The organism is Streptomyces sp. NPDC043996, from assembly GCF_056435225.1.
This window is the reverse complement of the sequence record NZ_JBWKEY010000002.1, coordinates 631,705-747,047: the sequence shown is the minus strand read 5'-3', so window position 1 is coordinate 747,047 and position 115,343 is coordinate 631,705. Positions and strand designations below refer to the sequence as shown.

General features: G+C 74.2%; 87 protein-coding genes and 1 riboswitch (2 of these 88 only partly in view). Of the genes, 45 read left to right on the top strand and 42 right to left on the bottom strand.

The genetic code is table 11. The features are described from left to right. A protein-coding gene (locus AC07A4_RS07275; RefSeq protein ID WP_478594180.1) for an MMPL family transporter crosses the window boundary here: on the top strand, positions 1-1,527 show its 3' portion. Its footprint begins 696 nt before the window's first position; 1,527 of the gene's 2,223 nt are visible here — the last part of the coding sequence; its start codon lies beyond the left edge, outside the window; it ends in the stop codon at positions 1,525-1,527. An 83-nt stretch (positions 1,528-1,610) separates the two neighbouring features. Here the strand turns inward: AC07A4_RS07275 and AC07A4_RS07270 are convergent, their stop codons facing one another. Then, a complete protein-coding gene (locus AC07A4_RS07270; RefSeq protein WP_478594177.1) occupies positions 1,611-2,345 on the bottom strand; it encodes a class I SAM-dependent methyltransferase in 735 nt (244 codons plus the stop codon). 493 nt (positions 2,346-2,838) lie between these two features. On the opposite strand from AC07A4_RS07270, the gene AC07A4_RS07265 reads away from it, so the two are divergent. The 4 genes from AC07A4_RS07265 to AC07A4_RS07250 all read left to right on the top strand — a co-directional run bounded on the left by AC07A4_RS07265 (position 2,839) and on the right by AC07A4_RS07250 (position 7,528). Continuing rightward, a complete protein-coding gene (locus AC07A4_RS07265) occupies positions 2,839-5,118 on the top strand; it encodes a PEP/pyruvate-binding domain-containing protein (protein WP_478594175.1) in 2,280 nt (759 codons plus the stop codon). After that, positions 5,115-6,041: a hypothetical protein gene (locus AC07A4_RS07260; protein WP_478594173.1), complete on the top strand. Its 927-nt coding sequence runs from the start codon at positions 5,115-5,117 to the stop codon at positions 6,039-6,041. The genes AC07A4_RS07265 and AC07A4_RS07260 overlap by 4 nt, the downstream gene beginning before the upstream one ends. Before the next feature lie 148 nt (positions 6,042-6,189). Further along, the gene (locus tag AC07A4_RS07255) at positions 6,190-6,876 is read left to right on the top strand and encodes a protein tyrosine phosphatase family protein (protein WP_478594171.1); all 687 of its coding nucleotides are present in this window, start codon (positions 6,190-6,192) and stop codon (positions 6,874-6,876) included. Between the two features lie 49 nt (positions 6,877-6,925). Then, positions 6,926-7,528 (top strand): DinB family protein, encoded by a 603-nt coding sequence (locus tag AC07A4_RS07250; RefSeq protein ID WP_478594168.1) that lies wholly within the window; start codon positions 6,926-6,928, stop codon positions 7,526-7,528. A 49-nt stretch (positions 7,529-7,577) separates the two neighbouring features. Here the strand turns inward: AC07A4_RS07250 and AC07A4_RS07245 are convergent, their stop codons facing one another. Together AC07A4_RS07245 and AC07A4_RS07240 are read right to left on the bottom strand one after the other, a co-directional pair. Then, positions 7,578-8,855: a GNAT family N-acetyltransferase gene (locus tag AC07A4_RS07245; protein ID WP_478594165.1), complete on the bottom strand. Its 1,278-nt coding sequence runs from the start codon at positions 8,853-8,855 to the stop codon at positions 7,578-7,580. Positions 8,856-9,009: 154 nt separating this feature from the next. Next, entirely contained in the window at positions 9,010-9,804 is a 795-nt protein-coding gene (locus AC07A4_RS07240) for an arylamine N-acetyltransferase family protein (RefSeq protein ID WP_478594162.1), read from the bottom strand. Positions 9,805-10,142: 338 nt separating this feature from the next. Between AC07A4_RS07240 and AC07A4_RS07235 the strand changes: the two genes are divergently transcribed. Beyond that, positions 10,143-11,417 (top strand): epoxide hydrolase family protein, encoded by a 1,275-nt coding sequence (locus AC07A4_RS07235; protein ID WP_478594159.1) that lies wholly within the window; start codon positions 10,143-10,145, stop codon positions 11,415-11,417. Between the two features lie 101 nt (positions 11,418-11,518). Next, positions 11,519-12,637, top strand: coding sequence for a hypothetical protein (locus AC07A4_RS07230; RefSeq protein ID WP_478594157.1), 1,119 nt, complete (start codon positions 11,519-11,521; stop codon positions 12,635-12,637). Positions 12,638-12,753: 116 nt separating this feature from the next. On the opposite strand, the gene AC07A4_RS07225 is transcribed toward AC07A4_RS07230, so the two are convergent. Next, the gene (locus AC07A4_RS07225; protein WP_478594156.1) at positions 12,754-13,323 is read right to left on the bottom strand and encodes a TetR/AcrR family transcriptional regulator; all 570 of its coding nucleotides are present in this window, start codon (positions 13,321-13,323) and stop codon (positions 12,754-12,756) included. 249 nt (positions 13,324-13,572) lie between these two features. Here AC07A4_RS07225 and AC07A4_RS07220 point away from each other — a divergent pair, with 249 nt between their 5' ends. Further along, a complete protein-coding gene (locus AC07A4_RS07220; protein WP_478594153.1) occupies positions 13,573-14,031 on the top strand; it encodes a nuclear transport factor 2 family protein in 459 nt (152 codons plus the stop codon). A 21-nt stretch (positions 14,032-14,052) separates the two neighbouring features. On the opposite strand, the gene AC07A4_RS07215 is transcribed toward AC07A4_RS07220, so the two are convergent. Next, a complete protein-coding gene (locus AC07A4_RS07215; protein WP_478594150.1) occupies positions 14,053-14,850 on the bottom strand; it encodes a TetR/AcrR family transcriptional regulator in 798 nt (265 codons plus the stop codon). Between the two features lie 133 nt (positions 14,851-14,983). Between AC07A4_RS07215 and AC07A4_RS07210 the strand changes: the two genes are divergently transcribed. After that, positions 14,984-15,691 carry an NAD(P)-dependent oxidoreductase gene (locus AC07A4_RS07210; RefSeq protein WP_478594147.1) on the top strand — a complete coding sequence of 236 codons (708 nt, stop codon included), beginning with the start codon at positions 14,984-14,986 and terminating at the stop codon, positions 15,689-15,691. Between the two features lie 44 nt (positions 15,692-15,735). Here the strand turns inward: AC07A4_RS07210 and AC07A4_RS07205 are convergent, their stop codons facing one another. Then, complete coding sequence (locus tag AC07A4_RS07205; protein ID WP_478594144.1) at positions 15,736-16,260, bottom strand: flavin reductase family protein; 525 nt, start codon at positions 16,258-16,260, stop codon at positions 15,736-15,738. 420 nt (positions 16,261-16,680) lie between these two features. Here AC07A4_RS07205 and AC07A4_RS07200 point away from each other — a divergent pair, with 420 nt between their 5' ends. Beyond that, a complete protein-coding gene (locus AC07A4_RS07200) occupies positions 16,681-17,622 on the top strand; it encodes a substrate-binding domain-containing protein (RefSeq protein WP_478594142.1) in 942 nt (313 codons plus the stop codon). Between the two features lie 27 nt (positions 17,623-17,649). Here the strand turns inward: AC07A4_RS07200 and AC07A4_RS07195 are convergent, their stop codons facing one another. The 4 genes from AC07A4_RS07195 to AC07A4_RS07180 all read right to left on the bottom strand — a co-directional run bounded on the left by AC07A4_RS07195 (position 17,650) and on the right by AC07A4_RS07180 (position 21,648). Then, a complete protein-coding gene (locus tag AC07A4_RS07195; RefSeq protein ID WP_478594140.1) occupies positions 17,650-18,645 on the bottom strand; it encodes an ABC transporter substrate-binding protein in 996 nt (331 codons plus the stop codon). Between the two features lie 95 nt (positions 18,646-18,740). Continuing rightward, positions 18,741-19,511, bottom strand: a complete 771-nt coding sequence (locus tag AC07A4_RS07190) for an amino acid ABC transporter ATP-binding protein (protein ID WP_478594137.1) — start codon at positions 19,509-19,511, stop codon at positions 18,741-18,743. Then, entirely contained in the window at positions 19,508-20,500 is a 993-nt protein-coding gene (locus AC07A4_RS07185) for an amino acid ABC transporter permease (RefSeq protein ID WP_478594135.1), read from the bottom strand. The genes AC07A4_RS07190 and AC07A4_RS07185 overlap by 4 nt, the downstream gene beginning before the upstream one ends. Beyond that, a complete protein-coding gene (locus AC07A4_RS07180; RefSeq protein ID WP_478594132.1) occupies positions 20,497-21,648 on the bottom strand; it encodes an LLM class flavin-dependent oxidoreductase in 1,152 nt (383 codons plus the stop codon). Before AC07A4_RS07180 ends, AC07A4_RS07185 begins: the two co-directional genes overlap by 4 nt. Before the next feature lie 560 nt (positions 21,649-22,208). Here AC07A4_RS07180 and AC07A4_RS07175 point away from each other — a divergent pair. Continuing rightward, a complete protein-coding gene (locus AC07A4_RS07175) occupies positions 22,209-22,838 on the top strand; it encodes a hypothetical protein (protein ID WP_478594129.1) in 630 nt (209 codons plus the stop codon). Positions 22,839-22,863: 25 nt separating this feature from the next. On the opposite strand, the gene AC07A4_RS07170 is transcribed toward AC07A4_RS07175, so the two are convergent. Both AC07A4_RS07170 and AC07A4_RS07165 read right to left on the bottom strand, forming a co-directional pair. Beyond that, a complete protein-coding gene (locus AC07A4_RS07170; RefSeq protein ID WP_478594126.1) occupies positions 22,864-24,249 on the bottom strand; it encodes an SLC13 family permease in 1,386 nt (461 codons plus the stop codon). 244 nt (positions 24,250-24,493) lie between these two features. Next, the gene (locus AC07A4_RS07165; protein ID WP_478594123.1) at positions 24,494-25,252 is read right to left on the bottom strand and encodes an IclR family transcriptional regulator; all 759 of its coding nucleotides are present in this window, start codon (positions 25,250-25,252) and stop codon (positions 24,494-24,496) included. 159 nt (positions 25,253-25,411) lie between these two features. Between AC07A4_RS07165 and AC07A4_RS07160 the strand changes: the two genes are divergently transcribed. Beyond that, on the top strand, positions 25,412-26,578 hold the full coding sequence (locus AC07A4_RS07160; protein ID WP_478594120.1) for a pyridoxal-phosphate-dependent aminotransferase family protein: 1,167 nt from the start codon (positions 25,412-25,414) through the stop codon (positions 26,576-26,578). Positions 26,579-26,691: 113 nt separating this feature from the next. Next, entirely contained in the window at positions 26,692-29,619 is a 2,928-nt protein-coding gene (locus tag AC07A4_RS07155) for an FAD-binding and (Fe-S)-binding domain-containing protein (protein WP_478594117.1), read from the top strand. Positions 29,620-29,638: 19 nt separating this feature from the next. Here AC07A4_RS07155 and AC07A4_RS07150 read toward each other — a convergent pair whose 3' ends face one another. Further along, positions 29,639-29,767 carry a hypothetical protein gene (locus tag AC07A4_RS07150; RefSeq protein ID WP_478594114.1) on the bottom strand — a complete coding sequence of 43 codons (129 nt, stop codon included), beginning with the start codon at positions 29,765-29,767 and terminating at the stop codon, positions 29,639-29,641. A 304-nt stretch (positions 29,768-30,071) separates the two neighbouring features. Here AC07A4_RS07150 and AC07A4_RS07145 point away from each other — a divergent pair, with 304 nt between their 5' ends. Further along, entirely contained in the window at positions 30,072-30,479 is a 408-nt protein-coding gene (locus AC07A4_RS07145; RefSeq protein WP_478594112.1) for an XRE family transcriptional regulator, read from the top strand. Between the two features lie 141 nt (positions 30,480-30,620). Further along, positions 30,621-30,866 carry a hypothetical protein gene (locus AC07A4_RS07140; protein WP_478594109.1) on the top strand — a complete coding sequence of 82 codons (246 nt, stop codon included), beginning with the start codon at positions 30,621-30,623 and terminating at the stop codon, positions 30,864-30,866. Between the two features lie 72 nt (positions 30,867-30,938). On the opposite strand, the gene AC07A4_RS07135 is transcribed toward AC07A4_RS07140, so the two are convergent. Both AC07A4_RS07135 and AC07A4_RS07130 read right to left on the bottom strand, forming a co-directional pair. Continuing rightward, positions 30,939-31,841, bottom strand: a complete 903-nt coding sequence (locus AC07A4_RS07135; protein ID WP_478594106.1) for a bifunctional 5,10-methylenetetrahydrofolate dehydrogenase/5,10-methenyltetrahydrofolate cyclohydrolase — start codon at positions 31,839-31,841, stop codon at positions 30,939-30,941. A 20-nt stretch (positions 31,842-31,861) separates the two neighbouring features. Next, positions 31,862-31,948, bottom strand: a riboswitch (ZMP/ZTP riboswitch). Positions 31,949-32,074: 126 nt separating this feature from the next. Next, complete coding sequence (locus AC07A4_RS07130; RefSeq protein WP_478594103.1) at positions 32,075-33,256, bottom strand: trypsin-like serine peptidase; 1,182 nt, start codon at positions 33,254-33,256, stop codon at positions 32,075-32,077. 370 nt (positions 33,257-33,626) lie between these two features. Here AC07A4_RS07130 and AC07A4_RS07125 point away from each other — a divergent pair, with 370 nt between their 5' ends. Beyond that, a complete protein-coding gene (locus AC07A4_RS07125; protein ID WP_478594100.1) occupies positions 33,627-35,168 on the top strand; it encodes a carboxylesterase/lipase family protein in 1,542 nt (513 codons plus the stop codon). A 183-nt stretch (positions 35,169-35,351) separates the two neighbouring features. Continuing rightward, a complete protein-coding gene (locus AC07A4_RS07120; RefSeq protein ID WP_478594097.1) occupies positions 35,352-36,923 on the top strand; it encodes an FAD-dependent monooxygenase in 1,572 nt (523 codons plus the stop codon). Between the two features lie 12 nt (positions 36,924-36,935). Here AC07A4_RS07120 and AC07A4_RS07115 read toward each other — a convergent pair whose 3' ends face one another. After that, complete coding sequence (locus AC07A4_RS07115) at positions 36,936-38,384, bottom strand: outer membrane protein assembly factor BamB family protein (protein WP_478594094.1); 1,449 nt, start codon at positions 38,382-38,384, stop codon at positions 36,936-36,938. Between the two features lie 324 nt (positions 38,385-38,708). Between AC07A4_RS07115 and AC07A4_RS07110 the strand changes: the two genes are divergently transcribed. Together AC07A4_RS07110 and AC07A4_RS07105 are read left to right on the top strand one after the other, a co-directional pair. Next, positions 38,709-39,818, top strand: coding sequence for an RNA-guided endonuclease InsQ/TnpB family protein (locus AC07A4_RS07110; RefSeq protein WP_478594091.1), 1,110 nt, complete (start codon positions 38,709-38,711; stop codon positions 39,816-39,818). Positions 39,819-39,875: 57 nt separating this feature from the next. Then, a complete protein-coding gene (locus AC07A4_RS07105; protein WP_478594088.1) occupies positions 39,876-40,124 on the top strand; it encodes a hypothetical protein in 249 nt (82 codons plus the stop codon). Positions 40,125-40,230: 106 nt separating this feature from the next. Here the strand turns inward: AC07A4_RS07105 and AC07A4_RS07100 are convergent, their stop codons facing one another. Continuing rightward, positions 40,231-41,535 carry a lipase gene (locus tag AC07A4_RS07100; RefSeq protein WP_478594085.1) on the bottom strand — a complete coding sequence of 435 codons (1,305 nt, stop codon included), beginning with the start codon at positions 41,533-41,535 and terminating at the stop codon, positions 40,231-40,233. A 275-nt stretch (positions 41,536-41,810) separates the two neighbouring features. On the opposite strand from AC07A4_RS07100, the gene AC07A4_RS07095 reads away from it, so the two are divergent. Beyond that, a complete protein-coding gene (locus tag AC07A4_RS07095) occupies positions 41,811-45,035 on the top strand; it encodes a bifunctional cytochrome P450/NADPH--P450 reductase (RefSeq protein WP_478594083.1) in 3,225 nt (1,074 codons plus the stop codon). 128 nt (positions 45,036-45,163) lie between these two features. Continuing rightward, positions 45,164-46,360, top strand: coding sequence for an MFS transporter (locus tag AC07A4_RS07090; protein WP_478594080.1), 1,197 nt, complete (start codon positions 45,164-45,166; stop codon positions 46,358-46,360). 77 nt (positions 46,361-46,437) lie between these two features. Here AC07A4_RS07090 and AC07A4_RS07085 read toward each other — a convergent pair whose 3' ends face one another. After that, positions 46,438-47,001, bottom strand: a complete 564-nt coding sequence (locus tag AC07A4_RS07085) for a TetR/AcrR family transcriptional regulator (protein ID WP_478594077.1) — start codon at positions 46,999-47,001, stop codon at positions 46,438-46,440. A gap of 86 nt (positions 47,002-47,087) precedes the next feature. On the opposite strand from AC07A4_RS07085, the gene AC07A4_RS07080 reads away from it, so the two are divergent. Next, positions 47,088-48,005: a TIGR03620 family F420-dependent LLM class oxidoreductase gene (locus AC07A4_RS07080; RefSeq protein WP_478594074.1), complete on the top strand. Its 918-nt coding sequence runs from the start codon at positions 47,088-47,090 to the stop codon at positions 48,003-48,005. An 8-nt stretch (positions 48,006-48,013) separates the two neighbouring features. Here AC07A4_RS07080 and AC07A4_RS07075 read toward each other — a convergent pair whose 3' ends face one another. Then, on the bottom strand, positions 48,014-48,643 hold the full coding sequence (locus AC07A4_RS07075) for a TetR/AcrR family transcriptional regulator (protein ID WP_478594072.1): 630 nt from the start codon (positions 48,641-48,643) through the stop codon (positions 48,014-48,016). Between the two features lie 76 nt (positions 48,644-48,719). Then, positions 48,720-49,181, bottom strand: coding sequence for a hypothetical protein (locus AC07A4_RS07070; RefSeq protein WP_478594069.1), 462 nt, complete (start codon positions 49,179-49,181; stop codon positions 48,720-48,722). 407 nt (positions 49,182-49,588) lie between these two features. Between AC07A4_RS07070 and AC07A4_RS07065 the strand changes: the two genes are divergently transcribed. After that, a complete protein-coding gene (locus AC07A4_RS07065) occupies positions 49,589-49,855 on the top strand; it encodes a hypothetical protein (protein WP_478594066.1) in 267 nt (88 codons plus the stop codon). Between the two features lie 129 nt (positions 49,856-49,984). Here AC07A4_RS07065 and AC07A4_RS07060 read toward each other — a convergent pair whose 3' ends face one another. After that, a complete protein-coding gene (locus AC07A4_RS07060; RefSeq protein ID WP_478594063.1) occupies positions 49,985-52,150 on the bottom strand; it encodes an endo-beta-N-acetylglucosaminidase in 2,166 nt (721 codons plus the stop codon). A 142-nt stretch (positions 52,151-52,292) separates the two neighbouring features. Here AC07A4_RS07060 and AC07A4_RS07055 point away from each other — a divergent pair, with 142 nt between their 5' ends. After that, positions 52,293-52,730, top strand: a complete 438-nt coding sequence (locus tag AC07A4_RS07055) for a PPOX class F420-dependent oxidoreductase (RefSeq protein WP_478594060.1) — start codon at positions 52,293-52,295, stop codon at positions 52,728-52,730. 265 nt (positions 52,731-52,995) lie between these two features. Here AC07A4_RS07055 and AC07A4_RS07050 read toward each other — a convergent pair whose 3' ends face one another. The 3 genes from AC07A4_RS07050 to AC07A4_RS07040 all read right to left on the bottom strand — a co-directional run bounded on the left by AC07A4_RS07050 (position 52,996) and on the right by AC07A4_RS07040 (position 56,591). Then, positions 52,996-54,120, bottom strand: coding sequence for a methyltransferase domain-containing protein (locus AC07A4_RS07050; protein WP_478594392.1), 1,125 nt, complete (start codon positions 54,118-54,120; stop codon positions 52,996-52,998). Positions 54,121-54,984: 864 nt separating this feature from the next. After that, positions 54,985-56,220 carry a helix-turn-helix domain-containing protein gene (locus tag AC07A4_RS07045; RefSeq protein WP_478594057.1) on the bottom strand — a complete coding sequence of 412 codons (1,236 nt, stop codon included), beginning with the start codon at positions 56,218-56,220 and terminating at the stop codon, positions 54,985-54,987. A gap of 119 nt (positions 56,221-56,339) precedes the next feature. After that, complete coding sequence (locus tag AC07A4_RS07040; protein ID WP_478594054.1) at positions 56,340-56,591, bottom strand: P27 family phage terminase small subunit; 252 nt, start codon at positions 56,589-56,591, stop codon at positions 56,340-56,342. A gap of 82 nt (positions 56,592-56,673) precedes the next feature. On the opposite strand from AC07A4_RS07040, the gene AC07A4_RS07035 reads away from it, so the two are divergent. After that, a complete protein-coding gene (locus AC07A4_RS07035; RefSeq protein WP_478594051.1) occupies positions 56,674-59,145 on the top strand; it encodes a tetratricopeptide repeat protein in 2,472 nt (823 codons plus the stop codon). 89 nt (positions 59,146-59,234) lie between these two features. Here AC07A4_RS07035 and AC07A4_RS07030 read toward each other — a convergent pair whose 3' ends face one another. The 6 genes from AC07A4_RS07030 to AC07A4_RS07005 all read right to left on the bottom strand — a co-directional run bounded on the left by AC07A4_RS07030 (position 59,235) and on the right by AC07A4_RS07005 (position 64,945). Beyond that, complete coding sequence (locus tag AC07A4_RS07030) at positions 59,235-60,608, bottom strand: alkaline phosphatase (RefSeq protein WP_478594049.1); 1,374 nt, start codon at positions 60,606-60,608, stop codon at positions 59,235-59,237. A gap of 232 nt (positions 60,609-60,840) precedes the next feature. After that, positions 60,841-62,829, bottom strand: coding sequence for an ABC transporter permease (locus AC07A4_RS07025; protein WP_478594046.1), 1,989 nt, complete (start codon positions 62,827-62,829; stop codon positions 60,841-60,843). Between the two features lie 182 nt (positions 62,830-63,011). Further along, positions 63,012-63,821: a molybdate ABC transporter substrate-binding protein gene (modA, locus tag AC07A4_RS07020; protein ID WP_478594043.1), complete on the bottom strand. Its 810-nt coding sequence runs from the start codon at positions 63,819-63,821 to the stop codon at positions 63,012-63,014. A 111-nt stretch (positions 63,822-63,932) separates the two neighbouring features. Further along, positions 63,933-64,328 carry a TOBE domain-containing protein gene (locus tag AC07A4_RS07015; RefSeq protein ID WP_478594040.1) on the bottom strand — a complete coding sequence of 132 codons (396 nt, stop codon included), beginning with the start codon at positions 64,326-64,328 and terminating at the stop codon, positions 63,933-63,935. A 121-nt stretch (positions 64,329-64,449) separates the two neighbouring features. Then, a complete protein-coding gene (locus AC07A4_RS07010) occupies positions 64,450-64,689 on the bottom strand; it encodes a hypothetical protein (RefSeq protein WP_478594038.1) in 240 nt (79 codons plus the stop codon). Next, positions 64,682-64,945 carry a hypothetical protein gene (locus AC07A4_RS07005; protein ID WP_478594036.1) on the bottom strand — a complete coding sequence of 88 codons (264 nt, stop codon included), beginning with the start codon at positions 64,943-64,945 and terminating at the stop codon, positions 64,682-64,684. Before AC07A4_RS07005 ends, AC07A4_RS07010 begins: the two co-directional genes overlap by 8 nt. On the opposite strand from AC07A4_RS07005, the gene AC07A4_RS07000 reads away from it, so the two are divergent. Continuing rightward, a complete protein-coding gene (locus AC07A4_RS07000; protein WP_478594033.1) occupies positions 64,933-65,766 on the top strand; it encodes an NmrA family NAD(P)-binding protein in 834 nt (277 codons plus the stop codon). The two genes, AC07A4_RS07005 and AC07A4_RS07000, sit on opposite strands and share 13 nt — an antisense overlap. A 23-nt stretch (positions 65,767-65,789) precedes the next feature. Here the strand turns inward: AC07A4_RS07000 and AC07A4_RS06995 are convergent, their stop codons facing one another. From AC07A4_RS06995 to AC07A4_RS06985, 3 genes are all read right to left on the bottom strand, one after another. Beyond that, positions 65,790-68,189, bottom strand: a complete 2,400-nt coding sequence (locus tag AC07A4_RS06995) for an ATP-binding cassette domain-containing protein (protein ID WP_478594030.1) — start codon at positions 68,187-68,189, stop codon at positions 65,790-65,792. Positions 68,190-68,442: 253 nt separating this feature from the next. Further along, on the bottom strand, positions 68,443-69,054 hold the full coding sequence (locus AC07A4_RS06990; protein WP_478594027.1) for a dihydrofolate reductase family protein: 612 nt from the start codon (positions 69,052-69,054) through the stop codon (positions 68,443-68,445). 18 nt (positions 69,055-69,072) lie between these two features. Continuing rightward, on the bottom strand, positions 69,073-69,666 hold the full coding sequence (locus AC07A4_RS06985; RefSeq protein WP_478594025.1) for a dihydrofolate reductase family protein: 594 nt from the start codon (positions 69,664-69,666) through the stop codon (positions 69,073-69,075). Between the two features lie 207 nt (positions 69,667-69,873). Here AC07A4_RS06985 and AC07A4_RS06980 point away from each other — a divergent pair, with 207 nt between their 5' ends. After that, positions 69,874-70,845, top strand: coding sequence for a LysR family transcriptional regulator (locus AC07A4_RS06980; protein WP_478594022.1), 972 nt, complete (start codon positions 69,874-69,876; stop codon positions 70,843-70,845). A gap of 379 nt (positions 70,846-71,224) precedes the next feature. Here the strand turns inward: AC07A4_RS06980 and AC07A4_RS06975 are convergent, their stop codons facing one another. Further along, positions 71,225-73,072 carry a trypsin-like serine peptidase gene (locus tag AC07A4_RS06975; RefSeq protein ID WP_478594019.1) on the bottom strand — a complete coding sequence of 616 codons (1,848 nt, stop codon included), beginning with the start codon at positions 73,070-73,072 and terminating at the stop codon, positions 71,225-71,227. Positions 73,073-73,252: 180 nt separating this feature from the next. Between AC07A4_RS06975 and AC07A4_RS06970 the strand changes: the two genes are divergently transcribed. After that, entirely contained in the window at positions 73,253-73,795 is a 543-nt protein-coding gene (locus AC07A4_RS06970; RefSeq protein WP_478594017.1) for a hypothetical protein, read from the top strand. Positions 73,796-73,814: 19 nt separating this feature from the next. On the opposite strand, the gene AC07A4_RS06965 is transcribed toward AC07A4_RS06970, so the two are convergent. Both AC07A4_RS06965 and AC07A4_RS06960 read right to left on the bottom strand, forming a co-directional pair. Next, on the bottom strand, positions 73,815-74,510 hold the full coding sequence (locus AC07A4_RS06965; protein ID WP_478594014.1) for a TetR/AcrR family transcriptional regulator: 696 nt from the start codon (positions 74,508-74,510) through the stop codon (positions 73,815-73,817). 11 nt (positions 74,511-74,521) lie between these two features. Beyond that, a complete protein-coding gene (locus AC07A4_RS06960) occupies positions 74,522-74,896 on the bottom strand; it encodes a CU044_2847 family protein (protein ID WP_478594013.1) in 375 nt (124 codons plus the stop codon). Between the two features lie 226 nt (positions 74,897-75,122). Between AC07A4_RS06960 and AC07A4_RS06955 the strand changes: the two genes are divergently transcribed. Next, positions 75,123-76,370: an MFS transporter gene (locus tag AC07A4_RS06955; RefSeq protein ID WP_478594010.1), complete on the top strand. Its 1,248-nt coding sequence runs from the start codon at positions 75,123-75,125 to the stop codon at positions 76,368-76,370. Positions 76,371-76,413: 43 nt separating this feature from the next. Here the strand turns inward: AC07A4_RS06955 and AC07A4_RS06950 are convergent, their stop codons facing one another. The 4 genes from AC07A4_RS06950 to AC07A4_RS06935 all read right to left on the bottom strand — a co-directional run bounded on the left by AC07A4_RS06950 (position 76,414) and on the right by AC07A4_RS06935 (position 80,386). Beyond that, complete coding sequence (locus AC07A4_RS06950; RefSeq protein ID WP_478594008.1) at positions 76,414-77,091, bottom strand: AIM24 family protein; 678 nt, start codon at positions 77,089-77,091, stop codon at positions 76,414-76,416. Between the two features lie 127 nt (positions 77,092-77,218). Next, positions 77,219-78,076: a glycoside hydrolase family 16 protein gene (locus AC07A4_RS06945; protein WP_478594005.1), complete on the bottom strand. Its 858-nt coding sequence runs from the start codon at positions 78,074-78,076 to the stop codon at positions 77,219-77,221. A gap of 247 nt (positions 78,077-78,323) precedes the next feature. Further along, complete coding sequence (locus AC07A4_RS06940; RefSeq protein ID WP_478594003.1) at positions 78,324-79,841, bottom strand: esterase; 1,518 nt, start codon at positions 79,839-79,841, stop codon at positions 78,324-78,326. Between the two features lie 170 nt (positions 79,842-80,011). Beyond that, the gene (locus tag AC07A4_RS06935) at positions 80,012-80,386 is read right to left on the bottom strand and encodes a MerR family transcriptional regulator (RefSeq protein WP_478594001.1); all 375 of its coding nucleotides are present in this window, start codon (positions 80,384-80,386) and stop codon (positions 80,012-80,014) included. A 295-nt stretch (positions 80,387-80,681) separates the two neighbouring features. Between AC07A4_RS06935 and AC07A4_RS06930 the strand changes: the two genes are divergently transcribed. The 5 genes from AC07A4_RS06930 to AC07A4_RS06910 are packed head-to-tail and all read left to right on the top strand — an operon-like array spanning position 80,682 to position 100,002. Continuing rightward, positions 80,682-87,065 carry an amino acid adenylation domain-containing protein gene (locus tag AC07A4_RS06930; RefSeq protein WP_478593999.1) on the top strand — a complete coding sequence of 2,128 codons (6,384 nt, stop codon included), beginning with the start codon at positions 80,682-80,684 and terminating at the stop codon, positions 87,063-87,065. A 21-nt stretch (positions 87,066-87,086) separates the two neighbouring features. Continuing rightward, complete coding sequence (locus AC07A4_RS06925) at positions 87,087-88,814, top strand: condensation domain-containing protein (RefSeq protein WP_478593996.1); 1,728 nt, start codon at positions 87,087-87,089, stop codon at positions 88,812-88,814. Then, positions 88,811-92,002, top strand: a complete 3,192-nt coding sequence (locus AC07A4_RS06920) for a non-ribosomal peptide synthetase (protein WP_478593993.1) — start codon at positions 88,811-88,813, stop codon at positions 92,000-92,002. Before AC07A4_RS06925 ends, AC07A4_RS06920 begins: the two co-directional genes overlap by 4 nt. Positions 92,003-92,061: 59 nt before the next feature. Beyond that, on the top strand, positions 92,062-99,711 hold the full coding sequence (locus tag AC07A4_RS06915; RefSeq protein ID WP_478593991.1) for an amino acid adenylation domain-containing protein: 7,650 nt from the start codon (positions 92,062-92,064) through the stop codon (positions 99,709-99,711). Between the two features lie 60 nt (positions 99,712-99,771). Next, complete coding sequence (locus tag AC07A4_RS06910) at positions 99,772-100,002, top strand: MbtH family protein (protein ID WP_478593989.1); 231 nt, start codon at positions 99,772-99,774, stop codon at positions 100,000-100,002. Positions 100,003-100,024: 22 nt separating this feature from the next. Here the strand turns inward: AC07A4_RS06910 and AC07A4_RS06905 are convergent, their stop codons facing one another. Continuing rightward, positions 100,025-101,029: a 3-oxoacyl-[acyl-carrier-protein] synthase III C-terminal domain-containing protein gene (locus AC07A4_RS06905; RefSeq protein WP_478593986.1), complete on the bottom strand. Its 1,005-nt coding sequence runs from the start codon at positions 101,027-101,029 to the stop codon at positions 100,025-100,027. 138 nt (positions 101,030-101,167) lie between these two features. Here AC07A4_RS06905 and AC07A4_RS06900 point away from each other — a divergent pair, with 138 nt between their 5' ends. From AC07A4_RS06900 to AC07A4_RS06850, 11 genes are all read left to right on the top strand, one after another. Next, positions 101,168-102,547 (top strand): MFS transporter, encoded by a 1,380-nt coding sequence (locus tag AC07A4_RS06900; RefSeq protein ID WP_478593984.1) that lies wholly within the window; start codon positions 101,168-101,170, stop codon positions 102,545-102,547. Next, positions 102,544-103,443: a thioesterase II family protein gene (locus tag AC07A4_RS06895; protein ID WP_478593982.1), complete on the top strand. Its 900-nt coding sequence runs from the start codon at positions 102,544-102,546 to the stop codon at positions 103,441-103,443. The genes AC07A4_RS06900 and AC07A4_RS06895 overlap by 4 nt, the downstream gene beginning before the upstream one ends. Beyond that, positions 103,440-104,318 (top strand): 3-hydroxyacyl-CoA dehydrogenase family protein, encoded by an 879-nt coding sequence (locus AC07A4_RS06890; protein ID WP_478593979.1) that lies wholly within the window; start codon positions 103,440-103,442, stop codon positions 104,316-104,318. Before AC07A4_RS06895 ends, AC07A4_RS06890 begins: the two co-directional genes overlap by 4 nt. A 104-nt stretch (positions 104,319-104,422) precedes the next feature. Next, positions 104,423-104,707, top strand: a complete 285-nt coding sequence (locus tag AC07A4_RS06885; RefSeq protein ID WP_478593976.1) for an acyl carrier protein — start codon at positions 104,423-104,425, stop codon at positions 104,705-104,707. 9 nt (positions 104,708-104,716) lie between these two features. Beyond that, on the top strand, positions 104,717-105,919 hold the full coding sequence (locus tag AC07A4_RS06880) for an acyl-CoA dehydrogenase family protein (protein WP_478593974.1): 1,203 nt from the start codon (positions 104,717-104,719) through the stop codon (positions 105,917-105,919). Next, a complete protein-coding gene (locus AC07A4_RS06875) occupies positions 105,916-106,992 on the top strand; it encodes an HAD-IIIC family phosphatase (RefSeq protein WP_478593972.1) in 1,077 nt (358 codons plus the stop codon). Before AC07A4_RS06880 ends, AC07A4_RS06875 begins: the two co-directional genes overlap by 4 nt. Before the next feature lie 3 nt (positions 106,993-106,995). Beyond that, on the top strand, positions 106,996-107,733 hold the full coding sequence (locus AC07A4_RS06870) for a 4'-phosphopantetheinyl transferase family protein (protein ID WP_478593969.1): 738 nt from the start codon (positions 106,996-106,998) through the stop codon (positions 107,731-107,733). Then, positions 107,687-108,997, top strand: a complete 1,311-nt coding sequence (locus tag AC07A4_RS06865; protein WP_478593966.1) for an enoyl-CoA hydratase/isomerase family protein — start codon at positions 107,687-107,689, stop codon at positions 108,995-108,997. Before AC07A4_RS06870 ends, AC07A4_RS06865 begins: the two co-directional genes overlap by 47 nt. Positions 108,998-109,014: 17 nt before the next feature. Then, positions 109,015-109,773 carry a thioesterase II family protein gene (locus AC07A4_RS06860; RefSeq protein ID WP_478593963.1) on the top strand — a complete coding sequence of 253 codons (759 nt, stop codon included), beginning with the start codon at positions 109,015-109,017 and terminating at the stop codon, positions 109,771-109,773. Next, positions 109,770-113,699: a non-ribosomal peptide synthetase gene (locus AC07A4_RS06855; RefSeq protein WP_478593962.1), complete on the top strand. Its 3,930-nt coding sequence runs from the start codon at positions 109,770-109,772 to the stop codon at positions 113,697-113,699. Before AC07A4_RS06860 ends, AC07A4_RS06855 begins: the two co-directional genes overlap by 4 nt. Before the next feature lie 95 nt (positions 113,700-113,794). Then, positions 113,795-114,895 carry a M20 family metallopeptidase gene (locus AC07A4_RS06850; RefSeq protein ID WP_478593959.1) on the top strand — a complete coding sequence of 367 codons (1,101 nt, stop codon included), beginning with the start codon at positions 113,795-113,797 and terminating at the stop codon, positions 114,893-114,895. A gap of 23 nt (positions 114,896-114,918) precedes the next feature. Here AC07A4_RS06850 and AC07A4_RS06845 read toward each other — a convergent pair whose 3' ends face one another. Next, a protein-coding gene (locus AC07A4_RS06845; protein WP_478593957.1) for an SAV_2336 N-terminal domain-related protein crosses the window boundary here: on the bottom strand, positions 114,919-115,343 show its final stretch. Its footprint extends 2,893 nt past the window's final position; the window shows 425 of its 3,318 coding nt (coding positions 2,894-3,318); its start codon lies beyond the right edge, outside the window; the stop codon is at positions 114,919-114,921.

Genomic DNA, 115,343 nt, shown 5'->3' with positions numbered 1-115,343 from the left:
ACGCTCGCCACGATGATCGGTCTCGCGGTCGGCATCGACTACGCCCTGTTCATCGTCTCGCGCTACCGCGCCGAGCGGGAGGACGGCCGCACCCCCGAGGACGCCGCGGGACGCGCCGTCGGCACCGCGGGCTCCGCGGTGGTGTTCGCGGGCCTCACCGTCATCGTGGCCCTCTCCGGCCTCGCCGTCGTGAACATCCCGCTGCTCACCAAGATGGGCCTCGCCGCGGCCGGTACGGTCGTGGTCGCCGTCCTGATCGCGCTCACCCTCATCCCGGCGCTGCTCGGCATCGCGCCCCGCAGGACGCTGCGCCGCAAGGACCGCAAGAAGCCCGTCGGCGTTCCCTTCACCGACCCCAACGCCAAGCCGAAGCTCGGCACCCGCTGGGCCCGGTTCGTGCTGCGCCGCCCGCTGATCGTCCTGCTCGTCGCCATCGCCGGTCTCGGCGTCGTGGCCGCCCCGGCCGCCAACCTGCAGCTCGGCCTGCCGGACGAGGGCACCTTCGCGCCGGACACCACCCAGCGCAAGGCGTACGACATGCTGTCGGACTCCTTCGGCAAGGGCTTCAACGGCCCGCTGACGATCGTCGTCGACAAGGACAAGGGCGCCGGCGCCGCCGCGAAGGACGTCGGCAAGGAGCTCAAGAAGGTCGACGGCATCGTGTCCGTCAGCCCGGCGTCGCCGAACAAGGCCGACGACCTGGCGATCCTGTCCGCGACGCCGAACACGGGACCGAGTGACCACGACACCGAGACGCTGGTCAAGAAGATCCGCTCGGACATCGGCACCATCGAGTCCAAGACCGGCGCCGAGGTCCTGATCACCGGCCAGACGGCCTCGATCATCGACTTCTCGCAGACCCTCGACGACGCCCTGATCCCGTACCTGGCCCTGGTCGTCGGCCTCGCCTTCCTGCTCCTGATGCTGGTGTTCCGCTCGCTCCTGGTCCCGCTGAAGGCGGCGCTCGGCTTCCTGCTCTCGGTGCTCGCGGCGCTCGGCGCGGTCGTGGCGGTCTTCCAGGAGGGCCACCTCGCGAACGTGTTCGGCGTCGACCAGCCCGGCCCGATCATGAGCATGATGCCGATCTTCATGATCGGTGTGGTGTTCGGTCTGGCGATGGACTACGAGGTGTTCCTCGTGACGCGCATGCGTGAGGCGTACGTCCACGGGGCGCGTCCGGGCGAGGCCATCGTGACCGGCTTCACCCACGGCGGGCGCGTCGTCGCCGCGGCCGCGGTCATCATGATCAGCGTCTTCTCCGGCTTCATCCTGGAGGACGACGACATCATCAAGACCATGGGCTTCGGCCTCGCCGCCGCCGTCCTGTTCGACGCCTTCGTCGTCCGCATGGCGATCGTCCCGGCGGTCCTCGCGCTGCTCGGCAAGTCCGCCTGGTACCTGCCGGGCTGGCTGAACAAGATCCTGCCGAACGTCGACGTGGAGGGCGAGAAGCTCTACAAGCAGCTCGGTGACGGCGGCCGTACCCCGGACGCCGACCCCGAGCGGGAGCTCCAGCCGCTGCGCTGACGCACCCCCGCACCCACAGGCGGCCCGGTGACCTCCTCGGTCACCGGGCCGCCGTCGTGTGCGCGCCCGCCGCCCCCTCGGCCTCAGCTCTTCGTGGCGTCCAGGATCGCGGCGTGCGGGCGCTCCAGGTACGGGACCCAGAAGTCGTCGCCGGGGCCGGGCTCGGCGGTGTCGGCGACGCGGTGCTCGCGCCACTGGGGGGCGGTGAAGCCCGCCTCGCGCAGGGCCTTGTCCAGCGTCGCCGCCGTCCAGTAGCGGGCGGTGAAGCGGGCGCTGTGCTCGCCGACCGTGAAGCCGAAGTCCACCGGCGCGCCGTCCACGCGCTCGCCGACGGACAGGCCGAAGCCGTAGCGGGCGTAGTAGTCCGGGTCGGGGTGGTGGTCGGGGTGGATGGGCAGGGTGACGAAGCGCCCGCCGGGGCGCAGCGCCGAGGCGACCGCCTGGCACATCGCGACGAGTTCGGGGTACGTGGTGGCGTGCGGCAGCACGTACACGCCGAGCACCAGGTCGAAGGCGCCGTGCAGGCGCTCCGGCAGCGTCCCGTCGACGTACTCGACGCCGAGCGGCGCGCGCTCCTCGTGGCGCCGGGCCTGCTCGACCATCCCCTCGGACAGGTCGAGGCCGACGACGCGCCGCGCGCCCGAGCGGGCGAGCAGCCTGCTGTGGACGCCGCTGCCGCACCCGAAGTCGAGGATGTCGCGGCTCGCGAGCTCGCCCAGGTGGTGGAGGACCGTGGGGAACTCAAGCCCCTGCCGGAAGGGCATCGCCGCCGACTCCTCGTAGACCTCGGCGAGCTGGTCGAACTGACTGCCTGTCACGTCTGTGCCTCCCTGACCCCCGTGACTGTGGAGTGAACGCGGGGACCGGCCCCGGGTGTGATGTTCGCATGGGTGTGCGGACGGCGTGTACGGGGGCGGGACGGCGAGCGCGGCCCGCGCGGGCGGCGGTGCGGCGGCTTCGCCCTCGCGGTGGGCTGGTTTCGCCCTCGCGGTGCGGCGGTTCGGCCCTCGCGGGGTGCGGCGGTTCGGCCTTCGCGGTGCGGTGGTTCGGCTCAATTCGTGCGGGCTTGGGCTCAACTTCGGCGCCGGGCCACGCGTCCGTGCTAAGGGCTGGACGGTTTCCGGCCCGGTCGCACGGCCCGGTGTTCCCTCGCGCATGTTCCCTCGCGGAGGCGAACGGGCCGTGGCGGAACGGAAGGTGGCCGTCCGGTCCGGGGGCGCGGACCCGGCGGCCCGGAGCGGCGTGGGCGCGAACGGCCCCACCCGCGTGCGCGCGAGGGGTGCACGCGCCGCCGGGCTAAGGAGGCAGGCCATGTTCGGGGTCGACACGGACCGCCTTACGGTGGTGCGGCTGGAGTCGCGGCGGGCCCGCGACCCCCGCCTCACCGGCGCCAAGGCCGCCCACCTGGCGCGCGCGGCCGCGGCGGGCCTGCCGGTGCTTCCGGGGTTCGTCCTGGTGCCCGGCGGGAACTGGGCTGCGGAGGAGCGCGCCGAGGACCTGGCGCCTCCCTCTCCCGCCCAGGTCACGCGGGTCCACGACGGCGGCACGAGGCGCCACCGCGAGCTGACCGCGCCCCGAGGCCAGCACGCTCCGCCCCGCGAGGACGGGGCACCCCGCGAGGACGGGCCGCATCCGTACGGCGACGCCGAACTGCACCGCGCCTGGCGCGAGATGAGCGAGGACGGCCACCGCTCCCTCGCCGTCCGGTCCTCCTCCGCGTACGAGGACGCCGCCGACTCCTCCCTCGCGGGCCTCTTCGAGACCGTCCTCGACGTACGGGGCTTCGATGCCTTCCTGGCGGCCGTGCGGCGCGTGCTGCGCTCGGCGGGGCGCACCCCGCCGGGGCGCGCCCCGCCCGCTGGGCCGCCGCCCGGGCCGGGCGGCATGGCGGTGCTCGTGCAGCCGATGGTGCGCGCGGCCGCGGGCGGCGTCATGTTCGGCGCCGACCCGCTGGCGGGGCGCGGCGACCGGGTCGTCGTCAGCGCCGTGGACGGCGGCCCCGACCGCCTCGTCAACGGCCATGTCCAGGGCGTGCGCTACCACCTCACCCGCCACGGCCGCCTGGTCCACACCGAGCCCGGCGAACCGCGCGGGGCCCGCCTGCTCACCCACGGCCGCAGGCTGCGGCTGCTGCGCCTGGCCCGGGACGCCCAGCGGGAGTTCGGCGGCCCGCAGGACATCGAGTTCGCCTTCGACGCCGACGACCGGCTCTGGCTGTTCCAGACCCGCCCCATCACCGCCATGCCCGTCCGCCCGCCCCGCCGCGCCCGCCTCCTGGGCCCCGGTCCTGTCGCCGAGACCTTCCCCGGCGTGCTGCAGCCGCTTGAGGAGGACCTGTGGCTGGTGCCCATGGCCCACGGCCTGTCCGTCGCCCTGGACATCGCGGGCGCCGCGCCCCGCCGCAAGCTGCGCGGGCTGCCGCCCGTGACCACCGTCGACGGCCGCGCCGCCGCCGATCTGCGCCTCCTCGGCGCCGCGCCTCCGGCCCACCGCGTGCTCGGCTTCCTCAACCCGGCGCCCGCGGCGCGCCGCGCGGGAGCGGCCTGGCGGATGGGCCGGGTGCGCACGACGCTGCCGACGCTCGCGCTCGACCTGACGGCCGACGTGGACCGGTACCTGAGCGAACTGCCCGCCCCCGCAGAGATGCTGAGCGGACAGCTGCTCGCCGCGGTCTCCTGGGGGCGTACGGTCCTGTCCGCGCTGCACGCCCAGGAGTCCCTCGCCGGGGCGGTCCTCGGTCCGGGGACGGGCGCCACGGCCGTCGGCGAGGCGCTCGCCGTCCTCGCGGAGGGTCCCGCGGCGCGCGACGAGGCCGCGGACGCGCGCCTCGTGGCCCGCCACCCCGTCCTGCTCGCCCTGCTGCCGCCGACGCTCGGGCCGCGCCCGCCGCTGCCGGAGCGCACCGGCTGCACCGGCGTCCCGCGCGGCACGGCCGTGCTGCCCGCCCGCGAAGGGCTGCGGCTGCGGGTGCGGTGGGTGCAGGAGATGCAGGCCAGCATGGTGCGCGAGACCGCACGGCGCCTCGCCGCCGCCGGACTCCTGGCCGCCCCCGACCGGATCGCGCTGCTGCGCTGGCCGGAGCTGACCGCGGCCGGTGACGGCAAGGGGCTCCCCGCGGACCTGCCCGACCGCCTGCCACGGCCCCAGCGCCCCGAACTGCCCGCCGCGTTCCGCCTCGCGGACGGGCGCCCCGTCCCCGAACCGGGCAGGCGCGGGGCAACCGCCGAAGGACAGGGCGCGGGCGGCGGCTTCGGCTCCGGCACGGCCTGGCACGGCGGCGGCGAGCGCCCCCGGTTCGCGGTCCTCGTGGTGCGCGCCCTCGACCCGTCCCTCGCGCCCCTCCTTCCCGGGCTCACCGGACTCGTCGCCGAGACCGGCAGCGTCCTGTCCCACCTCGCCGTGCTCGCCCGCGAGTACCAGGTGCCCACCGCCGTCGGCGTCCCCGACGCCCTGGACCGCTTCCCCGCCGGGACCCGGCTGACCGTGGACGGCGGCACCGGGGCCGTCGAGGTGGTGCGGATGGCGGCGGTCGGGGAACCGCCGGGACCGCGCGCGGGCGGCGCCGACCGCACGGAGGGCATGGCGTCATGAAGTACGTGAGCTATCTCTTCGGCGGCCTCACCGCCGCGGCCGCCGCCACCTACAGCGTCGTCTACCTCACCCGCTGGGAGTGGCAGCGCGCCCTGATGTGCGGGGTGCTCCTGCTCGTCATCGAGGGCCTGCTGGTGTGCACGGCGATCCTGAGCCGCCTGGGGCGCCTGGAGCGGCAGTTGGCCGACTCGAGCCAGCGCACCGAGGAGGTGTGGCGGCGCCTGCGCGAGACCCGCCCGGAGGACGGCGTGCGGTTCCGCTGGCTGGAGTCCACGGACACGGACGGCACCCAGCGCACCTATGTCTTCGTGCCCGTCCTGATGGCGGCAGGGGCCCTGCTCTCGGGCGTCGCCTGGCTCGTGCAGAAGATCTCGGCGGCGACCGTGCGGCCGGGCGCGGAGCGGCGGCTCGCCGGGCGCCTCGGGCGCCTGGCCGCCCCCGGCACCGACGTCAGGGGCCGGATGCCGGAGCTGGAGGACCAGGAGGCCGTGCCCCGGCCCCGCGCCCTGCGGACCCTCCTGGTCGGCGGCACCGTCGCCGCGGCCGTGCTGCTGCTCGCGCTGTTCGTGGACACCCTCTCCGACGCCACCCAGACCCGGCCGGGCGAGGACTCTGACGCGGCCGCCACGACCGTCGTGTACCGCGTCGACGTGCGCGGCACCGACAGCGCCGCGGCCCGCGCGCTCGCCGCCCGCGAACTGTGGGAGAGCTGCCGCCGCTCGACCGCGTCGCTCAACGTCCACGCCCCCCTGACCCGCCTGGACGGCGACGTGTGGGCCGGGGTCATCCGCCCCGCCCTGTCCGCGCACGACGTGATGCGCCTCAGCGGCTGCCTCGGCGACGCGACGGCGCACCGCACCCGCGCCCACGTCCTGGGCGAGACCCAGGTGCGGCCCGCGCACGGACGCGGGTCCGGGCTCTGAAGGCGCGAACACCCTTGATACGTATGTGATGTGACGCTGCGTAAGAGACGCCCGGGGTCGGCCGTGTGGGCCCCTGGCGCCGTGGCCGCCGGTAGCCTGGACGGCGTCCCCGCCCACCCCTTGCCGCGCGGCCTCAGGTGGTGACCGCTTGTTTTCCCGCGTCCCGTTGTCGTCCCGCCTGCTGTCCCGCGTCCCGACCGTCCGCGGCACGCTGCGGCTGATCGGCCTGTGCGCGCTCGGCTACACGGTCTTCTGGCTGGCCACGTCCCTCGGCGTCCTCGCCGTGTCGGCCTGGGCGGGCGAACACGTCCGCGCCGAGCGGGAGATGACCGGCGTCCGCCACTTCCAGCAGGTCGACGCCCGCCTGTGGCGCGGCTCCGCGCCGACCGAGGCCGGGTACCGCGCGCTCGCCGCGCACGGCATCCACACCGTGGTGGACCTGCGCGCCGAGGACCTGAGCGCGCGGGAGCTCGCCCGGCCCCGGCGCGCGGGCCTCGCCGTCGTGCGGATGCCGGTCCGCGACGGGCAGACGCCCGACGGCGGGCAGGTCGACCGGTTCCTGCGCGTCGTCGCCAGGGCGCCGGGCCCGGTGTTCGTGCACTGCGGCGCGGGCGTGGGCCGCACCGGCTCCATGACGGCCGCGTACCTGGTCCGCACCGGCCAGGCGACACCGGGCCAGGCGGCCCTGCGCACGGTCGCCGTCGGCCCGCCGTCGCTCGAGCAGATCTACTACGTCCTGAGCGCCGACCGGCACGTCAGCCGCCAGCCCCCGGGCGTGGTCTCCCTGGTCAGCCGCCTTGCCGACGCACCGCGCCGGATCAAGGCATCGCTCTGACACTGCCGCGTGCCCGCCGCTGTCAGTGCCGCCTGGAACACTGCCCGGCATGACTGAACCGCACGCCAAAGACGACCTGCTGCGCTATCTGCGGGACGCCCGCGAGGCCCTGCTGTGGAAGCTCGAAGGACTCTCGGAGTACGACGTCCGCCGCCCCCTCACCCCGACGGGCACGAACCTGCTCGGCCTGGTGAAGCATGCCTCGGGCGTGGAACTCGCGTACTTCGGCGACACGTTCGGCAGACCCTTCTTCGCCCCGGGCGAGGAGCCGTCGTGGTGGTACACGCGCGACGCCGAGGACAACGCGGACATGTGGGCCACCGAGGACGAGCCGCGCGACGAGGTCGTCGGGCTGTACCGCAGGGCGTGGCAGCACGCGGACACCACCTTCGAGACGCTCCCGCTGGACACGGTCGGGCGCGTCCCGTGGTGGACGGACGAGCGCGCCGAGACGACGTTGCACCACATCGCCGTACGGGTCATCGCCGACACCCACCGGCACGCCGGTCACGCCGACATCCTGCGGGAACTCATCGACGGCCAGGTGGGCATGCTGCCGCACAACGACAGCCTGCCGCCCGCCGACCGGGCCGGGTGGCAGGCCCACCGGGACCGCGTCGAGCGCTCGGCGCGCACGGCGGGAGGACGCTGATCGGACCGGGGCGCGAGACGCCCCTACCGTGGCTCCCTACCGCGCCGCGCTACCGAGACGGCTCCGCCACCGGCCGCAGCCGTTCCGCGTCCACGGCGCCGGGGCCCGCCTCGTCGGTGAGGGGCTTCTCCATGAGGGTGACGGCGAAGCGGCCCGCGACGCCGCCGTCCTTCGACGGCAGCTCGCCGACGTCCCGGTAGCCCGCCTCCTTGTAATAGGCGCGAAGGCGCGGGTTGTTGGTGCGGCAGTCCAGGCGGCACAGGCCGCGTCCGGCGCGGCGGACGCGGCGCTCGGCGTGCTCCAGCATCCGGCGCCCGGTGCCCGCGGGCGCGACCGAGCGGTCGGTCATCAGACGGTGCACATACCCGGCGGTCGGCGGCTGCGGCCCCCAGGCCGCGAGGTCGTCCCACCACAGCTCGAAGGCACCGGCGACCGGCCCCGCGGGCCCGACCGTCGCCAGCCACACCTCGCTGTCGGCCAGGCGCGCGCGGAAGTGGTCCTCGCCGAGCTCGCCCGGCTTCCACTGCGCGATGCCCTGGGACGTCTGCCAGCGCGCGGCCCCGTCGCGCAGCCGGACCAGCTCGGCGACGTCCGCTTCCCCGGCGCGCCGGAAGGCCAGCGCGTCGGCGGCGGCCGAGGTGAGCAGGGTCCGCCGCAACGCCGCCACCAGCTCGTCGTCGGCGCCGAGGAGACGGGACGCGTACGCGCGCGGGGAGCCATGGCGCTCGCTGAGGCCCGCGAGGAACAGCCGCGTCACCTCGGCGGCGAGCCGGTCCGCGGCGGAGCCGGAGAGCGCGGAGCCCTCGACGATGTCGGCCTCGGCCACGCCGACCAGGGCGAGCAGGAGCGCGGTGAGCGGCCCCGTGCGGTCCTCGCCCACGGCGCGGTGGAGGACGACGGGCCCGGCGTCCGCGTCGGCGATGAGCTCCAGGGCCCGGCGCAGCTCCTTGACGCCGTCCTCGGCGACCTCCAGATACCGGTCGGCGAGAGAGCGGGCGGTGGCGGTGTCGGTTTCGGCGGCGGTGGCGGTGTTCGCGTACCGGCCCAACGCCGCCTGGTCGTAGGGCCGGTACGCGAGGCCCAGGTGGTGGTAGCCGAACGAGGCGTGCTCCGGGATCCGCCCCTGCGCCTCGATCTCCCGGGAGTGGCGCAGATCGATGACGGTGCGGACACCCAGCGTGAGGAAGCGGTCCCAGTCGGCCCCGCGGAGCTCGCTCAGCGCGTCGGACCGGTACACCTGCCCCCATCGCACCGTACGGCCGTCCGCGGTGACATAGCCCCCCAGGTCACGGAAGTGGTGCAGCCGCTCGAAAGGTATGTGTGTCATCACAGTGCCGCAGCATACGTCCGCTTGTGCCCCCTCTGCCGCGACGACCGCCACCGCCTGCCTCCGCGCACGCGTCACGTCAAGAACCCTGGACAAAACGGCGCGCGGATGCGGGTGGGGGCGGGCCGCCCGTGTCATGTCGCAGGGACGGCGGCTACCGCCCGCCCACCCTGACGGGCCCCGCGAGCCGCGGCGGCTCCGCCAGCTCGATGCCGAAGTGCGTGGCGTACGCGGCCAGGACCTCGGCGTCGGTGGTGAGCTCCGTGACGTGCTTCTCGCCGCCGGTGGTGACCGTGAGGGTGGCCCCGCTGAGCGTGGTCCGGCCGGTCTCGGTGATCCGCGTGCACACCAGGGAGCGGGTGAAGTGGGAGTGCGGCGAGGTGCGGTGGTACCAGGCCCCGGCGGTGAAGTCGGCGAGCGCGCGCGGCCGCGGGTCGAGCAGGTACTCCGGCTCGCCGTCCCGCAGGACGTCCAGGTCGCCGCCGGGGGCCTCGACGAGGGTGAACGTGCCGCCCGGGTCGTGCTGCTCGCCGCGCGCGGTGAAGTCGAGCGGCCTGAGGCTGTGGCGGCCGAAGCCGACGTCGGCGAGCCAGTCGCCGCCGTCGGCGGTGCGCACGCGCAGCGCGAGGTGGTCGTAAGGGATGCCCACCCGGCCCTCGTTGTAGACCCGGGCCTGGAGGAGCTGGACGTCGAAGCCGAGGGCGGAGAGCAGCGCGGCGAAGGCGCCGTTGAGCTCGTAGCAGAAGCCACCGCGACGCTGCTCGACGATCTTCACGAAGAGGTCCTTCTCGGTGAGGTCGACCTCCTCGCCGAGGTGGATGGAGAGGTTCTCGAACGGCACCGTGCGCAGATGCGCGAGGTGCAGTTCGCGCAGCGCGCGCGAGGTGGGGGAGGCGGGGCGCTCGACGCCGATGCGGCGCAGGTAGGCGGTGGTCTGTGAGGTGTCCATGGGGACAGTGTCACGGGGCGGGATCATGCGGTCCACCAGCGGGGGAAGCGGTCGCCTCCCTCCTTGAGACCTAGGACCTTCGGCTGGCGCGACCCAAGCCCGCGGCAGCCTCGCCGGACCCTGTGATCACGGCGCGTCCTGTGTGTATAGTCGGCCCGGTCACGCGGCCCCGCACGGGTCCGCGGACCCGTCATGAAGGAGGTGAGCCCGATGCGCGCCAGCACTGCCGACCGCACCACCCGGGCCCTCCTGGCCGCCGCCCGCGTCTGAACGCACCCGGCCGCCGCGCAGGAGCGCCCGCTCGACCGAGCAGCACACCACTCCTGAGCGAAGGAACCATGACCACCAAGGCCACGACCAGCCAGACCACGCACACCCAGGACACGACCGTCCAGGACACGACCGTCCAGGCCACGAACCCCCAGGCCACGAACCCCCAGGCCACGACCCCCCAGGCCACAACCGCCGAGCCCTTCACCCTGTTCGTGCCGGACGACGTCCTCGACGACCTGCGGGCCCGGCTGGCCCGCACCCGCTTCACCACCGCCACCGACACCACCGCCTGGGCGGCCGGAACCGACCCGTCCGCCCTGCGTGACCTCGTCGCCCACTGGGCCGACGGCTTCGACTGGCGCGCCGCCGAGGCCGCGCTCAACGAACTCCCGCACCGCGTGGCCGAGGTCGCAGGATCCCGGCTGCACTTCCTGCACCTGCGCGGACGGCGCCCCGAGGGGGCGCCCGCGCCGCTGCCGCTCGTGCTCAGCCACGGCTGGCCGAGCAGCTTCGTGGAGATGATCCGCGTGGCCCGGCGTCTGGCCGATCCGGCCGCGTACGGCGGCGATCCCGCCGACGCCTTCGACGTGGTCGTGCCCTCACTGCCCGGATTCCTCTACTCGCGGCCGCCGCGCGGCCCCTTCACCCGCCGGGGCGTCGCCGAGACGTGGCACGCCCTGATGACCGAGACGCTCGGGTACGAGCGCTACGGCGCGTTCGGCGGCGACATCGGCGGCGGCGTCACCCAGTGGCTCGGCGCGCTGTACCCGGAGCACGTCGCCGGGGTGCACATCACCTCCGCCGTGGTGAACGCCGACTTCGACCAGCACCCGCCGACCCCCGAAGAGCAGCGCTACCTCGACGCCCTCGCCGCCTACGACGTGGGCGACGGCGGCTACAGCGAGATCATGTGCACCCGCCCCGACACCGTCGCCGCCGCCCTCGTCGACTCGCCCGCCGGACTGCTCTCCTGGATCGTGGACAAGTACCGCGACTGGAGCGACTGCGACGGCGACGTCTTCCAGCGCTGGGACCGGGACACGCTCCTGACCGTCGCCACCCTCTACTGGGCCACGGCCAGCATCGGCACCTCGTTCCAGCAGTACTACGACTACCCCCGCAACACCCTCCTGCCGCCGGTGACCGTGCCCGCCGCCGTCACCCTCAGCCACGAGCCGGCCTGCGCGGGCTACCCCAAGAGCCTCGCCGAGCGCGTCTTCGCCGACCTGCGACACTGGAGCGAGCCGCGGCGCGGCGGGCACTTCATGGCCCACGAGGAACCCGACCAGGTCGCCGCCGAACTGCGCGCGTTCTTCGGGCCGCTGCGGCCGAACGCCTGATCGCTCCGTCGCGCCGTCCTGGGGTGCGAATCCGGAGCAACGGGTCGATATAGGGTGTACGTTCCGCTTCTTAAGCCCTAGACGCACCCGGAGAGTCCTCTGTGACCGCAGTGATCGCCCCGTCCGCCCCGGCTGACCCGTCGGCCCCGGCCGCCGACGCGCCCCTGGACGTACGCGACGACGGGCAGTCCCCGCACGACGGGCTCGCGCACGACACCGCGCGCGAGCCCGCCGCACGGGACCTCGTCGCGCGCGACGCCCGCGAGTTCGGGGCGTACGCGCGCACCGGCGGCTGGACGTTCGGCCTGAAGGTGGCGCGGAGCGTGCGGCCCGGCGGGCAGCTGGCGGGCGAGACGCCGAAGGTCTCCGCGAAGGAGTTCGGCGAGCTCGCCGGGTGCTCCGCCGAGCGCGTCATGCGCTACTACAAGGCCTGGGACCGGGCCGCCGACGACGGCCTCGTGCCGCACTTCGAGGAGCTCGCCCCGGGCCAGGAGATCGAACTCCCCGACGCCGACGTCTGGCTCACCTACTACGTGCCCCGCTCCAGCGCGACCTCCGAGCGCGGCACCGCCATCACCGCGGCCGCCGAGGCCGAGGGCATCCGCCCCACCAAGGCCCTCGAAGTCGCCGAGAACCCCACCGCGCTGCGCGCCGCGATCCTCGCCGACCCCTCCACCGCCAAGGCCGCCCGGCACGCCCTGCTCGACCGGCTCAAGGAGGACCCGGTCCTGCAGACCGACCTGGCGCGTGACATCGCCCGCACCGACGACCTGAAGAAGGCCGTCGCGGGCGAGGCCAGGGCCGCGGACCGCATCGAGTACGTCCGCAAGATCGCCGAGGAGGGCCAGGTCAGGACCCCGGCCGGGCAGACCATCGAGGCGCCCGCGCCGCTGCGCGAGGAGGCCGAGCGGCATCTGTCCCTCATCGACGAGCTGGAGCCCGAAGAGGCCGGGGAGTGGGCGACGGAGGCCTACGACACGGTCAAGAACCTCGTCGTCGAGACCGTCGAGGCGGACCCCGAACTGCGGGTCATGGAGCGGCGGACGAAGTTCTACAGCAGCCTCCAGAAGGCGACGAAGGTCTTCGAGGAGCTCACCCTCGACGACGCCGCCGACTTCGACGACATCTACGAGGACGACATGGTCCAGCGCCTGGAAGAACTCCAGCAGGCCATCTCCACCTGCCTGACGGCGCTGCGCAGGGCGTCGGCGGCGAACTGACCGCGGCGCGGCCCGGCGCCCCGCGACAGGCGGGGCGCCGGGCCGCGCGCATGCCCGCGCTCCCGCCCTCACGCGCACAGCCGCGTGAACACCGCCTGGACGCGGGCAGGGAGCGGTCAGGAGGCCTTCGGCTGCCGCGAGGCGTCGACGAGCAGCCCCGCCGCCCGCGCCGCGTGCGCGGCGGGATCGGCGGCGCGGGTGATCCCGGCGGTCACCATCGCGCCCTCGGCCAGCAGGAACAGCTGCTCGGCGAGGCCCCCGGGCAGGTCCGCCGCCGCGACGAGCCCGGACACATAGTCCTTGAACGCCGTCTTGTGCAGGCGCACTTGGCGGGCCACGGGCTCGGAGGTGGCGCCGAGCTCGCCGTACGAGTTGATCCAGGCGCAGCCGCGGAAGCCGGGCTCCGCGAACCACTCGCCCAGCCAGTCGAACACCGCGAGGACGCGCCGCTCGGGGTCCTCGTACCGCTCGACGTGCTCGGCCAGGCGCTGGCGCCAGGACACGTCCCGCCGCTCCAGATAGGCCTCCACGAGCCGCTCCTTGGAGGGGAACAGCTGGTAGAGGCGCTTGAGGGAGACGCCCGACGCCGTGCGGATGTCGTCCATGCCGACGGACTGGACGCCACGCTGGTAGAACAGCCGCTCGGCCGCGTCCAACGCCCGCTCCGTGGCGACTGTGCTGTCCATCGGCGAAAGCCCTCCTCGCTGACCTGGGCGTCCACCGTACCGCTGCCCGCCCGGGCCGGTGGACGGCGGGCCTCAGCGGGCGCATCGCCGTGTGGCACCGCATGGCCTTCCAGGGCGAGACCTTCCCGCGGCGCTACGGAGCGGCCGCCGCGGCCCGCACCCCACCCCCCTTCCGAAGAGAACGATCGTTCTCTAGGATGGCCGAGAGGGAGAACGGACGTTCTCCCCGTGAGGCGAAAGGAGCCAGGCATGACGTCACGTCCTCCGTTCCCCCCGTTCGACGAGGAGACGGCGCGGCAGAAGGTGCAGGCGGCCGAGGACGCGTGGAACACGCGCGACCCGGAGCGCGTCGCGCTCGCGTACACCGAGGATTCGGTGTGGCGCAACCGCGACCGCTTCGTCACCGGCCGGGCCGAGATCGTGGACTTCCTGCGCGACAAGTGGTCCCGGGAGCGCGACTACGCGCTGCGCAAGGAGCTCTGGGACTTCCACGGCAACCGGATCGCGGTGCGGTTCCAGTACGAGTGCCGGGACGCGGACGGACAGTGGTGGCGCGCCTACGGCAACGAGCTGTGGGAGTTCACCGGGGAAGGGCTGATGGCCCGCCGCGAGGCCAGCATCAACGACGTGCCGATCACCGCGGAGGAGCGCCGCGTGTTCGGCCCCCGGCCCGCGGCCGAGCGAGGGGTTCCCTTCCCGCTGCGGTGACACGCGCCCGGCGGGCCGTGCTCAGCCCCGGTCGCTGAGGCCCAACCCCCTGATCAGCTGGGCGAGTTCCGACCGGAAGAGCTTCTGGGGCCGGGAGGTCTGGGTGCGCAGATGGCCGTAGACCTCCAGGGACACGAGGCCGTGCAGATGCCCCCAGAGGCGCAGGGCGAGGGCGACCGCCGCGGGCGGCAGCTCGGGGAAGGCCGGGCGCACCTTGTCGAGGAGCCCGGGGTCGAAGTCGGACCACTCGAAGGCGCTGTCGGCGTCACCCTCGTGGCAGTGTCGCGCCTCGGGCCAGGCGGCGGCCGCCAGTGCGGTGAGGCCGGTGCACACCCGGCGCGCCGCGTCGGGGGCGGCCCCGCCGTCCGGGGCCCGGTAGCCGGGCACGGGGTCGCCGTAGATGAGGCGGAAGCCCTCGGGGTTGGCCAGGGACCAGTCCCGGAACGCCTCGGCCCACGCCCGGATGCGGGCCGCGGGGGCCTCGGCGGCGGTCCGCTCCCACGCGGCGTCGACCGCGTCCGCCAGCGCGGTGTACACGTCGTTGACCAGCGTGGTCACGAGGTCGTCCCGCGTCGCGAAGTAGCCGTAGATGGCGTTGGCGGTCATGCCCATCTCGCGGGCGATGGCCCGCAGCGTGATGGCGTCGGGCCCGCCCGACGCCATCAGCTCCAGGGCCACGCTCTTGATCTCGGCCGTCGTCTCGGCCCTCAGCCGCTCGCGCCGTCCCCGGCCGCCCGTGCCGCCTGCCCTGCGCGGCCCGCCCGCACCGCTGGTGCCGCCTGTACCGCTCGCGCTGCCCGTGCCGCCCGTGACTGTCACGCGGGAACTCTACAGCGTCCCCCTAGTGCGCGCCGTGCGGAAATGGCGCACTGTGCGAAAACTTCACGCCGTATAGTCTCTGTACGGCGTCACGATCGGGGGCGCCGTACATCCGCACGCTCAGGGGAGAGCCATGCACATCGGAGTCATCGGAGCCACCGGGACCATCGGCAGCCGGGTCGTCACCGAGGCGCTGGACCGGGGGCACCACGTCACGGCCTTCAGCAGGGACGCGGCCCGGGCCCGGCGCGACGAGCGCAGGGAGCGCGTCGCGTGGGCGGGCGTCGACGTCATGGACCCGGGCAGCGTCGCCGCCGCGCTGCCGGGGCTCGACGTGCTGATCAGCGGGTTCCAGCCGGGCAACGCCGCCAAGGACATGGCGGACACCGTGCGCCGGTCGATCGACGACCCCTCCGTCTACGCGGCGGCGGCGCGGTCCCTGCTCACCGCGCTGCACACCCACCCCCGCACCCGGCTCATCGTGATCGGCGGCGCGGGCAGCCTGGAGGTCGCGCCCGGAGTGGTCCGCGCCGACTCCGACGAACTCCTGCACGCCACCCTCGACGAGGTCGGCCTGCCCCGCGCCTACGCGGCCGCGGTGCGCGGCCACCGCGACGCCCTGAACGTCCTGCGGGCCTCGGACCGGCTGTGGACCTACTTCAGCCCGGCGGAGGACATCGCCCCCGGCGAGCGCACCGGGCGCTTCCGGGTCGGCGGGGATCAGCCCGTCGTGGACGCCGATGGCCGCAGCCGGATCTCGGCCGAGGACGCGGCCGTCGCCCTGATCGACGAGGCGGAGCTGCCCCGCTTCGTGCAGCGCCGTTTCACGATCGGCTACTGAGGGCGGCCGCACGCCCCACGCCCGCGACCACCGCGCGGCGGCGCTCAGGACTCGGCCCGCAGCCCCGCGTACCGCCTGCGGTGGTGGAGCAGCGGCAGCGCGCCTGGCCGGTCCTCGCCCTCCACGGCCAGGCCGATGACGAGGGTGTGGTCGCCGCCGTCGACGGTCCGGAGCACCTCGCAGGACACGTACGCCACCGTGCCCTCGGTGAGCACGGGCGTGCCGTTGCGGGCCGGGCGCCAGTGGACGCCGGTGAACTTGTCCGCGCCGTGTCCCGCGAAGCGCTGCGAGAGGGCGGCCGCCTCCGTCGAGAGGACGTTCACGCAGAACGCCCCGTGCCCGAGGACCGCCGTCAGCGTGCGGGAGTGCCGGCCCATGCAGACCAGCATCAGCGGCGGCTCGCGCGACAGGGAGCACACGGCACCGGACGTCATGCCCGCCGGGGAGCCGGACACGCCGAGGCTCGTGACGACGCACACGCCCGTGGGCAGCGACGCGGCCAGCGGCAGGAACAGCTCCGGGGCCAGGCCCCGGTGCGTGTGGACGGAAGTGGACGGCGCGTGCGGCACGGGTGCCTCCAGCCGGACGGGAGCGGATCGGCGCCTTCAGCGTGACGGCCGCGCCCGTCCCGGCGGGAGCGTTGCGGACTTCCGTCCACTGACGGAGCGGTAAGTGCGCGGGGAAGTGCGGGAGTTGGCGGTGCCTGAGAGAAACGCGAGCGGTTTCGCGCATATGCCACGGGGGTTGTCGCACCGGGCTCTGGCCGGATGGCGACGGCGTCGTCCCCGTCAGGGGCCGGGGCGGCGGTCCCTGACGGCGGGGAAGGCCGCCGCCGGGGACCGCCGTCGCACGCGGCGTACGACGGCCTCTTGTCGCACTGGTGCCTTGTCCCGGGAGAGCCGGACTCCCGACAATCGATGACACATGGAAGGCCCTGAGGACCCTCGGTGCCTTCCGCGAACTCCTCATCCGAGCCCAGGAGCGCGTCCATGCGCCATCGCTCGCTCGCCGTCGGCGTGTTCAGCCCGTCCGTCCTGCTGCGCGTGGCCCGCGCCGCCGGGCTCTTCGACCAGCACCACCTCACCGTCACCGAGGTGCCGATCGCGTCCTCGCCCACGCAGTTCCGCGAGCTGTTCGACGGCTCCCTCGACGCGGCGTTCACCAGCCCGGACAACGTCATCGCGTACCGCTTCGTGGCCGACAACCCGCTCGGCCGCACCGGTGACGCCCGCATCCTCGCCGCCCTCGACCGGGGCCTTGGGCTCGGTGTGTACGCGGCGCCCGGCGTCACCGGGCCCGATCAGCTGCGCGGCGCGGCCGCCGGTGTCGACGTCCCCGACTCCGGCTTCGCCTTCGGCCTGTACGCGGCCCTGGAGCACCTCGGCCTGAAGGCGCCGAGCGTGGGCCCTGGCCGTGCCGCCGTGCCCGGGGACTACGAGGTCGTGTCCCTGGGGTCGACGCCCCGGCGCCTGGCCGCGCTGCTCGACGGGCGGTGCGCGGCGACCGTCCTCGGCGCGGGCAGCGACCTGCGCGCGGAGGCCGCGGGGGCGGTGCGCCTCGCCGGGATCACCGAGGTGTGCGGTCCCTACCTGGGCACGGTGCTCACGGCCGTGGGCCCGCACCGCGCGCGGGCCGCGCACGCGCTGACCTCGGCGCTCACCCAGACGTCACGCCTTATCGTCTCGGGGGTGCTCGACCCGCTCGTCCTGGAGCACACGCGGGCCGCGCTCGCGCTGCCCGACGGGCTCGCGGCCCGGTACGCCGCGCGGCTGCGGGACCCCGCCGACGGCCTCGTGCCCGACGGCGCCGCCGACCGCGCCGCCCTGGACACCGTGCTGGGCCTGCGCCTGCGCTACCGCTCCGACGACGACGGCGGCCTCGCCACCGCCCTCGACCCCGCCCGGGGCCTGCTCGACCCGCAGGCGTGCTGAGGCCCCGGCGGCTCGGGGCCCGGGGTCTCAGGACGTCTTGGGCAGCCCCTTGGGGTTGAGTTCGGAGGCGCGTACGGATTCGTCCTTCAGGCCCCAGTGGGCGAGGACCTTGGCGTAGGAGCCGTCGTCGATGAGGTGCTGGAGCGCCTTGTGCAGCGCCTCGATGAGGCCGTTGTCCTTCTTCGTGGTGGCGGCGATCTTGCCCTGGAGCCGGTCGCCCGCGCCGGAGAAGGTGCCGATGACCTCGGACTGGCCGGTGCTCGCCGCGTGGTAGGAGGCGACGGGGTTCGGGCCGAGATAGGCGTCGATGCGGCCGGAGCCGAGCGCGAGGTAGTAGTCGCTGGTGTTCTGGAAGTACTTGATCGCGGTGGCCTTCCGGCCCGCCGCCACGTTCCGCGCGCTCCAGTCCACGAGCAGCTTCTCCTGGTTGGTGCCGGAGGAGACGCCGATGGTGCGGCCCGCCATGTCCTTGGGGCCCCTGACCCGCCAGCTGCGGTCCTTCCTCGCCTCGAAGGCGAGGGTGTCCAGGCGGTAGGTGGCGAAGTCGTACTTCTCCTTGCGCTCCTCGGTGACGGTGATGTTGCTGAAGCCGACGTCGTACTTGCCGCTGTCCAGGCCGACGAAGATGTTCGCCCAGTCGACCGCGTGCGCACGGACCTTCAGGCCGAGCACGTCCGCGACGAGCTGCGCGATGTCGGTCTCCACGCCGATGACGGTCTTGTCGTCGGTGGCGTAGAACGTCAGCGGGGGCACGGACCCGGCGGACGCGACCACTTCGAGGGTGCCGCGCTCGCGGACGCCCCGGGGCACGAGCCGGGCGATCGCGGCGACCTTCTTGGCTCTGACGCGGTTCTGATCGGGACTCAGATCGATCTTCGCGCCCTTGGCGCCGGGCCGCGCGCGCCCGGCCGGGCCCGTCTCCTCGTCGGCCGCCGCGCCGCAGGCGGCGGTGGTGAGGGCGAGGGCGGAGGCGAGGGTGAGGGCGAGCGCGGTACGGCGGTTTACGGGCGCGGCGGCGGGCATGGCGGTGCTCCTCGGGGAGGGGAAGGGCGAGCGAGGGGAGTCGGGGTGCGGCGGGCGTGCGCGGGCTAAAGGACCTCGGGTTAAAGGACCTCGGGTTAAAGGACCTTGGAGAGGAAGGCCTTGGTGCGGTCGTGCCGGGGGCGGTCGAGGACCTCACCGGGCGGGCCCTGCTCGACGATCACGCCGTCGTCCATGAACACCACGGTGTCGGCGACCTCACGGGCGAACCCGATCTCGTGCGTGACCACGATCATCGTCGTACCGGCACGGGCCACGTCCTTGATGACCTCGAGGACCTCGCCGACCAGCTCCGGGTCGAGGGCGGACGTCGGCTCGTCGAACAGCAGCACCCGCGGGTCGAGGGCGAGCGCGCGGGCGATGGCCACGCGCTGCTGCTGGCCCCCGGACAGCTGCCGGGGGTAGGCGTCGGCCTTGTCCGCGAGGCCCACCCGGTCGAGCAGGGCGCGCGCCCGCTCCCTGGCCTCGGCGGGCGGGCGGCGCAGCGCCGAGACGGGGGCCTCGGTGATGTTCTGCAAGACCGTCAGGTGCGGGAACAGGTTGAAGTTCTGGAAGACGAAGCCGATGCGGGTGCGCTGGCGCAGGACCTCGCGCTCCCTCAGCTCGTACAGCTTGGCGCCGCGCCGCCGGTAGCCGATCAGCTCGCCGTCGATGGTGACGGAGCCCCGGCCCAGCTTCTCCAGGTGGTTGATGGCGCGCAGCAGCGTGGACTTGCCGGAGCCGGACGGGCCGATGATCACGGTGACCTCGCCCGCGCGCACCTGGAGGTCGATGCCGCGCAGCACCTCGTGGGGGCCGAAGCTCTTGTGGACGCCGCGGACGTCGACCATCACGGGGGAGGTGCTCATCGTTTCTCCGTCAGGGGTGCGAGGTGCCGGGGCGAGGATGTGAGGGCGCGGGCGAAGGCGCGGGCGCGCTGCAGGGGTGTGGGCGGGGGCGTGCGGTCCAAGCCGCGGGCGAAGTGCCGCTCCACGTAGTACTGGACGATGGACAAGACGGTGGTGAGGACGACGTACCAGGCGGTGGCGACCATCAGCAGCGGCACCACCCGGCCGTTGCGGCCGTAGACCACCTGCACCTGGTAGAACAGCTCGCCGATCGCCATCACCGAGACGATTGAGGTGCCCTTGAAGAGGGAGACGATCTCGTTGGCGGCGTTCGGCAGGACGGAGCGCATCGCCTGCGGCAGCACGATCCGGCGCAGCTGCCGCGAGCGGGGGATGCCGAGCGCGGCCGCCGCCTCCAGCTGCCCGGGATCGACGGCGAGGAAGCCGCCGCGCAGGATCTCCGCGGCGTACGCGGCCTGGTGCAGGGCGAGCCCGATGACGGCGGCGGACATGGCCCCGACGAGGTGCAGCGTGCCGAAGCTCCACAGCACCGGGCCGAAGGGGACGCCGATCCCCAACTCCTCGTACAGATAGGCCAGGTTGAACCAGAAGAGCAGCTGCACGATCAGCGGAATCGAGCGGAACGCCCAGACGTAGACCCAGGCCACGCCCGCGAGCAGCGGGCTGCGCGAGAGGCGCATGAGGGCCAGGAGAAGGCCGAGCGCGAAGCCGAGCGCCGTGCCGTACACCGTCAGCTGGAGCGTCACCCACACCGCCCGCAGCACGCTGTCGGCGGTCAGGTAGCGGAAGAAGACCTCCCACTCCCAGGCGGGGTTGGTGAGGAGCCCGTGGGTGAACTGGGCGGCCAGGACGAGCACCGCGGCGCCCGCGGCCCACCGCCAGTAGTGGCGCACGGGGACGACCCGCAGCTCCTCCGCGGCCTCCGGCGCGGGTCCTTCGGCCGGGGGCGCGGCGGTCTTCGCCGCCGACGGCGGTGCGGCGGAGGTCATCCCGCCACCGCCAGGCCGCTGAGGGTGCGCGCCAGTGTCTGGGGCCCGCGCTCGGCGCCGTCCCGCTCCCGCTTCGCGACCTCCTCGCGGACGAGGGGGATGACGTACCGGCCGAAGTCGATCGCGTCGTCGAGCAGGTCGTAGCCCCGTGCGGACAGGATGTCGACGCCGAGGTCGTAGTAGTCGAGCAGCGCCTGGGCGACCGTCTCCGGGGTGCCGACGAGCGCGTTGGAGTTGCCCGCGCCGCCGGTGGCGGCCGCCGTCGGCGTCCACAGGGCGCGGTCGTAGCGCTCGCCCTGTTCGGCGATGGCGATGAGCCGCTGGGAGCCGGTGTTCTCCGGCGCGTCCGTGGCGTGACGCCGCGTCAGGGGCGCGCCGCCGGTGCGGCGTTCGCGGATGGCGCCCACGGTGCGGCGGGCCTTCTCCCAGGCCAGTTCCTCGGTCGGGGCGATGATGGGCCGGAACGCCACCTGGACGCGCGGCACGTCCGCGCGCCCCGCGGCGCGGGCCGCCCGCCTGACCTCCTCGATCTGCTGCGCGGTCTGGGCGAGCGGCTCGCCCCACAGGCAGTAGACGTCCGCCTCGGCGCCGCCCGCCGCGTAGGCCGCGGGCGAGGAGCCGCCGAACGACACGCCGGGGTGGGGCTGTCCGACCGGGAAGACGTCGCTGACGAAGTCCTGGAACTGGTAGTACGCGCCCTCGTGGTCGAAGGCCTCGTGCCGCGTCCACACCTTCTTGACGATCTCGATGTACTCGCGGGTCCGGGCGTACCGCTCGTCCTTGGTGAGCGTGTCGCCCTCGCGGCGCTGCTCGTGGTCGTTGCCGCCGGTGATGAAGTGGACGGTGAGGCGCCCGTCGCTGATCTGGTCGAGCGTCGCGAACGTCCGCGCGGCGTACGTCGGGTACGACACGTTCGGCCGGTGCGCGAGCAGGATCTGGAGCGTGTCGACCTTGGCCGCGAGATACCCGGCGGCGGCCGCGGGGACCGGCGATCCGGAGCCGTAGGCGAAAAGGACCCGGTCCCACCCGTGGTCCTCATGGGCCCGGGCGAGCCGCAGCGTGTACTGCTTGTCGAAGGCGGCACCGGAGCGCGACCGAGTCTCCGACCCGTCGTTGGTCGCGGCGATACCGAGGAACTCCACGGGCATGGCAGGGCCTTTCGTGCAGGGGTGAGGAAGATCAAGCCCGTCCGGCGATTGAGGACAAAGCCCGAAGGGCTTACGAGGGTGAGCGGGCCGACGGGCAGGAGCGAGATCAAGCCCGTCCGGCGATTGAGGACGAGGCCCGAAGGGCCGATCAGCGGCTGAAGGCGCCCACGCCAGACAACGCGTCCACGCCAGGACACGCCGCCGACCACACCCGACAGAGGTCGATGTGGCCGCGAGAGAACAGCGGCGGCGGCGAGGACGGCATGCGAACAGTTGAGCACCGGACTTTCGAGCGCGTCAACGGGAGCCGGGAGGCCGCGGGGGCGTTGCCACACGGTGTTCACACGGGTGTCGCAGGGCCGCGCCCGCACGCGTGCGCCCGCTGGGTTCCGCTCAGCGGAACCGCGGTGGCGGCGGGCCGGGGCGCGGGGCAGAGTGAGGGCCGCCCCGGCGCGCGGCAGGAGTTCCCGGCGCCGGGAGCGAGCCCTTGAAGTCCCGTCCCGCGGGCGCCGGTTCCCGCGATCCGTGGTGGCGGGCCCGTCGGAGCGGAGGAGTCACCCATGGACCAGTCGCGCATGGACCTGAGACAGCCGAAGGCGGGGACGTCGCGGGACGGCGACACCGAGCACCCGGACCGGCGCGCCATGCTGATCACGGTGCTGAAGGCGACCGCGGGCGCGGCGGGCGCCGTCGCGCTCTCCGGTGCGCTCGCCGGTCCCGCCGCCGCGGCGGAGCGGCAGCGGGGCCCCGCGTCGGCCCGTGGGAGTCAGGCGGACTGGCGGTTCTGCGTGAAGTGCTACGGCCTGTTCTTCCGCGGCTACCCGTCGGACGGCGCGTGCCCGGCGGGCGGCGGGCACGACTCGGCCGGATACAACTTCTTCCTCCCGCACGACGTGCCGGAGACACCCACCGCGCAGCGCAACTGGCGCTTCTGCACGAAGTGTTACGGCATGTTCTTCTACGGCTATCCGACCGACGGCCGCTGTCCCACGGGCGGCGCGCACAGCCAGGCGGGGTACGACTTCGTGCTGCCGCACGACATTCCCGAGAACGGCAAGTCGCAGCGCAACTGGCGCTTCTGCGACAAGTGCTACGGCATGTTCTTCTACGGTTACCCGACCGACGGCGTCTGCCCGGCGGGCGCCGCCCACCGCAGGGCGGGGTACGACTTCGTCCTGCCGTACCTGTAGACGGACACCGCCGGTACGAGGACCGCTACAGCTGCCCCGGCACCACGAACAGCGCCCAGGTGGCGAGCGGTGCCACCAGGGCCATGGACAGGCCCCACTTCATGAGGGCGCTGAACACCTGGGGGCGAGCCTCCTCGGGGGAGTTGGCGGTGACCAGGGCGCCGCTGGTGGACAGCGGCGAGGAGTCGACCACCGACGAGGAGATGGCGAGCGCGATGATCAGGCCGATCGCGCTGACCTGGCCGTCCAGGAGGAAGGGCACGGCCAGCGGGATCAGGGCGCCGAGGATGCCGGTGGTGGAGGCGAACGCGGACACCAGGGCGCCGACGAGACAGATGAGCAGGGCGCCGACGAGCGGGGAGTCGATCTTCGCGACGCTGTCGCCGAGCCACTCGATGGTGCCCATGCGTTCCATCACGCCGACGAACGTGACGACACCGCACACCAGCAGGACCGTCGACCAGGCGCAGCGCTCGACCGCGCCCTTGGCCGCGTCGGGGTCGACGATGGTGAGGACGACCACGACGGTCAGGGCCATCAGGCCGACGTTGTAGTCGAGGAAGAGGGCACCGGCGATCATGCCGAGCAGCCCGAGCAGGGTCAGGGTCCGGGAGCGGTCGAGGCGCAGCGCGATCCCGGGCGTCGCGGAGGCGACGACGGCCGTGGTGGTGGCACCCGCCGCCCCCGGATCGCCCGCCGTCTCCGGTCCGCCCGGCTTGCCCGGCCCGCCCGGTCCGCCTGGCGCGGCCGTGCCGCCGTCGTCGTCGTTGGAGAGTTCGGCGACGTCCGGGTCCGTGGCCCGGCGCCCGATCAGGCTCCGGCCGCCGAACATGACGTACGCGACCCCGCTGAGGACGACGCTGAACAGGAACGTCATGGCGAAAAGGAGCGCCGGGTCGCTGGGCAGGTCGTTGCGTTCGACGACGCCGTTGGTGATGGAGCCGTAGACGCTGGCCGGGGAGAAGCCGCCCGCGCAGCCGCCGTTGGCCACGAGCAGGCCCATCAGGAGCGGGCTGATGCGGTAGCGGACGCAGAAGCTCATGCCGATGGGCGCGATGACGCCCACGGCGGCGGGCACGACCGCGCCGACGGCGGTGAGGGCGGCCGTGATGAGGAACATGACCCAGGGGATGAGCGCGATACGGCCCCCCACCGCCCGGGTCGCGGCGTGCACCAGCCACTCGATGGTGCCGTTGTTCTTCGCTATGGCGAACAGGAAGGTGACGCCCACAAGGACGACGAAGAGGTCCCCGGGGAAGCCCCCGAACACGTCGTCCGCGCTCTCGTCGGCGACGCTGGAGGCGACGGCGAACGCGGCGACAAGGGCGAGCGCCCCCATATGGACGGAGGTGAAGGTCGCGATGGCGAAGACGAGCACCAGGGCGCCGATCGCGATGAGATGGTCTGACATGACACGTCCTCGCCTTCGGGCTGCGGCCGGCGTTGGGCGGCCGTGTTGCGGGCGGAGGTGAGTGCGTGTGCGGGCATGCGGGAGCGGCCCGGAGGGTGTCGTGGGGGAGCGGGCGCGCCAGAACCGAATATCCGCAACACGGACTTGGAGTTCCGCTATATGGAACTCCCTTGGCAACGCTGGCGAGTATGTGGCGCGCGTCACGCCCCGTCAAGGGGGTGCGGAGGCATCGCCGCGCTGGCGGTCAGGCGGTGCGCGGTTCCTCGTACCCCAGTGACGTGCTGATCTCCCGGGCCGCCCGGGCCACATGGGCCCCCAGCGCGTCCAGGCGGGCGCGGTCGCAGCGGCTCGCGGGCATGTTGATGCTCACGCTGGCGACGGGGGTGGCGTCGGGGCCGAGCACCGCGGCGGCCACCGCGGCCACGTCCTCGCGCCATTCGCCCTGGTTGAGGGCGTAGCCACGGGCGCGGACCGCGAGCAGTTCGGCCCGCAGCGCCTCCGGGTCGCCGATGGTCGCGCCGGTGAAGCGGGTGAGCCCGCCCGTGACGTACCGCTCGATGGCCTCGGGGGAGCGGGCGGCGAGGATCGCCTTGCCGTTGGCGGAGGCGTGGCCGGACAGCTGCTGGCCGAGCGGAAGCACGATCCGCACCGGCTGGTTGGTCTCCAGGCGCTCCACGAGCACGATCCGGTCGCCCTCCGGCACCGCCAGGTGCACCGTCTCGTCGACGGCGCGGCGCAGCTCCTCCATCACCGGCACCGCCACGTCCCGCAGCCCCAGCTCGCCGGTGGCCTGGCGCCCGACGAGCAGGGCCTTGGTGGTGAGGGTCCAGCGGGTGGGCGGGGCGGGGGTCTGTCTGATCCAGCCCGCGGTGTGCAGCGTGCCGAGCGCGCGCTGCACCGTGCTCTTGGGCAGCTCCATGGCCCGCGCCAGCTCGCCGACGCCGACGGGCTGGCGCGCCGCGAGCTCCTCCAGGACGCGCAGGGCGTTGAGGACGTTCTGCATCGGACGGACCCCCCGGGGGCTTGGCATCGGGCTGGTCCCGAAGTCGGCGCCCGCGCAGCACCGTTGACCGCCGTCGAGGGCCGACCCTATGCTGCGACGTGCCGCACCACGATACGACGTGCCGTATCACGGCACAAGTGTGAAGGGGAGATTCGCGCGATGACCGTCAGGACCGGACGTCACTTCCTTCAGATCCCCGGCCCCACCAACGTTCCCGACCGGGTCCTGCGCGCCATGGCCGCGCCCACCCTCGACCACCGGGGCCCGGAGTTCGCCGGGCTCGCCCGCCGGGTGCTCGACGGCCTCGGGCCCGTCTTCGGCACCAAGGCCCCGGTGGTCGTCTATCCCTCGTCGGGCACTGGCGCCTGGGAGGGCGCCCTGGTGAACACGCTCAGCCCCGGGGACCGCGTGCTGTGCTTCGAGACCGGCCACTTCGCCACCCTGTGGCGGGACATGGCCCAATCCCTGGGCCTGGAGGTGGAGTTCGTCCCCGGCGACTGGCGCCACGGAGCCTCCCCGGAGGCCGCCCTCGAACGCCTCACCGCCGACATCGCCCACCGCGTCAAGGCCGTCTGCGTCGTCCACAACGAGACGTCCACCGGCGTCACCAGCCGCGTCCCGGAGATCCGCGCCGCCCTCGACGCCGCGGGCCACCCCGCGCTGCTCCTCGTCGACACGGTCTCCTCGCTCGCCTCGATCGAGTACCGCCACGACGCGTGGGGCGTCGACGTGACCGTCACCGGCTCGCAGAAGGGCCTGATGCTGCCGCCCGGCCTCGGCTTCAACGCCGTCAGCGCCAAGGCCCTCGAGGCCTCCCGCACCGCCGCACTGCCCCGGTCCTTCTGGGACTGGCGGCCGATCCTCGACGCGAACGCCGCCGGGTTCTTCCCGTACACCCCCGCCACCAACCTCCTGTACGGACTCGACGAAGCGCTGCGCATGCTGGCCGAGGAAGGGCTCGAACAGGTCTGGGCCCGGCACGCGCGGCACGCCGCCGCCACCCGCGCCGCCGTGCGCGGCTGGGGCCTTGAGGTGCTGTGCGCCGACGACCGCGAGCACTCGGGGTCGCTGACCGCCGTGCTCCTGGCGGACGGCCAGGACGCCGACGCCGTACGGAAGATCGTCCTCGAGCGGTTCGACATGTCGCTCGGCACCGGCCTCGGACGGCTCGCGGGCAAGGTGTTCCGCATCGGCCACCTCGGCCACTTCAACGACCTCACCCTCGCGGGCACCCTCGCCGGGGTGCAGATGGGGCTCGAACTCGCCGGGGTCCCGGTCGGCTCCGAGGGGCTCGCGGCGGCGCTCGACCACCTGCGGACCACCTGATCCCGGTGGCCGCGGGCCCGGCCCCCTCGGGGGCGCCCGGGCCCGGCGCCCGCCCCTTCCGCCCGGCCGACTCCGGCCGCCCCATGGCCCCTTCGCCCCCAGGAGCGTGTCGTATGACGTCATCAAGCACCGAGAGAACAGCAGCCGAGCGGGACGAACGCGGCGGCGACCTCGCCCGGCGGCTCCGTGCCGACCTCGACGGCGAGGTCATGTTCGACGACGTGAGCCGCCATCTGTTCGCCCGCGACGCCAGCATGTACGCCATCACCCCGCTCGGCGTCGTCTTCCCCCGCCACGCCGACGACGTCCAGGCCGTCGTCGCCGCGGCCGCCGCACACGACGTGTCCGTGGTCCCGCGCGGCGCGGGCACGAGCCTCGCCGGGCAGACCACGGGACCCGGCATCGTCATGGACCTCTCCCGGCATATGCGCCGCATCGTCGCCCTCGAACCGGAGGGCCGCACCGCCCTCGTCGAACCCGGCGTCGTCCAGGACCAGTTGAACCGCGCCGCCGCCCCGCACGGCCTGATGTTCGGGCCCGACACCTCCACCAGCAACCGCGCCACCATCGGCGGCATGGTCGGCAACAACTCCGCGGGCAGCGGCTCCCTGCGCTACGGCATGACCATCGACCACGTGCGCGCCCTCGACGTGGTGCTCGCCGACGCCACCACCGCCCACCTGGCCCCCCTCACCGCCGAGGAGCACGCGGCCCGGGCCGCGCGCGCCACCCTCGACGGGCGCGTCCACCGCGAGCTGCCCGCGCTCGTCGCCGCCCACGCCGACGCCATCGCCGCCGGGTTCCCCCAGCACTGGCGGCGCGCGGGCGGCTACCGGCTCGACCGCCTGGCCCGCGAGGACGCCCCCTTCGACCTGGCGAAGTTCGTCGTCGGCTCCGAGGGCACCCTCGCCATCACCACCCGGGCGCTCGTCGACCTGGTGCCGAAGCCCGCCCTGACGGTGTTCGCCGTCGGGCACTTCACCTCCGTCGCCGGAGCCATCGAGGCCACCCAGGACGCACTCGCCTGCGACCCGGCCGCCGTCGAGCTGATGGACCGCACCATCCTCGATCTGTCCCGGCAGAAGATCGAGTACGCCTCCCTGTCCGCGGTCCTCGAAGGCGACCCGGACGCCCTGCTCTTCGTGTCGTTCACCGGCGACGACGAGCGCGAAATCCTCGGCAGCCTGGACCGGTTGACGTCCCTGTGGAAGCGCCACGGCCACGGCTACCACACCCTCAAGGCCGTCAGCCCCGCCGACCAGGCCGCCCTGATGAAGGTGCGCAAGTCGAGCCTCGGGCTCCTGATGGCCGCGAGCGAGGGCACCAAGCGCCCCCTGGCGTTCATCGAGGACACCGCCGTCGACCCCGTCCACCTGCCCGCCTACACCGCCCGCCTGAAGAAAGTGCTCGACCGCCACGGCCTCACCGCGGGCTTCTACGGCCACTGCTCGGTCGGCTGTCTGCACATCCGGCCCTTCCTCGACGTCACCGACCCCGCCCAGCGGCAGACCATGCGCGACGTCGCCGAGGAGATCAAGGACCTGGTCACCGAGTACGGCGGCGTCAACTCCAGCGAGCACGGCGACGGCCTGGCCCGCAGTGAGTTCAACCGCGCGCTCTTCGGCGACGAGCTGTACGAGGCGATGCGCCGGGTCAAGGGCGTCTTCGACCCCGGCAACCGGCTGAACCCCGGCAAGATCGTCGACGCGCCCGCGATGACCGAGCACCTGCGCGACGCGGCCCTGCCGCCCGCCCCCGGCCTGCGCACCCGGCTCGACTTCGAGGTGTCCGGCGGCATGCGGGCGGCCGCCGACCGCTGCATGAACATCGGCCTGTGCCGCAAGTCGGGCACCGGCGCCATGTGCCCCTCGTACATGGCGACGCGCAACGAGGAGGACTCCACCCGCGGCCGCGCGGGCGCCCTCGTCCAGGCGCTCTCCGCGCCCGACCCGCACGCCGCGCTCGGCGACGAGCGCCTGCACGAGGTCCTCGACCTGTGCCTGATGTGCAAGGCCTGCAAGAGCGAGTGCCCCCTGGGTGTGGACATGGCATCGCTCAAGGCGGAGGCGCTCGCCCACCACCACGACGAGCACGGCATCCCGCTGCGCTCACGAGTCTTCGGATCGATCCGCGCGCTCAACCGCCTCGGCTCGGCCACCGCCCCGCTGTCCAACCTGCCCGGCCGTATTCCGCTCCTGCGCCGCCTCCTCGACCGCACCCTCGGCATCACCCCGCACCGCCCGCTGCCCGGCTACCGACGGCGCAACCTGGTGCGCTGGTTCAGCCGCCGGGCGCCCGCCGCGCCCGACGCCGCCCAGGGCACCGTGGTCCTGCTCGCCGACTCCTTCACCACGTACACCGAACCGGAGATCGGCCAGGCCGCCGTGGAACTCCTCGAACGCGCCGGATGGGCCGTCCACCTGGAGAGCGGCGGCTGCTGCGGACGCTCAAGCCTCTCCAAGGGCCTCCTCGACGACGCCGGCGACAAGGCCTTCCAGCTCGTCCACCGGCTCACCGAGACCACCCCGCCCGACGCCCCCATCACCGGCTGCGAACCCTCCTGCCTGATGACCCTGCGCGACGAACACCGCGCGCTGCTGCCCCAGGACTCGGCCCGCGAGGCCGTCACCGCCCGGGTGCGCCAGCTGGAGGAACTGCTCGGCGACGCCCTCGACGACGGCCGCCTCACCCTGCGCCCCGACTCCTGGCTGCACGGCCGCACCCTTCTCTACCACGGGCACTGCCACCAGAAGGCGGAGGTCGGCACGGCGGCGACCATGGCCCTGCTGCGCCGCATCCCCGGCGTGGAGGTCACCGAACTAGACGCGGGCTGCTGCGGCATGGCGGGCTCCTTCGGCTTCGAGTCCGAGCACTACGACCTCTCGATGACCGTGGGGGACGACCGCCTCTTCCCCGCCGTGCGGGCCGCGTCCCCCGACACCGTCGTCGTCGCCACCGGCGCCTCCTGCCGCCAGCAGATCTTCCACGGCACCGAGCGCACCGCGTGGCACCCGGTGCAGCTGCTGCGCGAGGCCCTGTGACCACCGGGGCCCAAGGGCCCTAGTCGTGGTAGTCGCGGATGCGCCAGCCGCCGCCGGGGAGCTCCTCGAACAGCTCGGCCGCGACGAGCTCCTCGGCCTGCCGCCGCGGCGCCCGGGTGTCGACCACGTGTCTCAGCTCCGCGGGCATGATCACACCCCCGGCCGTGTTCCCCGCCGACCAGCAGATCGCGGAGACATAGAGACGGAAGGCCCCGTCGGACAGAAACCGGACCCTCCAATTCCACGGGAACCGTTCATCGAATCGTGCCCACGGCATGACGTTTCCTTCGGCGTTGACTGCTCCCCGGCTGAGGTCTTCTCGTATACAGGACGTCTACGCGAACGCACAGCGCTTTGCGGATTCGTATCGGGGCCGGTGGGGGATGGCGTATCCGCGGCGCGTGGCGTAGGCATGGGCAGGCGTACGGCGACAGGCGGGCGGGATGGGCCTCATGGGCGAGCACGAGCGGACGGACTTCAACGACCTCGTGCGCGAGCGCAGGGCCGAGCTCGGCATCAGCCTCCGGGAGCTGGAGGCGCGGTCCCTGGACCCGGAGACCGGTGAGCAGGCCCGCTTCGGCTGGATCGCCAAGGTGGAGAAGGGCCGCCCGACCGACGCCCCGCCGCCCGCGCTCCTGCGCGCCCTCGCGGTCGGCCTCGAACTGCCGCTGCGGGTGCTCCAGGAGGCCGCGGCGGCCCAGTTCCTCGGCATGACCTCGTACGTGTGGAGCGAGGACCGCACCACACGGGTGCTCGCCGCGCACATCGAGGAGATGTCGGACGCCGAGCGGCGCCAACTGGCCGAGATCGCCGAGACGTTCGCCCGCAGGCGCGCCCGCGGCGAGCGCGCCACAGGGTAGCGCGCCACGCCGCGATTCCCCCTGGCCGCCGGGGGGATGGTGTGGCACAGTCGATGACCGCCGCCTGGGGGGCGCAATCGGATGCCACCGCGCACGGCCGTGGCCGTGCGGCGGTGACGGATGTGGCCGCGAGGGGCTGGGATGGCAGACGACGACGCGCAGCGACGCGATGAACCGGGCGAGCCGTTGGCGATGTTCGACATGGAGTTCGTGGACTCGCTGCCGGGCGGCAGGGCCGTGGTCCCCGTGGAGAGCCAGGGCCGGTTCACCTGGCTCGTGGTGCGCGGACACGTGTCGGAGCAGGCGCGCCAGGAGTTCGTGCGGGAGATCCAGCACATCGTGGGCCGCGGCCTGTGGCGACAGAACTGGCCGCCCGAGGCGGACTAGTTCACCACCGCCCGCCACGGCGCACGCCTGTTCCCCACCCGCGCGCCGAACCGCGCGTTCCCCTGACGCGGATCAGCTGGGGAGCGTGCCGGTGAGCCCCAGCTGCCGCTCGGCGGCCTCGACGGTCTGGGCGAGGAGCACCGCGATGGTCATGGGGCCGACGCCGCCGGGGACGGGGGTGATCAGACCGGCCCGGCCGAGGGCGCCGTCGAAGTCGACGTCGCCGACGTTGCCGGGGTTGTACCCGGCGTCGACGACCACCGCGCCCGGCTTGATGTCCTCGCCGCGGATCAGCCGCGGCCGCCCCACGGCCGCGACGACGACATCGGCCTCGCGCACGCGCGCCGACAGGTCCGCGGTGCGCGAGTGGCAGTACGTCACCGTGGCGTCCCGGCCGAGCAGCAGCATCCCGACGGGCTTGCCGAGGATCGCGCTGCGGCCCACGACGACGGCGTTCTTGCCGCTCAGGTCCACGTCGTAGGCGTCGAGCAGCCGCATGATCCCGCCGGGCGTGCAGGACACGAAGCCGGGGCGGCCGAAGCTCATCGCCGCGAAGGAGCTCAGGGTCACGCCGTCGACGTCCTTCTCGGGCGCTATCGCCTCGAACGCCGCCCGCTCGTCGATGTGGTCCCCGACCGGGTGCTGGAGCAGGATGCCGTGCACGGTGGGGTCCTCGGACAGCGCGCGCAGCGTGTCGACGAGCTCCTCGGTGGTGGTCGCGGCGGGCAGCGCCAGGTGGCGCGAGACGATCCCGGCCTTGGCGCAGCGGTTCCGCTTCATGCGGACGTAGGTGACGGAGGCGGGGTCCTCGCCGACGAGGACGGTCGCCAGACAGGGCGCGGTGCCGGTGCGCCGGGTGATCTCCGCGGCGCGCGCCGCGGTCTCCTCGGCGACGCGCCGGGCGAGCGCGGTGCCGTCCATGAGCCGCGCCGTGGCCGTCGCAGGGGTCGCGGGGGTCGAAAGGGTGGGGGACATGGACGCCTCCAGGCGTGTGGACCAGTCGCCCAGGCGCACGGCATCGACATCTGCGTCAGGCCGCTCCCCGGTGGTGATCCACCCAAGCGCCAGTCACGGCCCGCCGAACACTGTAGTCGAGCCCGCCGGGCCCCCGGACGGCGCACCATCCGGAAGCCGCTGACCTGCGCGGACGTGCTGCCGCTCGCCCCCGGCCCGGCTTCCCGCCGGGCCGGGGGCCGCCAGGTGCGGGGCTAGGGCCGGTTGTCGATCAGGTCCTGGACCTGCGGGTAGATCTTGTCCATGCGGGTGCCGACGTTGTTCGGGCAGGAGCCGCCCCAGTGCAGGGCGATCACCTTGTGCGAGGAGGAGGCGAGGACCGGGGAGCCGGAGTTGCCGCCCGAGGTGTCGCAGTTGTACCCGACGTCCTCGCTGCCGAGCTGCGGGTTCCGCACGCCGCACAGGGCGCCGCCGTCGCGCTCCTCGTAGATCGATATGCGCTTGGGCTTGGTGTCGCCGTGCCCGGCGATGTAGGTCTGCTCGCCCATGACCGGCGCGCGGGTCTCCAGGAACAGCGTGCCGAACGGGGTGACCTGGTCGAAGTTGTCGACGCTGAACAGCGAGAAGTCAAGCGCCGCCGAGGTGCGGAGCAGCGCGTTCGCGCCGACCTTGGTCCCGGGGCGCGGGTCGTTGCCGCCGCAGGTGGCGCAGTCGTAGTCGAACTGCACCTCGATGGTGTCGAGTTCGGCCTGCGTCTTCACGCAGTGGTTGTTCGACATCATGTGGTTGCCCCGGCCCACGCGCCAGGCCGTGCACCAGCCGCCGCCGTTCTTCAGCATGCGGGCCACGCCGCGCGACGCGGCGTACTGCGCCGGATGGCTCGTCTTGTAGCAGACGGCGTCCCGGCGGCCGTCGGCGCCGCATACGCTGCGCGTGCTCGCCGGGTTCTTGGCGTCGATCTCCGTCTGGGTGTAGCCGCGCCAGTAGCGGTCGACGCGCGCGGCCGAATCCCGACCCTGACGGGTGTGCAGGGTCACCACGGCGGTGTCGCCGTCCACCGACATCGCGGCGAAGCCGGTGCGGCCGTGCCGGGTGAAGCTCGCGTCGCCGCGCGGAGCCTTCCCGCGGGTGGGATCGGCGCGGTACGTGTGCACCTCGCGTCCGGCGGGGTCGGCCACCGTCAGGGAGTCGCCGGGCGCGAGGGAGAGGCGGGCGAAGTGGACCTTGACGTACGCCGCTCCGGGGTGCCGGATCTCGTGCCGCGTCCGGTTCCCCAAGGAGCCGAGTCTGAGGTCGACGGCCCGCTCCTCGCCGACGGCCGGGACCGGCGAGGGCTGGGCGCGCGGCGGGGCGGACCCGCCCGCCGTCGTCGGCGCGGCGGGCACCAGGACGGCCGCGGCCACCAGGGCGGCGGCCATGAACAGGCGCTTCAACACAGAGGTCTCCTTGGGGAGTCGGGCCGAGAGGGGCCAGAGTCGGGCTGAGAGGGTTCGGGGTCGGGCTGAAGCGAGCTGGGACGGTCGGGTCGGGCTCAGGCGGACTGCCGCGCACGGCCGCCTCGGTGTCCGGCGGCTCTCCGGCGGCTCCGGAGTCGGACACCGACGCCGTGCGGCGGTACTGACGACCACTCAGGATAGGTCTGTACATGACAATGCGGGAGGCGTGTGCCGGTCACAGACGCACCAGGGGAGACCAGCCCGAAGGGACGCGCTTCGTGGCGGCGCGGCCGCCCCGGCCGAGGAAGTGCGCCCGCCCGGCGACGACGCCTCCCTATGCTGAACTTCCGCCGCGATAAGGGGACATGGCATGACAGGTTCTGACTCCCGCCCGCCACGCGCGCCCGAGGCCCGCACCGCTCGCGGCAAGGTCCGGGGGCAGTGGGACGGCGACGTCGCCGTCTTCCGCGGCATCCCGTACGCGCGCCCGCCCGTCGGACCGCTGCGCCTGGCGGCGCCGGTGCCCGCGCTCCCCTGGGAAGGCACCCGGAACGCCGACGCCGTCGGAGAGGCCTCGCCGCAGTCACGGGCCTGGGGCCTGGCCGGCGGCCCCGAAGCAGCCGAGCGGACCGGGAACTGGCTGACGGTGAACGTCTGGTCGCCGGACCCCGCGGGCTCCGGACTCCCCGTACTGGTGTGGATCTACGGCGGCGGCTATCTGATCGGCAGCTGCGAAGGCCCGACCTACGCCGGCAGCGGCCTGGCCCGGCGGGGCGCCGTGGTCGTCACGTTCGACCACCGGGTGGGGGCGGAGGGCTACGGGCAGTTCGAGGGCGCGGTGCCCAACCGCGGCCTGCTCGACCAGGTCGCCGCCCTGCGCTGGGTACGGGACGACATCGCGGCCTTCGGCGGCGATCCTGACCGCGTGACCGTCTTCGGGGAGTCCGCGGGCGCGGGCGGGGTCGCCGCGCTGCTCGCCATGGACCGCGCGGCCGGGCTCTTCCACCGGGCCGTCGCCCAGAGCGTGCCCGGCACCTTCTACAGCGCCGCCCTCGCCGCGGACATCGGCTCCGCCGTCGCGGCCGAGCTGCGCGCGGCCCCCACCCTGGCCGCCGTGACCCGCTCGGACCCCTGGGAGCTGCGCGACGCCGCCGACGCCGTCCTGCGCGCGATCGAGGGCCACGCCCCCCGCTGGGGGCGGGCCGCGCGGGCCCGCATGCCCTTCGCGCCGGTGGTCGACGGCGACGTGCTGCCGTGCCCGCCCTGGGAGGCGCTCCGCGCAGGGCGCCGCGCCGACGTGGACCTGCTGGTGGGGCACACCCGGGACGAGGTCCGGGTGTTCACCGCCTTGGCGGGGCGCCTGGGCCAGGTCACCGAGGAGGAGGCCGAGGCCGCCCTGCGGTGGTACGCGCCCGGCGAGGCCGCCCGGCGCGCCTACCGCGGCGGCCCCGCGGGCGCCGACCCGACCGCGCTGCGGGACCTGGTCCTCTCCGACTGGCTGTTCCGGATGCCGAGCCTCCACCTGGCCGAGGCGCACACCGCTGGCGGCGGCACCGCGTACACGTACGAACTGACCTGGGAGGCGCCCGGTCTCGGCGGCGTGCTCGGCGCCTGTCACGGCCTCGACGTGCCGCTGGTGTTCGGCACGCTGAGCGGTGAGTTCGCCGCGCTGCTCCTGGGCGAGGAGCCGCCGGACGAGGCCGTCGCGCTCTCGGCGCGGATGGGCGAGGCGTGGACGGCGTTCGCGGCGACCGGCGACCCGGGCTGGGCCCCGTACCGGCCGAAGGAGCGGCTCACCCGCGTCCTCGACGCCGCACCGCGCACCGCCGCCTACCCCGAGGAGGCGTCCCGGCTGATCTGGGCGGACCACGAGTTCACGGCCCTGGAACCGGGCCCGGGGCCCGCCTCCTGAAGGCCGCCCCCCGCCATCGGAGCGGTTCGCCCGGGGCGAGCGCGTTCGGGTGGACTCGGGTGCGCGGACGTTGCGCCCTGCCCACCGGGTGCGGAGAGTTGACCTGACGACCGCGCGGGTGACCCCCGCGCCCCGAACCGGGCGCGCGCACCGCTCGCCAGGGCCCGAGGTGGGGAGTGCGACATGGCTGGAGCGGACGCCGAGGTGGCGGTGCTGATCGTGGGCGGCGGGCCGGTCGGGCTCACCGCCCGGGCCCTGCTGGAGCGCTGGTGCGTGCCCGCGCTGCTCGTGGACAAGCGCCGCGAGCTCTCGCCCTTCCCGCGCTCGCGCCTGGTCAACGTGCGCTCCATGGAGATCTTCCGCGGGCTCGGGCTCGCCACGAAGATCACGGACGCCGCGTTCGCGCCGGAGTACGGGCGCGTCCGCTTCCGGGACACCCTGAGCGGCCCGGACTTCGCCACGGCGGCCATGGTCGGCGTCAACGCGCCGGTGCCGGAGAGCCCCGTGACCGGCGTGCTCACCTCCCAGGACCGCCTCGAACCCACGCTGCTCGGCGCGGCGGACACCGACACGCGCTTCGGCGTCGAACTCGTCGGCCTGACCGAGCACCCGGACGACCCCGAGGGCGTCACGGCCGAACTTGTCGACCACGCGCGCGGGGAGCGCGTCCGCGTCCGCGCCCGCTACGTCCTCGCCGCCGACGGCGCGCACTCCACCGTCCGCGAGCTCCTCGGCATCGGCACCACAGGACCCGGAGCGCTGGGAAGCTTCACCACCGTCGTCTTCGACGCCGACCTCGACCGCTGGTGCGCCCGCAGGCCCGCGGGCGTCTACTTCACCGCGCACGGGTCGATCGCCCCGGTCTACCCCGAGGGCGGCTGGATCTGGTTCGGCCTCACCCCCGAGGACCCCGAACGCGTCGACTGGCCCGGCGTCGTGACCCGCGCCATCGGCCCGGACTCCGGCGCGGTGGCCGACGTGGTGCGGGTCCAGCACTGGGTGATGAACGCGTTCGTCGCCGAGCGCTTCCGCCACGGCCGCGTCCTCCTCGCCGGGGACGCCGCGCACGCGCTGCCCATCACCGGCGGCATGGGCATGAACACCGGCGTCGCCGACGTGCACAACCTGTGCTGGAAGCTGGCGGGCGTGCTCCACGGGTGGGCCGGTCCCGGCCTCCTGGACAGCTACGAGACCGAGCGGCACCCCGTCGCGCACCAGACGCTCCGCCAGACCGTGGCCAACACCCAGCTGATGGTCGAGGTGCAGACCCGCCGCCACGACCAGCTCCAGGCCGGTGGGGCGGCGTCTGCCCCCGTCGAACTGCCGTGGTCCGACCGGTACTTCGCGCAGCTCGGCCTCGTTCTCGGAGTCGCCTACCGCTCCACCGCCGTCCGCGCCGACGGCCACGCTCCGCCCGAGCCATCGGAGCGGTCCGACCGGGGCACGGACTACGTCCCCACCGCGGCGCCGGGCCACCGCATGCCGCACCGGTGGCTCGCCGACGGCCGCTCCACGCTCGACGCCTGCGGCGAGTGGTTCACGCTGTTCACTCCCGACCCCGCGTCCTGGGCGCGGCACACCGCCGCCCGCTGGCCGCTGCGCGTGGAGCCCCTGCCCGGCGCGCACCCCGACCCGCGCGGGGCGCTCCTCGTGCGGCCCGACGGACACATCGCCGCCCGCTGGCACGACTGCCCGGCGAGCGAGGCCGCGCTTCACCAGGCCCTTGCCGCGCTCACCTCGGCCCCGGCCGCCTGACGCCGCGTCCGGTCACCGAGCGTCCCCCGGCAGCGCCACCGCCGTGACACGCGGGCTCGGGAGCACCGCGTGACCGCCGCTGATGAGCCCCGGGCGGCCACTGATCCCGTTGCTCTCCCAGCGCCACCGGGGCTTGCCGGACCGGGTGTCCAGAGCGAGCAGGAACGGCGGCCGCCGCCCGCGCTGGAAGGCGCTTCCCGCGCCGCCCCAGCTCGCCTTGACCACGACCGAGCCCGCGTGGACGCCCACGATGTCCAGCCAGCAGAGGGAGCCGGTGTGCCGGATCACGCGGTGCTCCCAGCGGACCGCGCCGGTCGCCGCGTCAAGCGCCGTGAGCACGTCGCCCTTGCGGCGGGCGACGCGCGCGGCGACATAGACCTGGTCCAGGGCGAGCAGCGATGCCGCGGCGCCCTGGGCGACGCCGTCAAAGGGCCCCTGGCTCCAGGCGTCGTCGCCGGTCTTGGCGTCGAGCGCCCGTACGGTGCCCCCGTCCCAGAAGTGCAGCAGGTCGCCGCCGTGGGGCCGCGCGGTGGACGGAGCGCGGGCACGGGTCCAGCACAGCTTGCCCGTGGCGCGGTCGAGCCCGTGCAGGCGCGTGCCGTCGAGGACGGCGACACGGCCGTGCCCGACCACGACGCCGCCAGGGCGGAGTTCCCGCGCCGGGCGGGTCCACACCACGCTGCCCGTGTCGGCGTGCAGCGCGGTCAGGGAGGTCGGGGCGCGGTACAGCAGCAGGTCGTCGTCGACGAGGAAGGGGTTCTCCGCCGGGTCGCGCACGGCGTCCGGCAGGTCGTGCCACCAGCGCACGCGGCCGTCGCCCGCGTCCCGCGCCACCACGCGCACGCCCGGCTCCCGTGTCCCCCCGACCGCCACGTACACCAGGCCCCGGCCCGCGGCGCAGCGCAGCGCACGGCCGCCCTCCACAGGCGGGGCGAGCACCCCGTGGTCCTCGGCGGCGGTCCACAGGGCGCGCCCCGAGGACGCCGCAAGGGCGCCCGCGAGATCGTCGTGCGTCCACACCACGACGTCGCCCGCCGCGGCCAGGTCGTGGATTCCCGCGATGTCCGAGTGCCAGACCTCGGCGCCGGGGGCCGCCCGGCGGGCGCGGGGCGAGGGGCGGGGCGCGGGCGGCGCCGACAGGGTCAGGGCCTCGTGCGGCGGGGGCGGCACGCGCGAGGGCTCCGCCTCCGGAAGCGGCCGCGTGCCGAACGCGATCAGGCCCATCGCGATCTCCACGAGCAGGGCGACGCGCTCCTGCGGGTCGGTCAGGCCTCGGGCCGCGTCGATCCGCTCCCGCGCGGCCGCGAGGCGGGCGCGGTCGCTGCCGTGGCTCCGTTCCACCGAGGACCGGGCCGAGGCCAGGCCGTGCCGCAGGCGGTCCACGTCCGCGTCGCCGGTGGGTTCGCCCTCGGTGCGGCCGAGGACGCGTTCCACCACGCTCTGCGTCCGTGCCGCGGCCACCAGGTCGGAGCGCTCCGTGGCGGCCGCCGCGGCCTCCCGCAGCTCGGCGACCCGTTCCTGGACGGCGAGTTCGACGGCGCGGGCGGCGTGCGCGAGGACCTCACGGGCCTCCTCCGGGCGCGCCTCGGACCAGGACGCGAGGCCGCCGGGGGAGCGGGCGAGCGCCCCGGTGAGGTCGGCGCCCCACGAGCTCCATCAGATTCCTTTAGAGGGGACCACCGGCTTTAGCCGGTGGGGGAATCGAATCGTTCGCCGCGTACCGGAGGTGCGCGGCATCGAAGGGCTGAAGGCGCCAACACGTCTGATATCTGCGATCCTTGGGGCGTGATGCGTGCCTACAAGTTCCTGCTGCGTCCCACGGGGCGTCAGGAGGGCGCGCTTGTGGACATGCTGAGGGATCACTGCTCGCTCTACAACGGGGCCTTGCAGGAACGCCGGGACGCCTGGCGGCATGACTCGAAGACGACGATCCGGTACGGGCAGCAGTCGGCGCAGCTCAAGGAGATCCGGGCGTTCGATTCCGAGCGGCAGGGCCGCTGGTCCTTCAGCTCGCAGCAGGCGACCTTGCGCCGCCTGGACAAGGCGTTCGCCGCGTTCTTCCGCCGCGTCAGATCCGGAGACAAGCCCGGGTACCCGAGGTTTCGCGGTGTTGGCCGGTTCGACACGGTGGAGTTCCCCAGGGACGGCGACGGCTGCCGGTGGGACTCCACGCCCAACGCGTCTCAGACCCGTGTCCGGCTTCAGGGCGTCGGCCATGTCAAGGTCAAGCAGGCCCGGCCCGAACCGCTTCCCGCGACCGGTGCCGTGGTCGGGATTGATCTCGGGATCGCCTCGTTCCTGACCACCTCGGACGGCACGCATGTCGACAACCCGCGCCACGGCCGCAAAGCCGCCGCGAGGCTGGAGACGGCACAGCAGGCTCTGTCCCGGTGCAAGCGCGGCTCCAAGCGCCGCCGCAAGGCCGTCGAACGCGTCGCGACGGTGCACCGCAAGGTCCGCCGTCAGCGTTTGGACCACGCGCACAAGACCGCGCGCAGCCTGGTGGTCGAACACGACGTGATCGCGCACGAAGACCTCAAGATCCGCAACATGTCGGCCACGCCCGCGCCGCGCCCCGGCCCGGACGGCGCCTACGCCTCCAACGGTGCGGCGGCCAAAGCCGGGCTCAACCGAAGCATTGCCGATGCCGGATGGGGGGTGTTCCTCGCGGTCCTGCACGCCAAGGCTGAAAGCGCCGGACGAGTCGTGATCGCCGTGGACCCCCGCAACACCTCCCGCACCTGCCCCGAATGCGGGCACATAGCGGCGGAGAACCGGCCCACTCAGGAGAAGTTTCACTGCGTCGCCTGCGGTTACACCGCGCACGCCGACGTCGTGGGGGCTTCCAACGTTCTGCGGGCCGGGCTGGCCCGTCGCGAAGCCCAACCGGCCTAGCGAGAAGCCCCCTCGTCTACGAGGGGGAGTAGTCACCACGAGGAACAGCCGGTCGTCGTGGCGGCCCACGTCGTGGACGACGGTGATGCCGGGGTGCTGCAGCCGCGCCCCGATCGTCGCCTCACGGCGGAAGCGGGCCACGAGGTGGTCGTCGGCGAGCGCGTCGAGGAGGAGCTTGACGGCGACGGCGCGGTCCAGGGAGAGGTCGAACCCCCGCCACACCTCTCCCATGCCCCCGCGCCCGAGCCGGTCGTCGAGCCGGTAGCGCCCGGCCAGCAGCTCACCTGCCCGCACAACACCCCCTGATGACACGTCACACCACGGCCAAGGAGCAGCCATTGTGCCGTCTTGGGCACGGGGGCGGACCTGATCCGGTGGGACGGGACGAGCGGCGGCGGGGACACCGGTGGAGCTATCCCACCTTGTCGCCCCGCGCGGTCAGGGACCGGAACCAGTCGATCGTGGCCGTGGTGGCGGCGACGCTGGAGCCGAGGTGCCGGGACTTCTCGTAGTCCACCGCGCCGAGGTCGACGACGGGTGCGTCCACCCCCTTCGCCGCCCACCGGGCCTGGCACCAGGCGGTGTTCTCCACGACGGCCTGTTCGTCACCGGTCGCCATGTAGAGCCGCGTCGGCACCCGTGGGGTCCAGGCCGCGCACACGTCGCCCATCGCCCGCACCGCCCGGGCGAACGAGCCCGTGGGTGCCTTGAGGAGCTGGCGGCCCCGCTCGGTCAGCAGTTCGTCGGGGCTGCCGGGAAGCCCCGCCATCATCTCCTGGCCGGTGTGCGCGCCGTCGAACAGTTCCTCGACGCGGTCGGAGTAGGGCCCCTGGAACACCTCGGACGGGTCCGCGTACACGCCGCCGTGCTGCCGCTGGATCGTCACGAGCGCGTACGCGGCGTACACCGTGCCGTAGTCGGGCCTCACCCGCCGCGCGTCGAACAGGGCCGGAAGTTCGGTGCCCGCGAAGTCGTACGCCCCGCTCACCGGGGCAAGGGCGCCCGCACGGAACCAGCGGTCCTCGCCCGCCTGGAGGGCCCGGCCTAGGCCGAGGGCGGCGGAGGCGCCCTGGGAGAAGCCGGTGGCCAGGACGTCCCGCCGCAGGGTGTGACCGGCGCGCGGCGCGAAGGCGCGGGCGGCGCGCAGCATGTCGAGGGCCGCCGTCGTCTCCGAGGGGACGTCCATCCAGGGGTGGTGGCCGGGGCCGGTGCCCATGCCGAGGTAGTCGGGCGCGATCCCGGCGAAACCGGCCGTCGCGTAACTGATCGTCGGCGCGCTGACGAACTTCCCGCGCCGCGTCGACGGCGCGTCCTCCTTGTGGATCCCGGTGCCGTGCGTGAAGGAGACGGGGTGCAGGGCGCGTTGGCGGGTGCGGGGCAGCGCGAGCAGACCGCTGGCGGTGGTCGGACGTCCGTACGCGTCGACGGTCCGGTACACCAGCCGGTACGCGTCCACGCCGTACCGGGCCGCGCGGGGGTCGAACCCGGCCGCGGTCAGCTCGGCGGCGGCGTCCGCGCGGCCGTCCAGCGTGTAGAGGCGTTCGGCGGAGACGAGCGTGCCGCGGCGGCCGTGCTCGGCGGACTGTGCGGCGGAGGCGGAGGCGGAGGCGGCGGGCGCGGTGGGCGCGAGCGCGGCCGCCGGGGTCAGCGCCGTGGCGGTGCTCGCGCCGACCGCCAGCAGTGCCGCGCAGGCCGCGGTGGCCAAGTGGGTGCGCATGAGGCGTCGTTGCTCCTGTCCGAAGGGAGGTGGGGCCTCAGCGTGCCCCGGCGGGGGTGCCGTGCGCAGTGGGGCTTCCACCCGGTTCGGGGTGGCGGCAGGTGCACCGTCCGCGCTCGGGGCGCCAGCGCGCCAACCCGTGACGCCACCCGCGCCCTTGAGGTTGCGTCAAGCGATCGTGTCTCACGACACAGTCAGGCGACATTGTCAGGTGACAAAGTCATGCGTATCTTCATGGTCAAGCGACTGCTGGTGCGGAGACGAAAGGCACGGTCATGACTGACACCTCCACTCAGACCCCCGCGTTCGAGGCGAAGGGCCGCGCGATCCCGGAGCGCCCCGCGCTGCCCCTGATCGGCCACGCCCTCTCCATCCCGAGTGGCGCCGACGGCCTCCTCCACCTGATGAAGGAGGTCAAGGAGCTGGGCCCGGTGTTCCGCGTCCGCGCCTTCGGCACCGACACCGTGGTCGTCGGCGGCCTCGACCTGGTGACCGAGCTGGCGGACGAGACCCGGTTCCGCAAGAACGTGCACGACGACCTCGTCGAGATCCGGCAGCTCGCCGGGGACGGCCTGTTCACCGCCTTTCACCACGAGGCCAACTGGCGCAAGGCGCACGACATCCTGATGCCCGCGTTCTCGCTCGGCGCCATGCGCGGCTACCACGCCACGATGCTCGACGTCGCCCGCTCCCTGATCGCCAAGTGGGACCGGGCCGCCGGCCAGACCCCGGTGGACGTGCCCGAGGACATGACCCGGCTGACCTTCGACACCATCGGCCTGTGCGGCTTCGGCTACGACTTCACGTCCTTCCGCGGCGAGGCACAGCACCCCTTCGTGGACGCCATGTCGCGCGCCCTGGCCTTCACCCAGGCCAAGGGCGAGTCGATCCCGGGCACGGAGGTGTTCAAGTGGAAGCAGGCCGAGCGCTTCCGCGAGGACGCCGCGCTCATGACGGACCTGGTCGACGACGTGATCCGGCAGCGCCGCGCCTCGGGCGACACCAGCACCGACGACCTGCTCGGCCGGATGCTCCACACCCGCGACGCCGCCACCGGCGAGCCGCTGGACGACGTGAACATCCGCAACCAGGTGATCACGTTCCTCATCGCCGGACACGAGACCACCAGCGGCGCCCTGTCGTTCGCCCTGTACTACCTGACCAAGCACCCCGAAGTCCTGGCCCGCGCCCAGGCGGAGGTGGACGCGCTGTGGGGCGACACGGAGGCGCCCGACCCCGCGTACGGCGACGTCGGCAAGCTGACGTACATCCGCCAGGTGCTCAACGAGAGCCTGCGCCTGTGGCCGACCGCGCCCGCCTTCGCCGTGGAGCCCATCGAGGACACCGTCATCGGCGGCGCCTACCGGGTGCGCGCGGGCGAGACGCTCCTTGTGCTCACCCCGGCCCTGCACCGCGACCCCGCCTGGGGCGAGAACACCGGGCTCTTCGACCCCGACCGGTTCACGCCCGAACGCGAGGCCGCCCGGCCCGTCCACCTCTTCAAGCCGTTCGGCAGCGGCGAACGTGCCTGCATCGGGCGGCAGTTCGCGCTCCACGAGGCCACGCTCCTGCTCGGCCTCCTTGTCCACCGCTACCGCCTGGTCGACCACGCCGACTACGAACTCACCATCAAGCAGTCCCTCACCATCAAGCCCGACGCGTTCACCCTGAAGCTCGCCCGCCGCACCACCGGCGAACGCCGCCTGCCCGCCGCCGCGAGCGGCGCGCCCGCCGAGCGCGAGCGGCCCACGGCCCGCCGCGCCCCCGCGACCGCCCTGACCCTCCTCCACGGCTCCAACCTCGGCACCTGCGCGGGCCTCGCCAGGGACCTCGCCGCCGACGGCGACACCCACGGCTTCCGCGCCACCGTCGCCCCCCTCAACGACCGCGCGGGCCGCCTCGACCCCGCCGAAGGCCCCCTGGTCATCGTCGCCGCCTCCTACAACGGCCGCCCCACCGACGACGCCGCCGAGTTCGTCAGCTGGCTGGAAGGCCTCGCGCCCGGCGCCCTCGAAGGACTGCGCTACGCCGTCCTCGGCGTCGGCGACCGCAACTGGGCCGCCACCTACCAGCACGTGCCGACCCTCATCGACCAGTGGCTCCGCGCGGCCGGCGCCACCCCGCTCCTGGAGCGCGGCGCCGCCGACGCCTCCGGCGACTTCGCGGGCACGGTGGACCGCTGGACCGCCGAGCTGTGGACGGCCCTGCTCGACCAGTACGGCACCGCCACCGAGGAGGCCGCGCGGCCCGAACCCGAGGAGGAGCAGGGCCTGTACGAACTCCAGGACGCGGCCCACTCCGTCACCGGCGAGCTCGCCGCCCGCCACGGCGTCCAGGCCATGGAGGTCCTCGAGACGCGCGAACTCGTCGACATGGAGCACCTGCTGGGCCGCTCCAAGCGCTACCTCAGGCTGCGCCTCCCCGACGGCGTCACCTACCGCACCGGCGACCACCTGGCCGTCCTGCCGCGCAACCCAGAGCCCCTCGTCCAGCGGGTCGCCGACCGGTTCGGCCTCGACCTGGACCGCACCGTCCGCCTCAGCGCCCGCCGCCGCGGCCGGGGCACCCTGCCCGTCGACCGGCCCCTGACCCTGCGCCGCCTGCTGACCGACTTCGTGGAACTCCAGGACCCGGCGACGCCCGCGCAGGTCGCCGTCCTCGCCGAGCACACCGCGTGCCCGCCCGAGCGCCGCCCCCTGGCCGAGCTCGCCGCGGCGGACGCCGACACCTTCCGCGAGCGGGTCACCGCCGCCGGGCTCGGCGTCCTCGACCTCCTGGAGCGCTACCGCGCCTGCGAACTGCCCTTCACCCGCTTCCTGGAACTGCTCCCGGTCCTTCGCCCGCGCCACTACTCGATCTCCTCCTCCGCGCGGGCCCTGCCCGGCGAGGTGGAGCTGATGGTCTCGCTGCTCGCCGCGCCCCACCGCGCGGGCGACGGCACCTTCCACGGCATCGCGTCCGGATACGCCCAGACCCTGCGGGCCGGGGACACCGTCCAGGCCCGGGTGCTGCCGTGCGCCGCGGCCTTCCGGCTGCCCGAGGACGACACGACCCCGGTCGTCCTGGTCAGCGCGGGCACCGGCCTCGCGCCCTTCCGCGGCGCCGTACTCGACCGCCTGCACACCGGCTCCACCGGCACCCTGCTGTGCTACTTCGGCTGCGACCACCCGGACGTCGACTACCTCCACCGCGAGGAGTTCGAGCGGGCCCAGGCCGCCGGAGCCGTCAGCATGCGCCCCACCTTCGCCCGCGCGCCCGAGGACGGCGCCCGCTACGTCCAGGACCGCATCGCCCGCGAGGGCGACGAGGTGTGGGCCGCCCTGGAGGCGGGCGGCCGGGTCCACGTCTGCGGCGACGGCCGCCGGATGGCGCCCGCGGTACGGGAGGCCCTCATGGCCCTGCACCGCGCGCGCACCGGCGCGGGCGACGACGAGGCCGTCGCCTGGCTGAACGGGCTCGTCGAGTCCGGCCGGTACGTGGAGGACGTCTGGGCGGGCTGAACAGCCCCGCCCCCGGGGCCCGTTCCGCACGGGCCGCCGCCCCTCCCTCCCCGCTCTCTCGCTCGCTACTCCCTCTCTCCTCTCCCTCCTCTCCCTCCCTGTTCTTCCCTCCTATCGATGGGACTCTGATGGCATCGAAGGCAGCAGCCCTGACTCTGGGTGTGGCCGTGGCGCTCACCGCCGGGGTGACCCTGGGCAACGGCGGGGCGAACGTGATGCCCGTCTTCGTCGACGACTTCGCCGCGCGGTTCGCGCTGGGGGACTCCGGCTCCGGCCTCGTCGCCGCGGTCCACCTCCTGGCCACCGCGGCCGTGACGCTGCTGCTCGCCAAGCGCGCCGCTGGCCCCGGCCGCGTACGCCTGACCCGCGTCGGCCTGGCCGTCATGGGTGCCGGTTCCCTCGGGGCGATGGCCGCGAGCGACGTACCGACCCTGATCCTGGCGAACCTCGTCCTCGGCGCGGGCGCCGGAGCGGTGTACGCGGCGTCCACGGCCGCGATCGCCGCCACCGACGACGCCGACAAGACCTCCGCCGTCACCATCGCGGGCGTGGTCTGTGTGACGGCCCTGATCATCATGGCGGTGCCGCAGGCCAACCGCGGCCTGGGCGGCGGCTCCGGCTTCCTGGTCGTGGCGCTGTGCTGCCTGCTCGCCTGGCCGCTCGTGCGACGGCTGCCGGACGGACCCGCCAGCGGTACGAGCACCGAGCGGGCCGGGGCGGAAAGCCAGGCCGCGGCGAGGCCCTCGCTGGTGCTGCTGGGGGCGACCGCGCTCCTGTGGGCCGTCACCCAGGGCGCGTGGACCTACGCGTCGGTCCTTGGGCGCGAGCACACCGGCATGTCGCAGGGGGCGCTCTCGGTCGTCCTCGCGGTGTCCGGCGTCGTGGCCCTGGCGGGCGCGGTGGCGGGGCCCGCCGCCGCGCGCCGCTTCGGCCGCATGCGATCCCTTGCCGCCTTCGTGACGGCGCAGGCCCTGGCGATGGCGGCCCTGATCCTCACCGGCGACCCGGTGGTCTTCGTCGCCGCCGCGGTCCTCTGGCAGGCCTGCCAACTGGCCGTCCTGGTACAGACCCTGGCGGCCGCCGCCCTCCTCGACCCGACGGGCCGTCTGGTCGCGGCCCTGAGCGGCGCGGGCGCCCTGGGCACCGGCATCGGACCGCTCGCCGCCGGTGCCCTGCTCGGCGGGGCGGGCGCCGGAGCGCTCGGCCCCGTCCTGGCGCTCGGCACCGTCGTGGCCTCGCTGCCCCTGATGCGAATGGCGGTCGCCGCCGCGGCGGCCACCGGGAAGCGCGCCTCCGCGCCCGCCTCCCTGGCCGAGACCGGCTGAACCGCCGCCCGCGGCCCGCCTTCCCGCCCGTCCTCCTCGACTTGGGGAGGGCGGGCCGCGCCGTGTCCCGCCGCCGGTCAGCGGGGCCGCACGCCCTCGAAGACCAGGTCGAGCAGGCGCGGGGTGGTGTCAGGCGGCGCACTCGCCTCGCCCACCCAGGCGACCGCCGTCGCCAGGCGGATGAGTTCGGCCGCGGTCAGGTCCTCCCGTACGTGGCCGAGGCGCCGCGCGCGCTCCAGCAGGTCGGCGGCGGCCTGCTCGACGGCCTGGCAGCGGGCACCCAGAGGGCCTTCGCCGTTGCGTGCGGCGCGCGCGTAGCTGACGGCGAGGCCCCGGTAGCGGGTGATGTGACGCACCAGCGCGGTGACCCACCGCGACAGGGAGTCCGACGAGCCCGGGGCGTCGAGCAGTTCGGCCGCCAGGCTCGTAAGACCGTCCAGGCTCTGCCCGACGACCTCGGCCATGAGGGCCTCCTTGTCGGGGAAGTGGCGCCACAGCGTGCCCGGACCGACGCCCGCGCGCCGGGCGATGTCGTTCATCGCCGCCGCGTCCGTGCCCACCTCGTCGAACAGCTCGCTCGCCGCCTCGACCAGGCGGGCCCGGTTGCGGCGGGCGTCTTTGCGCCTCGGTTCGCCCGTCATCCCGTCGATGTCCCCTCTTCCGTAACGGAGTGGTACTCCGGTACGTTCCGGAGTGTCACTCCGGATTCTAGTAGGGCAGGGACAGCATGCAGAGAAAGACCATGCGGGCGGCGATAGGGGCCGTAGGGCTGTGGGTGCCGGGCATGGACCTGCGGGCGCCGACGGCGGCCGCCGAGGCCGCGGCGGAGGTCGAGGAGCTCGGCTACGGCGCGCTGTGGCTCAGCGAGGGGCTGGTGCGCGACCCGTTCATGGAGGCGGCGACACTGCTCGGCGCGACCCGTTCGCTCGTCGTCGGGACCGGCATCGCGGTGATCTGGGGGCGTCATCCCCGCATGGTCAGGGCGCAGGCCCGGGCGCTGCTCGACGCCCATCCCGGCCGGTTCGTCCTGGGCCTTGGCACCTCGCACGCGCGGATGGTCGAGGGCGTACTAGGCCTGCGCTACGAACGGCCCCTGGCCGCGCTGCGCGAGCACCTCGACCGCCTCGACGAACCGGACGCCGTCCTGGCCCTCGCCGGGGTCGACGAGGGCCCGGCGCCCGCGCCGCCCCGGGTGCTCGCCGCGCTTGGCCCGCGCGCCCTCGCCCTGGCCAGGGACCGGTCGGCCGGAGCGTTCTCGTACCTCGTCACACCGGAGCACACGGCCGACGCCCGGGCCGTCATCGGGCCGGACCGGACCCTGATCGTGGAACAGGCCGTGGTCGCGGGGCTCGGCGCCGACGAGGCGCGGGCCAGGGCCCGCGCCCACCTCGCGGGCTATCTGCACGGCGAGCCCTACCGGGCCAGCTGGCGACGGCTCGGCTTCGCCGACGCCGACTTCGCCGACGGCGGCAGCGACCGCCTCGTCGACGCGCTCGTGGCGATCGGCGAGGACGCGATCGCCCGGCGGGTGGACGCCCACCGGGCGGCGGGCGCCGACCACGTGTGCCTCCAGGCCCTGCCCGCGGACCCGCGCACCCTGCCGCTGGACCAGTGGCGGGCCCTCGCCCCTCTCACGGGGCGCTGAGCCGGGGCTCAGGCCTCGGGCATCGTCACGAGGTCGAGCTTGCCGCCCGCCAGGGCCACGACGCTGGACACCAGGGCCCGCACGTCGGCCAGGGCCGCCTCCTCGTCGTCGCCCGGCGTGGACAGGTGCTGCATCGTGAGCCCGTCGGAGCAGCCGAGGAAGAACCGCGCGAGGGTCGTGGCGGGCACGGCCAGCTGGTGGCCAGCGCGCTCGGCCGCCTCGGTCACCATCCGCGCCGTCACCTCGAGGACTTCGCGGTAGTGGCTCTCCAGCGCCTCTTGCAGTTTGGGCGCGCGCAGCGCGAACAGGGACAGCTCGGTGAGCAGCTGATGGGTCGCGGGCTGCTCGCGCACGGAGCGCCACAGGGCGGCGGCCATCGCGGCGAGGGTCTCCTCGAAACCGGCGTCGGCGGGCGCGGCCGCCTTGACCTGCCTGGTCACGTCCGCGGTGAGCTGCCGCATGACGGCCTCGTAGAGGTCCTCCTTGGTGCCGAAGGTGTAGTGCACCGTCGCCTGGGCGACACCGAGTTCCGCGGCGATCGCGCGGGTGCTCCCGGCGGCGACCCCCTCCCGGGTCATCAGGGCGATGGCGGCATTGATCAGCTGGGGGCGGCGCTCCGCCGCGGTCACATGGGCCATGGCTGGATTATAGCGACTAAGTCAACCGATCAAGTCGCGTAAGCGCATCGCTGGGCCCGGCCGGGCGCCGAGGAGTTCACTGGGCGCCCCCCACCGCCAAGGGGGTGCGGCAGACGAGGCGGATGTGCCCCTCGGCGGTGCGGTGCGGGGTCATGGTGTGGCCGGAACACCTGTCGCCCGGCTCCGGCTCAGGAGCCGCGGGCGGGACCGCGAGCCAGGCGGGTTCGCGGGCCGCGCCGGTTCCCGTGTAGTCGGTGACGGTCACGGTGACGCCCTTCGCGTCCGTGTGGATCCACAGGCGGCAACGGGGCCGCTCGCTCCGCCCGGCCACGTAGTCGGCGCCGAGCCGCGTCGCGTCCGCCGCGCGCCGCGCCAGCGCGGGCGGGGCGCCGATCGCGGTGAGCAGGCTGTACGCGGCCTCGCCCAGCAGCACCCGGGTGCGCGGGGCGCGCTCGGCCTCGACGGTGAGGCACAGCGACGGCAGGAGGGGGCGCCGGTCGCGCCGCGGATCCACCGGACGACGGACGGCGGACGGCATACCGGCCTCCAGCGGCGGGTCGGGCCAGGGGGTCGGGCGGCGGGCCGGGTCGACGCCCGCGCGCGGCCACACGTCTACAGCGACGGCCGGAGTCTGGGGCCAAGGGGGAACGGTAGAGCGGCGCGCGCGCCGGGCCTAGGGCGGTCCTCGGCCAACCCGGGCCGAACAGGGCTTGTCCGGGACGGGATACGCGGGACGGACGACCCGGGCCCGCGCGATTCGTACGATCCGCCCTCACGGCGAGCCCCCTCCCGGCCGTCGTTCCGCCGTGCGTCGGCCGCCCGGAGCGCGGGGGAGCGCCACCGGGTTAGCGGCGCACGCCTCGGGGCACCCGCTGTCGCAGAGTGAACGGACGCGACCGGCGACGAAGGGGATGAGAGGCGATGCAGAAGGAGGCGCGTGAGGCGATGGGACGGACGACGGCCAAGGCCGGGGAACTCAAGGAGCAGACGGTGAGCAAGGCGGGTGCGCTCAAGGAGCACACCGCCGTCAAGGCCGACGAACTGATGGCGAAGGCCGCCGACGCGGCCCACACCGTTCAGGACAAGGTGCCCGAGCCGGTGAAGGACACGGCGGCCAAGGGCGCGGCGGTGGCGCGCGGCCATCGCGTCGCCCTGCTCGTGCCCGTGGCCGTCGCCGCCGTGTGGCTGGTGTGGCGCCGCGGGAAGCACTGACCGCCCGCCGCCGGCCGTGACGCGGCGTCCGGCGTGTGTCTCGTACGACGACAGCGACGACAGCGGGGCGCGGACGACGTGGCGCGCGGGCGCACCCTCACCCTCTGGCCCCGCCCGCGCCCGCTCCCCTCAGGCCCACGCGACCGTCGCCGTGGCCGCCGTGGAGCGCGTCCCGTCCGGTGCCACCGCCACGAGCGCCAGGGCCGTGGTGGCCTCAGCGCCCTCGCGGGTGAGGGACTTCACGTAGTACACCTCGTCGTAGACCCGGCCCAGCGGCTCGGGCGTCCCGTCCTGGCGCTGCCGCAGGACGTCGTAGTACCAGACGCCCGAAGCGGCCAAGTCCCAGGCGAGGAACACCTCGGCGGCGGTGCCCGCCGCGTTCGGGTGGACCTGCTCCACCGTGAAGCCGGACGGCTTCGCGGGCGTGGGGGAGGGGCGCGCGGGGAGCAGCGCCAGCTCGCCGACGTTGATCCGGTACGAGGCCCCGGCCGCGCCCGAGACGCGCAGCGCAAGCGCCGCGACTGTCCGCCCCCGGAAGGCCGACAGGGGCAGCTCGACGGCGGTCCAGCCGGTCGCCGCCGTCGCACCGGCCGCGAGCCACGCCGTGCGGTCGGGGGCGTCCTCAAGGACGAGCCCCAGTTCGAGCCCGCTGTCCCGGCCGGGCCGTTCGGTGCGGAACACGAGGCGGGCCCGCTCGCCGCCCTCGACGCGCAGGCTCGTCTTGAACAGCCGCACGGTGGCCGCCTCCGAGGGCCGCAGCGTCCCCACGAGTGAAAGGGAGCAGCCGCCGTCGTACGCCGTGCCGTGGTCGTAGTCGACGGCGGGCGCGGCGCCGCCGCCCTCGCCGCGCGCCCACCACTGCCAGGTCGGCAGCACGTCCTGGGCCCCGGCGTTGTTCCACTCGCGGTCGGACCGCCGCACCCCGTCGAGGAAGAACGCCCGGCCGTGCCCGGTGTTGAAGCGCGTGACGAACGGGAAGGCGCCGATCGCCGAGCGCTCGGCGATGTAGTGCGCGACCCCGTCCCACTTGCGGTGGTTGTCGGCGTCACGGGGCTTGCCGTCGTCGGGCCAGGGCGCGTACTCGGTGCGCCCGGTGCGGGTGGGGTCCTCGTTCGGGCCCGACCAGTAGCGCCGCTCGCGCTCGAACGTGTTCCCCTGTTTGTCCGGGTCGCTCCGGTCGGGGTTGTTCGCCCAGGCCATATGGGTGCCGAACAGGGCCCAACTCGTCCGCGCAGGGGCTCCCTCGGGGAAGACGAGCCGGGTGTCGTAGGGCGGGTTGAAGCCGTACTTCTCGTTCTCCGTACCGAGGTACGCCACGTCGTACACGTCGAGGCCGAGCCGCCGCGCGGTGGCGACGGAGGCCGCCACCCGGTCGGCGTTCCAGGCGTAGTTGACGAACACGCTGTGGCTGACCGGCTTGCCCTCGTGCCGCACCCAGGCCGCGTTGGCGTCGTCGAACTGGTTGCGGTACGTGAGCTGGCCGCTCGTGGAGAGCGAGTCGTACCACTGGAGGTGGAAGCCCTGCGGCGCCTTCGACCGCAGGTACTTCAGGAACGCCATCAGGCGGGTGGCGTCCGCGCGGGATATGGACGCCTCCTGGTTGATGAAATAGCCGTCGAACCCGAAGTAGTCGGCCAGCTCCAGGAGCTTGTCGGCGACGGGGAAGGAGCCGTCGGGCCGCTGCTCCAGATACGCCGAGAACGCGCCGGAGCGCGGCCAGAACCAGCCCGCGAGCGACTTGACGCCGTTGCGGTGGGCGGCGTCCGTGTACGCCGGGTTGGGCAGGTTGATCAGGCCGTGCTCGGGGTCGGTGGTGGAGGAGCCCGCCACCGGCATCCCGTGCCAGGAGCTGTACAGGTCGCTGTACTGCCAGAACCGCGAAAGCCTGCGCGCGTACTGGTCGTTGTAGCGGTAGGCCGTGAAGAACGCGTTGTCGTAGTCGTAGGACATGTTCATGACCTGCGCCTGGGTGGCGAGGCCGGGACGGGCCTGGGTCGCCGCGAAGGGCGCGATGCGGGCGGCGAGCGGCACGCGCGAGCGGAAGTACTTGGCGTACGGATCGCTCGCCGGGGTCCAGGACTTGAGGCCCTGGGCGTTGTAGCCGTGCAGGAAGGGCTGGTGGGGCGCGCGGCCCCGGCCCTCCTCGGCGGCGAACGCGAGCCCGGCGGCCGGTCCGGCGAGCGAGACCGTCCCGGCGAGGCCCACCACCACCCCGGCGGAACCGAGCATCTTCAGGAGCGCGCGCCGGTCGACTGTGCGCCGGTCGACTGTGCGGGGCGCCGGGTGCTCTGTCATGCCGTCTCTCCTCGTTCCACGCCGATGACAACGCTGTCAGGTGCTGGTGGGGTTCTATCGGAGGGTGGGGCGGCCGTCAATGATCACGCCCCGGGTCGCCGCCCGGGAATACGCGGCGGGCGAGGGCGACTTGCTCACAGACATGACCACCACCGCGTACGACCCCCACGCCCTCCTCGCCGAGAGCCGCCTCGGCGTCCTCGCCACCCTCAAGGCCGACGGACGCCCCCAGATGTCACCCGTCCTGCCGTTCTACGACCGCGCCGCGGGCCTGCTCCACATCTCCACGCGCGAGGGCCTCGCCAAGACGGCGAACCTGCGCCGCGACGCGCGCGCCGCCCTCGAGGTCACCAGCCCCGACGGCCGCTCCTGGGCCACCGCCGAGGGCACGGTCACCCTGACCGGCCCCGGCACCGACCCGCACGGCCCCGAGGCCGACGCGCTCGTGGACTACTACCGCGCCGCGGCCGGGGAACACCCCGACTGGGACGAGTACCGGTCGGTCATGGTCTCCGACCGCCGCGTGCTCATCACGATGGCCGTCTCGAACGTGTACGGCGCCACGCTCGGCTCCCCCTGAAAGGCATCGGCGCATCCGCGCCTCGTCCTCAAACGCCGGACGGGCTGAAACCTGCCGGTCGCGGCACGATCCAGCCCGTCCGGCGTTTGAGGACAAGCGCGGACGCGGGTGCTGCCCGTGGTGGGGTGGTCGTAGTCCACGCCGAGTTCCGCGCATGCCGCCGCGTACCACCGCTCGCGTGTGGCTTCACGGCGCCTGAAGCGCCTTGGAGAGACGGAACCCCGCCCGTGCCACAGGCGGGGTGTCGGGGAGGAACGGCAGAGGGTCAGCTCACAGCGGTTACCGGGTGCTCCGGGGAGTCGAGCCACGCCCGCTCGCCGTCGCTGTCCACGGTGAGCCCGAAGCGTTCGAATCCGGGGCGGCCCTGTCCTTCCCACCAGCGGTGGGCGGCCTCCACTTCGTCCCACAGGCGACGCGGGCCCGACTGCCACACACGCGCCCTCGCACCGTCACGGAACATCACGCACGCCCATGAGCGGTCCGTGAGCCCGTAGAACCACACGGGTCGCGCACCGTCGCGCTTGTCGGCAACGACGCTCGTGCAGTCCGGCACGCAGAGCCCCAGTGTGAAGGTGCGGGCGCTGAACCGGTCGCCCAGAAACTGGGCCTCCGTGACCGTGGTGGACGACTCGTCACCGCTGCTCACCCCGTCCGTGACGTACTGCGCGTGGTCCACAGGCGGGCGGCACTGGGAGCGCAGCTTCATGAACTCCACGGGCCGCGTGAAGGACCCTGACGCGCTCTGTGCGTCGCCGGAAACGACGAGACGGGCCACGGCGTCACCGTTGGCGTAGTGCGTCCCCCAGGGGGCCACGATGACCCCGCGCGGTCGGCACTGCTCCACCCATGGGTACGGGATGGCCCGCAGCCCGCACGTGGCAATGATCCGGTCGTACGGCGCTGCCTCCGGGTAGCCCTTGAAACCGTCCCCGTGGACCACGTGCACGCGTGCGCCGAACCGGTCCAGAGCCGCCCGTGCGGCTGCTGCCACGCCGCCGTCCACCTCCACCGTGACGACGTTCCCGGGGCCGAGCCGGTGAGCCAGCAGCGCGGCGTTCCACCCGGTTCCCGTGCCGATCTCCAGGACGCGGTTTCCGGGCTGTACGTCCAGGTCCTGGAGCATGGTGAACACGACGCTCGGCATGGACGCGGAACTGGTCCCCACGGTGCCGGGCCCGGTGCCCGTGTGTTCCCCGTTGTCCCACTGTGTGACGATCGGCGCATCGGACTCCGCGTACCGCTCCCACGCCAGTGGGTCGGCCGATCTGCTGATGGCGACGCTCCGGGCCGTGCTCATGTCGAACGGCCACATCAGGTCCGGCAGGAACGCGGAGCGCGGCACCGCGGCGAAGGATGGCGCCCAGTCCGACGACAGGATGCCGTTCGCCATGAGCACCCGCCCCAACTCCGCGCGGCCGGAATCGTCGTTGCTGCCGTGTGCGTTCACGGGCGGCACGCCTCAGAACGCCTTCGGCTTGGGTGGGTTGGGGACTCCGGGGCCTCCGTCAGGGGTGGGCGGAGGCGGCGGGGGCGCGGGCTCGCCAGGAAGTCCGTCGCCGCCACTACGGCTGTTGTTGCTGAAGATGACATTCACCGTGTTTCCTCGTGCACGCTGACGCAGGGGCCCTCCCCGCGCCGTGGTCGTGCCCGCCCGGCCGTCTCCGCTTCACGGGGCGTGCGACCGGGCGAGCGCTTGCCCCGCCTCAGACAGTGCATGCTTGCGGCAGCTCTCTGAGGTGGGAGTCTCGGGTGCTCAGTTCTGGCTACGGACTTCCGCTTCGCCGTCCGGAGCGTCCTCGCAGGACGCGGCCAGACGCTGCCCTCGGCTTTCCGCAACTCGCAGTGCGTCACCCAACGCCTCAGACAGCCGGGCCGCAACGAACCGCAGCTCTGTCGGCGATACCTGCCGGGAATCGAGGAGTTTGCGAGCATGCTCCAACAAGTCAGCACCTATGCCTAGTTGGACAGCTTCCATGGAGTCAGCGAGTGCAGAGAGCCGCCCTTCGCCGTCCGTGGCGAGGTACACGCGCCTGCCGTCGTCCGCCGCCCACGGCATGAGGCGAGCAACCGCCGCCGAAGCGTCGGCCAGGTCCCGCCTGCGCTGCCGGTCTGCGTCCGTCCTGTGAACCATCATGGCCCCTGGCCTGCTCGACTCTGGGATGCCAAGAACCTATGGGCGCGGAACGGGGCAATCCATATACGAAGCAGGGCAGTTCACAGGCAGAGGTGTCGAAACTTTCACGCTTCGTAGTACCTAGCCGGTAACACTCAGGTGGGCGGCCATGCTGCGCATGTCCTGCGTCAGGGTCCGCTTACGCGTCTTGAGGAGATCCGCCATCACGTAGCGCGCCATGGGCTGATGTTTGATCCACTCACTGGACGTGTGGCGAACGGACATGAGTACGTCCATCGCGTCCTGGTGCTGCTTCAGCGTCACGTGCGCCTTGGCCACGTCCAACCGATGCCGGCCCCAATTCGGCGGGGTCGGCTTACCGAAGTTCCGAAGCGCTTTACCACCCAACAGTCCATCGTCGGAGCGCCGCAGAACCCCCCGCGCATCTCCCAGAAGCGAGAGGTCTTCGACCGCTTTCAGCTCTGCTGTCACGGGCCCGAACCCGCCCCAGTGGTCGGGGAACTTGGCGTGCTCGCCGTTCAGCGCGCTAGCGGCGGTCCCTGCCATCCTGCGGGCCTCTCGGGCTACGTCCGGGCGGTTGTTCCGGATCGTGGCAGACGCGACCCTGAGCCACAGCTCACCCCACACGGTCAGGTGCGCGGGCGTGGCCTCAGACATGCGGGGCTCGATCTCCACTGCCGTCTGCGCAGCGAGCTGCTCGCTCTCGTCGAACCTGTCCTGCCGCAGCAGCAGCCAGCACAAGCCCACGACGCCGGTTGCGGCAGTGAGCCTCTGGCCGGTCTCGCGAGCCAGCCGGATGGCTTCCACGAGGGCGTAGTACGCCATGTCGTACTGCCGGACCTGCGTGAGGTATTTGCCCGCCAGCAACAGCGCGTGGCAGCGGGCGATCATCGCGTGCTGTTGTTCCTCGCCCTCCAGGACTTCCACGGCCGCTTCAGCGGAGCGCAGAAGCCCCGGCAGCCGCTTGGCCACTGAGTCGTAGCGATCGGCCCAATAGAGCGCGTGGGCATCGGCTGTAGCGCTCCGCAGCGCAGACAACGCCTCGGCTTCCCCCCGGTCCGTCATGGGGGCTGAAAGCCCTACGGGAGGCATGAGCGCCTTCCGCAGCTCCACCAGGTACCGGCGGTTGGCTTCGTCTCCGACGACAGGCGTGGTGGTCTCCGTGGCGAACAGCGTTGAGGTGGGCACGCCCAGCGCACGGGCAAGCGCATGCAGGGTCTCCATGCGCACGTCGCCGCCTTGCTCCACCTTGCGGACGGTGCCTACGGAGAGACCTGCCGCTTCGGCTAGATCTTCCTGGCTCATCCCTTCAGTGCGGCGGTAGTTCCTGACGTTCTCAGCCAGCCCTGCGGCCATGGGATCACCCACCCTTCACGCCCAGCGTATGCCCGCCACGGCCACCAGACACGCCGAAAACCCCCGCACTCGCCGCCCCGGAGGGAGGCGGGCACGGGGGCTCTGGTGGCGCTGCGGGGCTAATCCCACACGTCCGAGTCCTCCTCCCCGGGCTCCGGGGCCGTGATGGCGGTGCGGGCGCTCGGCGAGAGCCCCAGCTCTCGGATGTAGCGGGCGAGTTGGGTGCGGTACTGGCCTGCGATGGTGGCGGCGCCGTTCTTCATGGTGCCGCGCTCGGCGGTCACCATCAGCCCGCGCTCAGACAGGTCTCGCTCGGCCCGGTCGATGCGGGCGGCACAGACGCAGAGGACTTTGACCGTGGTGTGGTCCACCTCGCCCACCCCTGCGGGTCATGGGCACTCGGGAGCACTGGAAAGGGGCGGGTCTGGGCGCCCCGCGAGGGACACTGAGGCCATGGAGGCCTGGGCGCGCTGGTGTGAACTCGCGGAGGGCCGGGGGGCGTTCGAGCGTGGCGTGGCGCTGTTGCTCGCGCTGGTGCACCCCGGCCTGCGGCACATCGATGGATCGGGCGGTGACCGGGGCGAGGACGCCGTCCTGTGGCTGCCGGACGGCACCCGGCACGTGTTCCAGGTGAAGGGCTTCACCGGCCGCCTCACCCCGGGGCGCCGCCGCCAGGTCGAGCGGTCCCTGCGGCGGGCCGCCGCACGGGCGCCCGGCCGCTGGACCCTCGTCGTGCCCCTCAGCCTCACCCAGGGCGAGTGGGACTGGTTCGACTCGCTCCGCGGCGCCTGCGCCTTCCCTCTGGACTGCCACGACCTGACCTGGTTGAACGCCAAGTCCCTCGAACACCCCGCCATCCGCGCCCTGTTCGAGCCCGGGGCGCGCCCGGCGCCGTCACCGCGCTGGCCCGCCGTGGCGGACACGGGCCCCGCCGACGCGGCCTGGGGCGGCGACGTCCCCGGCTACGTGGCGCGCGACGCCGACCCCGAGGTGCGCGCCCGGCTGCGGGCGGCGGCGCGCACCGGCGGATCGGTGCTCATCGTGGGCGACTCCGCCGCGGGCAAGACCCGCACGCTGTACGAAGCCCTGCGCGCGGAGCTGCCGGGCCACCGCTTCGTGAGCCCGGAGCACCCCCGCGACCTGCCCCTGCTCATCGCGGCCGTCCTCGCCGCACCGGAACCCTGCGCGCTGTGGCTCGACGACCTGCGCCCCTACCTGGACGACGACCAGCCGCTCACCGCGCACGCCCTCGGGCAACTGCGCCGCGCCGGGGCCGTCGTCCTCGCCACGCTCGATGCCACGGCCCACGAACGCCTGCGCGGCAGCCCCGCGCTCCGGCAGCTGACGGGCTTTCACCTGGACCGGCGCTGGAGCCCCGCCGAACGCCGAAGGGCCGCCGCCGCACCCGATCCGCGGCTCGTCCGCGCGGCCCGCGCCGACCCCGCCCTCGGGGTCGCCGAATGCCTCGCCGCGGGCCCCTGGCTGTGGCAGGAGCTGAGGCTCGCCGACCGCTCCGGCGGCAGCCCCCGGGGCGCGGCGCTCACCCGGGCGGGCATCGACCTCGTCCGGGCCGGTCTTGACGGGCCCTTGCCCGCCGCGGTGCTCCTGGAAGCGCACCTGCCCTACCTCGTCGACAGCGGCGGCGCCGTGCTGCGCCCCGAGCCCGCCGCGGACGCGCTTGCCTGGGCGGGAAAGACCCGGTGCGGGGTCAGCAGCATGCTGCTCCCCGCGGGCGAGGGCACGTGGCGCGCCCACCCCGAACTCGTCGCCGAGGCCGAGCAGGCGGGACTGCCCGTCCATCCCTTCACCTGGTTCGAGGCGCTCGGCGCCGCCGACGACCCGAACGCCATGTTCACCGTGGCGCTCAACGCCCACCGCCAGGCCCCCTTCATCAGCGTGTTCCTGTGGCGGGCGCTCGCCGACGCCGGGGTCGGCGGGGCCGCCAACAACCTCGGCGTCGCCCTCGCGGACCTCGGCCGGTACGAGGAGGCCGAGCGGGTGTACCGCACGCGGGCGGACCCCGAGGACGCCGTCGTGCTCCTGAACCTCGGGAACCTGCTGCGTGCGACCGGCCGCCACGACGAGGCCGTGGCGGCCTACCGCGCCTCGGGCGAACGAGGGCACGCCATGGCGTGGAACAACCTTGGGCTGCTCTTCAAGGACCGGGGTGAGATGACCCCGGCGGAGACCTGTCTGCGCAGTGCCGAGCTCGCCGGGGCCGCGGACGCCGCGTACAACCTGGGCGTGCTGCTCCAGGAACGCGGCCGCGCCGACGAGGCCGCGGCCGCCTACGCGCGCGCCCACGCCGCCGGGGACCCCAGCGGCCTGATGAACTGGGGGATGCTCCTCGCCGAGGCGGGCCGGTGGAGCGAGGCGGAGCCGCTGCTGCTCCAGGCCGTCGCCGCGGGTTCGACGGAGGCGATGTTCTGCCTGGCCAACGCCGCGAAGGCGCAGGGCGATCCGCACCGCGCCACGCACTGGTACCACCGCTGCGCCGATGGGGGCGACCTGCGGGCCTGCTTCAACCTGGCGAACCTGCACCGGGACGAGGGCCGCCCCGACCTCGCCGAGCCGCTCTACCGGCGGGCCGCCGACGGCGGAGTCACCGGCGCCCTGTACAACCTGGCCCTCCTCCTCCACCGGCAGGACCGCCTCGCCGAGGCCGAGGACCTCTACCGGCGGGCGGCCGCCCACGGGCACCGGAAGGCCGCCTTCCACCTCGGCGTCGTGCTGCGCCGCACCGGCCGCCTGGACGAGGCGATCGCGGTGTGGCGACCGGCCGCCGACGCGGGCGACGGCGACGCCGCCCTCGCCCTCGCGGCGTACCTCACCGGACCCGACGAACGCCCCTACGTCCGCGGCGTGCTGCGCCGCGCGGCCGACACCGGCGACGAGGACGCCGCCCTCGTGCTGTCCCTGCTGTGACCGGGCCCACGCGGCCCTGACACGCGGAACGGCACACACCCGGGCGGGTGTGTGCCGTGGACGCGCCCGTGGCGTACGGGATCAGCACGTCAGCGCCGGTGCAGCGCCTCGCGGAGCGTCGTGAACAGGTCCGTCTGGTTGGTGAGGCCGAGCACGCGGTAGGCCTGCGGGCCCTGGGCGGCGATGCGCACCTGGGTGCCGGTGTGCTCCTGCGCCTTGCCCGGGGTGTTGGTCGAGTAGTTGACCTTCAGCTGCTGGCCCTCGTTGGTGACGAGGGTGGAGGACAGGCCGGGCGGCTGCGCCTCCAGCGGGACGATCTGGCTGGTGTGACCGTGGTCGGCGGTGGTCACCACGAGCGTGTCGGGATGCTTGGCGGCGTACGCGCGCGCGACCTTCACCGCGCGGTCGAACGCGGCGGTCTCGCCGATCTGGCCGCACGGGTCGGCGGCGTGGTCCTGCTTGTCGATGGACGCGCCCTCGATCTGGAGGAAGAAGCCCTGCTTCGCGTTCTTCTTCTGCTTGGCCTCGAGCAGCTTGATGGCCTGCGTGGCCTGGTCGGCGAGGGCGGGGGTGCCCGCGGGGCGGCCGGGGTTGGAGGTGACGCAGCGCTGCGGCGCGGTGCCGCCGGCGGCGGCGGGCTTGCCGGTCCACTCGGTGGGCACGTTGCCGTCGGCGAACAGGCCGAGGACGGGCTTGCCGGGCTTGGCGGCCTTCAGCGCGGCCTTGTCGGTGACGACCTGGTAGCCGAGCTTCTTGGCCTGCTCGGTCACCGTGCGGCCCTTGTACTTGCCGTCGGTGACCTTCTGCTCGAAGCGCTGCTTGCCGCCGCCGAGGAGCACGTCCACCTTGTGGTTGACGCTCTGTTCGGCGATGGAGCCGGGGCCGCCCTTGGCGAGGGCGTCGGCCGGGCACTTGGCCATGTCGGCGGGGCCCTGGCAGCTGCGGTCGCTGACGTGCGAGGCGAGCACCGCGGGGGTGGCGTCGGTGAGCTCGGCGGTGGTGACGGAGCCGGTGGCGTAGCCGCCCCGCTGGGCGAGCTCCAGGATGGTCGGCACGGCCTTGTCGGTGTCCGGCGTCTTGGAGATGCGGCCGTTGACGGTCTTCTTGCCGGTGGCCCAGCCGCTGCCGCTGGCGGCCGAGTCGGTCACGTAGTCCGGGGAGCCGTCGGCGTGCACGGAGTACGTGGTGTAGCTGCCCGTGAGGGGGAACTTGTCCATGTTGAGGCGCCCGGCGGCGCCCACGGTGTAGTCGCGGGCCAGCGTGATCTCCGAGTCGCCCATGCCGTCACCGATGAGCAGGATGACGTTCTTCGCCTTCCCGCCCTTGATCGCCTGCTGGGCCTGCTCCTTGCCGCCCGAGGCCCCGGCGGTGGCCGTGACGGCGACGGCGGCGGCGGTGGCGGCCGCGACCACGGACGCGGCGACGGCTATGCGGGTACGGGCGGACCGGCGGGGGTGGGACATGCACGACTCCTCGGCTGAGTGCGGGACTTGTCCGGACACCTCACCAGGCTCAGATGAACCGGAGGGAACGCCTCAGCGGTGTTTCGTTGACGCTCGCATGACACGCGGTCCGGGCTGGCGCGGACTCCGCCGCAGGTGAGGGCCGCGTACCCCGCCTCAGATGAGGGCCGCGTACCTCGCCTCGGATAGCGGGCCGCGTACGTCATCTCAGATGAGGGCCACGGCCCCCGCCTCAGGTGAGGACCAGCGTGACCTCGGTCGCCTTGACGCCGACGTGCACGGGCGTGCCGTCGGCGAGGCCGAGTTCGGCCGCCGCCTGCGGGGTGATCTCCGCGACCAGGTCCGGCGTACCGGCCCCGGCGACGAGCACCCGCAGCCTGCTGCCGACCGACGTGATCTCGCGGACCGTGCCGGGCCACACGTTGCGGGGGCTGCCCTCGGGGCGGGTCAGGTGCAGGGACACCGCCTCGGGAGCGATGATCGCGATGGCTTCGGCGCCCTCCTCCAAGGGGTCGGCGACGACCAGACGGCCCCCGTCGGCGAGCCGGAGGGTGCCGTCCGCCGCGCCCTCGCCGACGAGCGCGTTGCGGCCGAGCATGCGGGCCACCCAGGGGGAGCGGGGGTGGCGCGTGACCTCGGCGGGCGCGGCGTCCTGCAGGGCGCGGCCGTCCTGGAGCACGAGGACCCGGTCGGCCAGGGCGAGCGCCTCGACGGGGTCGTGGGTGACGATCAGACAGACGCCGCCGAAGCCCGCCAGATGGGTGCGCAGCGTGTGCCGCACCTGGGCGCGGGTCGTCTGGTCGAGGGCCGCGAGCGGCTCGTCCAGGAGCAGCAGGCGGGGGCTCGGGGCCAGCGCCCTGGCCAGCGCCACGCGCTGGGCCTGGCCGCCGGAGAGCTGTCCTGGCCTGCGGTGCGCGAGGTGGCCGACGCCGAGGCGGTCCAGCCACCCCCGCGCCACGCGGCGGGCCTCGCGGCGCGGCACGCCCTGGGCGCGCAGCCCGTACGCGGTGTTGGACAGGGCGCTCAGGTGCGGGAAGAGGGCTCCGTCCTGGGGCACCCAGGCGACGCCGCGCCGGTGCGGCGGCAGCGGGGTGACGTCCTCGTCGCCGAGGCGCAGCGCGGCGTGGGCGCGCGGGGTGAGGCCGAGCAGGGCCCGCAGGAGGGTGGTCTTGCCCGCGCCGTTGGGGCCGAGGACGGCGATGGTCGTGCCGGGAGCGGCGTCCAGGGTGAGCTCGTTGAAGCCGGTGACGTCGGCGTGCAGGGGCCAGCGGGCCGACGGGGCCATGGCTTCGGGGCCGGGCGGGTCTGCGGGCGCCGGAGTCGCGGGCGGGCCCGCTGGGTCCTGGTCCGGCCGCGTGCGGTGCTCCGGGCGGCCCGCCGTGGCGCCGGTCCAGCGCCCGCGCAGCGCGATGAGGACGGCCATGGCGATGGCGAGGAGCAGCAGGGACACGGAGGTCGCGGCCTCCGGCTGCTCCTGGAGCAGGAGGTAGACCTGGAGCGGGAGGGTCTGTGTGCTGCCCGGCAGATTGCCCGCGAAGGTGATCGTGGCGCCGAACTCGCCGAGGGCCCGCGCCCAGGTCAGGGCGGCACCGGCGGCGAGGCCGGGGGCGACCATCGGCAGCGTGACGGTGAAGAACACCCGTACGGGGGACGCGCCGAGCGAGGCCGCGGTCTCCTCGTACGCGGGCCACAGGCCCGCGAGCGCGCCCTCCAGGCTGATCACCAGGAACGGCATGGCGACGAACGTCGCGGCCACGATCGCGCCGGTGGTGTGGAACGGCAGGACGATCCCGAAGGTGTCCTCGAGCCAGGGCCCGAGCAGTCCGCGCCGCCCGAAGCCGAGCAGCAGGGCGACGCCGCCGACGGTGGGCGGGAGCACCATCGGCAGCAGGACGAGCGAACGCACCAGCGCCTTCCCGGGGACGTCGACCCGGGCCAGGAACCAGGCCAGCGGCACCCCGAGGACCAGCGAAAGGCCGAGCGCCCAGAACGACACGTACAGCGAGAGCTTGAGCGCTTCGGTGACGCCGGGGCTGGTCAGGTGCTCCCCGAGGTCGCCCCACGAGGTGCGCGTCAGGATGCCGATCAGGGGCATCAGCAGGAAGGCGACGGCGAGGAGCGCGGGCACCGCCAGGGCCACGGGGGCCCGGGTGCCGCGGGTCCGGGGGGACCGGGGCCGGGTGGTCCGGGGCCGGGTGGTCCGGGCGCTGGGGCTCTTCATCGCGGGGTTCCTGCCAGAGGTCCAGAGGTCCAGAGGTGGGGAGAGCGCGTTCGCGTACGGGGGCGGCGGCCCGCCGGTGGTCCGGACGGCGCGGGCGGTGGTCCGCGCCGGTCCTGAGGAGGCTTGCCCGGCCCCCCCGTGGCGGGCAAGCCTCCCCAGGCGTGCGGGTGCGGCCGGTCGGGCTACGGCTTCTGGAAGCCCGCGTCCCGCAGGATCTTCTGCGCCTCGGCGCCGCTGAGCCACTTCACGAACGCGGCGGCCTCCTTGGCGTGCCCGGAGTCCTTGAGGGTGGCGGCCGGGTAGTCGGCGATGGCGTTCTGGCCGTCCGGGATGTCGACGCCCTCGGCCTTGCCGTCCGCCGCGGCGATGTCGGTCTTGTAGACGAGGCCCGCGTCGGCCTCGCCGAGCTCCACCTTGCTCAGGACGGCGCGCACGTTCGGCTCCTGCGAGACCGGCTTGACCTTGACGTCCTGGGCGTCGAGGACCTGCTCGCTGTAGCGGCCGACCGGCACCTCGGGGGCGGCGAGCACGACCTTGAGGCCGCTGTCGGCGAGGTCCTTGAGGCTCTTGACCTTCTTCGGGTTGCCCTTCTCGGTGGCGATGACCAGGCGGTTCTTCGCGATCACCGAGGGGGCGGTGGTCTCGGCCCGCAGCCCGTCCATGGTCTTGGTGTCGGCGGTGACCAGCGCGTCCGCCGGGGCGCCCTGGCGCACCTTCGCGGCCAGCTCCTGGGAGCCCTCGAAGGAGAACCGCACCTTGGTGCCCGGGTGGGACTCCTCGTACGCGGCACCGGCGGTCTTGAACACATCGGTGAGCGAGGCGGCCGCGAGGACCGTCAGCTGAGTGTCGCCCCCGGCCTTCTTGCCGCCGGAGCCGTCCTTGTCGGCTTTGTCGTCCTTGTCGTTGTCGCCGCACGCGGCGAGCAGCGGGGCGAGGACGGCGGCGGAGACGAGCGCGATGGCGAGGCGGCGCCGGGTGGGCGTCTGGGACATGGCGGAACTCCTTGGTGACACGGGGGCGCGCGGCCGCCCGAGCGGTGCGGGATCAGCCGCGTCGGGACGGCGACGCGCTGGGGTCGGTACGAGTGCGGCGGGCGGCCGGGTTCAGGCGCGGTCGATGTGCACGCTGGTCGACTTCACGCGGGCGGTGGCCCGCATGCCGACCTCCAGGCCGAGCTCTTCGACGGCCTCCCGGGTCAGCAGGGAGACCAGCCGGTGGGGTCCCGCCTGGATCTCGACCTGGGCGGCCACGTCGCCGAGGTTGACGGCGGTGACGATGCCCGGGAAGGCGTTGCGGGCCGAGGTGTAGGAGGCGTCCTCCTCGCCGTTGCCGCTCTGCGCGACCTCGATCGAGAAGGCGGCCAGGTCCCGGCCTTCGATGAGGCGGCGGCCGCTCTCGTCGCGGTGGGTCGCGACCCGGCCCGCGTCGGCCCAGCGGCGCGCGGTGTCCGGGCTGACGCCCAGCAGACGCGCGGCCTGACCGATGGTGTAGGACTGCATATGCGACAAGGTAGGCGAGTTTCCCTCGCATATACAACTCTCTGGAGGAACATCCATGGCATATGCCAAGGCCTCTGGAGGAACGGCCGATGCGCGCCCTGTCCGGGGTGCCCGCCCCTCGTCACGCCGGGGGCGCCGTCACGCGCACCTCGCGGCTGCCGCACCGCGCGCAGACCGCGTCGGCCAGCGGTGACCTGAGCGCCCGGCCGGCCTCGTCGACGTACTCCTGCGTGGTCAGGCCCGTGGTGTCCATCGGGTCGGTGAAGAACATGACCTGGAACGTGGCCCGCCAGCTCGCGCCGCACCGCCCGCAGGTGAACACGAAGGTCTCGGAGACCGTCCGGGGATCCGCCTCAGCCATGGCACGCCCGTCCTTTCGTCGGCTCGTAGCCGGTCTCCAGCGCACAACGGGCCCGCGGGTCCGGCAACTCGCGCGCGGCCGGGAAGGAACGTTCCTTGACCTCAAGCGCAGTTGAACTTTTAACGTCCATGGCGACGACGACAGCTTTGACGACGGCCGTGACGACGGCTTCGGCGACAGCCGTGACGACAGCCGTGACGACGGCTTCGGCGACGGCCGTGACGACGAAGGAGAAAGTCGACTGTGACCACGACACTGGTGACGGGTGCCACCGGGAACACCGGACGGCATGTGGTGGCGGAGCTGGTCCGGCGCGGCGAGCGCGTACGGGCCCTGACGCGGAACCCGGAGGCGGCCGCCGGGCGACTCCCGGCCGGGGTGGAACTGGTGGCGGGCACGCACACGGCGCCGGACACCCTGGACGCCGCCCTCGACGGCGTAAGGCGGCTGCACATCACGGTGACGGCGGGCCTCGCCGACGTCGGCCCCGAGCTGGTGCAGCGGGCCGTCGACGCGGGGGTGCGCCGCATCACCGTGCTGTGGGGCGGCTGGGTGGGGCCGGTCGAGCAGGCCGTGGCCGACTCCGGCGTGGAGTGGACGCGCCTGGAGGGGCAGGAGTTCATGTCCAACACGCTGACCTGGGCCGAGTCGATCCGGGCCGAGGGCGTCGTGCGGGAGCCGTACGACCTGCCCAGCGCGCTCGTGCACGAGGCGGACATCGGGGCGGTGGCGGCGGCCGCGCTGCTTGAGGGCGGCCACCAGGGGCGTGCCTACAACCTGACGGGCCCCGAGTCCCTGACGCCGAGTCAGCGGCTCGCCGTCCTCTCGCGCGCGATCGGCCACGACATCGAGCTGTCCCTGATCACGCGCGAACAGGCCGTCGACAGGCTGCTGGCGACCGGGGTGTCCCGGGCGGACGCCGAGTACGTCGTCGGCTGGTACGCCGATCCCGGTGCGGCCGCCAGCACCGTCGACGACACCGTCGAGCGGGTGCTCGGCCGCCCGGCGCGCACGTTCGCGCGGTGGGTGGCCGAGCACACCGGTCGCTTCGAGGCGCCCCGCGTCGCGGCGGGCTAGGGCCTCAGGGCTTCCGGCGCGGGTCAGGCGCCGACGTAGTCCGCGAGGTGCTCGCCGGTGAGGGTGGAGCGGGCGGCGACCAGGTCGGCGGGGGTGCCCTCGAAGACGACGGCGCCGCCGTCGTGGCCCGCGCCGGGGCCGAGGTCGATGATCCAGTCGGCGTGCGCCATGACCGCCTGGTGGTGCTCGACGACGATCACCGACTTGCCGGAGTCGACGAGCCGGTCGAGCAGGCCGAGCAGTTGCTCGACGTCGGCGAGGTGCAGGCCGGTGGTCGGCTCGTCGAGTACGTAAACGCCGCCGCCGCTCTTGTCGCCCATGTGGGTGGCCAGCTTCAGGCGCTGGCGCTCGCCGCCGGAGAGCGTGGTGAGGGGCTGGCCGAGGCTGAGGTAGCCGAGCCCGACGTCCGCGAGCCGGTCGAGGACGCGGTGCGCGGCCGGGGTGTGCGCCTCGCCGGAGCCGAAGAACTCAAGGGCCTCGGTCACCGACATGGCGAGGACCTCGCTGATGTCCCGGCCGCCGAGGTGGTACTCGAGGACCGAGGCCTGGTACCGCTTGCCCTCGCACTCCTCGCAGGGCGTGGCCACACCGGCCATCATCGCCAGGTCGGTGTAGATGACACCGGCGCCGTTGCAGTGCGGGCAGGCGCCCTCCGAATTGGCGCTGAACAGCGCGGGCTTGACGCCGTTGGCCTTGGCGAACGCCTTGCGGATGGGTTCGAGCAGCCCGGTGTACGTCGCCGGGTTGCTGCGCCGCGAGCCGCGGATCGCGGTCTGGTCGACGGAGATCACACCGGCGTCGGCGGGGATCGAGCCGTGCACGAGCGAGCTCTTGCCGGAGCCCGCGACGCCGGTGATGACGGTGAGCACCCCGAGGGGGATGTCGACGTCCACGTCGCGCAGGTTGTTGGCCGCCGCGCCGCGGATCTCCAGGGCGCCGCTCGGCTCGCGCACGGCCCGCTTCAGGGCGGCCCGGTCGTCGAGGTGGCGGCCGGTGGTGGTGTCGCTGGCCCGCAGCCCCTCGACGGTGCCCTCGAAACAGACGGTGCCGCCGCCCGTACCGGCGCCGGGGCCGAGGTCCACGACGTGGTCGGCGATCGCGATCGCCTCCGGCTTGTGCTCCACGACGAGGACCGTGTTGCCCTTGTCGCGCAGGCGAAGGAGCAGGTTGTTCATCCGCTCGATGTCGTGGGGGTGCAGGCCGATCGTGGGCTCGTCGAAGACGTAGGTGACGTCGGTGAGCGAGGAGCCGAGGTGGCGGATCATCTTGACGCGCTGGGCCTCGCCGCCGGACAGGGTGCCCGAGGACCGGTTCAGGGAGAGGTAGCCGAGCCCGATCTCCACGAACGAGTCGAGGGTCTGCTGGAGCGCCGCGAGCAGCGGGGCCACCGAAGGGTCGCTGACGCCCCTGATCCACTCGGCGAGGTCGCGGATCTCCATCGCGCAGGCGTCGGCGATGCTGACCTTCTTGATCTTCGAGGCCCTGGCGCCCGCGCTGAGCCGGGTGCCGTCGCACTCGGGACAGGTGGCGAAGGTGACGGCCCGCTCCACGAACGCCCGGATGTGCGGCTCCATGGCCTCCTTGTCCTTGGCGAGGAAGGACTTCTGGATCTTGGGGATCAGGCCCTCGTAGGTGAGGTTGACGCCGTTGACCTTCACCTTGGTCGGCTCGCGGTAGAGGAAGTCGTGCATCTCCTTCTTGGTGAACCGGCGGATCGGTTTGTGCGGGTCGAGGAAGCCCGACTCGGCGTAGATCCCGACGGTCCACACGTTGTCCGACTTCCAGCCGGGGATGGTGAAGGCGCCCTCGGCGATCGACTTGGAGTCGTCGTACAACTGGGTGAGGTCGATGTCCGAGACCGCGCCGCGGCCCTCGCAGCGGTCGCACATGCCGCCCGTGCGCTCGTACGTCGCCTTCTCGGCCTTCGTCTTGGCGCCGCGCTGGACGGTGATCGCGCCGCTGGCCTTCACCGATGCGGTGTTGAAGGAGTACGCGCTGGGCGGCCCGATGTGCGGCTTGCCGAGCCTGCTGAAGAGGATGCGCAGCATCGCGTTGGTGTCCGTGACGGTGCCGACGGTGGAGCGCGGGTCGGCGCCGAGGCGCTGCTGGTCGACGGAGATGGCGGTGGTCAGACCGTCGAGCACATCGACCTCGGGCCGCGCGAGGGTCGGCATGAAGCCCTGCACGAAGGTGCTGTAGGTCTCGTTGATCAGCCGCTGCGACTCGGCGGCGATCGTGTCGAACACCAGGGAGCTCTTACCCGAGCCGGAGACGCCGGTGAACACCGTCAGACGGCGCTTGGGGAGTTCGATGGTGACGTCCTTGAGGTTGTTCTCGCGCGCCCCGTGCACCCGGATCATGTCGTGGCTGTCGGCGGCGTGCGACGCGGACGACGGCGTGTCCGCTCTCTTGGCCTTGCTCATCGTGCTCTCCATCTGTCGGGCGGGCCGCCCGCGCGGCCCCCGGCGGCGTCCCCTGGTACGGTCCGGCGAATGTCTGAGAAGTATGACGTCGTGAACGCTAGGCGGGGGCCGCGGCGGGCGCTTCTCGAATCCTGACCGATGCCCGCCCGCACCCGCCGACGTGCGGGAACGCGTGCGGGGCGGTCGGCGCGGGCACGCCGACCGCCCCTGGCGAAGGGAGGGCCCCGAAGCGGCGGCGGGCGCCGCCCGCCCGTTACGCGGCGGTGGCCGCCGGGGCCTTGGGCCGGTAGGTGCACACGAGCACCCCGGTGCCGCTGGTGACGGTGGAGACCAGGTCGAAGGCGCGCAGGACGCCGTCGACCGGGTAGATCGTCTTCCCGCCGCCGAGGACCACCGGCATGATCATGAGGCGGAGCTCGTCGACCAGGCCCTCGGCCAGGAGCGTCCGGGACAGCGACGCGCTGCCGAGGACGGTCAGGTCGCCGCCTTCGGCCTCTCTCAGCCTTCTGATCTGGTCGACGGCCTGGCCACCGGGGATGCGCGTGGAGTTGTTCCAGGCCGCGAGCTCGTCCTCGCCGAGCGTGTCGGACACGACGTACTTGGCGACGGCGTTCATGTGGTCGGCGAACGGGTCGCCCGCCCGGCCCGGCCAGGCGGCGGCCATGACCTGCCAGGTGCGGCGTCCGTAGAGCATGGCCTCGGTGCCCTTGGACCAGTCGGCCAGGGCGGCGCCCATCACCTCCGGGTCGAAGAACGGGTGCGTCCAGCCGCCGTGGGCGAAGCCGCCGTCGCCGTCCTCGTCGGGGTGGCCCGGGGCCTGCACGACGCCGTCGAGGCTGATGAACTCACCGATCGTGATGCGCATGGGTGACTCGCTTTCGTGTCAGTGGGGTGGGTACGGGGTGTCGCCGCCGAGCGGTTGAGGAGAGGCGTACGGGGTGGTGGGGGCCCGGTACTCCAGGACGACGGCGCCGCCTGCGAACACCGACGTCCCAGTGAGCTTCCAGGTGCTCGGGGTGCCGCCGTGCGGGAAGAGCCGCCGCCCGGTGCCCCCGGTCTCCGGGTGGACGCACAGCTTGAGCACGTCGACCTGGCCGGACTCGAGCAGCTGGCCGACGAGTTCGGTGCCGCCGAGCACCAGGAGGTCCTGGCCCGGTTCGCGGCGCAGCTTCGCGACGCGTTCGGCCACGTGCTCGCGGATCAGCACGCCGTTCCACGGCACGTGGTCGAGCGTCGTGGACACCACGTACTTCGGTGTGGCGTCCACCAGCCTGGTGTACTCCTCCCGCGCGTCCCGTCGCGGCCAGGCCGCCGCCATCTCCTGGAAGGTCACGCGCCCCAGGAGCAGTGCCCGGCTGGCGGCGAGCTGGCCGAGTTCGTACTTCTCGTGCTCGTCGTACCGGAACGGCCGCGCCCAGGACGGGTGCGCGACCACACCGTCGAGAAAGACGTGCATCAGGACGACGACTTCGCTCACGCGTGGGACTCCGCTCGATCCGGTGGGACGCCGTCGTCCGACCCGGACCTGACCCTGGAACACGGATCTGGCCTGAGGAAACGTCCGTCGAACGCGGCGATGTCAGAGTCCCTGATCAATGGGTGAGCCATCAAGATCGGAGAGTGGCATGCTCCGTTGAGCGGGGTTAAACACCGGGGGCGGTGCGGGACACGGGGGGCGGCGCACATGCTGGAGCGACTGGAGCTTGAGGCGTTCCTGACGCTGGCCGAGGAGCTGCATTTCGGCCGCACCGCCGAGCGCCTGCACGTGACGACCGGCCGGATCAGCCAGACCATCCAGAAGCTGGAACGCCGCGTCGGCGCCCCGCTGTTCGAGCGCAACAGCCGCAAGGTCGCCCTCACCGACGTCGGCCGGCAGCTGCGTGACGATCTGCTGCCCGCGTACGAGCAGATCAGCGCGGGGCTCGCGCAGGCCGTCGCGGTGGGCCGCGGCGGGCGGATCAAGGGCGTGGTGCGGGTGGGCTGGTCGGCGCCGTGGTGCGGGAACCTCATGGTCCAGGCGGCGGACCGGTTCCGGGTGCGCTATCCGGACTGCGAGGTGGAGGTCATGGAGGTGCAGCTGCGCGATCCGCTCGGCGGGATGCGGGAGGGCACCATCGACCTCCAGCTCACCGAGTTCCCCGTCCGGGAGCCGGACATCACCACCGGAGCCCTGGTCTTCGCGGAGCCGAGGGCGCTGATGGTCCCGGCGGACCACCCCTTCGCCCGGCGCGATTCCGTGTCCATGGAGGACCTGGCCGACACCACCCTGGTCACCCTCGACGACGCGCGGATACCGCGCTATTGGATGGACCGCTACTTCTCCCGCGCGACCCCGTCCGGCCGGAGGATCCCGCAGGGTCCGGCGACGAACTTCTGGCCCGAGGTCCTGGTGCACATCGCCAACGGCGTCGGCGTCAGCACGGTCTCGCTGCGGGCCGAGGCCTTCCACCAGCGGCCCGGCGTGGTCTTCGTGCCGTTCCACGACGCCCCGCCCATCGAGTACGGCCTCATGTGGCCGACCGCGGGGAAGAACCCCCTGGTCGGCCCGTTCCTGGAAGTCGTCGACGAGCTCATCCGCCCGGCGCGCGGCGCCTCTCGCGCACTGGAGGAGCCGGGGGAGCCAGGGGAGCAGCCCACGGCCGACCGTCTTGGCTGACGGCCCGTCATATCACTGTCGCCACCGCCGCGTCGGCTCATTCGGTCTGGCGGTCGACCCCCTGAGCCAGGTGACTCCTCGCGCCAGGCGTTCCCCTGAACCCGTGGCGATCACGGCGGTCGCCCGGCAAGGTCGCCTCATGAACGACCAGCACGAGAGCACCCCGGTGCCGAGCCACGCCCGGCTCGGCCCGGCGCCGAAGTGGCTGGACACCGCCCGCGACTTCACCGAGTTCTGGACCCACCGCCAGCAGCTCCGCCACGCCACCGGCCAGGGCACCGACCCCGCCCCGCGCCCCCTGTGCGCCGGATCGTGTCGGTCGTCTACTGACCGGCTCCGCCGCGACGGGGCTTCCGGCGCGTGCCGGGCGGCCCCTGGGTCAGGACGTCGTCGGCGGTACGAGGGTGCGCTCGGTGCCGAGCGCGGTGCTGGTGCCGGCGTACAGGGTGACCTCGCCGTCGCTCCAGCGCACGATCAGGTCGTCGGGCCTGGCGCCCGTGGTGTGGCGGCCCGCCGTCGCCGCCTTGGCGTGCTTCCACAGGGCGTGCGGCGCGCGCATCGGCGTCTTCTTGCCGAGGCCGCTCGTGCTCACGTCCTGGTACACGGTGCGCTTGCCGTCGGCCCAGCGGACCATGACGTCCCAGCGGTCGCCACCGGTGAAGTCCCCGGCGGCGAGCAGGGAGGCGCGCTTCCAGGTGGCGCCGGGCTTGCGGAGCCTGGTCTCCTTCTTAAGGCCGGTGCCGGCGTCCCGGTAGAGGCTGACCTCGCCGTCGCTCCAGCGCACCACCAGGTCGTCGGTCCTGCGGCCGCCGGAGAAGCGGCCCCCGACGATCTGGGACGCGTGCTTCCACGTGGACCTGGGCTTGGCGAGCCTGGTCTCCTCGCTCAGGCCCGTGGTCGCCACGTCCGGGTACAGGGTGACCTCGCCGTCGGACCAGCGCACGATCAGGTCGCCGAGGCCGGTGCCCGCGAAGTCGCCGCCGGTGACGGTCGCGGCGTGCTTCCAGGTGCCGTTGGGCGCCTTCAGGCGGCGCTGTCCGGTGAAGCCGCCCGCGCCGTCGCCGGTGTGGAGGGTGACCTCGCCGCTGGTCCACACCACGAGCAGGTCGGCCGCGCCGTCGCCGGTGTAGTCGCCGGAGGCCACGTGCTTCGCGCCCTTCCACGTCTCGCCGGTGCCGAGCGCGTAGGGCAGCGGCTGCCGCCGCACCACGGCGACGTTCCGGACGGCGTCGTCGTACAGCTTGAAGACCTCGTCGTCGTAGAAGGGCGCGTACGACACGTCGCTGGTGGAGCCGCCGCCGCCCGCGCCGCCGAGGTTGCCGACGACGTCGCCGCGCCCGGTCCGCTCATCGAAGTTGATCAGCCATGGGCTGCCGGAGGTGCCGCCGTGGAAGCCGCCGCAGGCCATGCGCAGCTGCTTGTAGCCGGGCAGCCGCTTCGTCGTAGCCCGGCACTTGATCGCCTTGTCCTTGGCGTCGTACCGCGCCTTCGGGTAGCCGATGACCGTGACCTTCACCCGGTAACCGGGCGTGCGCGTCAGCTTGTTGGCGCCGGTGCGCTGCTCCAGCTGCCTGCCCTGCCCGTCGGGTTTGACGGTCGCGAAGCCGAAGTCCAGGTTCGATCCGGGGCCCGTGTCGGTGTGCCGGGGGTCCTTGAAGAACCGGTCGACGGCCCAGATGCCGTAGGGCTGTTGAGCGGCGGGCTTGCCCGTGCGGTACTTCGGCACGAACGCGTGCTTCTTGCCGGGCCCGCAGTGCCCCGCGGTCAGGATGAGGTTGCCGCGCGGGCTGTGCACCACGCTGGCCGTGCAGCTGTGCGCGCGCATCCCGCTGTCGACGTAGTACAGGACGCCGATCGTCTTGGCGCCCTTGTAGTACGCCGCCTTCGGGCTCGCCGCACTCGCCGCACTCGCCGCACTCGCCGCGTACGACGCGGTACCGGCGCGCGGTACGTCGGCGGGGGTCGCGTCGTCCTTCGCCGCCGGGGGCGGGGTCGCCGACTCCATGCGCCCGGCCGTCCAGAACGCCTCCGCGTCCGCGGCCGTCCAGCCCGCACCGCTCGGCGCGGGAGCGGACCCGCTGACGCCGGTGTCCGCGGGGCGGGACTGCGTCCGCCCCTCTCCCCGCCCGGGTGGGGGCTCCGCGGCGGTCGCGGTGGTCGCCGTGGCGGCGATGACGGCGCCGCCCACCCCCACGGCCACGGTCCGTGACCAACGAGAAATGCGCACAACTGCCTTTCTGCTCAAGGGAGTGGAACGAATGAGGCGGCGCGCGCGGACGCGCGCCGAACGGCACGGGCTTGCCGTTCCGTTCGCCGCTCGGAATTCCCCCTGGTTTAAGATCGCGAGAAACGCCCCCACCCGCGCCCGGAATCGCATCCGGCCTTCCGAACCCGGAGATCGCATCTTATGCCACGTGTACGCGCCGCCCTTGTGGGAGCTTTGACGCTCGCCGCCGCGTCGGCGGCCACTCCCGGCGCGGTCGCGGACCCGGGCGGCAGCGGCGGGGTGAGCGTCGCTCCGGCCGCGGCGAGCCCCGGCGAGCGCGTCACGCTGTCCACGGTGAATCCGGAGCTCGACGACGGCGTGACGGTGCGCTCCGAGGCGTTCGCGAAGCCGGTGGAGCTGAAGCCCACGGGCAAGGTGTCGTTCGCGGGAAAGGCCCAGGTCCGCTGTGATGCCAAGCCCGGCACCTACACCCTGCGCTTCACCGAGCCGGTGCACCCCGGCGAGGACACGCGCGCCGGAGAGGTGACCGTCGAGGCGGGCGCGCCGATCGAGGGCGCCTGCGCGGGCGAGGCCGGCCGCGACGGAAACCACGACGGCGACGACGGAGGCGACGGCGACGGCGGCTGGAGCTCCACGGCCGTCGCTGTCACCGCCGCCCTGGCGGGGATCGCCGTCGTGGCGGCGGGCGCGTTTCTCGCCGTACGGAGAAAGCGCCGCTTTTAAGGCCCGGGCGGCGGCGATTTCATTCGGGGGAGGGAAGCAGTTCCCGCAAGAGTTCCTCGAACTCGTCGGCTGTCGGCGTCTTGTCCGCGAGGAGCCCTTGGAGGAGCAGTCCGTCATAAGCGTGCGTGAAGAGTTTCACGCGCAGCGGATCGTCGGTGAACCGCCGGGCGAACGCGGCGAGCGCCGCCTGCCAGCGCCGGGTCGCCGACCGCTGCTCGGGCCGCCGCACGGCCAGCAGGCACAGCTCGAACTCGGCGAGCAGATGGCCGGGCGGGCTGAGGATCTCCGCCATGAGGAGCGCGAGCGCCCGGCGTCTGGCGTCGTGGCCGCCGGGCAGGTCCGTGAGCGCCTCGATGCGCGCGGAGTCCTCCTCCATGCACTGCGTGAGCGCCGCGGTGAGCAGCGCGTCGATGCCGCTGAAGTAGTACGTCGTGGCGGTCGTCGGCAGTTCGGCCTCGCGGGCCACCGTGCGGTGCGTGACGCCCGCGGCGCCGTCGCGCGCGATGACGCGGACCGTGGCCTCGATGAGGGCCCGGCGGCGGCGCTCGCCCTTGGCGCGGCGCCCGTCGGTGACCGGCTCTCGGTCCGCGCCGGTGGCCGGTTCGCTGGTCGGCTCGTTCAGGGTGGTTCTCCCGCGTTCGTGCGCGCGTGCGCCGCCTGCCGCGTACGCACGCCTTCGCCGTCGACGGTACCCGGTCGGCGCGGGGCGTCCCACCGGCGCCGTGGTCAGGCCCCGGGCGGCCGCGGGGCCGTGCCGGGCTCCGCCGGGGACCCCGGCTCCGCCCGGGACCCCGGCTCCGCCGGGGACCCGGGGTCCCAGGTGAGCGTGATCTGGAAGTTGGCCTCGGTGGCCGCCTTCGCGACGATCCAGTTCGCGGTGCCGTTGACCTTGACGCCGAACGTGACCTGGACCTGGCTCGGGGCGAGCTCCGCGACCCGGTCGAGGACGCTGCGCGCGGCCTCGACGGCCGGGCCCACCGCGTCGCGCACGCGCCCCGCCACCTCGCCCGCGCCCACGGGGTGCCAGTCCCCGGTCGGCTCGACCTCGAACCGCACCACCGTCTCGTCGTCCAGTGCGTACGACACGATCCGCGCTGTCACACCGCCCCCTCGCCTCGCGTAGGCGAAGAGCCTACTGCGGGACGGTGCGACGGCGGCAAGGCCTGAAGGCCACACGGCGCGGGTCACCCCCGCGGTCTCCGGTACGGGGGTGCGCCTCGTGATAGAAAGTGGAACGATAGTCCCAGTTGTTGCTCGTGGGGGGTGCGCGGCGGGTGTCGCGCGTGCCCCGACGGGCCGAGGGCCGATTCCACCGACAGGACAGGCAATGGCAAACGCATACCGCGAGATCTTCTCCGCGCCGGGGACGAAGGCCTTCAGCGCCGCGGGCCTCGTCGCCCGCCTCCCGCTGCCCCTGACCCACATGGGCATCCTGACGATGCTGTCCGAAACGACCGGCGAGTACGCCCTCGCGGGGCTCGTCGCGGGCACCTTCACCTTCTCCATGGCCTTCCTCGGGCCGCAGGTGTCCAAGGCCGTGGACCGGCGCGGGCAGAGCCGGGTGCTGCCGCTCGCCACCGCGGTCAGCGTCCTCGGGCTCGCCGCGCTGCTGCTGTGCGCCACCTACGAGGCGCCCGACTGGACGCTGTTCCTGTGCGCGCTGTTCGCCGGTCTGATGCCGAGCATGAGCGCGATGGTGCGGGCCCGCTGGACCGAGATCTACCGGGGCACGCCCCGGCTGACCACCGCGTACTCGATGGAGTCCGTGGTCGACGAGCTGACCTACGTCATCAGCCCGGCCCTCGCGGTGGTCCTTTCCACGGCGCTGTTCCCGCAGGCCGCGCCCATGGCGGCGGGGCTGCTGCTGCTCGTCGGCGTCGCGCTGTTCGTGCCGCAGAAGGCCACCGAACCGCCGGTCAAGCCGCGCGCCGGGAGCGGCGGCGGGGGCTCCGCGGTGCTCTCGCCGCCGGTGCTCGCGCTCGCGCTGATCCTGCTGTGCGGGGGCGCGATCCCCGGCGTGGTCGACACGATGGGCCTGGCGTTCGCCGAGCACGCGGGCGACAAGTCGCTCGCCGGTCTCGTCTTCGCCGTGTACGCGATCGGCTCGGGCGTCTCCGGGCTGCTGTTCGGGGCCCGCGCGGTGAGCGTGCCGCTGCCGCGCCTGCTGCTGATCGGGGTGGCGGGCACCGCCCTGACGACCCTCCCGTTCCTCCTGGTGGACGGGGTCGGCGGCATGGTCGTGGTGGTGTTCGTCGCCGGGGTGTTCTTCGCCCCGACCATGGTGGTGATCATGGGCATCGTGGAGCGGACGACGCCCGAGCGCCATCTCACCGAGGCCATGACGTGGATGATCGCCGGCCTGCAGAGCGGCGTCGCGATCGGCGCCGCCGTCACCGGCGTGATCTACGACCGGCTCGGCGCCACGGCCGGGGTCTCGGTGGCCGTCGCCGCCGGGGCCCTCGCCCTGCTCCTGACGCTGTGCGCCCTGCCGATGCTGCGGACCCGCCTCGCGGACACGGAGCGCGCGACCGCGCTCCCCGAGGCGGCCCGCGCGGAACCCGCGGTCTGCTCCTGAGCGCGCGGCGGCCGGTCACCCCCGCGGTGACCGGCCGTCCGGCTCACTTCTGCTGCGGCTTGGCGGGCGTGGCCTCGCTCGGCCGGACGATCACCATGCCCTCGCCCTCCAGCTTCAGCTGCACGGCCTCGCCGGAGCCGCCGCGGAGCATCGAGCCGATGGACTGCGAGCGGTGCAGTGACGTCTGCAGGTTGGCCGTCCAGCCGACGACCGCGTCCGTGTCCACGTACACCGGCGCCTGCGGCGAGACGGGGATCACGAGCGGCTCGCCCTCGCACATCAGGCCCAGCCTGCCGTGGCCGGAGAACACGGTGTTGAACAGGCCGCCGCCGGAGATGCCCGAGCCCTTCACGGTCTTGATCTCGAAGGACAGCGAGGCGTCGAAGCACAGGACGTTGCGGCCGTTGATGGTGAGCACGTCGCCCGGTTCGAGGTCGACGACGAAGACGTTCTGCGCCTCGTGCGCGAACCACGCCTCGCCCTGGCCGCTCACCGTCATCAGCGGCAGCCCCTCGCCGGTGACCGCCCGTTTGAGCATGCCGCCCACGCCTTGGCCCTTGCGCTCGAACTGGAGGTTCCCGCGGTAGGCGATCATCGCGCCCTGGCGGGCCAGCATCTCGCCGTTCACCGCGTACTTGAGGGACTTGGAGTTCTGCGCCGTCAGGCCAGGGGCGGCGGCGGGCGCCGCCAGGTGCCGCTCGGAGAAAAGGTCACTCTTCATGCGGGCATCTTGCACCGGGGCGGGTGTTTCGCCAAGTGACTGGGGGTTTGGGCCCATGTAACCAAGGGTGCGTGCCGGGCGGCGCGACACGCGCCCTTGGTCGAGGGCGAGCGCGACCTCGGTCGGATCAGCCGGAGACGCGGACGTAGTCGACGGTCAGCCGCTGGGGGAAGACCGTGTTGCCGTCGGGGTCGCCGGGCCAGTAGCCGCCGACCGCGAGGTTGAGGATGAGGAAGAACGGCTTGTTGAACGCCCACTGCCTGCCGCCGAGGTCGGCCGGGGTGCGGGTCTGGTAGGCGCGCCCGTCGACGGACCACGTGACCTTGTCCGGCGACCAGTCGACGGCGAAGGTGTGGAACTTGTCGGCGAACGCCTCGCCGCCGGGCAGGGTGTACGCCGCCCCGATGCCGCCCGCGCCGGAGTAGCCGGGGCCGTGCAGCGTGCCGTGCACGGTGCCCGGCTCGAAGCCGACGTTCTCCATCACGTCGATCTCGCCGCAGTTGGGCCAGCCGACGCTCCCGATGTCCGTGCCGAGCATCCAGAACGCGGGCCACATGCCCTGGCCCCGGGGCACCTTCAGACGGGCCTCGACGCGGCCGTACGCCTGCGTGAACCGGCCCGCGGTGTTGAGCCGCGCCGAGGTGTACTCGCACCGCCCGTACCAGCACTGGTAGTTGGCCGGGTTCTCCTTGCGCGCGGTGATGACCAGGTTGCCCTGGCCGTCGAGGGCGGCGTTCTTGGTGCCGGACGTGTAGTACTGCCGCTCGTGGTTGTTCACGTTGTCGCCGGTCTCGAGCTGCCACTTGCCGCCGTCGACGGCGGCCCCGGCGGGCCCGTTGAAATCGTCGGAGAAGGCGAGCGCGGCGGCGGGCCGGGGCGCGGGCGGGGCCGCGGCTCCGGCGGGCGTCACGGCCAGGCCGCAACAGGCGAGGGCGAGCGCGCAGAGCGCCGTGCGGCGGCGCCGGGGGAAGAGAGGCACTGTCATCACATCGCTTCGAGTGGGGGGAGGGAGCGCGCAAGGGGGTGCGCGCTGAGGTGCGTATGAGATGCACTGAGATGCACTGAGATGAATATGAGGTGCGCATGACAATCTAACGTCGGGAAGTGAACGCTGAGAGCGCTCACAGCCCCGTGGTGCCTCTACTTGATTTACGACAGCCGACAAGGGGCCGTCAAGCGGTCGGTACGTGCCAACTGCCCGACGGCCCCCGGAACTTCCTCAGGGGCGCCCCCTACTCGTCGATCGCCGCTCCGAAGCGCGCCCCGCTCACCTGGGCGCCCAGCGACTTCGCGCCGAACGTCCAGGACCCGGTCGCTGTGATGCCGCTCGCCCCCGCGGGCAGGAACCACACCACGCCGTCCCGGGCGTTCTCGCCCGGCGCCGACGCGAGCAGGTCGAAGCGGCGGTCGCGGTTGGGGTTCGCGAGCCGCACCTGCGCGCCCCACTTGTCGCCCTTCTCGGCGACGCCGGGCACGCCCGCGCTGTTCTGCGTCCACGACGCCGAGCCCCTGGCGGTGAGCCCGCCCGCCGCGCCGCGCAGCACCCACACCGCGCCCGCGTCCGCGACCTGGCCGACGTCCTCGCCGGGGGCCCCGATCGAAACGTCCGCGTAGCCGTCGCCGTCGGTGTCGTCCACGGACAGGTCGGCGCCCCAGCGGTCGCCCTTCTCCACCGCCCCGGGCACTCCTGCGGACCCCTGCGTCCACCACGTCACGTTCGCCGAAGGGCCGTTCGCGCTGCCGTAGCGGACGCCGACCAGGCCGCCGGTCAGCGTCTCGCCGCCGTCGTCGGGGGAGTCGGGCTCGCCGGTCACCAGGTCGTCGTAGCCGTCGCCGTTGATGTCGCCGGTGGCGGCGACGGGGCCGCCGCGCAGTTCGCGCCCCTTGGCGAGGCCCTCCTTGTGCCCGGAGAAGTACGTCGACCAGCCGTGCCCGGGCTCGTCGCCCGCGCTCACGCCGGAGACGACGAGGTCGGCGAAGCCGTTGTCGTCGTAGTCGCCGGTGGTCAGCGAGGTGGGCAGGATCGTACGGGGCGCCGCCGCGGCGCGCTTGGCGCCGGACGCGGACGCGGCGGGCGACGGCGCGCCCAGGCGCTGCGACGAAAGCCGCCGGAACGGCTCGTTGCCGGGGATGTGCGGCTGGTCGCCGTAGGTGTAGGTGTCGAGCTCGTCCCGGTCGGTGACGGCGAGGACGTCGCCCTCGGTCGCGCCGCTGAACCGCGCGGCGGCCAGCGTGGACCCGAAGCGCTCGCCCTTGCGGGGCTCCTCGGCCTCGATCCAGTCGCTGAGGCCGGGCTTGAGGCCCTGCTTCGTGCCCCAGAAGATCGTCACGCGGCCGGCGTCCACCGCGCCGTCGACGTCCTCGCCGGGCGCGGCGACGACGGCGTCGTCATAGCCGTCGGTGTTGAGGTCGCCGGTGGCGACGGCGGTCCCGAAGGCGTCGCCCGCCTCGGGGGCGCCGTCGCCGTCGGTGGACTCCTCGCTGAGCCGGACGACGTCCTTGGTGCCGATGCCGCGCGCGGAGCCGTACTGCACGGTGACGAGGCCCGCGCCCTGGTGGCCGCCCACCGTCGCGTTGGGCGCGCCGATGAGGACGTCCTCGTGGCCGTCGCCGTTGAAGTCGCTGTTGCGGTCGTTGGCGTGCGTGCTCCCCGGGGTGCCCGCGAGCGCGGCGGGGGCGGCGGCGATGCCCGCGCCGGTCAGCAGCAGGAAGGAGGCCGCGGTGAGGGCGGCCGGGCGGTTCTTGCGCAAGAAAGGCTCCAGTTGAGGAAGGCGGGGTCGTTCGGCGCGGGCGGCGCGGGGGAGGTCCGGAAGGGGCCCGTTCCTGTTTCCGGCAATCTGTTCGACCACGCGTGGGGCCCAAGGGTTGTACGGGAGCTGCCGACTGGAGCCGCTGGCGGGCGAGGTCGGCCCCACTTCCCTTAGGGGGCGGTCCGCTCCTGCTCGGACGCCGTGCCGATCACCTCGTCCAGGACGTCGCGGGAGCGCACCAGGTCGGTGATCATGCGGTTGATGCGGTCGCGCTCGGCGGTGAGCTGGTCCACCAGGAACGGCGTGGCGGTCGCGGCGGGCCCGCCGTCCGTGTCCCGGATGCAGGGCAGGAGTTGGACGATCTTCGCGCTGCACAGGCCCGCGGCGAACAGCTCCTGGATGCGGATGACGCGGTCGACCGCGCCGTCGGCGTACTCCCGGTGGCCGCCGGGGGTGCGCTCGGCGGCCAGCAGTCCCTGCTTCTCGTAGTAGCGCAGGGAGCGTTCGCTCACGCCGGTGCGCCGGGCCAGTTCGCCGATCCGCATCGTCCACCTCTCACGCCGGTCCCGGGTCAAGGAGCGGCCCACCACCGGACGTACGCCGGGAGCGCGCGGGCTCGAACCTGACATCCATGACAGCTTCCAGCCTACCCGGCGCCCGGCGCGTCCCTGAATTCCGCCGCAGGGAACACCGTGTGAACTGCGGGAATTCCACAACAACTGCCCTCTTCGAACGCGATATTGACGCGACCTGGATGGCATGGTTACTTTGATCAAGCATTCGATGTGATCAGGTCTGTGTACGTGGCCCGCCGCGAGCGGAGTACGGGGGAGGACTGTGATGAGTGTCGTCCGTTTGTCGCGCCCTGCGTCCCCCGAGTTCGGTGAAACCGCGGCCGTGCACGCCTTATTCGAGGACTGGGCGGCCCGGGTGCCGGACCGGGTGGCCGTTCTGAATGACGGCGTCGCGCTCACGTATCGGGATCTGTATCGCCGCGTCGACCAACTGGCCGGGCGGCTGCGCGCGTTGGGCGTCACCCCTGAGGCCCCGGTGGGCATCCACCTGCCGCGCTCCCCGGAACTGGTCGTCGCGATGCTCGCCGTGCTGCGGGCCGGGGGCGCGTTCATGCTGGCAGACCCGGCGCAACCGGCGGCGCGCGTACGGGCGTTCTTCGCCGGGGCCCGGCCGGTCGCCGTGATCACCGAGGCGCGGTTGGCGGCGCGATTCGTGGGTATGAATACGGCCGTTGTCCGCGCTCGGCCGGGCGGCGCGGAGCGAGACGGGGACGAGGAGAAGCGCGGCGGAGGGTGCGCGAGTACCGGCACGAGTTCCGTTTCACCGGCTCTTCACCGGGGCTCTCCGTTAGGCCCTGACGCGGTCGCCTGCATTGTCCAGACATCCGGTTCCACTGGTGTACCGAAAGGCGTTCTGGGTACACACCGGGGAATCCTCAATTGCCTTCACTGGATTAACACGCATTATCCCTTCGCGGACGGCGAGATCGCCGCACAGCGGACATCTCCCGATTTCGTGGACGCCGTCTGGGAAATTCTCGCCCCGCTCTGCGCGGGCGCGACCCTCGCCATCGTGCCGGAAAGCGCGGCCCGCGATCCGCGGCTGCTGCTGCGCTTCCTCGACGAGACGGGCTGCGCCCGCCTGGTCCTCGTGCCGTCCCTGCTGCGCTCGCTCCTGGACGCGCTCGCCGCCGGGGCGAAGCCGCCCGCGGGCCTGAGCCGCTGGCTGTGCAGCGGCGAGGAACTGCCCGCCGCCCTCGCCGAGGAGTTCCGGCGGCGGCTGCCCGGCGCCCGGCTCGTCAACGTGTACGGCATGTCCGAGGCGGCGGCCGACGTGACCTTCCACGACGTCGGCGCGGCCGACGCCGGGCGCGGCCGGGTGCCGCTGGGGGAGCCGGTCCCGGGCGCGTACGTGACGCTGCTGCGCACCGACGCGCCGGTGCCGGTGGTGCCCGGCGAGACCGGGGAGCTCTGCGTCGGCGGCCACGGCCTGGCCCGCGGCTATCTGCACCGGCCCGGAGCCACGGCCGCCGCCTTCGTGCCCGACCCGGACCCCGAGCGGCCGGGCGCCCGCCTGTACCGCACGGGCGACCTCGCCCGGCGCCGCCCGGACGGCACCCTGGAGTACCGGGGGCGCGCCGACCACCAGATCAAGATCCGGGGGGTGCGCGTGGAGCCCGCGGAGATCGAGGCCGCGCTGCTCGCGCACCCGGCGGTGACGCGGGCGGTGTGCGCGGCCTGGCCCGAGGGCGGGGCGGGGGCGGCGCGGCTGGTCGCCTACGTCGTCCTGGCCGAGGACGCGGAGGGCGCGGACGGCGCGGAGGGCGTTCGGGGCGCGCGGGGCGCTGAGGTGGCCGCGGGCGCCGTGTGTCCATCGCCCAGTGACGACGCGCTGCGCGCGTTCCTCGCCGGGCGCCTTCCCGGGCCCATGGTGCCCGGTGCCTTCGTCCGCCTGCCCGCGCTGCCGCTGACCGCCGGAGGCAAGGTCGACCGCGGGGCGCTGCCCGCTCCCTCGGGGCTCCGGCCCCGCGTCGACACCCCGTACGTCGCGCCCCGGACGGACGCCGAACGCCTGGTGGCGGACGTCTGGTCCCGGGCGCTCGGCGTCGCCCCCGTCGGCGCCGACGACGGCTTCGTCAGCCTCGGCGGCTCGTCCCTGACCGCCATGTCGGTCGTGGCGGAACTCCGCGCGAAGACGGGGGCCGACCTGCCGGTCGCCGCGGTCTTCGCCTGCGGCACGGCGGCGGGGCTCGCCACGGAACTCGCGGCGCGCACACCGGAGACCGGGCACCGGGCGCCCGAGCCGCCGGAGCCGCCGGAGCCGCCGGAGCCGCCGGAGCCGCCGGAGCCGCCGGAGCTGCCGGGGCCGCCGGAGCCGTCCGAGCCGTCCGCGGGGCCTGGCGGGGCCACCGAGGCCGTGGGGGCTGCCGGGCCTGCTGGGCATGTCGGACCTGCCGGGTCCACCGGGGCCACTGGGTCTGTCAGGTTCACTGGATCTGCCGAGGCCGGCCGTGCGGCTGGGCCCGCTGAGTCGGGTCGGCCTGCCGGGCCTGTCCAAGCTGGTGAGTTCGGCCTTTATGCCGGGTCGGCCAGGTCTGCTGGGTCTGCCGAGTTCGGCCAGCCGGGTCGGCCTGTCGAGCCCGAGCCCGGCGGCGAGTTCGGCCAGCCCGGTCGGTCTAGCGGCTTCGGCCGGTCTGCTGAGGTTGTTGGGTCTGCTGAGTTGGGTCAGGTGGGTCGGCCTGCTGAGCCCGAGTCCGCCGCGTCCGGCCGCGCGGCCGGGCCCGCCGAGTTCGCCCGGCCCCACCAGGCCGCCCCGGCCCTCGACTTCGGCCAGTCCGCCGGGTCCGCCGGGTCCGCCGGGCCTGCCCGGCCTGCCGGGTCCGGTCAGTTCGGTTGGCCTGCTGAGGTCCAGCCTGCTCAGTGCGCCGAGTTCGGCCAGCGGGGTCGAGCTGCCGGGCGCGAGCCCGGGCCGTCCGCCGAGCTCTTTGAGTCCGGTCAGGCTGTCGGGCCCGTCCGGTCTGGTGAGTTCGGCTCGTCCGCCGGGTCCGCTCAGACCGGCCAGCCCGGTCTGCCCAGCGGCTCCGGCCAGTCCGCCGAGCCCGCCGGGCCTGCCGGGCCTGCCCGGCCTGCCGAGTCCGGTCAGTTCGGTTGGCCTGCCGAGGTCCAGCCCGCTCAGTCCGCCGAGTTCGGCCAGCGGGGTCGAGCTGCCGGGCGCGAGCCCGGGCCGTCTGCCGAGATCATCGAGCCCGGTCAGGCTGCCGGGCCCGTGCGGCCTGCTGGGTTCGGCTCGTCCGCCGGATCCGCCGGATCCGCCGAGACCGGCCAGCCGGCTCAGCCCGCCGGGCCCCAGCCCGCCGGGTTCGGCCAGCCGGGCCAGCCCAGCGGCTCCGGCCAGCCCGCCAAGGCTGCCGGGGCTACGGAGTCCGCCAAGGCCGCCGAGCCCGGTCAGCCACGTCGGCTCGCCCCGTACGCCGAGTGGGGCTTCGCCGTGGCCGGGCAGCCCGGCGGAGCCGCTCAACTCGACGACGGGCTGCCCGAAGGGCTTGTTCCGCTTACCTCTGGGCAGCGCAGGCTGCTGTTTCTCGATCGGCTTGAGCCCGGGAGTCCGCGCTATGTCCTGCCGTACGCCTATCACTTGACCGGGCCCCTCGACGCCGAGGCCCTCGGTGCGGCTCTGCGGGAACTCACGGCGTGGCACCCGGCGTTGCGCACTGTCGTCACCACCGACCACGGGCGGCCGACCGGGCGGGTGCTCACCGTGGACGAGGCGGCTCCGCCGCTGCTTCGGCACGACCTGACGGGGGTCGCCGATCCGGACGCGCGGGAGAGCCTCGTACAGAGTCATGTGCGCGCCCTGGCGGGCAAGCCGTTCGATCTCAACGACGGCCCGCTGCTGCGGGCCGTCCTGCTGCGCGTCGGCGCGGACGCGCACGTCCTCGGGCTCGCGTTCTCCCACCTGGCCGTGGACGGCGCCTCGCTGCCGCTGCTCACCCGCGACCTCGCGGACGCGTACGCCGCCGCGCGCGACGGCCGCACCCCGCCGCCACGGCCGCACGCGGCGGCCGCCCACCAGGCCCTCGCCCGGCGCCTGGTCCAGCGGGAGGCGGACCAGGACCCCGCCGCGCTCGCCTACTGGGCACGCCACCTGGCAGGGCTGCGCCCGCTCGAACTGCCCACCGACCGGGCCCGGTCCGCCGCGCTCGACCACGCCGGCGGCGTCCACCGCACGACCGTCGGACCGGCGACCACGGCGGGCCTGCGGCGGCTCGCGGGCCGCGCGGGAGCCTCGCTGTACACCGTGGTGCTCGCCGCCGTGCAGCTGCTGCTCGCCCGTACGGCCGGGCAGGCGGACGTCACGGTCGGCGCGCCGGTCTCCCTGCGCGAGCCGGGGGACGAGGGCGTCGTCGGCTTCTTCGCCGACACCCTCGTCCTGCGCGGCGACCTCTCCGGCGACCCGCCCTTCGGCACGCTCCTCGCGCGCACCCGCGAGACCGTGCGGCTCGCCCTGGACCGGCGCGTGCCCCTGCAGCGCCTGATGGAGGAAGGAGCCGCGCGCCGCGTCGCGGGCCGCTCGCCGCTGTTCGACGTGATGGTCGTCCAGGACGAGGCACCCGGCAGCCCCGACCTGGCGGACCTGCGCGTGCGCGCGCTGCCGCTGCACACCGGCGCCGCCATCTTCGACCTGACCTTCTACGTGACCGAGACCCGCGACGGCCGCCTCGACATCGCGCTTGAGTACCGCTCGTCGCTGTTCGCGCACGCCACGGCCGTACGGATCGCCGACCGCCTCACGACCGTGCTGCGTGCCCTGCCCCACGCCGAGGACACACCCCTCTCTCAGGTGCCGGTGCTCACCGAACGCGACCACGACGACGTGCTCGGCACCTGGAACGACACCGCCGAGCCCGCGCCCGCACCCGGCGCCACCCTCCCCGGCCTCGTCTGGGAGCAGGCCGCCCGCACCCCCGACCGCACCGCCTGCCACGGAGCGGGCCCGGACCTCAGCTACCGCCAACTGACCCACTGGGCGGCCGGGATCGCCGCCGCCCTGCGCGCGCGGGGAGCGGGCCCCGGGCAGGTCGTCGCCGTCTGCCTGCGGCGCGGACCCGCCCTTCCCGCAGCCCTGCTCGGCGTGCTCGCCACCGGCGCCGCCTATCTGCCGCTCGACCCCGACCACCCTCGCGACCGGCTGCGCTGGATGATCGAAGACAGCGCCGCCGCCGTGGTGGTGACGGGGCATCAGGAAGCGACGGCGCTCCCGGAGGGCGTCGGCACGCTGCTCGTGGGCGAGGCGCCCGCGCCACCGCGGGACGCCGCGCCCCAGGCGCCCACGGCCCGCCCGGACGACGTCGCGTACGTCATCTACACCTCCGGCTCCACCGGGCGCCCCAAGGGCGTGCAGGTCGAGCACCGCTCCGTCGTCAACCGCCTGCGCTGGACCCGCCACCTGGCCGGAGCCGGTCCTGGCCCGCGCGTGCTGCAGAAGACACCGGTCACGTTCGACGTGTCCGTGTGGGAGATCTTCTGGCCGCTCACCCACGGCGGCACCCTCGTCCTCGCCGACCCCGGCCGCCACGGCGACCCCGGCCACCTCGCCACGCTGCTGCGCGACGAGGACGTCCAGGTCGCCCACTTCGTGCCGTCGACGCTGCGCGCCTTCGCCGCGGCCGGACAGCTGCCCGCCCTCCGCGGCCTGCGCCTGCTGGCCCTGAGCGGCGAGGCCCTCGACCGCGACCTCGCCGACCAGGTCATCGCCGCGCTCGGCCCGGAGGCGGCCGTGCACAACCTGTACGGGCCCACCGAGGCGTCCGTCGAGGTCAGCCACTGGCGGGTGGGCCCGCGCCCGGACGGCAGGACACCGATCGGGCGGCCCATCGCCAACACCCGCCTGTACGTCCTGGACGCGGCCCTTCGCCCGGTGCCCCCGGGCACCCCCGGCGAACTCCACATCGGCGGCACACCGGTGGCCCGAGGCTATCTGCGCCGCCCCGGCCGCACCGCCGAGCGGTTCGTGCCCGACCCGTACGGCCCGCCGGGAAGCCGTCTGTACCGCACCGGTGACCTGGTCCGCCACCTCGCCGACGGCGAACTCGACTTCCTCGGGCGCCTGGACCACCAGGTGAAGATCCGCGGCTTCCGCGTGGAACTCGGCGAGGTCGAGGCGGCGCTCACCGCGCTGCCCGGCGTCGCCCGCGCGGTCGTCACCGCCCACGACCACGGCCCCGGCGACCGGCGCCTGGTCGCCTACCTCACCCTCGAAGGCCCCAAGGCCCTCGAAGGCCCCGGGCCCGCAACCGAGGGCCTGGCCACCGAGGGCCCGGCCGCCGCGCGCGAAGCCCTCGCCCGCACCCTGCCGGAGTACATGCTGCCCAGCGCGTACGTCGTCCTCGACGCGTTCCCCACGAACGCCTCCGGCAAGCTCGACCGGACCGCCCTGCCCGCGCCCCGCTACGGCACCCCGTCCCCGGCACGGGACACCGGGTTCGCGGACGTCAGGGAAGCGGAGATGGCCCGCCTGTTCACCGAAGTGCTCGCCACCGGGCGGCCGGTGGGCGCCCGGGACGACTTCTTCGAGCTCGGCGGGCACTCCCTGCTCGCCATGACCCTGCTGGCCAGGGTCTTCGAGACGTTCGGCACGACCCTGCCGCTCCGCGCGGTGTTCGACAACCCCACGCCCGCCGAACTCACCGCCGCGCTCCAGCGCGGCTGACACCACCGGGGAGCCCCCACCATGTCCGGTAGTCAACGCCCCTCCCTGTACGAGGAGTGGATGTGGATCATCGAGCGGAGCGGTCTCGCCACCTCCGTGTACCACCTGGAGACCGCGCTGCTGCTGCACGGCCCGCTGGACACCGCGGCGGTCCGCGCCGCCTTCGCCCGGCTCGTCGCCCGCCACGACGCGCTGCGCAGCCGCTTCCCCGAGGACCCCGAAGGGCGCCCGGTGCGCGTCGTCACCGAAGACCCGGACGCCGCCTTCGACTTCGCCGTGGAACAGGCGCCCGGCGAGGCGCCGCTGCCCAGGGCGCTCGACGTCGCCCGCGAGCCGTTCGACGTCACCACCGGGCCGCTGCTGCGGGTGCGCGTCCTGCGCGCGGGCGAGCGCGAGCACCTGCTGCTCGTCGTCGCGCACCACATGGTGTTCGACGGCTGGTCGGAGGGTGTCCTCTGGCGCGAGTTCGCCGAGCTGTACGAGGCCGCTGCCACGGGCCGCGCCGACCGGCTCCCGCCCCCGCCGCCGCGCTACGCGGAGTTCGCCGAGCGGCAGCGCGCCCGCCTCACCGCGGCCGCCGAGGACGCCCTGGTCGCGTACTGGCGCGACCGACTCGCGGGCACCCCGCCCCTCGGCCTGCCCACGGACCGCCCGCGCCCGGCCGTGCAGCGCCACCGCGGGCACGAGCACCGCCTGACCGTCCCCGGCGACACCACGAGCACGCTGCGGGCGCTCGCCCGCACGGAGCGCACCACCTTGTTCTGCGTGGTGTACGCCGCCTACCACGCGCTGCTCGTCCGCTACGCGCGTCAGGGCGACCTGAGCGTGGGCGTACCGCTCAGCGACCGGATGCTGCCGGGCACCGACGCCGCCATCGGCCTGTTCCTGAACACGGTGGTGCTGCGGCCGCGCGCCGACGACGACCCCTCCTTCCGCGACCTGGTCCGGCGGGCGCGCGGCGCTTTCCTCGACGCCGTCGACCACGCCGAACTGCCCTTCTCCCGCCTGGTCGAGGAGCTGGCGCCGGAGCGGGACCTCGGCCGCAACCCGCTGTTCCAGGCGATGTTCACGATGGCCGTGCGCGAAGCGGCCCCCTCCCTGAGCGGGCTGCGGGCCGAGCGGCTTCGGCTGCCCGTCGCCACCTCCTTCATGGACGTCAGCGTCGAGGTCCACGACCACGGCGCCGACGGCCTGGAGGCGCATCTGAGCGTGGACGCCGACCTGTTCGACGACGACACCGGCGCCGCCCTGGCCGCCGACTTCGCCCGGCTCCTCGCGGCCGTCGCCGACCGGCCCGACCTGCCCCTTTCGCGCACCCCCGCGCCCACCGCCGCCGTCTGGCAGCGCGGCCCCGCGCCGAGCCCGCACAGGCCCCCGGCCCCGCGGGCCGCCGCCCCGGAGGCCGACCCGGCGCTCACCGCCGCCGTCACCGAGATCTGGTCCGCCGCCTTCGGCAGGCCCCTCACCGGCAGTGAGGACTTCTTCCGGCTCGGCGGCACCTCCCTGCTCGCCATCCGCGTCGTCTCCGGCCTCCAGACCCGGGGGCTCGGCTCCCTCGCCGTCCGCGACGTCTTCGAGACCCGCACCGCGCACGCCCTGGCCGCACGCATCGCCGGGCTTCCCGAAGGCGGCGGAGCGGCTGGCGGGTCCGCCGCGGCCGCGGGCCTGCCCGCCGCGCCCACCCGCATCGCCCGGCGCCGCCGCGCCCTCGACCTGCCCGCGTCCGAGACCCCCCGAGGAGCGAAATGACCGAGCGCGAACGGGAGTTCATGGAGCTCCCGGCCTCCGCGGCCCAGCGCGGCCTCTGGCTCATCGAGCAGCTGGGCGAGCCGTCGGCCACGTACACCATGCACCCGGCCGTCCGCGTCGACGGGGCCTTCGAACCCGAGCTCGCCCGGCGGGCGTTCGAGGAGCTGGTGCGCCGCCACGAGACGCTGCGCACCACGTTCTCCTGGAGCGAGGGCGAACTGACCCAGCTGGTGGAGGACATCGGCCCCGACGACCCGGTCACGCTCGACTTCGACGTGGTCCCCGTGGGCCGCGATGAGCTGGTGGCGCGGGCGGAGGAGCTGGCCCGCGTGCCCTTCGACGTGATGGGCGGGCCGCTGCTGCGGGTGCGGGTCCTGCGCGCGGGCGCACGCGAGCACCTCGTCCTGGCCGTCGTCCACCACATGGTGTTCGACGGCTGGTCGGAGGCGGTCCTGTGGCGGGAGTTCGGGGAGCTGTACACGGCGGAGGCCGAGGGCCGTGCCGCCGGTCTTCCGGAACTGCCCCTGCAGTACGCCGACTTCGCCGACTGGCAGCGCGCACGCCTGGACGGCGGCGTCCAGGCGGAACTCGCCGCGTACTGGCGCGGCCGCCTCGACGGCGCCGGAGTGCTCGACCTGCCCACGGACCGCACCCGGCCCGCCGTGCAGGGGCACCGGGGCCGCGAGCACCGCTTCACCGTCCCCGCCGCCGTCACCGCCGCGCTGCGGGAGTTCGCCCGCGCCGAGCACACCACCCTGTTCTCCGCGGTCTACGCCGCATACCACACCCTGCTCGCCCGCCACACGCGCTCCGACGACGTCTGCGTCGGCGTCCCGCTCGGCAACCGCGCGCTGCCCCAGCTCGAAGGCGTCATCGGCCTGTTCGTCAACCACGCCGTGTTCCGGATCGACTCCGGGGACGACCCGGCCTTCCGCGACCTGGTGGCACGGGTGCGCGGGGAGTTCCTCGACGCCGTCGACCGCATCGAGCTGCCGTTCTCCCGCCTCGTCGAGGAACTGGCGCCCGAGCGCGACCTGAGCCGCAACCCGCTGTTCCAGACCGTGTTCTCGCTGGAGGAGCGCCCGACCGCCCACGCCGCCCTGCCCGGGGCCCGGCTGACCCACGTCGACCTGCACCTGGGCATCTCCAAGTTCGACGTCGCCCTCGTCCTGTACGACGAGGGCGAGGAACTGTCCGGCTTCCTGGAGTACGACAGCGACCTGTTCGACCCGGCCGTGATGGCCGCGCTCGCCGAGCAGTACGTACGCCTCCTCGATGTCGCGTCCCGTGCCCCCGGCACCCGGCTGAGCGCGCTCGACCCCGTCCCGCCCGAGGAGCGCGTACGCCACCTCACCGCGTGGAACGACACCGCGCGGGACTTCCCCCGGAACGCCACGACCGCCGCCCTGTTCGAGGAGCAGGTCCGCGCCGCGCCCGACGCCCCCGCCGTCCTCACCGCGGACACCACGGTCAGCTACCGCGCACTCGACGCGCGGGCGGAGCGCCTGGCCCGGCAGCTGCGCGGCCTCGGCATCGGCCCCGAAACCCCGGTCGGCGTGTGCCTGGAGCGCTCCGTCGACCTGCTCGCCGCCGTCCTCGGCACCCTCAAGGCGGGCGGCGCCTATCTGCCGCTGCCCCCTGCGCTCCCGGCCGACCGCCTCACGTTCTGCCTGCGCGACGCGGGCGCGCGGGTGGTGCTCACCACGGCGGACCTCGCCGACCGGTTCGCCGGGGCCGACGTGCCCGTCGTCCGGGTCGACGGCGAGGTGCCGGACACCCCGGACACCGCGGCTTCCCCGGGCGGCCCGCTGCCGCCGCCCGCGCCCGGCGACGCGGAGAACCTCGCGTACGTCATCTACACCTCCGGCTCCACCGGCGTGCCCAAGGGCATCGGCGTGTCCCACCGCGCCCTCGCCCGCCTGGTCAAGGGCGCCGACTACGCCGACCTCGGGCCCGACGAGGTCCATCTGAACCTGTCGCCGCTGTCCTTCGACGCCTCGCTCATCGAAGTGTGGGGCCCGCTCCTGAACGGCGGCGCCGTCGCCCTTCCCCAGCCCGACCTGCCCTTCCCGGACGTCCTGCGCGACGCCCTCAAGCGCTACCCCGTCACCCACCTGCTGCTGATCTCGCCCCAACTGCACCTGGCCGCAGACGAGTTCCCCGACGAGCTCAGCGGCGTACGACAGCTCATGGTCGGCGGCGACGTGCTCTCGCCGCGCCACGCCCACGCCCTCATTCCGCATCTGCGGGGCGAGCGGTTCACGCACGTATACGGGCCCACCGAGTCGACGCTGTTCGCCACCGCCGAGCCGCTCACCGCCGTCGACCCGCTGCGGGCCACCGTGCCCATCGGCCGCCCCATCGCCAACACCCGCGCCTACGTCATGGACGCGACCTTCCGGCTGCTGCCCGTCGGCGCCCCGGGCGAGCTGTGGCTCGGCGGCGACGGGCTCGCCCGCGGCTACCACGGCAGGCCCGCCCTGACCGCCGAACACTTCGTACCCGACCCCTTCGGACCGCCCGGCGGCCGCCTGTACCGCACCGGTGACCTGGTGCGCAGGCTCCCCGACGGCGGCATCGAGTTCATCGGCCGCATCGACGGCCAGGTCAAGGTGCGCGGCTACCGCGTCGAGACCGGCGAGATCGAAGCCGTCCTCACCGGCCACCCGGCCGTGCGCGAGGCCGCCGTGACGGTACGCGACGACGCGCCCGGCGGCCGCGCCCTCGTCGCCCACCTCGTGGCCGACACCGACGTGTCCGACGACGGCCTGCGCGCGCTGCTGCGCGCCGCCCTGCCCGAGTACATGGTGCCCGCCGCCTTCGTCCGCCTCGACACCATGCCGCTGACCGCGAACGCCAAGGTCGACCGCGCCCGGCTGCCCGCACCCCGGTACGAGGAGCGGACGGCGGACGAGCCGGAGGCGGCCACCTCCACCGAGGCCGTGGTGCGCGACGTGTGGCGGGAGGTCCTCGGCGTGCCCGGCGTCGCCCGCGACATCCGGTTCTTCGACGTCGGCGGCAACTCCCTGCTCCTGGCCGACCTGTTCGACCGGATCGGCCGCCTCTTCCCGGCCGCCGGCCTCTCCCTGGTCGACCTCTTCGAGCACACGACCATCGCCGACATCGCGGGCGAGCTCGACCGCCGCGCGCGCGGCACCGCGCCAGCGGAGCCGAGCCTGGACATCTAGCGCCAGGACCCGCCACCCCACCCCCCACCAGGCCAGCCCCAGGAAGGAGCCCCACCGAGATGCCCGTGACTCCAGGGCCCCGGTCCACGCCCCAGGCCGCGTCCTTCTCGCCCGTCGCCGTCATCGGCATGGCGGTACGCCTCCCCGACGCCGACACCGCCGACGAACTGCACGACCTGCTGAAGAAGGGCCACGACGGCGTCGGCCCCGTCCCTGACGCCCGGCTGCGCCTGGCCGGGCTCGACCCGGACGGCACCTACCCGCAGATGGCGACCCTGACGGACATCGACGCCTTCGACCGCGCGTTCTTCGGGATCACCCCCGCCGAGGCCGAGGCCATGGACCCGCACCAGCGGCTCACCCTCCAGCTTGCCTGGGCGGCCGTGGAGAACGCCGGATACCGTCTCTCCGCGCTGCGGGCGCAGCGCTGCGGCCTGTTCGTCAGCGCGCCCCGGCCCGAGTACGCGCGCCTCGTCGGCGAGGACGACCTGCTCACCATGCTCGGCACGGCCTCGCCCGCGCTCGCCGGGCGGATCGCGCACACCCTCGGCCTGAGCGGCCCGGCCGCCGGGCTCGACACCGGCTGCTCCAGCTCCCTGGTGGCGCTGCACTACGCCTGCCGCGAGCTGGCGCACGGCACCGTCGGCGTGGCCGTCGCCGGGGGCCTCAGCCTGCACATCGTGCCCATGGAACAGCGCGAGGCCGCGGCGTTCCCCGAGGTGATGGCGGCGGGCGGGCGCTGCCGCGCCTTCGACGCGGCGGCCGCGGGCACCTGCCAGGGCGAGGGCGGCGGGCTGCTCGTACTGAAGCCGCTTGACCGTGCGCTCGCCGACGGCGACACCGTCCACGCCGTCATCCGCGGCGTCGGTGTCAACCACAACGGCGGCCGCTCCACCGGCCTTTCGGCGCCCGGGCCCGCCGCGCAGGCCGAGGTCATCGAGGAGGCCTGGCGCGTCGCGGGCCTCGACCCGCGGCACATGAGCGTCCTGGAGGGGCACGGTTCGGGCACCCGCCTCGGCGACATGATCGAACTGGAGGCGGCCCAGCGGGTCCTGAGCGCCGCGGGCGCGCCCCGGCACGCCTGCGCCCTCGGCTCCGTCAAGACCAACCTCGGCCACCTCGACCACGCCGCGGGCATCACCGGGCTCATCAAGGCGATCCTCGGCGTCCGCCACCGCACGGTCTATCCCTCGCTGCACTTCGAGCTCCCCAACCCCCAACTCGCGGCGCATGGCGAGCCGTTGTACGTCCCCACCGCCGCCCGCGAATGGACCGCGGGCCCGGACGGCGCCCCGATGCGCGCCGGGGTCAGCTCCTTCAGCCTCACCGGCACGAACGCCCACGTCGTGGTGGAGGAACCGCCGCGCACCGACCGGGACCACGCCGCCCACGACCACGCCGCCCAGGACCGGCCCGCGCTGGTGACGCTCTCCGCGAAGTCGCCCGCCGCCCTGGCCCGCCGCATCGAGGCGCTCCTCGCCCGCCTCCCCAGGGTCAGGGGAGGCGAACCGGCCCTCGCCGACGTCCTTTTCACGCTCAACGCGGGCCGCGAGCACCATCCCCACCGCGTGGCCTTCGCCGCGCCGGACGCCGACGGGCTAGCCGAGGGGCTGCGCGCGGCGCTCGCCGCCGTCGGCGCGGGCACGCGCGCCGCCGATGCCACGCCCGCACGGCGCGTCGTCCTGGTCGTCGGGGACCCAGGGGACGAGGGAGTCCTGGGAGACCTAGGGGGCCCCGGGGACACCGCCCCGGACACCGCCGCCCTGGCCGCCGCCCACCCGGCGTACCGCACGGCCTGGCAGGAGTGCGGTGACGCCGCTCCCGCCGCCTTCCGGCACCAGTACGCGACCGGCGCGCTGCTGCGCGCCCTTGGCCTCGCGGCCGGGCCGGTGCTCGGCGTCGGCCGCGGCCGCCCCCTCGCCCGCGCCCTGCGCGGTGAACTCCCGCCCGCCGAAGCCCTCGCCGCCGCCCTGGCCACAGCGCCCCCGGACCCGGCGGACACCGACCGCAAGGCCCGCGACGTCATCGCCCGGCTCACCGGCGAGGAACCCACCCTCTTCTGCGTCCTGGGCGACGCGGGCACCGCCTTCCTTGAGGACGGCGTCGGCCACGCCTGGCAAGCGGCCGAAGGCCCTGCGGTGGCCCGCGCGGCGGCCGCGCTCTACGAAGCGGGCGCCGCCGTCGACTGGGACGCCTGGTACGCGGGCGCGCGGCGGCGCCGCGTGGAGCTGCCGACGTACCCGTTCGAGAGCACGCGCTGCTGGCCCGCCGTCCGCGCGGCGGCCCCGCCACCCGAGCCGAAGCCCGCCGCCGAGGCCCCGCGCGGCGCCCCGCTCGACGCCGAGCGCGAGGTCGCCGCCGTCTGGGAGTCCGTCCTGAAGATCCCCGGCATCGACGCGGACGCCGACTACTTCGAACTCGGCGGGAACTCCGTCCTCGGGCTCGCCGTCCTCAGCCGCGTCAACGAGCGCTTCGGCGTGCGCCTGCCGCTGACCGCCCTGTACGAGCACAACACCGTCGCCGCGCTCGCCGCGGCCGCCACCCGCCTCGCGGGCACCGCCGCGCCCGGCGCGGGCGCCACGGGGGAGATCCCGCGCGCCGCCCGGCACGAGCCCCACCCGCCGAGCCACGGCCAGGAGTCCCTGTGGTTCCTCGACCAGCTCATGCCGGGCCTGCCGCTGTACAACGTGCCCGTCGACCTGCACCTGCGCGGACACCTCGACGTGGCGGCCATGCGCGCCGCGCTCGCCGCCCTGGAACGCCGCCACGAGGTGCTGCGTACGTACTACGTGGAGGTGGCGGGCGAGCCGCGGGTGCTGCTGAGGCCCGTCGACGACGCCCTTGAGGTGGTGGACCTGACCGCCGTCGCGGACGCCGACGAGCGGTTCGCCGAGGCGACGCGCCTGCTGCGGGAGACGGCCGTCACGCCGATGGACCTGGCGCACGGCCCGCTGTTCCGCAAGCTGCTCGTCCGGCTCGCCGCCGACGACCACATCCTGCTGCTCGTCGCCCACCACTCGGTGTACGACGGCTGGACCCCGGCCGTCCTCGACCGCGACCTGTGGGAGCTGTACACCGCCGCGCACCTGGGACGCGCCCCGGTCCTTCCCGAACTTCCCGCGAGCTACCTGGACTTCGCGGTGTGGCAGCGCGAGCGCCTAGGCGGGGCGCGCCGCGCCGATCTCCTGCGCTACTGGCGCGGACAGCTCGCGGGCTCCGTTCCCACCGAACTGCCCGGCACCAGGCCGCGCCCTGAACAGCCCTCCGGTGAGGGCGCCCACTACTACTTCACGATTCCCGCCGCGCTCATGGGGCGGCTGCGCGCCCTGAGCGCGGGCGCCCGCGTCACGCTGTTCACGACGATGCTCACCTCCCTGAAGACGCTCCTCGCGGGCTACAGCGGGCGCGACGACGTCGTCGTCGGCACCACCACCGCCGGGCGCGGCAGCCCCGACGTCCTGGAGCTCATCGGCTACTTCAACAACGCCGTGCCGCTGCGCACCGACCTCGGCGGCGACCCCACGTTCCTGGAGGCACTCGCCCGCGTCCGCGACACGGTGATCGGCGCCCTCGACCACGACGAACTGCCCTTCGCCCTGCTCGTGGAGGACCTGAAGGTGCCCCGCGACCGCGCCCGGCACCCTCTCTTCCAGATCGCCTACGTCCACCAGAACCTGCCGGAGAACGCCCGCGACATCGGCCCCGGCCTCCAGTACCACCCCGACCGCGAGGAGATGTTCGCGGGCCTGCCGCCGGGCATCGCCAAGTGGGACCTGCTCGTCGCCGTGTGGGAGTACGAAGGGCGCGCCGAGCTGCCCGCCGTCCTCGAGTACAGCGTCGACCTGTTCGACGAGCCGGAGATCGCCCTCCTCGCCGACTGCTTCCTCACCCTCCTCGAAGCGGTCGCCGCCCATCCCGAGCGCCGTCTCTCCGGCCTGCCCCTGGTCGGCGGCGCCCTGCGCCGGGAGCTGCTCGCGGCGCCCGCCGCGCCACCGGCACCCGCGGCGGACCTGCCCACGGCGCTCGCCCGGACCGACGACGAGGCGGTGCGCCACCTCGCGCGGCGCTTGCGCGAGGCGGGGGTACGCCCCGGCGACACCGTCGCCGCACTGCTCCCGTCCAGGGACGCGGCCACCGCGCTGCCCGCCGCCGCGTCCGTGGGCGCGGTCTACGCCCCGTGCGCCACCGACGCGTCCTTCGCCGCACAGGCCCGTTCGCTGGAGCGCACCGGCGCGGCCCTGCTGCTCGCGGGCCGGGACACCGGGACGCCGCTGCCGTGGCCGGGGCCGGTCCTGCACCTCGACGACACCCCGCCGCCCGCCGCGGAAACCGGTGAGGACGGCGCCGAGCCCCTGCCGACGGCCCCCGTGGCCGTCGTGGAGACCGGCGCGGGGCGGCTGCTCCTGGACCGGCGGGCGGTGGCGGCCGCGTGCGCCGAGCCGGGCGCGCACGTTGGGGACCGCCCGGTCATGGAGGTCCTGGCGGACGCCGCGCGCTACGGCGGGCCCCTCGCCGACCCGGGCGCGACGGGCTGGGCCCCGCTCGGCCCGCCCGCGCCCGGCACCGCGCGCTACGTCCTCAACCGGGGTCTTGAGCCGGTGCCGCCGGGCGTGGCAGGGGAGTTGTACGTCGGCGGGGACCTCGTCGGCTGCGGGTACGCGGACCGTGCCGGGGCCACCGCGCGCGACTTCCCGCCGGACCCGTTCGCCGCCAGGGCCGGAGCGCGCCTTCGCCGCACCGGCGAGCGGGCCCGCCCCGCCCCCGGCGGCGGCGTCGAGGTGTGGCGCGAGCCCGTGGACGGCGCGCCGCGCGCCGCGCTCCCGCGCGAGGGCCACGGCGGCGGGCGCCGCCCGGAGAGCCTCGCCGAGGCGTCCCTGATGGACATCTGGGCGCGGGTCCTGGGCCGCGAGGCCGGCCGTCACGAGGACTTCTTCACCATCGGCGGCCACTCGCTCCTGGTGATGCGGGTCCTCAGCGAGGTCCGCGAACGGCACGGCGTACGGCTGCCGGTGAGCGTCATGTTCGACCACCGCACGGTCCAGGAACTCGCCGGAAGGATCGGCCAGGACCTCGGCCCCGCGGTGCTCTTGCAGAGCGCGGGCGACGGGCCGCCCGTGTTCTTCCTGGCCCGCGCCGAGGACGGGCTGCTCGCCCGGCACGGCCTCGCCCGCCGTCTGCGCGGCCGCGCCCCGGTGTACGCGGTGGTCGCCGCGCGGGGCGCGGACGGCGCGGCGGCCGTGCGGGACGTCCGGCCGCACGGCCCGTACCACCTCCTTGACACCGGCGACGGCCTGTCCGAGGAGGTGGCCCGCGCCCTCGCCGACGACGGCGACGAGGTCCTCTCACACGGACCCCACGCCACCGGCACCACCGGCACCACCACCGCCACCACCGGCTCCACCGATTCCCCTGACTCCGCCGACGAAGCAGCCCTCGCGGACGCGCTGTTCGCCGCGCTGCCCGCCGCGCCCGAGGAGCCGCCGGGGGCGGTCCCGCCCGCGCCTCGCGCGGCGGCGGCCCGCGCCGACCTCCTGCCGGACCGCCCGGCCCCGGCCGAGCCGACCGGCGCGACCACCATGCGGCCCTACCGCCTCGCGCCGGACGTGACCGCCCTGCTGCGGCAGCCCACCGACCCGGCGGGCGTCCCCGTGGCCGGAGTGCTCGCGAGCGTGGCCGCGCTCCTGTCCCGGCTCACCGGCGAACGCCAGGTCACCCTCGGACTCCGCCGGGCAGGGGAGGACCGCTGCCTGGTGGTGACCATCGACACGGGTGGCGGTACGGGGGGTGACGAGGGCGGCGGCGCCGACGTCGGCGTGCTCGCGGAGCGGGCCGAGGCCGCGCTGCGCGCCGCGCGCCCGGCGGCGGAGCCCGGCCCGCCCTTCGCGGGCCGCAATCCCCTGTTCTCCGTGGCGGTGGAGGTCCAGGACGGCGCCGCGGCCCCGGGCGGACTCGACAGCGCGTACGGACGCCTTGACGCGCTGTGGCGGGTGCGCGCCACCGACGAAGGGCTGCGCGGCGCCGTCCTGTTCGACGCCGACCGCTTCCGGCCGCGCACCGCCAAGCGCCTCGTGGAGCGGTGGCGTGCCCTGCTCGACGCCGCGGCCGACGGCCGGGCCACGCCCCTGCGGGACCTGCCGCTCGCCGACGAGGCCGAGCTGCGGGCCCTCCTGGAGGGCGCCGCCGGTGAGGTGCGCGCACGCGACCCCCGGGCGACCCTGACGAGCCTGGTGCACGAGCGGGCGCTGCTTGTGCCCGACCGTACGGCCGTGGTCTTCGGGGAGCGGCGGCTCTCCTACGCGGAACTGGACGCGGCCGCGCGGCGGCTCGCCGCCCGGCTGCGGGAGCGCGGCGCACGGCCGGAGAGCGTCGTCGGGGTGTGCGCCGAGCGGTCCCCGGAGCTCGTCGTCGCCCTGCTCGGCGTGCTGTACGCGGGCGCGGCGTATCTGCCCCTGGACCCGGAACACCCGGCCCTGCGCCGGGAGTTCATGGTGCGCGACAGCGGGGCGTGCCTGGTCCTGGACGGCCCCGGCGCGCCCACCGAGAACCACGGCGTACCGCACCTGGACATCGACCTCACAGGCCCCGCAGAAGCCGCAGAGGCCGTCCCCGCGCCGCCGCCCGTGCTCCCGCACCCGGACAACCCCGCGTACGTCATGTACACCTCGGGCTCGACGGGCGCGCCCAAGGGCGTGGTCGTCCCGCACCGGGGCGTGGTGAACCGGGTGCTGTGGGGGCAGGAGACCGATCCGCTGGGCGCGGACGACCGGGTGCTGCAGAAGACCCCGTTCGGGTTCGACGTGTCCGTGCCGGAGTTCTTCTGGCCGCTGGTGGCGGGGGCGGCCGTGGTGCTCGCCGCGCCCGGCGGCCACCGCGACCCCTTCCACATCGCGGACGAGATCGAGCGGCACGCGGTGACGGCCGTGCACTTCGTGCCGTCGATGCTGCGGGAGTTCCTCGCGGCCGCGGGCCCCGGCGCGCTGCGCGGCGTGCGGCGCGTCACGTGCAGCGGCGAGGCGCTGCCGGAGGACCTGCGGGCCGCCGTCGTGGCCGCCGCCGTGCCGCGCGTCGTGAACATGTACGGGCCCACCGAGGCGTCCATCGAGGTCAGCTCCTGGGACTGCGGCCAGGACAGCCCCTGCCCGAGCGTGCCCATCGGCGGCCCGATCGCCAACACCGGCCTGTACGTCCTGGACGAGCGGCTGCGGCCGTGCCCGGTCGGCGTGCCCGGCGAGCTGTACCTGGCGGGCCCCGGCCTCGCCCGCGGCTACGCGCACGGCCCCGGCCTGACGGCCGCGCGGTTCGTCCCCTCGCCGTTCGGCGCGCCGGGGGAGCGGCTCTACCGGTCGGGCGACCGGTGCCGGGTCGTCGAGGGCGGCGCGATCGAGTACTTGGGCCGCGTCGACCAGCAGGTGAAGCTGCGCGGGCTGCGCGTCGAACCCGGCGAGATCGAGGCGGTCCTCACCGAGCACCCCGCGGTGCGCGGGGCCGCCGTCGCGATCGAGGAGGTGCGCGCCGGGGACCAGCGCCTGATCGCCCACCTCGTGGGCACCGGCGACGCGCGCACCGAGGCCGAGGTGCGCGCGCTGCTCGCCGAACGCCTTCCGCCCGCGATGCTTCCGGGCGGCTACGTCTGGCGGGAGCGGCTGCCGCTGACCGCCAGCGGAAAGCTGGACCGGCGGGCCCTGGCGGCCCCTCGTACCGACAACTGACAGCCAGCAACGGACAACACCGGCAGTAGACAACGCGGTAGACAACAGGGAGAAGCCAAGATGGCGGACGTGACGGAAGCGGCGGAGAACGGCACCGAAGGCGCCTACGTCGTCGTGCTCAACGACGAGGAGCAGTACTCGATCTGGCCCGTCGACCAGGAGGTTCCCGCGGGGTGGCGGCGCGAGGGGTTCGAGGGCGTCAAGGAGGCGTGCCTGGCCCACATCGACGAGGTGTGGACGGACATGCGGCCGCTGAGCCTGCGGCGCCGGATGGCGGAGGCGGGCCGCTGACCGGCCCGCCCCACCGGTCAGGTCAGGTCGCGGGGGCCGACGGCGAGGGCAGCGGCTCGGAGATCTCGACGAGCATGCTGCTCCACGCCGCGACCGGTGAGTTGTTCATCACCAGGACGAGGTCGCCGGGCAGGAACTCCTTCTCCTCCAGGCCGGTCCGCAGGTTCAGGACGATGTCCGTGGAGCCCAGGTGGCCGAAATCGCGAAGGTTGCGGCGGCAGGTCTCGGCGATGGAGATGTCGAAGGCGTCCTCGTAGAAGTCGAAGGCGCCCGAGGAGATGTTCTGCATGACGAAGTGGTCGACGTCCTCAAGCGTCTTTCCCTGGCGGGCGAGCAGGGTGTCGTTGAGCCGCGCGAAGCGCCGTTTGCTTTCGACGGCGAGTGAGAAGGAGTACCGCTTGATGTCCGTGCACACCTCGCGCCAGGAGTCGTACGGGCGCCCCAGATAGTCGACTTGGAACAGGTCCCAGTAATGGCCGTTGGTCTCCAGGGCCAGATCGAGAATGCGCAGCGGCCCCTCACGTGAGAGGTAAAGTGCCATGGCTCCGTCCCCATTGACGGTGACCGGACGGCGGAAGCGCCGGGGTCCCGGCGGCCTGCTGCCGTGCGCGATCAGCACGCCCGCGAGTGCCGGGTCGGCGGCGAGGAGCCCCCGGGCGGTCATGAGGGCGGCCGAGACCGAGACGCAGCCGAGCTCCGATACCCCCAGCGCCATGGCGCCGTCGAGCCCGATGTCCCGCTGCACCCGGGTGGCCTCCGAGGCCATGAGCAGCTCCGGAAACCTGCCGCCGACCAGCAGGAACGCCCCTGGCGGCGGGAGCGTTCCTGAGTGCTCGGCGAGCAGTCCGCGGGCGGCTTCCGCGGCGAGGTCGCTCGCGGACCGCTCGCCCGCGTCCCGTACGGACTCCACGCCGAGCGAGGCGATCAACTGGCGGTCGGCGTCGTCGAGTTCACCGAGCTCGTCGAGCGCGGTGACCGGGACGCGCCGGTCGGGCAACAGGGTGAAGATTCCGGATATAGCAGCCATCGGCACCTTCTTTCATGATGTGTGCCCAGTGTGGCACGGGCGCCTCGACAGGGGCCAGACGCGAGATGGGAAGAAATGACCCATAACGAAGCGGAGGCGGATTCCAGGGCCGGGACACCGGATCCGGAAAAGGCGTCGGTGAACTCCGAAGCCAACAAGGGGCATTCCTCCGTCAAAGAAGGGCATTCCGCCGCCAAAAAGGGGCGTTCGGGTTTCTTCGGGGATCTGGGGCCGAATTACAAGAGGCTGTGGACGGCCACCGTCGTCTCCGACCTCGGCGACGGTCTGCGCCTGACCGCGCTGCCGCTGCTCGCCGCGTCCATCACGGACAACCCCCTGCTGGTGGCGGGCGTCGTGGTCGCCTCCGGTCTGCCGTGGCTGCTGCTCTCCCTGCTCGGCGGCGCGCTCGTGGACCGCGTGAACCGCAAGACCGTGATGGTGCGCGTGCAGTTGGTGCGCGCGGCCGTCGTGGCCGCCTTCACGGCCTGGGCCGCCCTGGAGACGCCACCGATCTACGCGCTGTACGTCCTGGTCTTCACGCTGACCTCCTGCGAGGTGCTGTTCTCGGCGGCCGCCCCGAGCATGCTGCCGAGCCTGGTGCCGGGGGAGCGCCTTCCGCTCGCCAACGCCCGGCTCTTCGGCGCCACCATCATGGCCAAGGAGATGATCGGGCCCCCGCTCGGCGGCTTCCTCGTCGCCGTGGCGTTCGCGGCGCCGTTCGCCGTGGACGCGGTGAGCTACGCCGTCGGGGCGGTGCTCCTGCTCGGCCTCGTGGGCGACTTCCGGCCGGACGCGGACCCGGGGCGGGCCGGGGCGAACGACGGGCCAAAGGAGGCGGGGAGCGAGCCCGCGGGAAAGGAGCCCGCGGAACCCGGCGGCGCGGAGTCGATCTGGGCCTCGGCTGGCCAGGGCCTGCACTGGGTGTGGCGGAACGCCTTCGTCCGTACGCTCGTCATCGCCTTCGGCGTGGCCAATCTGACGCGCGCCATGACCACCTCCATCTTCGTGCTCTTCGCGGCCCGCTTCCTGGACGTCGAGGGCTGGGCGTACGGCGTCCTGTGGAGCACCGCCGCCGTCGGCGCCGTGCTGTGCAGCCTGCTCATCTCCCGGCTGCGCGCCGCCGTCGACGACGCGAAGCTGGTCGTCGGCGCGATGGTGCTGCACGGCGTGAGCACCACGGCCATCGGCCTCGCCCCGAACGTATATGTCGCGGGCGGCGCTAGCGCGGGCTTCGGCTTCGCCGCGATGCTGTCCAACGTCGTGGGGATCTCCGCCCAGCAGAAGGTGATCCCCAACGCCCTGATGGGCCGCGTGATGAGCGTGGACCAGCTGGTCACCTGGGGCACGATCCCGCTCGGCGGCCTCCTCGGAGGGGTGCTCGCGGGAGCGTTCGGGCTGCGCACGCCGATCGTCGTGGGCGGCCTGCTCATGGTCGCCACCAGTCTGCTCATCGCGGGTCCGCTCTACCGCGCGATGACCGAACTGGCCCGTACGGAGGCGGAGAACAGCACGCCATGACCGACACCACCGAAACGTCCGGCATCACCGAAACCACCGAAACCAGTCACCGACCCGCGCCCCGCCCCGGCGGCCGCTGGGTCACAGGGCGGCTCGCCGCGGGCGAGCCCGAGGTGCGGCTGCTGTGCTTCGCGCAGGCGGGCGGCGGGGCCGGCGCCTTCTCCGGCTGGCGCGAGCACCTGCCCGACGGCCTGGAGATGGCCCCCGTCGAGCTGCCCGGCCGCGGCACCCGCCGCGCCGAGCCGCTCCCCGGCGACCTGGACACCCTCGTCGAAATGCTCGTGGAGGCCCTCGGCGCCGAGTTCGAGCGGCCCTACGCGCTGTTCGGGCACAGCTTCGGCGGCCTCGTGGCCTATGAACTCGCCCTGCGCGTCAGCCGCTACGGCATCGCGCCGCCGAGGGCCCTGTTCGTCTCGTCGGCGCGCGCCCCGCACGCCGACGACCCCGCCGAACCGCTCCACGAGCGCGACGACGAGGGCCTCCTCGCCTGGCTGCGCACCACCGGCGGCATGCCGGAGAGCCTGCTGCGCCACACCGCGTACGTGCGCTCCGTCCTGGACGCCGTCCGCGCCGACCTCACCCTCGGCGCCGGACACCGGCGCACCACGCCGGTGCCGCTCCCGTGCCCGCTGTACGCCTTCGGCGGCGTCGACGACCCGGTCGTGCCGCCCGACGAACTCCTGGACTGGGAGCCGTACGCCGCCTCCGGCGTCACGCTCACGCTGTACCCCGGCGACCACTTCTACCTGTACGCCGACCCCGCCCGGCTGCTCGCGGACGTCGCCGCCGTGCTCGGCACCGGGCGCACCGCACGCACGGGCCACCGCACAGACCGTACAGACCGCATAGACCACTCGGACCGCACAGATCACGCAGAGGGGAAGGCCGAGTCATGACCATCAAGACCGTGGCGGTCCTGGGCGCCGGGACCATCGGGTGCGGCGTCGCGCAGAGCCTGGCGGAGACCGGCCACCAGGTGATCCTCGTCGACACCGCCGACGACGTCCTCGACGCCGCGCTCACCGGCATCCGCCGCGAGCTGCGCATGGCCCGGCTGCACGGCCGCCCCCGCGACGCCGACGACGCGGCCGTCCTTGCCCGCGTCGAGCCCACCACCGACTACCAGCGCCTGGCCGGGGCCGACTTCGTCATCGAGAACACCACCGAGGACTGGGACGTCAAGAGCGCGGTCTACCCGCTCATCGACGAGATCTGCGCCCCCGGCACCACGGTGGCCGCCAACACCTCCTGCGTGCCCGTCACCCGCCTCGCGGGCCGCACCACGCGCCCCGGCGACGTCCTCGGCATGCACTTCATGAACCCCGTGCACCTGAAGCCGGTGGTGGAGATGGTCCGGGGCGAGCACACCACCGAGGCCGCCATCGACCGGGCCAGGACGCTGCTCGCGCAGATGGGCAAGGAGGGCATCCTCGTCGAGGACTCCCCGGGCTTCGTGTCCAACCGCGTGCTGATGCTCGCCGTCAACGAGGCGGCGTTCCTCGTGCACGAGCGGGTCGCCGAACCCGCCGAGATCGACCGGATCTTCACGTCCTGCTTCGGGCACAGCATGGGCATGCTCGCCACCGCCGACCTGATCGGCCTCGACACCGTGCTGCGCAGCATCGAGATGCTCCACGAGACCTTCGGCGACAGCAAGTACCGCCCGTGTCCGCTGCTGCGGCGCATGGTCGACGCGGGCTACCTCGGCAAGAAGAGCGGCCGCGGCTTCTTCACGTACCCGCACGCGGCCCGCGCCACGACCCCCCGATGACTGAGACGCGTACGGCGCGTACGGCGCGTACGGCGCGTACGGCGCGTACGGCGCGTACGGCGCGTACGGCGCGTACGACAACGGAGACAACGGAGAGGACAGCGATGAGCGAGCCCCTGACACCCGAGGAGATCCGCCAGCGGACGCGGGACCATCTCCAGTCCGCCCTGGCCCGTACCGTGGCCGACGACGAGGACATCTTCGCCGCCGGACTCGTCAACTCCCTGTTCGCCGCCCAGCTGGTGATGTTCGTCGAGGACGGCTTCGGCGTCACCGTGGCCGACGACGAGCTGGAGATCGCGCACTTCAGCTCGGTCGACGCCGTGACGGCGTTCGTCACGAAGAAGGTGGCGTCCGGCGCCGCGGCGAGCACGCCGTCGGACGGCTGAGCCCCGGCCGTGCGACTGACACTCGACGAAGCCGGGCGGCGACTGCACCGGGAGTTCAGGGCGTTCGCCGACGCCGAGGTGGCGCCGCTCGCCGCCCGGCACGACCGCGAGGAGCGCGTCGGGCGCGCCCTCGTCGACAAGCTCGCCGCCGCCGGCCACCTGGCCCCGCTGCTTCCGCCCGAACACGGCGGCCGCGGCCTCGACCCCCTCGCGTACGGACTGCTGCACGAGGAGGTCGGGCGGGCCTGCTCCGCAACCCGCTCCCTGCTCACCGTGCACGACATGGTCGCCGACAGCGTGCTGCGGCGCGGCGGCGCCGAGCTGCGCGCCAGGTGGCTGCCGCGGCTCGCCACCGGCCGCGTCATCGGCGCGTTCGCCCTGAGCGAGCCGGACGCGGGCAGCGACGCGGCCGCCGTGACGACGCGCGCGGAACGCCACGGCGACGACTACGTCCTGACCGGCGTGAAGCGCTGGATCAGCTTCGGCCAGATCGCCGACGTCTTCCTCGTGTTCGCCCGGCTGCCCGAGGGCCCCACCGCCTTCCTCGTCGAACGCTCCGCGCCGGGCCTGGATGTCGTCCCCCTGCACGGCATGCTCGGCACGCGCGGCGCGATGCTCGCCGAGCTGCGCCTTGACGCCTGCCGGACACCCGGCGGGCACCTCGTGGGCGGCGCCGGGCGCGCGCACCCCTTCCTGACCACGTCCGCGCTCACCCTCGGCCGCTACAGCGTGGCCTGCGGCAGCGTCGGCATCGTCCAGGCCTGCCTCGACGCGGCCGCCGCGCACGCCACCGCCCGGGAGCTGATCCAGCACCAGCTCGTCCAGCGCCTGCTCGCCCGCATGACGGTGAACGCCGAGGCGGGACGGCTGCTCGCGCTGCGCGCGGGCGAACTCATCGGCGCGGGCAGCCCGCACGCGCCCATGGCCGCGACCCAGGCCAAGTACTTCGCGGCGGGCGCCGCGGGCGACGCGGCCCGGGACGCCGTGCAGATCCTCGGCGCCCAGGGCTGCGGGCCCGACCACCCCGTCGGCCGCTACTACCGGGACGCCAAGGTCATGGAGATCATCGAGGGCGGCACCGAGGTCAGCGAGTCCGCGATCGGCCGCTTCGGCCGCGGCGGTGGGCTGCTCGACGCCACCGGGGCCGCGCGGCCCGGCGGGGCCACGGCGGAGAAGGCGGGGGCAGCGGCGACGGGGGAGGAGCAGTCATGAGTACGGGAGACAGCCGGACGGCGGGGGCGGCCTCTCAGGCTCCGCCCCCGGTCAAGTGCGTCGTCTGGGACCTGGACAACACCCTGTGGCACGGCGTCCTCCTGGAGGACGGCGAGGACGGCATCACCCCGCGCCCGGACATCGCCGACGCTGTACGCGCCCTCGACGCGCGCGGCATCCTGCAGTCCGTCGCCAGCCGCAACGACGAACAGGCCGCCCTCGCCGCGCTCGACAAGGCCGGACTGCGCCCCTACTTCCTCGTGCCGCACATCGGCTGGCACGCCAAGTCCGCGTCGGTCCGCGCCATCGCCGACGCGCTGAACCTCGGCCTCGACGCCTTCCTCTTCCTCGACGACGACCCCTTCGAACGCGCCGAGGTGCACACCGCGCACCCCGCCGTCCGCGTCGCCGAAGCCACCGACGCGACGGCGCTGCTCGCCAGGACCGACCTGAACCCCGCCACCCTCACCACCGACGGCGCCCGGCGCCGCCTCCTGTACCAGGCCGAGGAGCGCCGCTCGGGCGCCGAACGGGACTTCCCCGGCGCGCCCGAGGAGTTCCTCGCCACGCTCGGCATGCGGCTCACGGTGCGCCGCGCGGGCCCGGACGACCTGGCCCGCGCCGAGGAACTCACCGTACGCACCCACCAGTTGAACGCCACCGGCTACACCTACGGCCGCGCCGAGCTCGACGCCCTGCGCACCTCGCCCGACCACACGCTGCTGGTCGCCGAGCTCACCGACCGCTTCGGCGCGTACGGCACCATCGGCCTCGTCCTCCTGGAGCACACCCCCGGCACCTGGACGCTGAAGCTGCTCCTCGCCTCCTGCCGCGTCATGTCGCGGGGCATCGGCTCGGTGCTCCTGCACCACCTCATCGCGCGCTCCCGCGCCGAAGGCGCCCGCCTCGTCGGCGAGTTCGTGCCCACCGACCGCAACCGGGCCATGCTCGTCGCCTACCGGTTCGCGGGCTTCCGGACCGTGTCGGAGAAGGGCGGTCTGACGCTCCTGGAGCACCGGGGCACGGCCGCGCCCCCGGTGCCCGCGCACCTCGCCCTGGACTCGGAGCTGTAGCGCGTGCGCGGATTCACGCCAGGACCCGGCGAGGTCCGCCTGTGGTGGATCGAACCCGGCACCCCGGCCCCAGGACCGCTCGCCCCCGAAGAGCAAGCCCGCGCCCGCGCGATGACCGAGCCGCGGGCCCGCGCCGCCTACGCGCTGCGGCGCGGCGCGCTGCGCCACCTCCTCGGCCACTGCCTCGGCCTGCCGCCCGAGCGGGTGCCGCTCGCCGCCGAACGCGGCGGCAGACCCGTGCTCGCCGCGCCCGAGGGCACGGCACCCCTCACGTTCTCCGTCTCCCAGGCCACCGGCGCCTGGGCGGTGATCGCGCTCGCCCCCGGCGGCCCGCTCGGCGTGGACGTCGAGACGCACGGCAAGCCGGGGGAGCCGGGCGAGCACGGCCAGCACCTCGACATCGCCGGGCTCGCCCGGCGCTTCCTGCCGGACCTCGACCTCGACGCCGTCCGCCCCGAAGAGCGGCCCGCGGCCTTCTGGCGGGCGTGGACGCGCTACGAGGCCACCCTCAAGGCAGCCGGTTCCACCCTCGGCCAACGCCCAGGCCAGCAGACCGCCCACTGGACCGTCACCCGGCCACCGGCCCCCCGAGGGCACACCGCCGCCCTGGTCACCGCGCGGCCGCCCACCACCGTCACCACCCGTCTGTTCCGCGCGCCGACCGCGTGCGCCGCGACCCCCGAAGGGCTCTTCGATGACCACGCGACACCGGAGCATCCCGGTCCTCAGCGCCACCGGTGACCACGCGGCCGACAGCGCCGCGCTCACCGCGTACGTGGCCGCGGGCGAGGAACGCCTCGCCGAACTGCCCGCCAAACCGGCGCGCAATCCCACCCAGGCCCAGGAGGCCCGCGCCATCCGCGAGGCGGCGCAGGCCGCGCGCGCCGCCTTCCTGCACGCCCACGCGGGCCGCCTCTACGACGACCTCACCGACGGCCGCCGCACCCACCCCCGCCTCGCCGAACTCGCCCTCGCCGCCGCCGAGTCCCACCCCGGGCTCGTCCCAGGACCCCGCCAGCTCAGGGACGAACGCGCGCTGCCGCAGGCCCACAAAGAAGGACGCGAGATCGAACAGGGCCTGCTCTTCTGGAGCTTCCTGCGCCTGCCGGACGCCGGGACGCACCTGGTGCGCTCCCTGCTGCGGCCCACCCGCGCCGCCGAGGACGCCCTGCCCGGCTACCTCCGCACCGGACACGCCGACCTCGGCCAGGTGCGCGTCGACCGCGAAGGACCGGCCGCCCACGTCACCGTGCGCAACCTCTCCTGCCTCAACGCCGAGGACGACGACACCGTCGCGGCCCTGGAGACCGCCGTCGACCTGGTGGGCCTCGACGACCAGGTGCGCGTCGGCGTGCTGCGCGGCGGCGAGATGACCCACCCCCGCTACGCCGGACGGCGCGTGTTCAACGCGGGCGTCAACCTCAGCCACCTCTACGACGGCCGCATCTCCCTGGTCGACTTCATGCTCCGCCGCGAACTCGGCTACCTCAGCAAGATCCTGCGCGGCGACAAGCCCTGGCTCGCCCTCGTCGACGGCTTCGCCATCGGCGGCGGCCTCCAGCAGCTGCTCGTCTTCGACGAGGTGATCGCCGCCACCGGCGGCTTCCTCAGCCTGCCCGCCCTCACCGAGGGCATCATCCCCGGCGCCGCCAACCTGCGCCTGCCGCGCGTCGCCGGATCCCGCCTCACCCGCAGGCTGATACTCGGCAACCACCACATCGGCACCGACGAGCCCGAGGCCCGCCTGTTCTGCGACCACGTCGTCACACCCGACGAGATGGAACGCACCGCCGCACGGTCCGTGGAACGCCTCGCCAGCAGCGCCGTCCTGCCCAACCGGTCCATCACGCACGCCTTCGAGGAGCCCCTGGACACCTTCCGCGCGTACATGGCGGAGTACGCCCTGCACCAGGCCCGGCTGCTCCACCACCCCGACCTCGTCACCAACCTCGAACGCTCCTGGATACACCGCAGGACCCGCGCCGAGCGCCCCGCGTCGGCCTGAACCAGGAAAGGCCCCCCATGCAGCCCGCCACGCAGCCCCCCATGCGGCGCGTCCCCGTGATCTGCCTGCCGTTCGCGGGCGCCGGAGCGTCCTTCTTCCGCGCCTGGCGCGACCTCGCCCCCGAGCGCCTTCTGATCGTGCCCGTCCAGCTGCCCGGCCGCGAGGACCGCCTCGACGAGGAGCCGTACGCCACCGTCGCCGAGGCCGTCGACGACCTCGTACCGGAGATCCTCGACGTCGCCGAGCGCTACCCGCACCTGATCGTCTTCGGCCACAGCTTCGGCGCCGTCCTCGCCTACGAGGTCGCCCGGCACCTCGTCCGCCACCTGCCGCCCGCCGCGCTCAGCCTCGTCGTCAGCGGCTCACCGGCCCCGCACGAGCCCCGCGCCCGGCGCGCCACCGGCCTGCCCGACGAGGAGTTCCTGGCCCGGGTGCGGGAGTTCGCCGGATACGACCACCCGACGCTCGCCGACCCCGGCGCGCGCGAGCTGCTGCTGCCCGTCCTGCGGGCCGACATCGCCCTGCACGAGAACTACCTGCCCGCGCCCGGCGCCGCCCCCCTGCCCCTGCCGATCACCGCCGTGCTCGGCACCCGCGACCACCTCGTGAGCCCCGAGCAGACCGCACGCTGGCAGCACGCCACCACGCACCCGCTGCGGCAGGAGGCCCTCGACGGCGGCCACATGTACCTGACCGAGTCGCCCGCGGACCTCCTCGCCCTGATGGCCGCCTCGGTCAGCGACGGCATCGACGACGTGAGGAGCCCCCGCCCATGACCACGGCGCACCCGCGAGCGGACCGGCCGGGCCCGCTCTCCCACGAGCAGGAAAGCCTCTGGTACCGGGAGCAGTTCACCGACCGTCCCGGACTGACCAACGTGCCCGCCGCGCTGCGCCTGCGCGGCCCCCTAGACGTGCCCGCCCTGCGCGCCGCCTGCACCGACCTCACCCGTCGGCACGCCGCCCTGCGCACCGTCTTCGACGCCGTGGACGGCGTGCCGCGCCAGCGCGTCGACGACGAGGCGCGCTGCGACTTCGCCGTCGCGGCCGCCCGGGACGACGCCGAGGTGCGCGGCGCGGGCCGCGCCGAACTGCTCCTGCCGTTCGACCTGAGCACCGGGCCGCCGGTGCGGTTCCGCCTCTACCGGATCGACGACGACCAGCACGTCCTCGTCCTCGTCGCCCACCACCTCGTCATCGACGCCGCCTCCGTCGGCATCGCCCTCACCGACATCGGCGCGCTCTACACCGCCCGCGTCACCGGCCGCCGCCCGCGCCTCACGCCGCCGCCCGTCAGCTACGCCGACGCCGTCGCCCAGCAGCGCGCCGACGCCGACGAGGACCGCCTCACCGCGCTCACCGCGTACTGGCGAGACCGCCTCGACGGCGCCCCGCGGACCGTGGACCTGCCCGCCGACCGGCCCCGCCCGCGCCGCCGCAGCGCCCTGGGCGGCGTCGCCAGGGACCGGGTGCCCGAGAGGGACGTCCGCGCGGTGCGGGAGTTCGCGGCCGCCGCCCGCGCCTCGGACTTCATCGTGCTGCTCACCGCCTTCCGCGTCCTGCTGTGGCGCTGGACGGGACAGCGGGACGCCCTCATCGGCGCGCCCGTCAGCGGCCGCGCCCACCCTGGCACCGAGGACGTCGTCGGCTTCTTCATCAACATGCTCGTCCTGCGCGCGCCCCTCGACGCCGCGACCACCTTCCGCCAGGCCGTGCGCGCCGAACGCGACGCCGTGCTCGGCGCGTTCGACCACCAGGACATGCCGTACTCCCGGCTCGTCGCCGCCGTCCAGGACACCCGCGACCCGGCCACCTCGCCCCTGGTCCAGGTCACGTTCTCCTACCGCCCCGACGACGCCGCGCCCCCGGACCTGCCCGGCCTCGACGTCGTCCACTTCGACCTGGAGGGCACCTCGCTCCAGTTCGACCTCGTCGTCGAACTCCTCCAGGACCCCGAAGGCCTGGAGATCCTCTGCGGCTACGACGAGGACATCCTCGACCCCGCCAGCGTGAGCGCGGTCCTCGCCCGGCTTCCCGTCCTGCTCGCCGCCGCCGTCGCCGAGCCCGACCGGCCCCTGGCCGACCTCGCCTGGCACACACCGGCCGACCACGACGCCGTACGCCGCGCCGCGGCCACCGCGCTGCCCGGCACCGACGACACCGACGGCATCGTGCCCGCCTTCCGCCACTGGGCCCGGCGCACCCCGGACGCCGTCGCCGTGCGCCACGGCGACCAGAGCCTGACGTACGCCGCCCTGGACGCCGCGAGCGACGCGCTCGCCGCCCGCGTCCGGGCCGCCGCGCCCGGGCCCGAGACCGCGGTGGCCGTCCTGCTCGACGACCGCGGCCACCTGCCCGCTGCCCTGCTCGCCGTGGCCAAGGCGGGCCGCGCGCTGCTGCCCCTTGACCCCGCGCACCCGGGCGAGCGCCACGCCCACATGCTCCGGGACGCCGGGGCGAAGGCCCTGATCAGCGACCGTCCTGGACCCGGCCCCGAGGGCGTCCACGTCCTGGCCCCCACGGGCCCCGGCCAACGCCCCGCGCCGCCCCACGAGGACGTGGACCCCGACCAGCTCGCGTACGTCCTCTACACCTCGGGCTCCACCGGCCGCCCCAAGGGCACCGAGGTGTCCCACCGCGCCCTCGGGGACTGCCTGCGCGACGCCCGCGACCGCTTCGGCATCGGCCCCGGCCACACCCTCGCCAGTGCCTCCACCACGGCCTTCGACATCGGCGTCCTGGAAATCCTGCTGCCGCTGAGCGCGGGCGCCGCCCTCGTCCTCAGCGAGGCGCACCGCCGCGGCGACGGCGCCCTCCTCGCCGACTTCCTCGACACCCACCGGCCCGACTGCTTTTTCGCCACCCCGGCCCTGTGGGAGATGCTGCTCCTCGCGGGCTGGCGCGGCGCCGCCGGGCTGACCGCCCTCACCGGCGGCGACGTCCTGCCGCCCGCGCTCGCCGCGCGCCTGCGCCCCCGAGTCCGCGCGCTGTGGCAGCTGTACGGGCCCACCGAGACCACCGTGTACTCCACGAGTGACACCGTCGAGCCCGTCCCGGGACCTGCCGCCCTGCCCGTCGGCCGCCCGGTCCGCAACACCACCACGTACGTCCTCGACGCCGCGCTGCGCCCCGTGCCGCCTGGCGTCGTCGGCGAACTGTGCCTGGGCGGGCCCGGCCTCGCGCGCGGCTACACCGGGCGCCCGGCCCTGACGGCACACCGGTTCGTGCCCTCGCCGTTCGGGCCGCCCGGCACCCGCCTCTACCGCACCGGCGACCGCGCGCGCCTCCTGCCCGACGGCAGGATCGAGCTGCGCGGCCGCGACGACGACCAGGTGAAGATCAACGGCCATCGCGTCGAACTGCCGGAGATCGAGGCGGTCCTCGGCGCGCACGAGGCCGTCGGCGCGGCCGCCGCGGTCGTCGTCGGTGCGGGTGCGGGTGCGGGTGCGGGTGCGGGTGCGGGGCGCCGCGTCGCCGCTTGCGTGGTCCCCGCCGCCCCGGACCACGACCCCGCCGCCCTGACGGCGTCCCTGCGCGACCACGCCGAGCGCCTGCTGCCCGCGACGATGCTGCCCGCCGCGTACGTCCTGCTGCCCGAACTCCCCGTCACCGTCAACGGCAAGGTCGACCGGACCGCCCTGGCCGGCCTCGCGGCCCCCACCGCGCACAAGGACGGCGGAGCACCCGCGGCGACCCCGCACGAACACCTCGTCGCCCGGCTGTGGACCGAGGCGCTCGGCGTCCCCGACGTGCGCGCCGACGACGACTTCTTCCGCCTCGGCGGCAACTCCCTGCTCGCCGCCCAGGTCATGAGCCGCGTCGAGCAGGAAAGGGGCGTACGCGTCCCGCTGTCCGCCCTCCTGGAGGCCCCCACGCTCAGCGGCTTCGCCGCCCGGCTGCGGCGCGCCGAGGAACGGTCCCCGGCCCCGCGCGCCTCCCGTGGCCACCCGGAGCCCGGCGGGTCCATGACCTGGCTGCGCCGGGGCGCCCGGACCCCGACCCTCGCCCTCGCCCACCCGGTCGGCGGCTCCGCGCTCTGCTACCGGGAACTCGTGGCCGCCCTCGACGGCGACTGGCGGGTGTGCGCCTTCGAGTCCTCCGACACCGAAGGCCGCCCCGTCCCCGAAGCGGCGGCCGCCTACCTGCGCGCACTCCGCGCCGAGGCCGAAGGACCCGTCGTCTACGCGGGCTGGTCCCTCGGCGGGCTCCTCGCCTACGAGATGGCCGTCCAGGACACGCGCGCGGGCGGCGAGGTGCCCGCCGTCGTGACCGTCGACACCGCCACGCCCGACGCCTTCGACTGGGACCACGAACTGTCCCGCAACGCCCAACTGCGCGGCTTCGTACGCGATGTGGCCCGCCTCGCCGGGGTCCGCGTCACCCCGCCCGAGGCGCTGTGGACGGCGCCCGCGCGGGAGGTCTTCTCCTGGCTGGTGACGGCCGTCGGCTTCGGCGACGTCGCCGAGATGGAACGCCGCTTCCGCGTCACCGACGCGGCCCTGCGCGCCGCCCGCACGTACGCCCCCCGACCCGCGGACGTCGAACTCCACGTCGTCGAGACCGAGGAGGAGACCCCCAAGTCCGAGGAGTGGCTCGACCTGGCCGACACCGTCACCGTCACCACGCTCCCCGGCGACCACTACCAGGCCCTGACAGGCCCGAACGCCACCCGCCTCGCGAAGCTCCTGTCGACGCTCGGCTAGCGGCTAGCGGCTAGCGGCTAGCGGCTAGCGGCGCGCGGCCCCGGACCGGTCCCGGGGCCGCCCGGCGGCCCTGACCCGCCGACTAGGCTGATGGCATGACCACGCACACCACCGGCGACGCGCGCGTCGACGCGATGCTCGACGACCTGCGCACCCTCGTCGAGACCGAGTCGCCCTCACGCGACCTCGACGCCCTGCTGGCCTCGGCCAAGGCGGTCGCCGCCGTCCTGGAGGACCGCCTCGGCGGGCGGGCCGCCCTGGTGGAGAGCGAGGGCGGCACGCACGTCCGCTGGTCGGGCGGAGGCGACCCCAAGGTCCTGGTCCTCGGCCACCACGACACGGTGTTCCCCCTCGGCACCCTGCACAGCCGCCCCTTCCGCGTCGCGGACGGGCGGGCGACGGGACCCGGCGTCTTCGACATGCTGGGCGGCCTGGTGCAGGCCGTGCACGGCGTCGCCGCGCTCGCGGACCGCTCGGGCGTGGAGATCCTGGTGACCGCCGACGAGGAGGTGGGTTCGCGCTCCTCGCGGGCCCTCATCGAGGAGCGGGCCCGCGCCTGCGGGGCCGTGCTCGTCCTCGAAGGCGCCGCCGACGGCGGCGGCCTGAAGACAGGCCGCAAGGGCTGCGGCACCTTCCAGGTCCACATCGCGGGCCGCGCATCGCACGCGGGCCTGGAGCCCGAGGCCGGGGTCAACGCGCTGATCGAGGCGGCGCACCAGGTCCTCGCCATCGCGGCGATCGCCAGGCCCGACCTCGGCACGACGGTCACCCCGACCGTCGCCGCCGCGGGCACCCTGGACAACGTCGTGCCCGCCGAAGCGAGCATCACCGTCGACGTCCGCGTGGAGTCGGCCGCCGAGACGGACCGCGTCGAAGCCGCGTTCGCGGCCCTCGCGCCGCGCCTGGACGGGGCGCGGATCACGGTGGACGGCGGCATCGGCCGCCCGCCGATGCCCGAGTCCGCGTCGGCCGAACTCTTCGCGCTCGCGCGGCGGCTGCGCCCCGGCCTCGAAGGCGTGGCCGTCGGCGGCGGCAGCGACGGCAACTTCACGGCCGCCCTGGGCGTGCCGACCCTCGACGGCCTGGGCGCCGTCGGCGGCGGCGCCCACGCCGACCACGAGTACGTCCTGGTCGACACCATGGCCGAGCGGGCGGACCTGATCACCGGTCTGGTGCGGGAGATCCGGCGCGGCTAGCCGCCGGGACAGACCCTCCGCCGTCACGTCCCCTGCGCCACGTGCAGCAGCGTGACGTCCAGCGGCAGCCCGGTGCCCCACATGAACGTGAGGACTACGGGGATCTCGACCGCCACGAAGGCGTAGACGTCCTGTTCGGACTGGTAGAGGACGGTGACGTCGGGCTCCGACGCCAGGCGTTCGGTCGGCAGCAGACCGGCGATCTCCAGGGCCGCGGGGACCTGTGCCTCCCCGTCGGCGTGGGGCGGGCAGGAACCCAGGTGCGTCAGATCCGGTCGTAGGGAGAGGAGTTGGGGGTTCGTCATGCCTGGCGGCATGGACGGTTTCCCCAGCGCGGTGAGGATCCGCTGGGTCCGCCACGGCCCCGGCTTGCCCGCCGTGACGCAGAACGCCGCCACCGCCTCCCGCACCTGCTCCGTCCACGACTCCGCCGCCGTCCGCACGCGCG

Excerpts from the sequence above, each read along its gene's own strand:
- AC07A4_RS06875 (WP_478593972.1), top strand. The coding sequence starts at position 105,916 with ATGAGTACGGGAGACAGCCGGACGGCGGGGGCGGCCTCTCAGGCTCCG.
- AC07A4_RS07120 (WP_478594097.1), top strand. The coding sequence starts at position 35,352 with ATGGCTGGAGCGGACGCCGAGGTGGCGGTGCTGATCGTGGGCGGCGGG.
- AC07A4_RS07060 (WP_478594063.1), bottom strand. The coding sequence starts at position 52,150 with ATGACAGAGCACCCGGCGCCCCGCACAGTCGACCGGCGCACAGTCGAC.
- AC07A4_RS07035 (WP_478594051.1), top strand. The coding sequence starts at position 56,674 with ATGGAGGCCTGGGCGCGCTGGTGTGAACTCGCGGAGGGCCGGGGGGCG.
- AC07A4_RS07165 (WP_478594123.1), bottom strand. The coding sequence starts at position 25,252 with ATGCAGAACGTCCTCAACGCCCTGCGCGTCCTGGAGGAGCTCGCGGCG.
- AC07A4_RS07225 (WP_478594156.1), bottom strand. The coding sequence starts at position 13,323 with ATGGACAGCACAGTCGCCACGGAGCGGGCGTTGGACGCGGCCGAGCGG.
- AC07A4_RS07050 (WP_478594392.1), bottom strand. The coding sequence starts at position 54,120 with ATGGCGAACGGCATCCTGTCGTCGGACTGGGCGCCATCCTTCGCCGCG.
- AC07A4_RS06995 (WP_478594030.1), bottom strand. The coding sequence starts at position 68,189 with ATGAGCAAGGCCAAGAGAGCGGACACGCCGTCGTCCGCGTCGCACGCC.
- AC07A4_RS07140 (WP_478594109.1), top strand. The coding sequence starts at position 30,621 with ATGGCAGACGACGACGCGCAGCGACGCGATGAACCGGGCGAGCCGTTG.
- AC07A4_RS07080 (WP_478594074.1), top strand. The coding sequence starts at position 47,088 with ATGCAGAGAAAGACCATGCGGGCGGCGATAGGGGCCGTAGGGCTGTGG.
- AC07A4_RS07085 (WP_478594077.1), bottom strand. The coding sequence starts at position 47,001 with ATGACGGGCGAACCGAGGCGCAAAGACGCCCGCCGCAACCGGGCCCGC.
- AC07A4_RS07220 (WP_478594153.1), top strand. The coding sequence starts at position 13,573 with ATGACGTCACGTCCTCCGTTCCCCCCGTTCGACGAGGAGACGGCGCGG.
- AC07A4_RS07180 (WP_478594132.1), bottom strand. The coding sequence starts at position 21,648 with ATGCCCGTGGAGTTCCTCGGTATCGCCGCGACCAACGACGGGTCGGAG.
- AC07A4_RS07175 (WP_478594129.1), top strand. The coding sequence starts at position 22,209 with ATGGACCAGTCGCGCATGGACCTGAGACAGCCGAAGGCGGGGACGTCG.
- AC07A4_RS06935 (WP_478594001.1), bottom strand. The coding sequence starts at position 80,386 with ATGCGGATCGGCGAACTGGCCCGGCGCACCGGCGTGAGCGAACGCTCC.
- AC07A4_RS06860 (WP_478593963.1), top strand. The coding sequence starts at position 109,015 with ATGCAGCCCGCCACGCAGCCCCCCATGCGGCGCGTCCCCGTGATCTGC.
- AC07A4_RS07235 (WP_478594159.1), top strand. The coding sequence starts at position 10,143 with ATGACCACCAAGGCCACGACCAGCCAGACCACGCACACCCAGGACACG.
- AC07A4_RS06945 (WP_478594005.1), bottom strand. The coding sequence starts at position 78,076 with ATGACAGTGCCTCTCTTCCCCCGGCGCCGCCGCACGGCGCTCTGCGCG.
- AC07A4_RS07145 (WP_478594112.1), top strand. The coding sequence starts at position 30,072 with ATGGGCGAGCACGAGCGGACGGACTTCAACGACCTCGTGCGCGAGCGC.
- AC07A4_RS07150 (WP_478594114.1), bottom strand. The coding sequence starts at position 29,767 with ATGCCCGCGGAGCTGAGACACGTGGTCGACACCCGGGCGCCGCGGCGG.
- AC07A4_RS07160 (WP_478594120.1), top strand. The coding sequence starts at position 25,412 with ATGACCGTCAGGACCGGACGTCACTTCCTTCAGATCCCCGGCCCCACC.
- AC07A4_RS06955 (WP_478594010.1), top strand. The coding sequence starts at position 75,123 with ATGGCAAACGCATACCGCGAGATCTTCTCCGCGCCGGGGACGAAGGCC.
- AC07A4_RS06895 (WP_478593982.1), top strand. The coding sequence starts at position 102,544 with ATGACCGACACCACCGAAACGTCCGGCATCACCGAAACCACCGAAACC.
- modA (WP_478594043.1), bottom strand. The coding sequence starts at position 63,821 with ATGTCCCAGACGCCCACCCGGCGCCGCCTCGCCATCGCGCTCGTCTCC.
- AC07A4_RS07010 (WP_478594038.1), bottom strand. The coding sequence starts at position 64,689 with ATGGCTGAGGCGGATCCCCGGACGGTCTCCGAGACCTTCGTGTTCACC.
- AC07A4_RS07070 (WP_478594069.1), bottom strand. The coding sequence starts at position 49,181 with ATGCCGTCCGCCGTCCGTCGTCCGGTGGATCCGCGGCGCGACCGGCGC.
- AC07A4_RS07240 (WP_478594162.1), bottom strand. The coding sequence starts at position 9,804 with ATGGACACCTCACAGACCACCGCCTACCTGCGCCGCATCGGCGTCGAG.
- AC07A4_RS07250 (WP_478594168.1), top strand. The coding sequence starts at position 6,926 with ATGACTGAACCGCACGCCAAAGACGACCTGCTGCGCTATCTGCGGGAC.
- AC07A4_RS07210 (WP_478594147.1), top strand. The coding sequence starts at position 14,984 with ATGCACATCGGAGTCATCGGAGCCACCGGGACCATCGGCAGCCGGGTC.
- AC07A4_RS07125 (WP_478594100.1), top strand. The coding sequence starts at position 33,627 with ATGACAGGTTCTGACTCCCGCCCGCCACGCGCGCCCGAGGCCCGCACC.
- AC07A4_RS07135 (WP_478594106.1), bottom strand. The coding sequence starts at position 31,841 with ATGTCCCCCACCCTTTCGACCCCCGCGACCCCTGCGACGGCCACGGCG.
- AC07A4_RS06990 (WP_478594027.1), bottom strand. The coding sequence starts at position 69,054 with ATGCGCATCACGATCGGTGAGTTCATCAGCCTCGACGGCGTCGTGCAG.
- AC07A4_RS07195 (WP_478594140.1), bottom strand. The coding sequence starts at position 18,645 with ATGCCCGCCGCCGCGCCCGTAAACCGCCGTACCGCGCTCGCCCTCACC.
- AC07A4_RS06865 (WP_478593966.1), top strand. The coding sequence starts at position 107,687 with ATGACCACGCGACACCGGAGCATCCCGGTCCTCAGCGCCACCGGTGAC.
- AC07A4_RS07065 (WP_478594066.1), top strand. The coding sequence starts at position 49,589 with ATGGGACGGACGACGGCCAAGGCCGGGGAACTCAAGGAGCAGACGGTG.
- AC07A4_RS06925 (WP_478593996.1), top strand. The coding sequence starts at position 87,087 with ATGTCCGGTAGTCAACGCCCCTCCCTGTACGAGGAGTGGATGTGGATC.
- AC07A4_RS07055 (WP_478594060.1), top strand. The coding sequence starts at position 52,293 with ATGACCACCACCGCGTACGACCCCCACGCCCTCCTCGCCGAGAGCCGC.
- AC07A4_RS06970 (WP_478594017.1), top strand. The coding sequence starts at position 73,253 with ATGCCACGTGTACGCGCCGCCCTTGTGGGAGCTTTGACGCTCGCCGCC.
- AC07A4_RS06930 (WP_478593999.1), top strand. The coding sequence starts at position 80,682 with ATGAGTGTCGTCCGTTTGTCGCGCCCTGCGTCCCCCGAGTTCGGTGAA.
- AC07A4_RS07245 (WP_478594165.1), bottom strand. The coding sequence starts at position 8,855 with ATGACACACATACCTTTCGAGCGGCTGCACCACTTCCGTGACCTGGGG.
- AC07A4_RS07025 (WP_478594046.1), bottom strand. The coding sequence starts at position 62,829 with ATGAAGAGCCCCAGCGCCCGGACCACCCGGCCCCGGACCACCCGGCCC.
- AC07A4_RS07185 (WP_478594135.1), bottom strand. The coding sequence starts at position 20,500 with ATGACCTCCGCCGCACCGCCGTCGGCGGCGAAGACCGCCGCGCCCCCG.
- AC07A4_RS06885 (WP_478593976.1), top strand. The coding sequence starts at position 104,423 with ATGAGCGAGCCCCTGACACCCGAGGAGATCCGCCAGCGGACGCGGGAC.
- AC07A4_RS07095 (WP_478594083.1), top strand. The coding sequence starts at position 41,811 with ATGACTGACACCTCCACTCAGACCCCCGCGTTCGAGGCGAAGGGCCGC.
- AC07A4_RS06980 (WP_478594022.1), top strand. The coding sequence starts at position 69,874 with ATGCTGGAGCGACTGGAGCTTGAGGCGTTCCTGACGCTGGCCGAGGAG.
- AC07A4_RS07045 (WP_478594057.1), bottom strand. The coding sequence starts at position 56,220 with ATGGCCGCAGGGCTGGCTGAGAACGTCAGGAACTACCGCCGCACTGAA.
- AC07A4_RS07075 (WP_478594072.1), bottom strand. The coding sequence starts at position 48,643 with ATGGCCCATGTGACCGCGGCGGAGCGCCGCCCCCAGCTGATCAATGCC.
- AC07A4_RS07100 (WP_478594085.1), bottom strand. The coding sequence starts at position 41,535 with ATGCGCACCCACTTGGCCACCGCGGCCTGCGCGGCACTGCTGGCGGTC.
- AC07A4_RS06855 (WP_478593962.1), top strand. The coding sequence starts at position 109,770 with ATGACCACGGCGCACCCGCGAGCGGACCGGCCGGGCCCGCTCTCCCAC.
- AC07A4_RS07260 (WP_478594173.1), top strand. The coding sequence starts at position 5,115 with ATGAAGTACGTGAGCTATCTCTTCGGCGGCCTCACCGCCGCGGCCGCC.
- AC07A4_RS07015 (WP_478594040.1), bottom strand. The coding sequence starts at position 64,328 with ATGCAGTCCTACACCATCGGTCAGGCCGCGCGTCTGCTGGGCGTCAGC.
- AC07A4_RS06850 (WP_478593959.1), top strand. The coding sequence starts at position 113,795 with ATGACCACGCACACCACCGGCGACGCGCGCGTCGACGCGATGCTCGAC.
- AC07A4_RS06920 (WP_478593993.1), top strand. The coding sequence starts at position 88,811 with ATGACCGAGCGCGAACGGGAGTTCATGGAGCTCCCGGCCTCCGCGGCC.
- AC07A4_RS07030 (WP_478594049.1), bottom strand. The coding sequence starts at position 60,608 with ATGTCCCACCCCCGCCGGTCCGCCCGTACCCGCATAGCCGTCGCCGCG.
- AC07A4_RS06915 (WP_478593991.1), top strand. The coding sequence starts at position 92,062 with ATGCCCGTGACTCCAGGGCCCCGGTCCACGCCCCAGGCCGCGTCCTTC.
- AC07A4_RS07090 (WP_478594080.1), top strand. The coding sequence starts at position 45,164 with ATGGCATCGAAGGCAGCAGCCCTGACTCTGGGTGTGGCCGTGGCGCTC.
- AC07A4_RS06950 (WP_478594008.1), bottom strand. The coding sequence starts at position 77,091 with ATGAAGAGTGACCTTTTCTCCGAGCGGCACCTGGCGGCGCCCGCCGCC.
- AC07A4_RS07190 (WP_478594137.1), bottom strand. The coding sequence starts at position 19,511 with ATGAGCACCTCCCCCGTGATGGTCGACGTCCGCGGCGTCCACAAGAGC.
- AC07A4_RS07155 (WP_478594117.1), top strand. The coding sequence starts at position 26,692 with ATGACGTCATCAAGCACCGAGAGAACAGCAGCCGAGCGGGACGAACGC.
- AC07A4_RS06910 (WP_478593989.1), top strand. The coding sequence starts at position 99,772 with ATGGCGGACGTGACGGAAGCGGCGGAGAACGGCACCGAAGGCGCCTAC.
- AC07A4_RS07265 (WP_478594175.1), top strand. The coding sequence starts at position 2,839 with ATGTTCGGGGTCGACACGGACCGCCTTACGGTGGTGCGGCTGGAGTCG.
- AC07A4_RS06890 (WP_478593979.1), top strand. The coding sequence starts at position 103,440 with ATGACCATCAAGACCGTGGCGGTCCTGGGCGCCGGGACCATCGGGTGC.
- AC07A4_RS07170 (WP_478594126.1), bottom strand. The coding sequence starts at position 24,249 with ATGTCAGACCATCTCATCGCGATCGGCGCCCTGGTGCTCGTCTTCGCC.
- AC07A4_RS07200 (WP_478594142.1), top strand. The coding sequence starts at position 16,681 with ATGCGCCATCGCTCGCTCGCCGTCGGCGTGTTCAGCCCGTCCGTCCTG.
- AC07A4_RS06905 (WP_478593986.1), bottom strand. The coding sequence starts at position 101,029 with ATGGCTGCTATATCCGGAATCTTCACCCTGTTGCCCGACCGGCGCGTC.